This is a genomic window from Burkholderia sp. NLJ2, from assembly GCF_049487195.1.
Lineage (GTDB): Bacteria > Pseudomonadota > Gammaproteobacteria > Burkholderiales > Burkholderiaceae > Burkholderia > Burkholderia pyrrocinia.
In genome coordinates this window covers 57672-173014 of the sequence record NZ_CP137809.1, presented here as the reverse complement: position 1 = coordinate 173014, position 115343 = coordinate 57672, and the positions used below count along the sequence as shown (strand labels likewise).

Annotated in this window: 90 protein-coding genes and 2 pseudogenes (2 of these 92 cut by a window edge); 42 read left to right on the top strand and 50 right to left on the bottom strand. The window is 65.8% G+C overall.

Annotation, left to right across the window (positions count from 1 at the left end; translation table 11 throughout):
- From R9B84_RS17420 to R9B84_RS17395, 6 genes and pseudogenes are all read right to left on the bottom strand, one after another.
- Positions 1-528, bottom strand: partial view of a polysaccharide biosynthesis/export family protein gene (locus R9B84_RS17420; protein WP_423760621.1) — the 5' portion only. It extends 534 nt beyond the left edge of the window; the window shows 528 of its 1062 coding nt (coding positions 1-528); its start codon is at positions 526-528; the stop codon falls past the left edge of the window.
- A gap of 255 nt (positions 529-783) precedes the next feature.
- Positions 784-1917 carry an MraY family glycosyltransferase gene (locus R9B84_RS17415; protein ID WP_423760620.1) on the bottom strand — a complete coding sequence of 378 codons (1134 nt, stop codon included), beginning with the start codon at positions 1915-1917 and terminating at the stop codon, positions 784-786.
- A gap of 93 nt (positions 1918-2010) precedes the next feature.
- Positions 2011-3171 carry a putative glycoside hydrolase gene (locus tag R9B84_RS17410; RefSeq protein WP_423760619.1) on the bottom strand — a complete coding sequence of 387 codons (1161 nt, stop codon included), beginning with the start codon at positions 3169-3171 and terminating at the stop codon, positions 2011-2013.
- A 120-nt stretch (positions 3172-3291) separates the two neighbouring features.
- Positions 3292-4458 carry a glycosyltransferase gene (locus R9B84_RS17405; RefSeq protein ID WP_423760618.1) on the bottom strand — a complete coding sequence of 389 codons (1167 nt, stop codon included), beginning with the start codon at positions 4456-4458 and terminating at the stop codon, positions 3292-3294.
- Positions 4455-5573 (bottom strand): glycosyltransferase family 4 protein, encoded by a 1119-nt coding sequence (locus R9B84_RS17400; RefSeq protein WP_423760617.1) that lies wholly within the window; start codon positions 5571-5573, stop codon positions 4455-4457. The genes R9B84_RS17405 and R9B84_RS17400 overlap by 4 nt, the downstream gene beginning before the upstream one ends.
- A gap of 21 nt (positions 5574-5594) precedes the next feature.
- A pseudogene (locus tag R9B84_RS17395) lies at positions 5595-5693 on the bottom strand (IS5/IS1182 family transposase); the annotation flags it as partial.
- 727 nt (positions 5694-6420) lie between these two features.
- Between R9B84_RS17395 and R9B84_RS17390 the strand changes: the two are divergent.
- Both R9B84_RS17390 and R9B84_RS17385 read left to right on the top strand, forming a co-directional pair.
- A complete protein-coding gene (locus tag R9B84_RS17390) occupies positions 6421-6696 on the top strand; it encodes an Hpt domain-containing protein (protein WP_423761038.1) in 276 nt (91 codons plus the stop codon).
- A gap of 54 nt (positions 6697-6750) precedes the next feature.
- Positions 6751-7137, top strand: a complete 387-nt coding sequence (locus R9B84_RS17385; protein ID WP_423760616.1) for a diguanylate cyclase domain-containing protein — start codon at positions 6751-6753, stop codon at positions 7135-7137.
- Here R9B84_RS17385 and R9B84_RS17380 read toward each other — a convergent pair.
- Positions 7072-8193, bottom strand: a complete 1122-nt coding sequence (locus R9B84_RS17380; protein WP_423760615.1) for a TauD/TfdA family dioxygenase — start codon at positions 8191-8193, stop codon at positions 7072-7074. The two genes, R9B84_RS17385 and R9B84_RS17380, sit on opposite strands and share 66 nt — an antisense overlap.
- Before the next feature lie 442 nt (positions 8194-8635).
- Between R9B84_RS17380 and R9B84_RS17375 the strand changes: the two genes are divergently transcribed.
- Positions 8636-10069 carry an MFS transporter gene (locus R9B84_RS17375; RefSeq protein WP_423760614.1) on the top strand — a complete coding sequence of 478 codons (1434 nt, stop codon included), beginning with the start codon at positions 8636-8638 and terminating at the stop codon, positions 10067-10069.
- 54 nt (positions 10070-10123) lie between these two features.
- Entirely contained in the window at positions 10124-11392 is a 1269-nt protein-coding gene (locus R9B84_RS17370; RefSeq protein ID WP_423760613.1) for an ATP-grasp domain-containing protein, read from the top strand.
- Positions 11393-11439: 47 nt separating this feature from the next.
- On the opposite strand, the gene R9B84_RS17365 is transcribed toward R9B84_RS17370, so the two are convergent.
- Positions 11440-12315, bottom strand: a complete 876-nt coding sequence (locus R9B84_RS17365) for a LysR family transcriptional regulator (protein ID WP_423760612.1) — start codon at positions 12313-12315, stop codon at positions 11440-11442.
- 167 nt (positions 12316-12482) lie between these two features.
- Between R9B84_RS17365 and R9B84_RS17360 the strand changes: the two genes are divergently transcribed.
- Together R9B84_RS17360 and R9B84_RS17355 are read left to right on the top strand one after the other, a co-directional pair.
- Positions 12483-13427 (top strand): hypothetical protein, encoded by a 945-nt coding sequence (locus tag R9B84_RS17360; RefSeq protein ID WP_423760611.1) that lies wholly within the window; start codon positions 12483-12485, stop codon positions 13425-13427.
- Positions 13428-13469: 42 nt separating this feature from the next.
- Positions 13470-14678 carry an ATP-grasp domain-containing protein gene (locus tag R9B84_RS17355; RefSeq protein ID WP_423760610.1) on the top strand — a complete coding sequence of 403 codons (1209 nt, stop codon included), beginning with the start codon at positions 13470-13472 and terminating at the stop codon, positions 14676-14678.
- Positions 14679-15078: 400 nt separating this feature from the next.
- Here the strand turns inward: R9B84_RS17355 and R9B84_RS17350 are convergent, their stop codons facing one another.
- A complete protein-coding gene (locus R9B84_RS17350) occupies positions 15079-17148 on the bottom strand; it encodes a Na/Pi cotransporter family protein (protein WP_423760609.1) in 2070 nt (689 codons plus the stop codon).
- A 403-nt stretch (positions 17149-17551) separates the two neighbouring features.
- Here R9B84_RS17350 and R9B84_RS17345 point away from each other — a divergent pair, with 403 nt between their 5' ends.
- From R9B84_RS17345 to R9B84_RS17300, 10 genes are all read left to right on the top strand, one after another.
- Positions 17552-18055, top strand: coding sequence for a hypothetical protein (locus R9B84_RS17345; RefSeq protein WP_423760608.1), 504 nt, complete (start codon positions 17552-17554; stop codon positions 18053-18055).
- Positions 18037-18744, top strand: a complete 708-nt coding sequence (phoU, locus tag R9B84_RS17340; protein WP_423760607.1) for a phosphate signaling complex protein PhoU — start codon at positions 18037-18039, stop codon at positions 18742-18744. Before R9B84_RS17345 ends, phoU begins: the two co-directional genes overlap by 19 nt.
- Positions 18745-18861: 117 nt before the next feature.
- The gene (locus R9B84_RS17335) at positions 18862-20523 is read left to right on the top strand and encodes a Na/Pi cotransporter family protein (RefSeq protein ID WP_423760606.1); all 1662 of its coding nucleotides are present in this window, start codon (positions 18862-18864) and stop codon (positions 20521-20523) included.
- Positions 20524-20718: 195 nt separating this feature from the next.
- Positions 20719-21696, top strand: a complete 978-nt coding sequence (locus tag R9B84_RS17330) for a chromate resistance protein ChrB domain-containing protein (protein WP_423760605.1) — start codon at positions 20719-20721, stop codon at positions 21694-21696.
- A complete protein-coding gene (locus R9B84_RS17325; protein ID WP_423760604.1) occupies positions 21693-22871 on the top strand; it encodes a chromate transporter in 1179 nt (392 codons plus the stop codon). The genes R9B84_RS17330 and R9B84_RS17325 overlap by 4 nt, the downstream gene beginning before the upstream one ends.
- Positions 22872-22893: 22 nt before the next feature.
- The gene (locus R9B84_RS17320; protein ID WP_423760603.1) at positions 22894-23484 is read left to right on the top strand and encodes a superoxide dismutase; all 591 of its coding nucleotides are present in this window, start codon (positions 22894-22896) and stop codon (positions 23482-23484) included.
- A 220-nt stretch (positions 23485-23704) separates the two neighbouring features.
- A complete protein-coding gene (locus tag R9B84_RS17315) occupies positions 23705-24007 on the top strand; it encodes a hypothetical protein (RefSeq protein ID WP_423760602.1) in 303 nt (100 codons plus the stop codon).
- 34 nt (positions 24008-24041) lie between these two features.
- Positions 24042-24470: a chromate resistance protein ChrB domain-containing protein gene (locus R9B84_RS17310; protein ID WP_423760601.1), complete on the top strand. Its 429-nt coding sequence runs from the start codon at positions 24042-24044 to the stop codon at positions 24468-24470.
- The gene (locus R9B84_RS17305; protein WP_423761037.1) at positions 24457-25725 is read left to right on the top strand and encodes an MFS transporter; all 1269 of its coding nucleotides are present in this window, start codon (positions 24457-24459) and stop codon (positions 25723-25725) included. The genes R9B84_RS17310 and R9B84_RS17305 overlap by 14 nt, the downstream gene beginning before the upstream one ends.
- A 208-nt stretch (positions 25726-25933) precedes the next feature.
- Positions 25934-26974 carry a hypothetical protein gene (locus tag R9B84_RS17300; RefSeq protein ID WP_423761036.1) on the top strand — a complete coding sequence of 347 codons (1041 nt, stop codon included), beginning with the start codon at positions 25934-25936 and terminating at the stop codon, positions 26972-26974.
- A gap of 146 nt (positions 26975-27120) precedes the next feature.
- Here R9B84_RS17300 and R9B84_RS17295 read toward each other — a convergent pair whose 3' ends face one another.
- Positions 27121-28890, bottom strand: coding sequence for a histidine kinase (locus tag R9B84_RS17295; RefSeq protein WP_423760600.1), 1770 nt, complete (start codon positions 28888-28890; stop codon positions 27121-27123).
- 84 nt (positions 28891-28974) lie between these two features.
- The gene (locus tag R9B84_RS17290) at positions 28975-30387 is read right to left on the bottom strand and encodes an HD domain-containing phosphohydrolase (protein ID WP_423760599.1); all 1413 of its coding nucleotides are present in this window, start codon (positions 30385-30387) and stop codon (positions 28975-28977) included.
- Between the two features lie 463 nt (positions 30388-30850).
- Here R9B84_RS17290 and R9B84_RS17285 point away from each other — a divergent pair, with 463 nt between their 5' ends.
- On the top strand, positions 30851-32416 hold the full coding sequence (locus R9B84_RS17285; RefSeq protein ID WP_423760598.1) for an FAD-dependent monooxygenase: 1566 nt from the start codon (positions 30851-30853) through the stop codon (positions 32414-32416).
- Between the two features lie 105 nt (positions 32417-32521).
- Here R9B84_RS17285 and R9B84_RS17280 read toward each other — a convergent pair whose 3' ends face one another.
- The 3 genes from R9B84_RS17280 to R9B84_RS17270 form a co-directional block, all read right to left on the bottom strand.
- Positions 32522-32812 carry a DUF1330 domain-containing protein gene (locus R9B84_RS17280; protein ID WP_423760597.1) on the bottom strand — a complete coding sequence of 97 codons (291 nt, stop codon included), beginning with the start codon at positions 32810-32812 and terminating at the stop codon, positions 32522-32524.
- Between the two features lie 99 nt (positions 32813-32911).
- Positions 32912-33967: an aldo/keto reductase gene (locus R9B84_RS17275; RefSeq protein WP_423760596.1), complete on the bottom strand. Its 1056-nt coding sequence runs from the start codon at positions 33965-33967 to the stop codon at positions 32912-32914.
- Positions 33968-34039: 72 nt separating this feature from the next.
- On the bottom strand, positions 34040-34630 hold the full coding sequence (locus tag R9B84_RS17270; RefSeq protein WP_423760595.1) for a flavodoxin family protein: 591 nt from the start codon (positions 34628-34630) through the stop codon (positions 34040-34042).
- Between the two features lie 118 nt (positions 34631-34748).
- Here R9B84_RS17270 and R9B84_RS17265 point away from each other — a divergent pair, with 118 nt between their 5' ends.
- Positions 34749-35654, top strand: a complete 906-nt coding sequence (locus R9B84_RS17265; RefSeq protein ID WP_423760594.1) for a LysR family transcriptional regulator — start codon at positions 34749-34751, stop codon at positions 35652-35654.
- Between the two features lie 87 nt (positions 35655-35741).
- Here the strand turns inward: R9B84_RS17265 and R9B84_RS17260 are convergent.
- Positions 35742-35936: pseudogene (locus tag R9B84_RS17260) on the bottom strand (helix-turn-helix domain-containing protein); the annotation flags it as partial.
- A gap of 159 nt (positions 35937-36095) precedes the next feature.
- On the opposite strand from R9B84_RS17260, the gene R9B84_RS17255 reads away from it, so the two are divergent.
- Positions 36096-36452 (top strand): STAS/SEC14 domain-containing protein, encoded by a 357-nt coding sequence (locus R9B84_RS17255; RefSeq protein ID WP_423761035.1) that lies wholly within the window; start codon positions 36096-36098, stop codon positions 36450-36452.
- 290 nt (positions 36453-36742) lie between these two features.
- On the top strand, positions 36743-38011 hold the full coding sequence (locus R9B84_RS17250) for an alginate lyase family protein (protein WP_423760593.1): 1269 nt from the start codon (positions 36743-36745) through the stop codon (positions 38009-38011).
- A gap of 61 nt (positions 38012-38072) precedes the next feature.
- Here the strand turns inward: R9B84_RS17250 and R9B84_RS17245 are convergent, their stop codons facing one another.
- Positions 38073-39518: a DEAD/DEAH box helicase gene (locus R9B84_RS17245; RefSeq protein WP_423760592.1), complete on the bottom strand. Its 1446-nt coding sequence runs from the start codon at positions 39516-39518 to the stop codon at positions 38073-38075.
- Positions 39519-39862: 344 nt separating this feature from the next.
- Positions 39863-40177, bottom strand: a complete 315-nt coding sequence (locus R9B84_RS17240) for a hypothetical protein (protein WP_423760591.1) — start codon at positions 40175-40177, stop codon at positions 39863-39865.
- 203 nt (positions 40178-40380) lie between these two features.
- Between R9B84_RS17240 and R9B84_RS17235 the strand changes: the two genes are divergently transcribed.
- Genes R9B84_RS17235 through pstS form a run of 3 tightly spaced genes read left to right on the top strand, consistent with a single transcriptional unit; the run spans position 40381 to position 42030 of the window.
- Complete coding sequence (locus R9B84_RS17235; protein WP_423760590.1) at positions 40381-40596, top strand: hypothetical protein; 216 nt, start codon at positions 40381-40383, stop codon at positions 40594-40596.
- Between the two features lie 42 nt (positions 40597-40638).
- Positions 40639-40953 carry a hypothetical protein gene (locus R9B84_RS17230; protein ID WP_423760589.1) on the top strand — a complete coding sequence of 105 codons (315 nt, stop codon included), beginning with the start codon at positions 40639-40641 and terminating at the stop codon, positions 40951-40953.
- Positions 40954-41004: 51 nt separating this feature from the next.
- Positions 41005-42030 (top strand): phosphate ABC transporter substrate-binding protein PstS, encoded by a 1026-nt coding sequence (gene pstS, locus R9B84_RS17225; RefSeq protein ID WP_423760588.1) that lies wholly within the window; start codon positions 41005-41007, stop codon positions 42028-42030.
- A gap of 28 nt (positions 42031-42058) precedes the next feature.
- Here the strand turns inward: pstS and R9B84_RS17220 are convergent, their stop codons facing one another.
- On the bottom strand, positions 42059-43270 hold the full coding sequence (locus R9B84_RS17220; RefSeq protein WP_423760587.1) for a MoaF-related domain-containing protein: 1212 nt from the start codon (positions 43268-43270) through the stop codon (positions 42059-42061).
- 20 nt (positions 43271-43290) lie between these two features.
- Between R9B84_RS17220 and R9B84_RS17215 the strand changes: the two genes are divergently transcribed.
- Complete coding sequence (locus R9B84_RS17215; RefSeq protein WP_423760586.1) at positions 43291-44457, top strand: helix-turn-helix transcriptional regulator; 1167 nt, start codon at positions 43291-43293, stop codon at positions 44455-44457.
- Between the two features lie 228 nt (positions 44458-44685).
- Here R9B84_RS17215 and R9B84_RS17210 read toward each other — a convergent pair whose 3' ends face one another.
- Positions 44686-45489, bottom strand: a complete 804-nt coding sequence (locus R9B84_RS17210; protein WP_423760585.1) for a hypothetical protein — start codon at positions 45487-45489, stop codon at positions 44686-44688.
- A gap of 56 nt (positions 45490-45545) precedes the next feature.
- Here R9B84_RS17210 and R9B84_RS17205 point away from each other — a divergent pair, with 56 nt between their 5' ends.
- Positions 45546-45815, top strand: coding sequence for a hypothetical protein (locus tag R9B84_RS17205; protein ID WP_423760584.1), 270 nt, complete (start codon positions 45546-45548; stop codon positions 45813-45815).
- A gap of 571 nt (positions 45816-46386) precedes the next feature.
- The gene (locus R9B84_RS17200; protein WP_423760583.1) at positions 46387-48720 is read left to right on the top strand and encodes a LamG-like jellyroll fold domain-containing protein; all 2334 of its coding nucleotides are present in this window, start codon (positions 46387-46389) and stop codon (positions 48718-48720) included.
- Positions 48721-49302: 582 nt separating this feature from the next.
- Here R9B84_RS17200 and R9B84_RS17195 read toward each other — a convergent pair.
- The 4 genes from R9B84_RS17195 to R9B84_RS17180 all read right to left on the bottom strand — a co-directional run bounded on the left by R9B84_RS17195 (position 49303) and on the right by R9B84_RS17180 (position 51827).
- Entirely contained in the window at positions 49303-49569 is a 267-nt protein-coding gene (locus tag R9B84_RS17195; protein WP_423760582.1) for a hypothetical protein, read from the bottom strand.
- An 89-nt stretch (positions 49570-49658) separates the two neighbouring features.
- A complete protein-coding gene (locus R9B84_RS17190) occupies positions 49659-49892 on the bottom strand; it encodes a hypothetical protein (RefSeq protein ID WP_423760581.1) in 234 nt (77 codons plus the stop codon).
- A gap of 623 nt (positions 49893-50515) precedes the next feature.
- Positions 50516-51184, bottom strand: a complete 669-nt coding sequence (locus tag R9B84_RS17185) for an HAD family hydrolase (RefSeq protein WP_423760580.1) — start codon at positions 51182-51184, stop codon at positions 50516-50518.
- 205 nt (positions 51185-51389) lie between these two features.
- A complete protein-coding gene (locus R9B84_RS17180; protein ID WP_423760579.1) occupies positions 51390-51827 on the bottom strand; it encodes a hypothetical protein in 438 nt (145 codons plus the stop codon).
- An 857-nt stretch (positions 51828-52684) separates the two neighbouring features.
- Between R9B84_RS17180 and R9B84_RS17175 the strand changes: the two genes are divergently transcribed.
- A complete protein-coding gene (locus tag R9B84_RS17175; RefSeq protein ID WP_423760578.1) occupies positions 52685-53419 on the top strand; it encodes an ABC transporter substrate-binding protein in 735 nt (244 codons plus the stop codon).
- 78 nt (positions 53420-53497) lie between these two features.
- On the opposite strand, the gene uvrA is transcribed toward R9B84_RS17175, so the two are convergent.
- From uvrA to R9B84_RS17155, 4 genes are all read right to left on the bottom strand, one after another.
- Complete coding sequence (uvrA, locus tag R9B84_RS17170) at positions 53498-59401, bottom strand: excinuclease ABC subunit UvrA (RefSeq protein WP_423760577.1); 5904 nt, start codon at positions 59399-59401, stop codon at positions 53498-53500.
- A 184-nt stretch (positions 59402-59585) separates the two neighbouring features.
- The gene (locus tag R9B84_RS17165) at positions 59586-59864 is read right to left on the bottom strand and encodes a winged helix-turn-helix transcriptional regulator (RefSeq protein WP_423761034.1); all 279 of its coding nucleotides are present in this window, start codon (positions 59862-59864) and stop codon (positions 59586-59588) included.
- A gap of 146 nt (positions 59865-60010) precedes the next feature.
- Complete coding sequence (locus tag R9B84_RS17160) at positions 60011-60709, bottom strand: OmpA family protein (protein WP_423761033.1); 699 nt, start codon at positions 60707-60709, stop codon at positions 60011-60013.
- 92 nt (positions 60710-60801) lie between these two features.
- The gene (locus R9B84_RS17155; protein ID WP_423760576.1) at positions 60802-65421 is read right to left on the bottom strand and encodes a YadA-like family protein; all 4620 of its coding nucleotides are present in this window, start codon (positions 65419-65421) and stop codon (positions 60802-60804) included.
- Between the two features lie 1450 nt (positions 65422-66871).
- On the opposite strand from R9B84_RS17155, the gene R9B84_RS17150 reads away from it, so the two are divergent.
- Positions 66872-67705 carry a response regulator gene (locus tag R9B84_RS17150; protein ID WP_423760575.1) on the top strand — a complete coding sequence of 278 codons (834 nt, stop codon included), beginning with the start codon at positions 66872-66874 and terminating at the stop codon, positions 67703-67705.
- Positions 67698-70055 (top strand): sensor histidine kinase, encoded by a 2358-nt coding sequence (locus tag R9B84_RS17145; RefSeq protein WP_423760574.1) that lies wholly within the window; start codon positions 67698-67700, stop codon positions 70053-70055. Before R9B84_RS17150 ends, R9B84_RS17145 begins: the two co-directional genes overlap by 8 nt.
- Positions 70056-70349: 294 nt before the next feature.
- Here R9B84_RS17145 and R9B84_RS17140 read toward each other — a convergent pair whose 3' ends face one another.
- From R9B84_RS17140 to R9B84_RS17085, 12 genes are all read right to left on the bottom strand, one after another.
- Positions 70350-70832: a helix-turn-helix domain-containing protein gene (locus R9B84_RS17140; RefSeq protein WP_423760573.1), complete on the bottom strand. Its 483-nt coding sequence runs from the start codon at positions 70830-70832 to the stop codon at positions 70350-70352.
- Between the two features lie 11 nt (positions 70833-70843).
- Positions 70844-71995 carry an NAD(P)/FAD-dependent oxidoreductase gene (locus R9B84_RS17135; RefSeq protein ID WP_423760572.1) on the bottom strand — a complete coding sequence of 384 codons (1152 nt, stop codon included), beginning with the start codon at positions 71993-71995 and terminating at the stop codon, positions 70844-70846.
- Positions 71995-73419, bottom strand: a complete 1425-nt coding sequence (locus R9B84_RS17130; protein ID WP_423760571.1) for an FAD-dependent oxidoreductase — start codon at positions 73417-73419, stop codon at positions 71995-71997. The genes R9B84_RS17135 and R9B84_RS17130 overlap by 1 nt, the downstream gene beginning before the upstream one ends.
- Positions 73401-73709, bottom strand: a complete 309-nt coding sequence (locus tag R9B84_RS17125) for a (2Fe-2S)-binding protein (protein WP_423760570.1) — start codon at positions 73707-73709, stop codon at positions 73401-73403. The genes R9B84_RS17130 and R9B84_RS17125 overlap by 19 nt, the downstream gene beginning before the upstream one ends.
- Positions 73710-73783: 74 nt before the next feature.
- Positions 73784-75061 (bottom strand): NAD(P)/FAD-dependent oxidoreductase, encoded by a 1278-nt coding sequence (locus tag R9B84_RS17120; protein WP_423760569.1) that lies wholly within the window; start codon positions 75059-75061, stop codon positions 73784-73786.
- A gap of 261 nt (positions 75062-75322) precedes the next feature.
- Entirely contained in the window at positions 75323-76804 is a 1482-nt protein-coding gene (locus R9B84_RS17115) for an aldehyde dehydrogenase family protein (RefSeq protein WP_423760568.1), read from the bottom strand.
- 40 nt (positions 76805-76844) lie between these two features.
- Entirely contained in the window at positions 76845-78860 is a 2016-nt protein-coding gene (locus R9B84_RS17110) for a hydantoinase B/oxoprolinase family protein (protein ID WP_423760567.1), read from the bottom strand.
- A 20-nt stretch (positions 78861-78880) separates the two neighbouring features.
- Positions 78881-80923: a hydantoinase/oxoprolinase family protein gene (locus tag R9B84_RS17105; protein WP_423760566.1), complete on the bottom strand. Its 2043-nt coding sequence runs from the start codon at positions 80921-80923 to the stop codon at positions 78881-78883.
- 102 nt (positions 80924-81025) lie between these two features.
- Positions 81026-82903: an ABC transporter ATP-binding protein gene (locus tag R9B84_RS17100; RefSeq protein WP_423760565.1), complete on the bottom strand. Its 1878-nt coding sequence runs from the start codon at positions 82901-82903 to the stop codon at positions 81026-81028.
- A complete protein-coding gene (locus tag R9B84_RS17095; protein WP_423760564.1) occupies positions 82903-83862 on the bottom strand; it encodes an ABC transporter permease in 960 nt (319 codons plus the stop codon). The genes R9B84_RS17100 and R9B84_RS17095 overlap by 1 nt, the downstream gene beginning before the upstream one ends.
- 40 nt (positions 83863-83902) lie before the next feature.
- Positions 83903-84856, bottom strand: a complete 954-nt coding sequence (locus tag R9B84_RS17090) for an ABC transporter permease (protein WP_423760563.1) — start codon at positions 84854-84856, stop codon at positions 83903-83905.
- 88 nt (positions 84857-84944) lie between these two features.
- Positions 84945-86531 carry an ABC transporter substrate-binding protein gene (locus R9B84_RS17085; RefSeq protein WP_423760562.1) on the bottom strand — a complete coding sequence of 529 codons (1587 nt, stop codon included), beginning with the start codon at positions 86529-86531 and terminating at the stop codon, positions 84945-84947.
- Between the two features lie 496 nt (positions 86532-87027).
- Between R9B84_RS17085 and R9B84_RS17080 the strand changes: the two genes are divergently transcribed.
- Positions 87028-87372: a cupin domain-containing protein gene (locus tag R9B84_RS17080; protein ID WP_047904375.1), complete on the top strand. Its 345-nt coding sequence runs from the start codon at positions 87028-87030 to the stop codon at positions 87370-87372.
- A gap of 212 nt (positions 87373-87584) precedes the next feature.
- Here the strand turns inward: R9B84_RS17080 and R9B84_RS17075 are convergent, their stop codons facing one another.
- Both R9B84_RS17075 and R9B84_RS17070 read right to left on the bottom strand, forming a co-directional pair.
- Positions 87585-89123, bottom strand: a complete 1539-nt coding sequence (locus tag R9B84_RS17075; protein WP_423761032.1) for a methyl-accepting chemotaxis protein — start codon at positions 89121-89123, stop codon at positions 87585-87587.
- A gap of 209 nt (positions 89124-89332) precedes the next feature.
- The gene (locus R9B84_RS17070) at positions 89333-90001 is read right to left on the bottom strand and encodes a haloacid dehalogenase type II (RefSeq protein ID WP_423760561.1); all 669 of its coding nucleotides are present in this window, start codon (positions 89999-90001) and stop codon (positions 89333-89335) included.
- Between the two features lie 489 nt (positions 90002-90490).
- Here R9B84_RS17070 and R9B84_RS17065 point away from each other — a divergent pair, with 489 nt between their 5' ends.
- From R9B84_RS17065 to R9B84_RS17025, 9 genes are all read left to right on the top strand, one after another.
- The gene (locus R9B84_RS17065) at positions 90491-91351 is read left to right on the top strand and encodes a GNAT family N-acetyltransferase (RefSeq protein ID WP_423760560.1); all 861 of its coding nucleotides are present in this window, start codon (positions 90491-90493) and stop codon (positions 91349-91351) included.
- A gap of 11 nt (positions 91352-91362) precedes the next feature.
- Entirely contained in the window at positions 91363-92289 is a 927-nt protein-coding gene (locus R9B84_RS17060) for a 2-hydroxyacid dehydrogenase (RefSeq protein WP_423760559.1), read from the top strand.
- A 161-nt stretch (positions 92290-92450) separates the two neighbouring features.
- The gene (locus R9B84_RS17055) at positions 92451-93851 is read left to right on the top strand and encodes an aspartate aminotransferase family protein (RefSeq protein WP_423760558.1); all 1401 of its coding nucleotides are present in this window, start codon (positions 92451-92453) and stop codon (positions 93849-93851) included.
- A gap of 97 nt (positions 93852-93948) precedes the next feature.
- Complete coding sequence (locus R9B84_RS17050; RefSeq protein ID WP_034182400.1) at positions 93949-94440, top strand: Lrp/AsnC family transcriptional regulator; 492 nt, start codon at positions 93949-93951, stop codon at positions 94438-94440.
- A 104-nt stretch (positions 94441-94544) separates the two neighbouring features.
- Positions 94545-96017, top strand: coding sequence for an NAD-dependent succinate-semialdehyde dehydrogenase (locus R9B84_RS17045; protein WP_423760557.1), 1473 nt, complete (start codon positions 94545-94547; stop codon positions 96015-96017).
- Between the two features lie 43 nt (positions 96018-96060).
- Positions 96061-97041: a M14 family metallopeptidase gene (locus R9B84_RS17040; protein WP_423760556.1), complete on the top strand. Its 981-nt coding sequence runs from the start codon at positions 96061-96063 to the stop codon at positions 97039-97041.
- A 163-nt stretch (positions 97042-97204) separates the two neighbouring features.
- Positions 97205-98725 carry a diguanylate cyclase gene (locus R9B84_RS17035; RefSeq protein ID WP_423760555.1) on the top strand — a complete coding sequence of 507 codons (1521 nt, stop codon included), beginning with the start codon at positions 97205-97207 and terminating at the stop codon, positions 98723-98725.
- A gap of 427 nt (positions 98726-99152) precedes the next feature.
- Entirely contained in the window at positions 99153-100739 is a 1587-nt protein-coding gene (locus R9B84_RS17030) for a methyl-accepting chemotaxis protein (protein ID WP_423761031.1), read from the top strand.
- Between the two features lie 204 nt (positions 100740-100943).
- Positions 100944-102902 carry a phosphatase PAP2 family protein gene (locus tag R9B84_RS17025; protein WP_423760554.1) on the top strand — a complete coding sequence of 653 codons (1959 nt, stop codon included), beginning with the start codon at positions 100944-100946 and terminating at the stop codon, positions 102900-102902.
- 51 nt (positions 102903-102953) lie between these two features.
- Here the strand turns inward: R9B84_RS17025 and R9B84_RS17020 are convergent, their stop codons facing one another.
- The 6 genes from R9B84_RS17020 to R9B84_RS16995 form a co-directional block, all read right to left on the bottom strand.
- Entirely contained in the window at positions 102954-103247 is a 294-nt protein-coding gene (locus R9B84_RS17020) for a hypothetical protein (RefSeq protein WP_423760553.1), read from the bottom strand.
- A 169-nt stretch (positions 103248-103416) separates the two neighbouring features.
- Positions 103417-104292 carry an amidohydrolase family protein gene (locus tag R9B84_RS17015; RefSeq protein ID WP_423760552.1) on the bottom strand — a complete coding sequence of 292 codons (876 nt, stop codon included), beginning with the start codon at positions 104290-104292 and terminating at the stop codon, positions 103417-103419.
- Positions 104289-105305 (bottom strand): aldo/keto reductase, encoded by a 1017-nt coding sequence (locus tag R9B84_RS17010; protein WP_423760551.1) that lies wholly within the window; start codon positions 105303-105305, stop codon positions 104289-104291. The genes R9B84_RS17015 and R9B84_RS17010 overlap by 4 nt, the downstream gene beginning before the upstream one ends.
- A 73-nt stretch (positions 105306-105378) precedes the next feature.
- A complete protein-coding gene (locus tag R9B84_RS17005) occupies positions 105379-106326 on the bottom strand; it encodes an ABC transporter substrate-binding protein (RefSeq protein WP_423760550.1) in 948 nt (315 codons plus the stop codon).
- Between the two features lie 38 nt (positions 106327-106364).
- Positions 106365-107396: an ABC transporter permease gene (locus R9B84_RS17000; RefSeq protein WP_423760549.1), complete on the bottom strand. Its 1032-nt coding sequence runs from the start codon at positions 107394-107396 to the stop codon at positions 106365-106367.
- Positions 107389-108933: a sugar ABC transporter ATP-binding protein gene (locus R9B84_RS16995; RefSeq protein ID WP_423760548.1), complete on the bottom strand. Its 1545-nt coding sequence runs from the start codon at positions 108931-108933 to the stop codon at positions 107389-107391. Before R9B84_RS16995 ends, R9B84_RS17000 begins: the two co-directional genes overlap by 8 nt.
- Positions 108934-109165: 232 nt before the next feature.
- Here R9B84_RS16995 and R9B84_RS16990 point away from each other — a divergent pair, with 232 nt between their 5' ends.
- Together R9B84_RS16990 and R9B84_RS16985 are read left to right on the top strand one after the other, a co-directional pair.
- A complete protein-coding gene (locus R9B84_RS16990) occupies positions 109166-109867 on the top strand; it encodes a FadR/GntR family transcriptional regulator (RefSeq protein ID WP_423761030.1) in 702 nt (233 codons plus the stop codon).
- Positions 109868-110549: 682 nt separating this feature from the next.
- The gene (locus R9B84_RS16985; protein ID WP_423760547.1) at positions 110550-112655 is read left to right on the top strand and encodes a TonB-dependent siderophore receptor; all 2106 of its coding nucleotides are present in this window, start codon (positions 110550-110552) and stop codon (positions 112653-112655) included.
- On the opposite strand, the gene R9B84_RS16980 is transcribed toward R9B84_RS16985, so the two are convergent.
- Positions 112652-113014 carry a hypothetical protein gene (locus R9B84_RS16980; RefSeq protein ID WP_423760546.1) on the bottom strand — a complete coding sequence of 121 codons (363 nt, stop codon included), beginning with the start codon at positions 113012-113014 and terminating at the stop codon, positions 112652-112654. The two genes, R9B84_RS16985 and R9B84_RS16980, sit on opposite strands and share 4 nt — an antisense overlap.
- Between R9B84_RS16980 and R9B84_RS16975 the strand changes: the two genes are divergently transcribed.
- On the top strand, positions 113013-113969 hold the full coding sequence (locus R9B84_RS16975) for a mannuronate-specific alginate lyase (RefSeq protein ID WP_423760545.1): 957 nt from the start codon (positions 113013-113015) through the stop codon (positions 113967-113969). The two genes, R9B84_RS16980 and R9B84_RS16975, sit on opposite strands and share 2 nt — an antisense overlap.
- Positions 113970-114049: 80 nt before the next feature.
- Here the strand turns inward: R9B84_RS16975 and speB are convergent, their stop codons facing one another.
- Both speB and R9B84_RS16965 read right to left on the bottom strand, forming a co-directional pair.
- Positions 114050-115018 (bottom strand): agmatinase, encoded by a 969-nt coding sequence (gene speB / locus R9B84_RS16970; protein WP_423760544.1) that lies wholly within the window; start codon positions 115016-115018, stop codon positions 114050-114052.
- A 44-nt stretch (positions 115019-115062) separates the two neighbouring features.
- Positions 115063-115343, bottom strand: partial view of a gamma-glutamyltransferase family protein gene (locus R9B84_RS16965; RefSeq protein ID WP_423761029.1) — the end only. Its footprint extends 1309 nt past the window's final position; the window shows 281 of its 1590 coding nt (coding positions 1310-1590); its start codon lies off the right edge, out of view; it ends in the stop codon at positions 115063-115065.

The following is a 115343-nucleotide window of genomic DNA, read 5'->3' as shown; positions in this document are numbered from 1 at the left end:
CGACATCGGAACGTCGGTGATCGGCTTCACGCCGGCCAGCGCCACCGGCCCCTCGACAAAGACACGCTTGCTGCGGTACGCCACCACACTGATCGTCAGTTGCGGAGACCGGATGTACGGTTGCAGCACCGTGGTCAATCGTTGCTGCAGTTCGGTCGTCGTCAGCCCCTGTGCCCGGAACGCGCCGATGAACGGAAACTGGATGTTGCCGTCGTCGCCGACCGCGAATCCGGGGACCGCCTGCGAACTGAGTCCCGGGCCCGCCGGCTGCAAACCCGCCGTTTCGCCGATCGTATAGGTCAAGTTCGGGATGACCAGTTCAGGGTGATTCCACACGATGATCGACAGCACATCCGCCGGACCGATCCGATACGGCTCAACAGCGGTCATCAACTGCCTGTATGCATCGCCCGACGTCCGCAACCTGCTTTCGCGCTGCTGCTTGATGATGGCCGGCGTGATGGGGGTGACCGTGGGAACGACCGACGGATCGTCCGCATCGATCGACGCATACGGATCGAATTGCATCCCCGGTGCGAGTACGCAAGCGCCCACGAAGAGCGGCAGGACTGACGCACAAGTCATTCGCGCGAAACGAGAAATCAAACGCATAGGCCAGATAACATATAAAAATAGTTGTTTGTCTTTGTTGGCGGGCAACCCGACTTTCAAACATCCATCCCGGCAAGCCCACCAGATCACGACAACCGCTTCATTGCGCCACGAGATGCGACATTTCATCCTTCACGCCTGTTGCGCAATTACTCACTTCCTGAATATTAGTCAGGTAGCCGAAACATTCGTCCGCGCTCCGTCAGATCGTCCGACTCTCACGACGATCCATCTCGGCACCTTGAACCGCACGATGCGTACGTAGATCCACATATACGTGATCGCAAACATGATCACGAAAGCGAACAGCACGACGGTGTTCCACCAGAACAGCGTCGCGGGCCCGACGGCCAGCAGGCAAAGCAGCCACAGGTACGGCGACGTGAACGAGTTCCGCTGGGTCAGCTCGCGTGCCTGTTTCGTTCCGACCGCCCAGCGCATGATTCGCTTGTACACAAGCATGTGAAGGTGCACGCCGTCGGGCATGCCCGGCGACATGCCGCGCAGAAGCTTCTTGCGGTAGATCGAGAAGCACGTCTCGAAAATCGGGTACATGAACAGCAGGATCGGATACCAGGCGGAAACCTGCGGGTTGCGCTGGACCAGCACGATCGACAGTTCGGCCAGCATGAAGCCGAGGAAGTAGGCGCCGCTGTCGCCCAGGAAGATGAGCCCGGCCGGAAAATTCCAGACGAAGAATCCGAGCACGGCGCCCATCATCATCAGCGACGCGGTCATCACGACTTCGTCGTGGACCTCGAACGCGGTATACGCGAGCGACGCGAACATCATGATCGACACCATCGACGCGAGCCCGTTGAATCCGTCGATGATGTTCACGGCGTTCGCGAGCCCGGCCACCGCCACGACCGTAATCAGGCCCGAGACGATCGAGTAGCCGAGCAAGAAGTCGATCGGCGGCACACTGGTGCGCGTGACGGCGATATCGAGCAGCCCGTAGCCGAGCCCAGCGGCAAACATCGTGCAGAACAGCCGTGCACGCGCCGACACGCGCTTCGTCACGTCCTCGGCGAAGCCGGAAAGGAATGCGGGCGCACCGCACAGGCAGACGTAAAGCAGGTCGCGCGCGATCGTCGGATAGCGCCCGCACAACACGGCGAGCGACATGATGACGCCGAACAGGATCCCGACGCCGCCGATGCGCGGCACCGGGCGCGCGTGAAATTTCTGTACGCCCTGCATGTCGAAATCCACGCCCGCAAACCGCTGGTTGACACTGTGATACCGGATGATCAACACGGTGACCAGCAAGGACGCGAGCATCGCCACTACAAAGTTCAACATTTCTTCACCCCGTCTCCGTTGCGTCGCATCACGCGCGCCCTTCACCCACGCTCATCCGCACCCGCTCTCCTGCCGCCGATCAGCACGCCCCGTTCACGAACACGTCATGACGCCGGTGCGATAAAGGACCCGGCCTTCGCCCGGCTCCAACTCGAGCGCCGACGGCGCCGGCTTGCCCGATACATCGCTGAAGCCCGGCGGTACGCGATAGACGGCCGCGACCGGCGACATGGGATCGGCAAACACGGTCACGCCCCCCGCATAGCGCCGCGAATAGATGCCGCCGCTGTTGCGGTATTCCTCGCACGGCGTGCCGACCGACCGATCGAAGCCGCCATACTTCGGCTCGCTGCCGTAGTCCTGCACGCCGGAAATGGACACAGCGCTCTTCGACCACGCGTAGATCAGATAGGCAGCCATGACCGACTGCACGGTGTCCGCGGACGGCGCCTCGATCTCATAGATCGCGTAAAAGCCCTTGTCCTCCCGCTTCAATCGATCGGCGTAGTCGAGAATCGCCTTGAAGCGATCCCTGCGGCGCGGGGGAAACATTTCCTCGGTGAGCACCGAGTCGACAGCCTTCGTGATGCGGCCAACCAGCGGCGAGTCGACCGGCCGATCGATCTGGTAATTGACCGTCACCGTCTTTCCCGCGTCATGTAATTGCGCCGTCACGCGTTCGAGCCACGCGACCTTGGCTTCCGCGAATCTTTCGGTGCCGGCGCGGTCGTCCGTGTACTGGCGAACAAAGCGGCCGTTGCGCTTCACGCCGCATCCACGCTCGACGTTCGAGGTCGAGAAGTTGTCGAGCGCGATGTCGCGGTACTGGCCGTTGATGAAATTGTCGACCTGCCAGGCCAGCACCTGCGGATTCGAAATGTCGAGCGGCACGATGGGCTTGTCGAAGAGCTTGGCCATCGTCTCGCCGTCGCAGCGGTACGCGATCCACTCCGGATGCGATTTCTGCCAGTTCGCGGGATCGGCGCGTGCCGGATCGCGGCCATACGGGAAGTAGGTGCTCAGCACGGTGTTCGGCGCGTACTGCTTCCAGACGCCGGCACGTGCCGAATTGCGCTGGTTGCCGTCGCTTTCGCCCCAGACGAATGCGTATTCGCTCCCGTGCTTCATGATCCACGTATCGGGCAGGCGGCTGGAAAACGTCAGGAACTTGCGCGGTTGCGGCGCGTCGCCTGCCGTTGCAGGCGCGGACATGCAGCACAGCAAGGCGCCCGCAAGCGCAGCCAGCGTTCGCATCGTTTTCGTTACGCTCCGGTTTCCCATTGTGCTCATGCGCACGATATTCCCGATGTCACGACATCCCTGTCGATCATTCCGCCCATGCCCGTGGCCGCCAGTCGAGGTGTCCGGCCGCGCTCATCCGATCTTCAATGCGTGTACTTCGGGGTCCTGAACCGTGCATCCGTCGGCCCATACGCGCTCGAACGAACTCACCATCTTCTGAAGCGAGAAATGCTGCTCGACGCGCTGACGGCACCGCGCCGCGCACGCCGCCTTGTCCGCCATGCGCAGCCAGTCGAGCGCGCTCCACAAGCCGTTCGCGAGATCGGCCGAATCCTGCGGGCGCACCACCCAACCCGTGTCGCCGACGATCATGCGTGCGTCGCCGACATCGGTCGTCACAGCGGGCTTCCCGCACGCCATCGCTTCGGCGAGCACGTTCGGAAACGCCTCGCCGGAGCTCGGCAAGACGAGCAGGTCGAGGGCATTGAGGATCGCAGGAACGTCATCGCTCGGACCGGCGAGCATCACCTGCCGTTCGACGCCGAGTGTGCGAATCAGCGACATCAGTTCCGCGTTGTGCTCGTCCATGTTGCGGCCCACGAGCACGCAGCGGCCGCTGAAACCCTGCTGTGCGAGCATGCGCAGTGCCCTGAGCAGGTTGGGATGATCCTTCTGCACATCCCAGCGCGCGACGCACCCGAGGAGTGTCTCGTCCGGGCCGATGTTCCATCTGCGACGCATCACCTCACGCGCGCCGGTGTCGACGCGGAAGCGGTTGAGGTCATAGCCGTTCGGGATGTTCACGAACTTCCCCGCGTCGTAACCGAATGCCTTGTGCGTCGCTGTCGCCTCTTCCGAGCAACTGACGATGGCGCGCGGCGCCAAATGCGATAGACGCGCGCACAGTCTCGCGACGCGCAGCGTCATCGGAGAATTCTTGTCCCGGTCGAGATTCGCATGGCGAACGCCCCACGCAAGGTTGCGGATGCCCGCGAAACGCGCGACCAACCCGCCGATCAGATCGGAGTGGTACATCCACGTCTGGACGACGTCAGGCTGCGCGTTGCGCAGTACGCCATACAGCCGGTGCAGTCCGGATAGCGTGACGCGCCCTTTCGGCATGCCGAGCGGTATCACGGCGATCCCCTTCTCCAGCAGCCTTGGACCATAGAACCCGAGCCCCTGCAGCGAGACGACGATATGGGCGGTCGATTGCGGCGACGGGAACGTCGCCAGACGGAACAACACGCCTTCGGCGCCGCCTTGTTCAAGGCAAGTGATGATGTGAACCACTCTCATATCGCCTCCGATTTCGCGCCCACGCGCGCATACAACCGATCCCACCGCGCAAGGATGACTGCCGTCGAGAACCGTTCGCGCACCGACGCCGCCGCCTTACGCCCCAATTCGCCTCTCAGGTGTTCGCTCGAGAACAACGCGCGGAACGCCGCCGCGAGGCCGCCGACATCGCGTCTGTCGACCAGCACGCCGTCGCGGCCGTCCCGCGTCAATTCGCGCGGCCCGCTCGGGCAGTCGAAAGCGACGCACGGCAGGCCGATGGCCATCGCCTCCATCATCGCCATCGGCAATCCTTCGAAATGCGACGTCAGTGCGTAGATGTCGGCGTTCGCCATTTCGGCCCACAGCTCGCGCGTCATTCCCGGCAGGAACACGCGGCCGTCGAGCTTCAGCGTACCGATCTGTCGCGCCAGCGCATCCCGTGTCGGGCCCTCTCCCCAAATGTACAGATCCCAGTCCGGAAACTCGTGTGCCAGTGTGGCGAATGCATCGATCAGCACATCGAACTGCTTGATCGGATGCAGGCGTCCCGCGGCGAGCACGCGCTTGCGGGAACCGGGCGCGCCCGGCATCTTCCAGAATCGCAGGACGTCGTCATCGATCGGATTCGGGAGGACGGCGACGTTCCTCAGTGCGGGGATCTCCTTGCGCAACGGTTCGACGCTTCCCGCCGTCAGCACGGTCAATACGTCGGCATGCGGATAGAGGCAGCGCACCATGAATCTCTGGAAGCGGCCGCGCGGTGCCGCGATCGGATTCGTATGCTCGCAGGCGATGACGGGGATGCCCGTTCCACGGCTCGCCGCGATGACTGCGAGGTTGACGTGCGCGAGGAACGACACCACGACGTCGGCATGTGTCGTCCTGATCAGGCGCCGCAACGCGATGAAACGTTGCCATGCGTTGAGCGCACCGGTTGCAGTCGATCGCACGAGGTCGGCGAGATACAACACGCGAACGCGCGACGATATCGCGTAGAAGCAATCGCCGCGTCCCGAGAACGTCGAAACGAGCGTCACGTCATCTCCGCGTTCCGCCCACGCGTTGACGAGCGTCGCTGCCACGCGCTCCGCTCCACCCCCACCGAGAGAACCGACCACAAGCATTATCTTCACGGTCACTATCTCTGTTGACTTCGATCCGTCACCGATCGGAATCGAGGGCGTTGCGCCGCGCGCGGCAATTGCGCCATGGCACGGCTTGGAGTCATAGGCCTCGTCTCTTCGGCATACATCCGGAACATCGTGGAATGCGACTCACATCACGATAAAGCCAGCCGGCAATTATTTTGTATTCCGCATCTAGCTTGTTGATTTTTTCATAATCATAAAGCGTTATATTTATTTCAAAGACGCCGGCGCACCGTGAAAATATAGGGTGTTTTCCGGATAAGTCCAGAAATCTGCAGCGCACACACAAAATCAGGAAGGTCAATTCCTGAAATGGTCCAACACATCGACACGCCTAGTCGAATAATGTGCCGATCATTGCAGTCGGCTATATGGGGCCTGAATTACGCGTTTGCCGAACGATCCAAGCGCCGCAGTATTCGAAAGCGCTCTCCGAGGCGGTTTTCAGGTACGACGCGGCGATCTGTTTTGAACCCCACTCCTTCACCACACAACCCGATCAGCTTGGCGATTCTCTGTCCAACCGGACTCTCTCACATTATTGAATAGTCGCCCCATCAAAACAAAATATGGTATGTATTTTTTAACTCATTTTACGCGACATGTCTCTTTTCACGTCAATCGTAAACAAAACACCAAAAATAAAACAAAAATGAAATTATTGGCTTGAAACGACAAAATCTCGCCCGCTTCCGGCCACCTCCGGTTCACAAATTGTCTGGCGATCGATCAGACTTTGCGAATATCTTTCACCTTACTCGCCTGACTTGTACTTGCATTCAATGCACGCTATATATAAGCGGCCACTTTCCGCCCCGACGTCCTCACCCGGATCATCGATCGGTTCTCGCTCGATGCGCTGCGGCTGATTCGCGACACGCATGCGGCCGTCGCAGTGGGCGACGCCGACGCGCTCAAGCTCGCCGCGCATACGCTCACATCGAGCAGCGCGAACGTTGGCGCCCAGGTCCTATCGGCTCGTTGCCGGGGGATCGAACGGTTGGCGTGTGCCGCCGACGTCGCCGCGGCGGCGGACTGGGTCGCCGGCACGGACGCCGAATTCGGGCGCGCGCAGGCCGAGTTGATCGCGGAACGGATAGAAGGATGAGCAGCACTCGCGACGAGCGCGGCCGCATTCATATAGGAGGACATCACCGAGCGCATGGTGCGGCAGGGGCGGATCGAATACCTGGCCAATCACGATGCGCCGACCGGCCTGCCCAACCGAAACCTGCTGAGCGACCGCATGAAGCAGGCGATGTCGCAAGCGCGGCGCACGCGGCACCTGATGGCGCTCATGCTGCTCGATCTGGACCGCTTCAAGCACATCAACGACAACTTCGGGCATTCGGTCGGCGACGGCCTGCCCTGTTCGGCACGTAGGACGCACTTGCTCGATGATGCGTGGGGCGAACGCGAGCGGGGACAGCGCGATGGCAGGCGCTGGAATACGTCGCCGCGCCGCCCTGCGTTCTCGGCCCGCTTACGCGAGCGTCGCTTCGAGTTCGGCCGCGGCGGTGCGCTGAGGCACCGGTTGCGCGACGGGTGACGGGCGCTTCGCTTGCGACGACTCGCCCGCATACAGCGCCTTCGGATCGAACACACGCGCCTGCAGCGGCGTGAACGCGCGGAAATTCCACAGGCTGCGCGCGACGAACACGCGCTGGACCCAGCGGAACGCGCGGTCGTTCTCGTCGTATTGCGGATCGAAGCGGTCGCGCGAATGCAGCGTGAAATGGTTGTTGATCAGCACCAGCTTGCCCGGCGACACCTGCACGCCGAACGACACCTCGCGCACCGCGCGATACAGGTTGGCCAGCGCTTCCTGCGCACGCGTATTGACCGCCAGCACCATGTCCGGATAGAACGCGACCGTCACGCGCGGCGCGTCGAGCGGCCCCGACAGCACGGCGCTCAGGTCGGTGTTGTCGCGCGGCGTCGGCGCGGCGCCACGCCACCGGTACGGCACGCGGATGATGTAGTGCTCGCCGTAGAGCTGCGCGATATCGTCCGGCGACAGCAGTTGCAGCGCGCGGCGCGCATCGGCGAGCCGCGTGTACGGGCCGCCGCCGGCTTCGCTGCGCACGCCGAGCAGCAGCAACGCGAACGGCGACGTGTCGCCTTCGGGCATGTGCGCCTGCGCGGCATTCTCGATATGGAAATCCAGCTCGACCTCGGAGCCGAGGCCCGTGTATTCGCGCGCGGTCGTCTTGTGCGGCGTCAGGTTGTTCACGAGCTCGCGGCCTTCGTGCGCGATCGAATACGGCTCGCCGGCCAGCGTGCTCAGCGCGACCAGCACGTTCTCGCTCAGCACGCCGGACTTGAACGAGCGGCCGGTTTCCTCGAACCTCGGGCTGCCGTTCACGTCGTCGTCGATCGGCAGGTTGTCGATCTCGATCGAGCCGTGCGCGTCCGCGGTCGGCGCCTTCGCGCGGTCGAATGCGTCGACGATCCGGTCGGGAAACGCGTTGTAGGCCAGCTTGCGGACTGCGCTGATGTAGCCGGCGCCACCGGCGGGATCGTAGGCCAGCGCGCCGAGCGTCTTCCGGATGTGACCGGACTCCACTGCCGTCAAGACGATACGTTCATCTGCAAGGTAGGTCATAGGTCTCTCGTAAATAGATCTTGGGTCGAAGTGCGGTGGGCACCACCGCCGCGCTTTGCCGTCCTCGGTGCGCAGCGCTCGACAAGACTAGGAGACCGTCATTGCATTGCGAAATGATATTAAATCGATTGCTAACAAAAATTATCGATATAAGTTCAGCAATGCGACGGGCATCGGGCTTCGTCGATCGCACCGGCCTTTAACACGAATGCTTGTTAAAAAATCGCTGGTTATTATTTGTATTCGCTAACGGGTCGATGCTAGTTTTCTGTCGGATTCGACGATGCGGCTCGCTCTCGATGGGCAGCCGTCCCTTCATCCGCCAACCGGGAACTCGCCCTATGAACCGATACCGCCTGCTGCGCTGCTTCTTCGGACACGTTGAATGCGACGCTTCGCTGCCGGCACGCCGCGTCGCGACCCACGCGGTGCGGGGGCAGCAATGAGCGAACGCGTTCCGGCGCTCGACGGCGCACTGGTCGCCACCGTGCCGCCGCATCGCACGTCGCTGCGTGCGATCTTCCCGACCGTCGCGGCCGCGAGCCTCGGCTTCGCGATCGTCCAGCTCGACGTGACCGTCGTCAACGTCGCGATTCCGAGCCTCGGCCATTCATTCGGATCGAGCGTCCACGGGCTGCAGTGGATCGTCGATGCGTACACGCTGTCGTTCGCCGCGCTGCTGCTGACGTCCGGCACGCTGGCCGACCGCTTCGGCAGCCGCCGGCTGTTCGCATACGGCCTCGCGCTGTTCCTGCTCGCGTCGCTCGGCTGTGCGCTCGCGCCGTCGCTCGCGGCGCTGATCACCGCGCGTGTCGCGCAGGGTGTCGGCGCGGCGATGATCCTGCCCACGTCGCTCGCGCTCATTACGCATGCTTGCGCGAACGACGCCGCCGCGCGCGTGAAAGCCGTCGCGTGGTGGAGCGCGACCGGCGGCGCGATCAGCGCGGCCGGGCCGACGCTCGGCGGGCTGCTGATCGATTCGCTCGGCTGGCGCGCGATCTTCTTCATCAACCTGCCGATCTGCGCGGCCGGGCTGTGGGTCACGCTGCGCCACGTGCAGGATTCGGTCGCCGCGCGCACACGGCTGTTCGATCCGGCCGGCCAGATCGTCGCGGTGCTCGTGCTCGCACTGCTGACGGGCGGGATCATCCGGGCCGGCGCGCACGGGCCGGGCGACCCGTATGCGGCCGGCGCGCTGGTTGCATCGGTCGTGCTCGGTGCGCTGTTCGTCGCGATCGAACGGCGCGTGGCAGCGCCGATGCTGCAACTCGCGTTCTTCAGGATCGCGCGCGTGCCGGGCGTGCTCGCGATCGGCGCGGTCACGAATGCCGCGTTCTACGGGCTGATCTTCTCGCTGAGCCTCTATTTCCAGAGCGCGCGCGGCTTCACGGCGACCGAATCGGGGCTCGCGCTCGCGCCGCTCACGATCATCATGCTCGCCAACATCGCGAGTGCGCGGCTCGCCGTCCGGTACGGATTCCGCGCGACCGTCATCGTCGGCCTCGCCGTGTCGCTCGCCGGTTACGTGTGGCTGTGGCAAACGCTCGCGGAACACACGCCGTACGCACTGCTGGCGCCGGGGCTCGCAGCGATGGCGATCGGCGGCGGCATCGCGATTCCCGCGCTGACGTCGACGATGCTCGGCAGCGTCGAAGCCGGCCGCTCGGCCACCGCGTCCGCGATCCTCAATACCGCGCGTCAGGTCGGCGCCGCCGTCGGCGTCGCGGCGCTCGGTGCGCTGGTCGCGGGCCAGGGCGCGGCGATCGTCGCCGGCGCATCGCGCGCATTCGCCGTCGCGGCCACGCTCGTCGCCGTCTGCATCGTGCTGGCCGCGCGCTGGCCCGGCGATCCACCGGATGCCGGCACGCGGGCCTGAGCCCGTACCGACTCTGCCGCCCTTCAACCGATCCCACAGCCGAGCGAGGAATCCATGCAGCATCGCTTCATCGATACCGTCCTGATCGTCGACGGCGCGTCGACGGCCGCCTATCTGGCGCCCGCGTTTCGCGCATACGGCATCCGTTGCGCGCACGTGATCAGCGACCCCGATCTGCCGGACATCTACCGGAACCAGTTCGTCCCGTCCGACTACATCCGCCAGGTCCAGCATCGCGGCGACGTCGACGCGACGCTCGCGCAATTGAGCGACCTGCGGATCGGCGCGGTGCTGCACGGCCTCGACGCGGCGCTCGAACTCGCCGACACGCTGGCCGAGCGGCTCGACGTGCCGTATCGCAACAACCTCGCGACGTCGGCCGCGCGACGCGACAAATTCGCGATGAACGAGCGCATTCGCCAGGCCGGCCTGCGCGCACCCGCGCACTTCCACAGCACGTCGGTCGACGAAGCGCTCGCATGGGCGCGTGCGCACGGTACGCTGCCGCTCGTGGTGAAGCCGGCGCGCAGCGCGGGCGTGACCGGCGTGAAGATCTGCCGCACGCTCGAGCAGGTCGAGGCCGCCGCGCGCGACGTGCTGGCCACCCGTTCGCTGTACAACCAGCCGAACGACGACATCGTGATCCAGAGCTATTCCGAGGGGCAGGAATACATCGTCGATTCGGTGTCGTTCGAGGGTCGCCATCGCGTGGTCAGCCTGTGGGAAGTGCATCGCGACCGCACGCATGCGCCGCGCCTCGACAAGATGCTGGTGCTGAACCATGCCGACCCGCGTTACGCGCCGCTGCTCGATTACGCGGCCGACGTGCTCGACGCGCTCGAAGTCCGCTTCGGGCCGACCCATCTCGAACTGTTCGATACCGCCGACGGCCCGACGATCGTCGAGCTGAACGCGCGGCTGCACGGCAGCCTCGACCCGCGGCTGACGAGTGCGGTCAGCGGCGAGAATCACGTGTCGGCCGCCGTCGAAGCCGTGCTGCATCCGGAGCGGCTGTTCGGCGAAGCCGCCGCGCCGACGGATTTTCGCGGCTACTGCGGGCACGTGCTGCTGCTGTCGTCGCGCAACGGCGTGCTCGCACAGGACTTCACGTGGCAGGCGATCCAGGCGCTGCCGTCGTTCGTCGGGCTCAAGCAGTGGATCAAGGTCGGCGACACGCTGCGCGTGACCACCGACCTGCAGACGGCGCTCGGCACGGTCGGCCTCTACAGCCCGACGTTCGAGCGGCTGCTCGAGGATTGCCGGCGCATCCGCGAAATCGAGGCCGATTTCTTCGCGGACGAACGCGCCGTCGCGCCGGCATAGCGTTGTTGGCGCCGCGCGCCCGCGCCCCGAGTTCGGGCTCTCCGACGCTAGCGCGCGAGCAACGCGCCCGCCTGCCGGCCCAGCACCGCGCGCAATGCGTCGAGTTCGGGCAGCGCGGGCGCTTCCTCGGGCGTGACGAGATAGGTCGTCACACTGTCGAGATCGTCGAACGCGTGCGTGCGCAATTCCTTGCGCGCCACGTGTTCGGTCGTGATCCGCTTCGGCAGGATCGCAACGCCCATCCCGGCCGCCACGCAGCCGAGGATCGCGCCGAACGTGCCGAACGACGACACCGATTCGATCGCGAAGCCGCGCGCCTTCAGCCAGTGCTCGGCGACCGCGCGATACGGGCAGCCGTCGTGAAACGCCAGCAGCCTCACCGTGTTGTCGGCCAGCAGTTGCCGGCGCGTGACCGTGGCCGCGCTCACCAGCACCATGTCCTCGGCGAACGCGGGCTCGTAGCGCAGCCCGGGCCGGACGACCGCGCGCGCGGTGAGCGCGGCGTCGATCCGGCCGCGCAGCAGCGCGTCAGCCAGATCCGGTTCGCTGCCGATCTGCACCGCGAGGCCGAGTGCCGGATCGTGCGCCTTCAATGCGGCAGCGAGCGCCGGCAGCCGCGTGGCTGCCGTGCTTTCCATCGAACCGAGCCGGAAGCTGCGTGCGACCGGCGTCTCGCGCACCACCTGCGTCGCTTCGTCGACGAGGCGCAGGATGCGGTCGCAATACGGAATCAGCCGGCGCCCGGCTTCGTTCAGCACCAGCCGCTTGCCGTGCCGGTCGAACAGCGGCGCGTCGAGCGACTCTTCGAGCTGGCGAAGCCGCGCGGTCACGTTCGACTGCGTGCAGCCGAGCCGTTCGGCCGCGCGCAACGCGCTGCCTTCCTGCACGACGGCCCGGAAGGTTTCGAGCAGAGGTATGTTCATATCACTTTCTCTTGTTACAGATCCAGTTTATATCATTTTACTTCACGCATCGTCGGGATTAGCCTAACGGACATTCCATGCTGGCCGGCCCCTTTCCGAGGAATCTGCATGCCATCCGCTGTCTGTTCCGGCTTCATCTCCGTTCGCCGTCGGCGCGGGGCTCGCCCGTGCGCGCACTGATCGCCGCACTGGTGCGGCGCGGCCCGACCGTGCTCGCGTGCGGCGTCGGCCTCGGTCTGCTGATTCCGCCGCTCGCGGATCTCGCACGGCCGCTGATGCCCGTCACCGTATTCCTGTTCGTGCTCGGCACGCTGCTGCGCGTCGAGCCCGCCGCCGTGCGCGCGGTCGCGCGGCGGCCGGCCGTGTCGCTGCTGCTGCCCGCCGCGACGATGATCGCGTGCCCGGTCGCGCTCGGCATCGCGGCGCGGCTCGCCGGCATGCCGTACGACTGGGTCGTCGCGCTGGTGATCGCATACTGCGCGCCGCCGTCGAGCGGCACGTCGACGATCGCGCGGATGCTGTCGCTCGACGCGAGCGTCGCGCTCGTCGCGACCCTCGCGTCGATGGCGTTCGTTCCGCTCACCGCGCCGCTGCTGACGGCCTGGTTCAGTCACGATACGGCCGTGTCGATCTCGCCGTTGAGCCTCGCGTTGCGGCTCGCGCTGCTGATCGGCAGCGCCGAAGGCGTCGCGCTGCTCGTGCGGCGGTTCGCCGGTGCCCGGCTCGACCGCTATGCGACGCCCATCGACGCGATCGTCGTCGTCGCACTGCTGGTGTTTGCGCTCGGCACGATGGCCGGCATGCAGCAGTCGATCATCGACGCGCCGCACCGCGCGTTGAGCGCGATCGCACTCGCGTTCGCCGTCAACGCGGGCTTCCAGATCATCGCGTACGGGCTCACGCCCGGCGACGTCCGCACGCGGCTCAATGTCGCGCTGATCGTCGCCAATCGCAACGTCGGGCTGATGTGGGCCGCGCTCGGGCTCGCGGCCACGCCGACCATGGCGCTCGTGTTCACGTGCGCGCAACTGCCGATCTACACGCTGCCGCGCGTCGTCCAGCACCTGCTGCCGCGCCTCGAAGCACAGCGCCTGCGCAGGCGCGCACGCTAGCCGGCACCACACTGCTCTCCCGACCTCGATCAAGGATCCAGCATGAAGCGACTCATCGTGATCGGCGCACGCGCCACCGGCAGCAGCCTCGCCCTCGTGCGTGCCGCGCTCGCGCGCCAGGTGGCCGTGACCGTCATCACGGCGCCCGGCCATCGTCTCGACGGCGTGTTTCCCGACGGCGTCGAGACCATCAACCTCGAACCCGACGCCGGTCAGCTCGCCGGCTGGCTGCGCACGCGTTTTCCGGACGAACTCGACACGCTGCGCGTGACGACCGCACACGACACCTATGCGCGCACCGCCGCGTGGGTCGCCGACGCGCTCGGCCTGCCCGGCCCCGATGCGCGGCACGTCGCGCACGCGGTATCGAAGTCGAACCAGAAGGCCTTGCTTGCCGCGCACGGCATCCCCGCCGCGCAATTCGTCACGGGCACACTCGGTGCGCCGGCGGCGCTCGCCGCCGCAGCCGAACCGTTGCGATTTCCGGTCGTCGTCAAGCCGTCGGAGGGATCGGCGAGCGACGGCGTGCGGCGCTGCGCGGACATCGCCGAAGTGCGCGCGCAACTCGACGCGCTCGCCGCCGCGCAAACCGATGCGCGGACGCTCGCGACGGAGCGCGTCGTCGTCGAGGAATTCCTGAGCGGCAGCGAATACTGCGTCGAGTATTTCGACGGTCGTTATGTCGGCGCGCTGCGCAAGCTGAAGCGGCATGGCGCCGGCTTTCTCGAACGCGGCTATACATCCGAACTCGATCTCGATGCCGACACGCTGCGCGCGCTGATCGACGTCGGTACGCGCGCGACCGCGGCCGCCGGGCTCACGTGGGGGCCCGTGCACCTCGACTGCATCGTGCACGACGGCGTGCCGCACGTGATCGAACTGAATCCGCGCATCGCGGGCAGCTTCATCTGCGACATCGTGCGCGACGGCTATGGCTTCAACGTGGTCGAAGCGTTGCTCGACAAGCTCGACGGGCGGACGGTGACGATTCCCGAACGGTTCGAGCCGCACGCGTATGCACGCGCCGAATTCCTGCTCGACAGCGATCCGGGCGCGTGGCGTTTCGCGCAGGCCGGCGAGATCGACGACGGCTCGGTCGCGATCAGTTACGGGCCGCAAGTGTTGCCGGATCGCGAACGGCGCGCGTTTCTTTATGTGCGTGTCGCGTTGCCGGCCGCGCAGGATGTGGCGAACAAGCCGGGCTCATCGACCGATAGCGGCGACGTCCGGCAGCCGACGCTGGCCGGATAGCGCCCCGCGTTCCGGCACCACCCATGCTTGCCTACGTCGCCCGACTTCGAGAGGGTGAAAGTGTTTCAGCGATGGTACGGATCGGACCGATCGCGCGACCGCATGCGGCGATCGCCAACGCCGAGTGTGCCGCCGTCGCGCAGCCAACCGGCGTACTGGAGACGACGGCGCACGCGTCGGATTTCCACCCGCTGGTTGGTTGCAAAAGTGAAATCATGTCGCGATAGACAGCGACGCGTTCTTCCGACCACACGGTGCGATGGCATGTCTCAAGCGGCCCTTGCATGCACGGACACACGGGCGATCGCCTACCGCAGGCAATGCTCGTTGGCAATGCAGCGACCAAAGCCGTTTGCAGCAGTCACCGGAACTCGATCTGCAGACTGGGGCTCCAGGCTCGTCACCGCCCCTTGACCAGAAGTACGACAACAAGGATCGCGACCAGCGCCGCGAGCCACTTCAAGCCGGCAAACACCTTGTCGAGCCTTTCCGTCAGCGCTCCGATGGCATTCCCGTCGCCCGCGCGCACCGGCACCTGCGCCGACCGGCCATCTCCGGGCAGGTTGACTTTCGGGAGATCGATGGCGAGATACACGACATATCCGCTGGCGGTTGCTGGAGCTTCCAGCATGCTGCCGTCCTGGCCGGGCCTCAGGAACACGGGCAACCCACCGGCCTGCGCGGCGCCGGACGGAACCGATGTATAGACGCCCCGCAGGCACAGTCCCACCTTGACAGCGGTCACCCGCCCCGCCTCGATGCCGTCGGCAAGCGCCTGCATGCTGCTTGCCGGCACGTCGCACAATGCCCACCACTGAGCCGGCTCCTGCATCTCATCGTCCGGTTGGTTGTAGCCGAGCCTTGCCGTGCCAAGCGGATCGTCGGAAAACGCGATGCCCAGTTCGTCCTGCAAGTCGCGAAGGCCGTGCCGTTCAGTCGCACCGATCTCGCGGGCCGCGAAGGTGATATGCACCGTGCGCGTGCTGTTCTGCACGTCACCGATGATCGACAAGCAGCAATCATCCGGACTTGAAGTTCCCTGCACATAGGTCGAAAGCGTCGAATGGGTCGTCCCGCCCGCAGGCTCCAGCCGTCTGACGACCTGGATGTCCTGCAGCGTGAGCCACAGCGACTTCGCCGGGTAGTACGTCTGTACGTTGCCATCAGGGCCGATGTGCTCGAGCGCGTGGCCGGCGCACTCCCGGATTTCGATGCGATGTTGCGCGCCCTCGTATAGCGTGTCGCCGCCTTCATGGCGGTGCCGTCCATCGTAACCGGCAAGTTGCCCGGCGTCAGGAAACGCCATGGACGTCCGGGGCGCGATCCTGACGTTATCGAGAACGTCGTCGTGGGTACGGATATCCGTGACGAGCATTCCGGCACGCCCGATCGATACAGGACGGCTTCGCGGGAACATGCCGTTTCGCGTATCGGCGAAGGGCAGCATATCGTGGGCGATGTCGGGTGTTAGCTCGGGCACCTGCCCCGCGAGCGGATCGACGTGCTGCGGCCGCGATGCGTCCGAGACCTTCACGAGCGAAGGAAGCAGCCGGGTCAACAGGTCTGCGTACGGGGTCAGCAACGGCAGGATCAGGCAGGCCAGTGACAGGTTGAACAGCGTATGAAAATCGGCCACCACCCGCCCATTGTCCGGTTCGATCCTGACCATGACGCAGCCGATCGGCGTGAGTGCCGCAAGTGCAAGCACCACGCCGATCGACAGAATGAGCAGATTGCCGACCGGCACGCGCCTGGAGGCCGGATCGTGCGTTACCGTCCCCTCCAGCACCGGGTGGATTGCTGCGCCCAGGTTTGCCCCCATCACCAGTGCGAACGCGGTATCGGGCGGAATGACGTTCTGCGCGCAAAGCGACATGATCAGGAGAACGATCGCCACGTTCGAATCGGCGGCCCAGGTCAGACCCGCTGCCAGCAAGACGTCGATCAGCGGCACCGTGGATACGTCGCCCAGCAACATCCGGAGGCTCGGCGCATCCTCGTAGTCCGTCATCAGTTCCTGCAGATGGTGCAGTGCAAGCAGCAGCAGGCCCAGACCGATGAGCATACGCCCCAGCTCATGTGCGCGCGTGTTCGACACCTTGCGGAACATCAGCATGCCGACGAGTACCAGGGCAGGCGACACGCTGTCGACCTGAAACGACAGCGCCTGCACGATCAACGTCGTGCCGATGTTCGCGCCGAGCATGACGGCCAGCGCCGGGACAAGGCCGGCGCGCCCCTGCGCGGTGAATTCCCCCGTCATGACCGCGGTCGTCGCGCTGCCCTGCAGCACCGCCGTCACGCCCATGCCACCGAAGAAGGCAGGGACTCGTCCATAGAGCGCCCGCTCCAGGAGCGACCGAAGGCCCGCGCCGAATGCGCGCTGCATGCCGGTCTGAAGCATCTGCGTGCCGAGCAACACCAGCGCGATCGATCCAGCGAGATCGATCAGTGTGAACGTGAATGTCATGATTCTTGTTCCCCGACGCCGACCGGTTGTACTTGCAACGGTTTCTGTGGCGCGATCCACTCGCACGCGCTGTTGGTCCTGAAGGACACGCGAGTCCGAATGCGTGTTGTTGCGGCACAGAAAGCGCAGCCGCAAGAGAAACACGCTCTACTGGTCTGATACGTTCGGTCGCAAGTCGTCGACAGCGCTTGCGACGCAAGTATCGTTCCCGGTTAGGTAATTCATTGCGTTGTGGGGATATACGAGGTCAAGCAGGTAGGGACGATGGCAAAAATCACCCGAATATGTTTCAGGATTGACACGCTTTGCCGCAAGGGGGATCTGCTCCCCCGTACAGGCCACGACCGCTTAATGTAAAAATCGCTATACTTTTTTTACAGTATGGTCAAGATCGCAGGCAACCATGAAACACCGGGCCGCCAAGGAGCAAAGCCGGGATGTCGCCTCGTCGCGCACGCGTGCAAGTTACGGGGACATTCCGGAATCCGCTGCCGCAAGGCAATCTGCTCCAACGAAGGCTGGCACGAGGCGAACAGCGCGTATCGAGGTCGATTCCGCAGGCATTGCTCCTCAGGTCAACGACCGTCTGAAGAAGGAGAAGGTCGCACGCGACACCTTCACGATGCCACGATCGGACTACGAAACGATCACGGTGCTGATCCAGCGGTGTCTCGATGCGGGCATATCGGTGAAAGAACGTGAGCGTCTTCGGGACGGCCTGATTCTGCTGGCGTCAGTTCCGCAGAAACACCTGCTTGCAGCCGTGTCCGCGGTCGAACGAGTCAAGACCGGCCGGCCACCGAAATCGCGTCAGGTCGGTCTTGCGGGTGCATGGACAGGAGCTCGCGAAGCACACCCTCCGGGCTCCGGGTCAAGGAGGATATTCTCGTGTCAGACAAACACATAACGAGCCGATTCGACACGGACCTTCACCACATTTCGTCCAAGGTATTCGAGATGGGCGGGCTCGTTGAGTCGCAATTGACCAATGCGATGCAGGCCCTCAGCTGCTTCGACCTGGAGTTGGTCGATAAAGTCATTGCCGTCGAGCATCGACTCAATACGATGGAAGTCGAAATTGATGCGGAGTGCGGCAACATCATCGCGCGACGGCAGCCGGCCGCATCCGACCTACGCCTGCTGATGGCGATCTCGAAAGCGACCACCAATCTCGAGCGGGCTGGCGACGAAGCACACAAGATCGCGAAGCGGACGCGACGAATCGCGAATGACGCTGCAGGCAAGACCATCGACATGGCAGAAATCCAGTTATCCGGCCAGCTGGCGTCAAACATCCTCCGTCGCGCACTCGATGCATTCGCTCGACTCGATGTCGTCGCTGCAGCCCAGATTGTCCGCGAGGACGAAGCGATCGACGAGCAATACCGCGCTTTCATGCGCAAGCTGGCGACGTATATGCCCGAACATCCCGGCATCATCGCTTCTGCGCTGGACTATCTGTCCATCGCGTCGGCCATCGAGCGTATCGGGGACCATGCAACGAATCTGGCGGAGCTCGTCATTTATGTCGCCAAGGGCACGGATGTACGCCACCTTTCCTGGGAGCAACTTGCGCGTGAAGCCCTGCGTGATTGAGCACCGGGCAGCAAGGAACACCGAACAAGACCCGCGAGGACTCACGGGCAGGTAATACCGGGCACGCCCTTGCTGAACGTCATATGAGCAACCGCGCGGCATGGAGGGCTCTGGATCATGACATTTACGTTCACGCTGATCGATCTGGCCGGATCCGTTGCGCTGCTGCTGTGGGGCACCCATATGGTTCAGACCGGCATCCAGCGCGCCTTCGGTGCCGGTTTGCGTTCGATTCTCGGGCGCGCCCTGCACGGACGACTTCGCGCTTTCCTGGCTGGACTGGGCGTCACGGCGGTATTGCAGAGCAGTACGGCGACCGGGCTCATGACGGCTGGCTTTGCCGCAGGCGGGCTGGTCAAGCTGGTCCCCGCACTCGCTGTGATGCTCGGCGCAAATGTCGGCACGACACTGATCGTGCAGGTGTTGTCGTTCGATGTTGCAGCGATCTCGCCGGCGCTGATACTCGTCGGAGTGCTGATGTTCCGCAAGGTGTCGAACACGCGTGCACATGACTTGGGCCGCGTGCTGATCGGCCTGGGCCTGATGCTGCTCGCGCTGCACCAGCTGCTTGGCCTGATGACGGACTACGAGGATGCACCCAGTTTCCGCATGCTGCTGGGTGCCGCATCCACGGTACCGCTGGTGGATGTGCTGCTGGCAGCGGGGCTGACCTGGGCCGCGCATTCGAGCGTCGCGATCGTTCTGCTCATCATGTCGCTCTGTGCGCAGAACGTGGTGCCGCCTGATACCGCGTTTGCACTGGTCCTGGGTGCGAACCTCGGCACCGCGATCAACCCGCTGCTGGAGGGGACGGCGGCAACCGACCCCGCATCGAAGCGCTTGCCGGTAGGCAACCTGCTCTCGCGGGCAGTGGGCGTCGTGCTGGCACTCGCGGCGTTGGAGCCGATCGGACGTTTCATGGTTGCGATCGAGCCGGACAATGCGCGGGTGGTGGCCGATTTTCATACGCTGTTCAACCTGACTCTTGCCGGCCTTTTCCTGCCAATCCTCACGCCATTCGAGGGACTGTTACGGCGGCTGCTGCCGCAGCGTACCGACCCCACCGATCCGTCGCAGCCGCTGTACCTGGATCCGGCCGCGCTGCAAATTCCGATGGTGGCGCTCGGCAACGCGGCACGTGAGGCGCTTCGACTGGCCGATGTGCTCGGCGAGATGCTGGCAGGTGCCCGTGCAGTCCTGGTGGTGGGTGATCGTAAGCTGATCGCGGAGACCCGCCAGCGCGACGACATCCTGGACAGCCTGAATACCGCGATCAAGACTTACCTGACGTCGCTCGACCCCGAGCAACTCGCTGACAACGATCATCGGCGTTTGCACGAGATCCTGACCTTCGTCATCAACCTCGAGCAGGCTGGCGATGTGGTGGATCTGAATCTGCTTCCGCACGCCACCAAGCGCCTGAAGCGCGGGCTTGCGTTCTCGAAGGAAGGGGAAGCCGAACTACTGGCCATGCTGGATCGCCTGACGGCCAATCTGCGCACGGCAGCGTCGCTGTTCATGACCGAGGACCCGCGTACCGCACGCATGCTGGCTGACGAGAAAGTAGCCTTCCGGGAGGCGGAATCGACAGCGACCGCGGCACACGTCGACAGGTTGCGCTCCGGTCGCCTGGATACGGCCCAGACGAGCGCGCTGCATCTCGATCTGCTCCGTGACATGACACTCATCAATTCGCATATTGTGGCCGCGGCCGCCTACCCGATTCTCGAGCGCACCGGATCCTTGCTGCCCAGCCGGATTGCCGCGGACGAGATGTAGTCTCGACATGCGCTCGATCACGCTTTTCTGGTGTCCTTCGGCACGTTTGAGCCGCTTGATGAGGTCCGGGTGTGATGCGTGGATTGTCACGGTTACCCCGCTTCCCAATCCGGAGCAAGGCCGCCACACGATCGGGCGGCAGGCCGCCTCAAAGTTAACTTGTAGAGTACATAACGCATGAGTAGTATTCACTACATGGATACTCTCACGACCTGGTCACTCCTTGTTCTGACCCTTCCCACTGAAAACGCGACGGCCCGCATGCGGTACTGGCGCGCGCTCAAGGCAAAGGGCTGCGCGGTGCTGCGCGACGGCATCTACCTGCTCCCGCACACGGCCGCGCACGAAAGCACGCTGCGCGAACTGGCGGACGGGATCGCCGAAAGCGGCGGCACGGCCCACCTGCTGCGCGCACCGAGCCTCGACGTGTCGCAGGAGCAGGAATTCCGCGCGCTGTTCAGTCGCGACGACGACTACGCGGCCTTTACCCGCGCCCTCGCCGACGCGCGCAAGACGCTGGCCGGGCAATCCGCCACCGAACTCACCCGCCTGCTGAGGCGCCTGCACAAGGACTTCGACGCGCTCCGTGCGATCGACTACTTCCCGGGCGACTCGGCCACCCGCGCCGAAGTCGCGCTGCAGGATTTCGTCGCGCTGGTCGACACCGTGCTGTCGCCGGGCGAACCGCACGCCGCGCAACGCGAGATCCGGCCGCTCGCGATCGACGGATATCAGGGCCGGACCTGGGCAACGCGACAGCGCATGTGGGTCGACCGCGTCGCGAGCGCGTGGCTGATCCGCCGTTTCATCGACACGCGCGCGCGTTTCATCTGGCTCGCGTCGCCGGCCGATTGTCCGGCCGATGCGCTGGGCTTCGATTTCGATGGCGCGACCTTCACCCACGTCGGCGAACGCGTGACGTTCGAGGTGCTGCTCGCGAGTTTCGGGCGCGACCAGGACCCGGCGCTGATGCGGCTCGGCGAGATCGTGCATGCGCTCGACGTCGGTGGCACCGCGGCGCCGGAAGCAGTCGGCTTCGAGGCCGTGATGGCCGGCACGCGCCAGCGAGCGGAGAACGACGACCAGTTGCTCGAGCAGATGGGCGCCGTGCTCGACGCGCTGTACGTGCATTTCGCGTCGAACGGCAAGAACGAGACTGGGACCAAGTCATGACCGCTGCCATCACCGCAACCAAACCGACCTACTCGCTGGGTCAACTAGTCGGCTACATGCTGCGTCTCGGCACGTTCGGGTTCGGCGGACCGGTCGCACTCGTGGGCTACATGCGCCGCGACCTCGTCGAGCGGCGCGGCTGGATCACCGAAGCGGACTACAAGGAAGGGCTCACGCTGGCCCAGCTCGCGCCGGGGCCGATGGCCGCGCAGCTCGCGATCTACCTCGGCTTCGTCCATTACCGGATTCTCGGCGCGACGCTCGTCGGCTTCGCGTTCGTGCTGCCGTCGTTCCTGATGGTGCTCGCGCTCGGCTTCGCGTACGCGCACTTCGGCGGGCTGTCGTGGATGCAGGCCGTGTTCTACGGCGTCGGCGCCGCGGTGGTCGGCATCATCGCGATGAGCGCGTACAAGCTCACGATGAAGACCGTCGGCCACGACAAACTCCTCTGGGCCATTTTCCTCACGCTGGCCGCCGTGACCTTCATCACGGAATCGGAGATCGCGTGGCTGTTCATCGTCGCCGGCCTGATCGGGTGGCTGTGGCGCGCCCCGCCGAAATGGCTGCACAAGGGAGGATTGAACGCGGTCGCGGCCGCCAACCTGCCGGCGGCCAGCGGCTGGCTGAGCGGCATCGACGTGCCGCAACTCGTGCAGATCGGCGTGTTCTTCACGAAGGCCGGCGCCTTCGTGTTCGGCTCGGGGCTCGCGATCGTGCCGTTCCTGTACGGCGGCGTCGTCACCGAGCACCACTGGCTCAACGACAAGCAGTTCGTCGACGCCGTCGCGGTCGCGATGATCACGCCCGGCCCGGTCGTGATCACCGTCGGCTTCATCGGGTATCTCGTGGCGGGCCTGCCCGGCGCGTGCGTCGCCGCGCTCGGCACGTTCCTGCCTTGTTATCTGTTCACCGTCATTCCCGCCCCGTATGTGAAGAAGTACGGCCACCGGCCCGGCGTGAAGGCGTTCGTCGACGGCATCACGGCCGCGGCCGTCGGCGCGATCACGGGCTCCGTGCTCGTCATCGCGAAACGATCGATCGTCGACGTGCCGACCGCGCTGCTCGCCGTCGCCACCGTGCTGCTGCTGTGGCGTTTCAAGAAGCTGCAGGAACCGGTGATCGTGACCGCGGCGGCGCTCATCGGGCTGGCGGCCTATCCGTTCCTCCATCACTAACCTGCGTTACCGGGAGACGAACATGACGTACCAGATGAAAGCGCTGGCATGCGATCCGGCCCGGTTGCAGGGCCTGTCCGAACGACTGATCGTCAGCCACTACGAGAACAACTACGGCGGCGCCGTCAAACGACTCGGCGCCATCGCGGATCAGCTGGCGTCGATCGATCCGGCCGCGTCGCCCGTGTTCGTACTGAACGGCCTGAAGCGAGAGGAACTGATCGCCGCGAATTCGATGATCCTGCACGAGCTCTACTTCGACGGCCTCGGCGCGAACGGGTCGCTCGATGGCGCATTCGCGGCCGCGCTCGCACGCGACTTCGGCAGCGTCGAGCGCTGGCGCGCCGAATTCACGGCGATGGGCAAGGCGCTCGGCGGTGGCTCCGGGTGGGTGCTGCTGAGCTGGTCGTCGCGGCTCGGGCGGCTGACCAACCAGTGGGCGTCGGATCACGCGCACACGCTGGCCGACGGCACGCCGCTGCTGGCGCTCGACATGTACGAACACGCGTATCACCTCGATTTCGGCGCGAAGGCGGCCGCCTATGTCGACGCGTTCATGCAGAACATCAACTGGACCAACGTCGCGGCCCGATTCGCCGACGCGACCCGCTGATCCACGCCTGCACCGCGATCGAAGCGATGTGCATGACCCATGACACAACCGGAAGAATCGATTTGACGGAAACCAGCATCGTCGACGCGCAGCGACCCGTCTCCACGACTGATAACCACGCTCGCCGGTTGCTGCGTGGCCGGGATCGTCATTCACATGGTCGGGTGATCGTCGCGAGCGACCGCACAAGGGGGAGGTGATGCGAAGGTTTTGCAAGCTTGTGCCGGTCGCCACGGCGATTGCCCTGTCTGTCGCGCTGTCCGGTTGCGACCGAAGCGGGTCCGATCAGGGCGCCGGCGAAATCGTCACGCTCGAGCACGTGCCGGCACCGGTGAGAGCGACGATCGAGCGGCAACGGCAAGGCGGCAGCGTCGGTGTGATTCAACGGCGTGCGAAGGACGGCGCGTCGCGCTATGTCGTGTCGATTGTGCAGAGCGGCCAGGAGCAACGCCTGATTCTGGCCGAGGACGGCAAGCTCATCAGTAGTCGCCCGGCCGGTGACGACGAAGAGGACGACGACTGACCATTCAGTCGTACAGACAGACAGGAGAGGCGCCATGAAGTGGATTACGCGGGAACGTCCGAAAATCGATCGCATCGCCTGTCCATGGCTCATCGCCCGATTCATCGACGAGACACCGGAATTTCTCTATGTGCCCGGTGCAGACGTGACGCGCATCGCCGCGGAAACCGGTGCGATCCCCTACGACGTGCCCGGCGTCGAATTCGGCCACCATGGCGAGCGTTGCAGCTTCGACGCGTTCATCGACAAGTACCAGCTCCGCGATCCCGCGTTGCTCAAGCTCGCCGAGATCGTGCGCGGTGCGGATACGGGGCGGCTCGATCTCGCGCCGGAAGCGACCGGCCTGTATGCGATTTCCGTCGGATTGTCGGGAAACTTCGCCGACGACCACGAGCAGTTGCGCCACGGGATGGTGATGTACGACGCGCTCTATACGTGGTGCCGACGTGATGCACGTGCCTGACCGCGATTCCGGCGCATCGTTCGCAACGCGTATTTCACGCTGGCTTCTGCCGGCCGGCGTCGAGCATGCCGCGTCGATCCTGCTGGTTAGCCGCGGCCTGCGCGGTTTTTGCGACGGGTTCGTCGCGGTACTGCTGCCTGCCTACCTGCTGTTGCTCGGCTTCGTGCAAATCGATGTCGGCTTGATCAGCACCGCGACGCTGGCGGGTTCCGCCGTCGCGACCATCGTTGCCGGCATGGTGGCCAACCGCTTCCCGCAGCGCCGGTTGCTGCGGTTCGCCGCCGTTCTGATGGCGGCCACCGGCATCGGCTTTGCCGGCCTGTCGGCGCTTTGGCCGCTGCTCGTCGTGGCGTTCGTCGGCACGCTCAATCCGAGCTCCGGCGACGTCAGCCTGTTTTTGCCGCTGGAGCAGGCACGGCTCGCCGAAGCGGCCGGCGGCGAGGCACGGACAGCCCTGTTTGCACGCTACAGCCTGATCGGCGCGGTCTCGGCCGCGCTGGGTTCGCTTGCAGCGGGGCTGCCGCTCTGGCTCGCTTCGCACGCGGGCATCTCGCTGCTGTCGGCGATGCGCGCGATGTTCATTGTTTATGCGTTGACCGGCATGGCGGTCGGCGCGTTGTACAGCCGGCTGCCGTCCGCCGGATCGCGCGCGACGACCACGGCCCCGCCGCTCGGGCCGTCCCGGCGCATCGTCACGCGGCTCGCGCTGCTGTTCAGCGTCGACGCTTTCGCTGGCGGCCTGGTCGTCAATTCGCTGCTGTCGCTCTGGTTGATGCAGCGTTTCGGCCTGTCGATCGGCGCTGCCGGACAGTTCTTCTTCTGGTCCGGACTGCTCTCCGCAGGCTCCCAGCTCGTCGCGCCGCCGCTATCGCGCAGAATCGGCCTGCTGAACACGATGGTGTTCACGCACATCCCGTCGAGCCTGTGCCTGATCGGCGCGGCGTTCGCGCCGTCGCTGCCGGCCACGCTGGCGCTGCTGCTGATGCGCAGCGCGCTGTCGCAAATGGACGTACCGACGCGCACCGCCTATGTGATGGCCGTCGTCACACCGGCCGAGCGGCCGGCCGCGGCGAGCTTCACGTCGGTGCCGCGCAGCCTCGCGGCCGCCGTCGCGCCGTCGCTGGCCGGCGGGCTGTTCGGCCTCGGCTGGCTCGGCGCTCCGTTAATCGCGTGCGGCGCATTGAAGATCGCGTATGACCTCGCGTTGCTGGCTGCCTTCCGTCACATCAAACCCGAGGCGGGACCCAGGTCGTAACGCGGGGAATTCAACGGGGTCGCCGAACGAGACCAATACGCAACGACGCATCGCCGCCCGACGAGCATGCGCGCCTTCCGTGCTGACGAGCATGCGCGCGTTGCCGCGCTCGACACGCAGGCTGCCGTCGGCCATTGATTCTCCTCGAAGCGCCGCTGCACGCAACGCGCATCGCGTGCGGCGGCGCAAGTCACTGCAGGATCTCATCATGAAATCATTGAGAAACCGACGCGCCGGCATCGCCGCGCTGCTTGCGATGTCCGTCGCGATCATTGCCGCCGGTCTTGTCGCGCACCGGCCGTCCCGTGCGGCCGACGCCGCTGCACCTGCTCCGCTTCCGTTACGGCAAGTTGCCGATATCCCGCTGCCGGGCGGCACCACGCGTTTCGACTACGAAAGCATCGATCCGAACCGCAATCTCCTTTTCATTGCACACCTCGGCGACTCGGAGATCGTCGTCGTCGACTTGCGCGCGTCAAAGGTCGTGGCACGCATCGGCAATGTGTCGTCCGTGCATGGCGTACTGGCGGTTCCCGAGCTGTCGCGTGTCTACGCATCGGCGACGGGAACCGACGAAGTCGTCGCGATCGATACTCGAACGCAGAAAATCGTCGCGCGCATCCCTGGCGGACATTACCCGGACGGGATGGCCTACGTGCCCGACGCGCGCAAGCTATACGTTTCCGATGAATACGGGAAAACCGAAACAGTCATTGACGTGCGGACGAACCAACGCATCGCCACGATCCCGCTCGGCGGCGAAGCCGGCAATACACAATACGATCCGGTATCCCGCCATGTCTTCGTGAACGACCAGACGCACGACCGGCTTGTCGAGATCGACCCGGCCGTGGATCGCGTCGTCAATCGAATCGATCTTCCGGGTGCACGGGGCAGCCACGGGCTGTTGATCGATCCGCGCAGTCGGCTCGCCTTCGTCGCTTGCGAAGGAAACGACACACTTCTCGTGCTCGATATGCGCTCGATGCGGCCGGTCCAATCATTCGACGTCGGCGGGAATCCAGATGTGCTCGCCTTCGATTCGGCGCTGTCGACGCTCTACGTCGCAGGCGAAGCGGGCGTCGTATCGATGTTCCAGGTGGAAACCGGCCGTATCCGCGAGATCGGCGAGAGCCGGCTCGGCCCGAACGCCCATGTCGTTGCAGTCGATCCGGCAACGCATCGGTCGTATTTCCCGCTGAAGAATGTCGGCGGGAAACCCGTGCTGCGCATCATGCAACCGGTGTAACCGGCGAGAAACTCACATCCGCAGGTTCCATCTCACGGTCGGTCCGTGACGGGGGAATGCGACATGACGACTTCTCGGCCACCCGTCCACCGACCGCCTGCTGTCCCGCACGTATTCGAGCGAGACGGAGGCGGGCATTGGGGTCCTCATGCCCGCTGCGCCAGCGCCGCCGCGTTCGCGTTGTCGCGTGCCCGCCGGACCGGCAGCCGCACGCAGAACGTCGTGCCGCGCCCGGGTTCGCTCGTCACGTCGATTGCGCCACGATGGCGCTCGACGATGCCGTGCGATACCGACAAGCCAAGCCCCGTTCCCTGCCCGACCGGCTTCGTCGTGAAGAACGGATCGAAGATCCGCCGGACGACGTCGGGCGACATGCCCGTTCCGGTGTCGCTGATCGCGATCGACACTTGTTCGCCATCGTTCGACGTGCGAATCGTGATGACGCCGCGCTCGGGAATCGCCTGCACCGCGTTGACCAGCAGGTTCATGAATACCTGGTTCAGTTGCGACGGCAGACATTCGACCTGCGGCAGGTCGCCGTAATCGCGCACGATGTCGGCCTTGTACTTGAGTTCGTTATGGACGACGTTGAGCGTGCTCTCGAGGCCCGCGTGGAGATCGACCACGCTCCACTCGTCGCTGACCGGGCGCGAGAAATCGCGCAGGTCCTGCACGATGCGCCGCACCCGCACCGCGCCATCGATCGATTCGTCGATCAGCGTCACGATCTCGTCGCGGACGTAGTCCAGATCCGCCGCGCGGCTCATCGCCGTCAGCGCATCGCGGGCGGCGGGGTCGAGCTGCGGCAGCACGGCTTCGTGCGCCGCGACCACGTCGAGCAGGCTTCGCACCCAGGTCTTCAACGTATTGAGGTTCGCGCTGACGAAGCCGATCGGATTGTTGATCTCGTGCGCGACGCCTGCCGCGAGCTGGCCGATCGACGCGAGTTTTTCCGACTGCAGCAACTGCACGTGGGTTTCCTCGAGCGCATGCAGCAGGCGCCGCTGTTCTTCCCGCTCCTGTTCGAGCCGCGCCTGGGCCGCCTTGCGTTCGTCGATCTCGGTCGCCATGTTCTCCCGCGTGCGCTGCAGCATCTCCGTCGACTGCTCGTAGCGGTGCAACGCACGTTCGAGTTCGGCGGTTCGCATTTTCACGAGCCGCTCGAGCGTGTCGGTCATCCCGCGCAGAAAGGTTGTGCGCGCATCGAAGCGGCTGAGCAGCAGTGTGACGATCAGCGTCGCCATCGTAAACAGCGCGACGGTCGTCGCGAGCCACGGCGCGTCGATCCCGTTCGCGGCGCCGCATCGAGCGTCCGGCGCGAAATGAGCGGCTGCCATCCCCGTATAGTGCATGCCGGTAATGGCGATGCCCATGATGACGGCCGCGCCGACGCGTTGCGCGGTCGCATGACGGGCCTGCTGCGCGCGCAGCGCCTGCGCAATCCATAGCGCGGCGGTCGATGCGATCACCGCTATGCCGATCGATGCGGCGAACAGCGCGGGATCGTAGCGAATGCTGGGTTGCATGCGCATCGCGGCCATCCCCGCGTAGTGCATGCCGGCAATCCCGCCGCCCATCAGCGCACCGCCCGCGCACAGTCGCCGCCAGCCCAGCCGCGCACGCGTGACGACGTTCAGCGCGAAATACGACACGAGCACGGCGATCGTGAGCGATGCGCCCGTGTCCGGCAGTGCATAGCCGAGCGGGATCGGCAGCGAGAACGCGAGCATGCCGACGAAATGCATCGACCAGATCCCGGTTCCCATTGCAGCCGCGCCGCCGCCCAGCCACGCACGCTTGAGCTTCGGGTTGTCGAGCAGCGAAATGAACGCGGCCAGGTCGAGCGTCGTATAGGAGGCCAGCGTCGCGATGACGAGCGACAACAGGACGAGCGGGAGATTGTAGGTGCCGTGCATGATCGAGCGCCCGAATCGATATGAATGCGTTGCCGCGGCACACGGTCGAGCGCGCACCGCAGCCGTCACGCCGCGTATCCGACGTCAGGCGGGCGGCATGCCCGCGGCGGGCGTCTGCTTCGACTCGGCCGCGCCGGCCAGAACGAGGATGTCGAACGGCATCCCTTCCCGCGTCTCGAAGCGGCGCACGAGCTCGATCTGGTGCGCCGACATCACGCTGCCTTTCGTCATCAGCAGCACGCCGCGATGCGTGCGCAGATCGTCGGCGAGCTGCATCCCTTCGCGCAACTGCGCGGACTTGATCTCAGCGACGGACGCCGCGATGCCGAGACTCGCCGGATCCCGCATCAGTTCGACGAAGCGCTCGACGAGCTGCGGGTCATACCGCACGCCGGCCTGCGACCGCAACGCATCGAGCGCCTGCTCGAGCGAATGCGGCGCACCGATTTCGCCGTTGCGCAGCCCTTCGAAATCGCGTGCGATCGCAACGATCCGCGAACCGGGCGGGATCGCGTCGCCGGCCAGCCCGTCCGGCGTGCCGCGTCCGTTGAAGCGCTCGTACTGGTGAAGCACGATCGACGCGACCTTGTGCAGTTGCGCGACCGGCGTCAGCACCATCTGCGCGCGCAGCGGATGCTGCTGGAACAGGCGGTGTTCGTCCGTCGTCATCCGCGTGAGCGGCTTGTGCAGAAATTCGTCGGGCAGCGACAACTTGCCGATGCCGTGCAGCAGCCCCGCGAAATAGACGTCCTGCGCGTGCAGCTCGCTCATCTCCGACGCCAGCGCGAGCCGGCGCGCAATCTCGCCGACCCGCATCGCGTGCCCGCCGGCGGTCCCGCAACGCAGTTCGATCATGCTCGCGCAGACCTGGACCATCGCCGTGAAACTGCTTTTCAGGTCGCGTTGCGCCGCTTCGAGGAACATCACGGTCTGGCCGAGTTCCTCGGTGCGCGCGCGCACCTGCGTTTCGAGTTCCGTATTGAAACGGCGCAGCGCATCGTTCTGCGCCTCGGTCAGCGCGGCCAGCCGGATCGCTTCGCGGCGCAAATGCCGCTGCTCCAGCGCCTGTTCGATGGTCAGCAGCAGGTCGTGATCGTCCCACGGCTTGTTCAGGTAGCGATACACGCCGCCTTCGTTGACGGCCTGCACGACCGACGCGATCTCCGCATAACCGGTCAGCAGGATGCGCATCGTGTCCGGGTACAGCGCCCGCGCGCGGGCCAGAAATTCCGCGCCGCTCATGTGCGGCATCCGCATGTCGGACACGATCAGGTCGACTTCGGTCGACGCCAGGATCTCGAGTGCGGCCTCGCCGCTGTCGGCAGTCAGGATGTCGTAGCCTGCCGGACGGAACACGCGCTTGAGCGCCGACAGCACGCTCGGTTCGTCGTCGACCAGCAGGATCGACGGTGCGCGGCACGCGTCGTCGGATGCGGCTGCCGCTTCGCGCGTTTCAGGCAATGCCTCGTTCGGCCCGTTTGTTGCAGATGTCGTCATAATTGGCCTCGGATCAATTATTCACACCATATCTCTCTGCAACATCGGCTTGTACGGCGTTTTCCTATATCGGGAGAAACGCTAATACGTCCAATCGTGAACGCGAATGAAGAACGTCACAAACATAAGTCAGTTGTGCAACTGCCGTCGAGACCCGTTCCGGTTCGTGCCAACCCTGTGTTTCGCGCGGGCTCGACGTAACACGCCAGCGCGACATCGCACTGCGGCGAGCGGATCGTCGCCGCTATTTACGCGTCGTCGCGGCGGTGTTATAACGCGGTGTCGAAAAAGGCAGACTTGGTTTGGTAAGCCCAAGTCCTTTCGTTAGCGAAAGCTCTGGTCTTTGCCCCGTGCACGAGATCCCCACGACGAACATCTGACGCTGACCAGGCGTCCGAACGTTCGTCCGTGTGGCGCTCAACTTGAGGAACGCTCCGGTCGAACATCGACACAGGAGTGGTTCATGCACGCGCACCATCAAGATATTTACGACGTCGTGATTGCCGGGGCCGGCCCCGTCGGTCTGTTTCTCGCCTGCGAGCTTCGCCTGTTCGAGCTGTCGGTCCTCGTGCTCGAACGCGCCGAAACACCACACGCTCCGTTGAAGCGCCCACCGTTTGGAATGCGCGGCCTGTCGGCCCCCACCCTCGAAACGCTTGACAGGCGCGGGCTGCTGGACGAGGTAATCGAGGCCGAGCGCGCTGGCCATATCGCAGACAAGAGTGCGACGGTCGCGCACTGGATGCAGCAGCCGCGCCGGCCCGCCGGTCATTTCGCGGGCATTCAGTTCCATCACGACGACATCGATACCTCGAAGTGGCCGTATCGCCTGTCAGGCTCGGCCGATACCAGCATGGCAGTTGCAGTGGAGACACTCGAAACGGTCCTGGCTCGTCGAGCCAGCGCGATGGGATGCGAGATCCGGCGAGGCCTGAGCGCCGACGCATTCCACGAGTCGGATGACGCGGTAACCGTTCATGCGGGTGGGGACACTTTTCGCGGGCGCTGGCTCGTCGGCTGCGACGGCGGCCGCAGTGCGATTCGCAAAGCAGGCTCCTTCGATTTCGTCGGCACGGATCCCGAGTTCACCGGCTACTCCGTCGAGGTCGAAATGCTTGAGCCGGAGGCACTTCCCCCCGGCCGACACTACACATCGACGGGCATGTACACCTATGCGCGGCCCGGCACGATCGCGATGGTGGAATTCGACGACGGAGCGTTTCACCGACTTCACCCAGTCACGCTGGAGCATGTACAGGCGGTACTGCGCCGCGTGTCCGGCACCGACATCACGCTGACCAGGCTCGGGCTGGCTACCACGTGGACGGATCGCGCGTTCCAGGCAACGCGCTATCGGAACGGGCGCGTGCTGCTCGCCGGTGACGCCGCGCACATCCACTCTCCGTTGGGCGGTCAAGGGCTTAATCTTGGGCTCGGAGACGCCATGAACCTGGGCTGGAAGCTGGCAGCCACCATCCGTGGCGATGCGCCGGCCGATCTGCTCGATAGCTATCAAAAAGAGCGCCATCCGATAGGAACTCGCGCTCTCGATTGGTCGCGTGCGCAAGTCGCACTGATGCGACCTACCCCCAGCACACGCGCGCTGGAAGCGATCATGCGTGATCTCATCGAGACCCGGGATGGCGCAACGTATTTCGCCGAGCGCGTATGGGGTGTTTCGCTGCGCTACGATTTTGGCAGCCCTCATCCGCTGGTAGGCCGCAGCGCACCTGATTTTGAACTGGTCGACGGAACGAAGGCAGGTCGCCTGTTGCGCGACGGACGGGGACTCCTGCTGGACTTCGACTCCGACGCGTCGCTACAGGTGCTTGCGAACCATTGGCGCGAGCGCCTCACCTATGTCGCAGCCGACGCCAAGGATCGGTTAGGTCTGCGAGCTATATTGGTGCGCCCCGACGGATTCGTCGCATGGGCATGCGAAGCTGCTCCCGACCATGAAGCACTCGCCCACGCCATATCGCGATGGTTCGGCGAAACCGAGCGTGCGGGCGATTCGCCGCGTCGATAGCAACATCAGAGCGCGCCTGCGTTCACACGTTGGTCTGCTTTCGGTCGTAGTCGTCGTCGGAGAATTTCAATCGCCCGCTGGTGTTCGGGCGCTTCGCCGCCAGCGTCATGACGTCCCTTCGAGGATCACGAACGTCCCGGTCGCTGCCCCGGCGCGGAGCGCCTTGGCCGCCTGATATTCGGGGCTTCGATAGAAACGCCTGGCCTCGGCCAACGAATCGAACTCAAGGACCACATGCCGCTCGTGGGCCTCGCCTTCGAGGTTTTCATACGCTCCCCAACCCGCGATGACCTTGGGATTGAATTCTTTCATTGCATCGCCTGCGGCTTCTGCGTAGGCGGCGTAAACAGTGGCGTCCGAGACGCTGACATGTGCGATCAGATAACCCTTTGGCATGCCTATCTCTCTCTTTCAGTGGGCGCGTTCAACTCGATGCGGGGCGCATTCATTCGGATAACCGCCGATGTCGACGATATGGATGTGCAGCAGCCGGTTCTAATTCGACGCATCGGGCTTGAACGGCAACGGACGCCTGCTCGCGTCCTGACGATCGATCATCCAGCCGGGATAGCAGCGAGGCAACGCACTCACGGCTTCAAGACGCGCAAGCTCGTCCTCGGTGAGCGCGACATCGACCGCACCGAGATTGTCTTCGAGCTGTTCGACCCGTTTGGCGCCGACAATGACGCTCGTGACAAACGGCTTGGCGAGCAACCAGGCGAGCGCGATCCGGGCGACCGAGACACCGCGCGTGTCGGCGATGGCGCGCATCTCCGCAACGCACGGCCAGGCCCGATCGAGATCGACCGGCGGAAAATCGAAATGGCTGCGCCGCGAACCTGCTTCGGCGGGTGCTCCGGGCCCAAACTTTCCGGAAAGCAATCCGCCGGCAAGGGGCGACCAGACGAGCAGCCCCATCCGCTCCTCGATGACGAGTGGCACCAGTTCGCGCTCCACGTCGCGTCCGGCGATCGAATAGTAGGCCTGGAGCGTCTCGAAGCGCGTGGCGTGCAGCGCTGCACTCAGCCCGAGCGCCTTGCCGATCCTGCCTGCGCGCCAGTTCGACACGCCGACATAACGAACCAGCCCCTGCCGCGTGAGATCGTCGAGGGCACGCAGCGTCTCTTCGATCGGCGTGACGGAATCGCTCGCGTGTATCTGGTAAAGATCGATATGGTCGACCTGGAGCCGTTCCAGGCTCCGCTGCACGGAATCCATGATGTGACCGCGCGATGCCCCCTGCTGGTTGGGTTTCGGGCCCATCACGCCGGCCGTCTTCGTCGCCAGCACGATCTCGCTGCGCGGTACTCCGATGTCTCTCAGCGCCTGTCCGACGACGCGTTCAGACTGGCCAAAGGAATAAATATCGGCGGTGTCGATGAAATTGATTCCCTCATCAAGCGCGCGGGCGATCAACTGGTTCGCGTCGTCCTGACCGAGTGCGCCGATCGCCCTCCACATGCCGGCGTCAGCATTGCCGCCCAGCGTCATCGTGCCGAGGCACAGCTCGGAGACATACAGGCCGGTGCGGCCAAGTTGCTTGTATTTCATGACCATTCCCTTCAAGCGTGGCTGGATAACATGTGGCGGCGTCCGGTCTGTCGCGTCGCGCGCGCCAGGCGTTCAGTTGCCTTGAGACTTTCCGGACCGAAACTGTCCGGCGATCGTCGCGACGCGTGCGCCATAACGGCGTGCCGTCTCGAGATCCCCTGGCGACATCTCGGCAGGCGACGCATCGGCAGGCGTCTGCGCCATCGGCGCGATATAGGAGCCCATACGATTCAGGTCGTCACGCACCGAGGCTTTCACGTTCGCCGGCTTGATATCCATACCGACCCAGATGCCGCCGTGCTGCCCGGCAAGCAGAACGAAATATTCGAGCGTATTGAGCTTGTCGCCGTTGATGCTTGCGCTATTGGTAAAGCCGCCGAATATCTTGTTTTGCCACGCACTGTCGAACCAGGGCTTCGAGGATGCGTCGGCAAACTTCTTGAACTGCCAGCTGGGGCCGCCCATGTAGGTCGGCGAGCCGAACAGGATCGCATCCGCGCCGGCAAGCGTATTCCACGCATCGTCGGCAATGTTTCCGTCGCTGTCGATTGCGACGAGTACGGCACCGGCGCCTTCGGCAACAGCGCTTGCCATACGCTCGGTATGCCCGTAGCCGGAGTGGTAGACGACGACCGCTTTAACCGGAGAGGTGTGTTGAATCATGGTGGTTCCCTTTCGTTCGAGTCGTCCGCTGTGGACGACATGGGAAGCCACTCTACTGAGTCACAACTGAGTTATAAATGATGACAAATTGAACGTTCCGTTACTCGCTGGGTGAACAATGCAAAACCTCGACGCGCTTTTGATCTTTGCCCGTGTCGCCGAAATGACGAGCTTCACGCGTGCGGCCGAAAGCCTCGGTATTCAGAAGGGACGTGTCTCGATGGTGATCCGTGGGCTCGAGCGAGATGTCGGTGTTGCGCTCTTGCACCGGACCACGAGGAGCGTGCAGCTGACTGAAGACGGGCGCGCCTTTTATTTGCGCGCACGGGACCTGCTGGCCGAAGTACAGGAATTGCAATCGATGTTCTCGGGGAATGGCACGCCACTGCGGGGAAGGTTGCGCGTCGACATGCCCACCGAGCTGGCACGAAGCGTCGTGGTTCCCGCGCTCCCGCAACTGATGGCGGCGCATCCGGATCTGGAACTGGAGCTTTCCAGCACCGATCGGCGTGTCGATCTCGTGCAGGAAGGATTCGATTGCGTGATCCGTCTGGGTCCGATCGTCGACGAGACGCTGATTGCCCGACCGCTGGGCAAGCTTCGCATGACAAATGCGGCGAGCCCGAGCTATCTGGCACGGTACGGCATACCGCACACGCTCGATGATCTGCGCAGCCAGGGGCACCGGATGATCCACTACACGCTGACACTCGGCGCCAGGCACGCCGGATGGGAATACCCGGACGGCGACGGCTATGCGTCGCTTCCATTGCCAAGCGCGATGCAGGTCAATAGTGTGCAGACCTATCATGCAGCCGGGCTTGCGGGCATCGGGTTGATCCAGGCGGGATATTCGGCGCTCGCGCATCACATCGAAAGCGGCGCGCTCGTGGAGGTTCTGCCGGACTTGCGTCCCGAGCCCCTCGCCGCGTCGCTCGTCGTGGCCCATCGGCGTAACCTGTCGCCACGCGTCCGGGCCTTCATGGATTGGATCGAGCGGGTATTGGAGCCGTATTTTGATTGACTTTCGGGTGTGGCGGCTCAAAGGGGCAGCGGACAATTTGTCAGGTATCCGGGATGGGATTCAACCGGTCGATGCAACGGCTTGATGGAACCGCTCGCCGGTTTCCGTGAGCCTGAGCGTCCGGATCGATCGCTGAAACAGCCGTACCCCAAGGTTGCGTTCGAGCATCGCCACCTTTCGGCTGACCGCAGCCGCGGTCGGCCCCAGCTTGCGTCCCGCCTCGGAAAAGCTGCAGCCTTCCACCCCCCGTCCCTGCTCGTCCCCAACCGAACGGCTGGCCATGACGGGCGCGAAAATCGCAACGGGGCGGGCCCGTGAGCCTACCCTGAACGGTGCTGACCGGGCTGTATGGAAAGGCGTACGATGAAGACATCATCGAACGCCACGCTCATCCGCGCCGCGCTTGAGTGTGTGACGTCTCCCCAGTCAGGTGGTCTTGCCATGATCCTGTATCGCACCGAGCCCGACTCCCCTGTCATCGAAATTTCCGTCGAAGGCAAAATCACCGACCACGATCTGCGCGAGGCCATCGAGCGCATGCGTGGCGATCTCGAACTGCACGGCAAGACCCGCGTGCTCGAACGCATCGAGCATTTCAACGGCATCGAGCCGAAGGCGCTGTGGACCGACATAACGCTCGGCGTTCCCGTGAGTCGCAAGGTCACGCGCGCCGCCGTGGTGGCCGATGCAGGCTGGATCCGAGCCTCGATACATCTGGCGCGGTTCTTTACGAAGGCCGAAGTCAAGGTGTTCCACGTCGACGAGCTGGAGCAGGCGCGCGTCTGGATCAACACCTGAGCGCCGCCAGCGAATTTCGTAGCAGTCCGGATGTGCGTCCGAGCGCGATTGACCGTAGGCGGTCCGTCAGCGACGCCTGTTGGATCGGCATGCGCAGAATCGGAATGTGTCTCCCCGGGATGACGGACGATTCTTTACGGCTTGCTTACTGTCAACCGTAGCGTCGCGAAGACCGTTCATACGTTGCAAAGCGGCTTTCTCCCGACGGCCCGTTCAACGTACGCCGGTTCCTGTTCGAATCCATGCTGGTTCTTCCTCAGCCAGGCCGGCGCAACCATTATCGGAGCCACATGGCATTTCGTCTGTCCTTGCGAGCAGCAGCCACGATTCCCGTTCTCAGCATCGTGATGCTTGGCGGGTGCATCGCCGCGACGCAGAGCCATACCGACGTGACCGGTTCATATCAGTCACACACCGACGCACATCCGAAGCCTGCGCCCGGCGCCCGCTTGACCGGCGCACCTCTTGTTCACCCCGGCCTGCTGCATACGGAGAGCGATTTCACGCGCATGCGCGAGAACGTCGCCGCGCGGCGGCAGCCGTGGTTCGACGGCTGGCAACGCCTGATTGCCAACCGGCATGCGTCGCTCGACTGGAAGCCGAATCCGCAGCCGGCCATCTATCGCGGACGCAACCCCGACCACGCAGAGAATTACGCCACGCTCTTCAACGATGCCGCTGCGGCCTACGCGCTTGCACTTCGGTGGAAGATCACCGGCGACGATGCCTACGCGCAACACGCCATAGAAGTCCTGAATGCGTGGTCGCGCACGCTGACGATGATCGGTGGCAGTTCCGACAAGTTCCTGGCTTCCGGTATCTACGGCTACCAGCTGGCGAACGCCGGCGAAATCCTGCGCACGTCCCCACTGTGGCGCGCCGACGATTTCCGGCGCTTCCAGTCGATGATGCTGGGCGTGTTCTATCCGATGAACCACGATTTCCTGACGCGGCACAACGGCGGCAAGATCGACCATTACTGGGCCAACTGGGATCTCGCCAACATGGCATCCATGCTGTCAATCGGGGTCCTGACCGACCGTCACGACATCTATGCCGAAGCGGTCGACTACTTCAAGCATGGCGCCGGCAACGGTTCAATCGAACACGTGGTGTGGAAGCTGTATCCGGATGGGCTGGGTCAGGTGCAGGAAAGCGGGCGCGACCAGGGGCATACCATGCTCGATATCGCGCTGCTCGGGTCGTTCTGCCAGATGGCCTGGAGCCAGGGGGACGATCTTTACGGATATGACGACAACCGGTTCCTGCGCGGAGCGGAATACGCCGCCCGATACAACCTCGGGAAGGACGTGCCTTACACGCAATACACGAACAGCGACGTCACGCAGCCCGTCATCTCGCCGGGTTCACGCGGTGACGGGCGTCCGATCTGGGCACTCGTCTACAACCACTACGTTGTACTCAAAGGGCTCTCCGCGCCGGACGTCGAGGCTTATGCCCGCAAGGTCGCGCCGGAAGGCGGCGGTGGCGACTACGGTCCCAACAGCGGCGGCTTCGATCAACTGGGATACGGGACGTTGACCTATACGCTTAAATGACCGCCAGAGGGCCGCAAACCGCCAGCGCTGTTCCAGCGCCGGCGTGCCCCCTCCCCACGGATCACGGTTGACGTTTGCCGCGGCCACCAGCGGGTTTGCCAGCCGGCTTGCGTGAACCCGCGGCTGGCTTGCCGGCGGGTTTGCTGCGTGGCTTCTGCGCGCTGAACGGGCTACCGATGGTGTAGTCCGGGCCGTTACCGGCGGCCGTCGCATGCTGCGCCGCTGGCGTGCGCCTGCTTTCGCCACCTTGCGGACGCAGCTTCTTGCCGGGTGCTTGCTTGGCAACCGGCGCAGCTTGCGGCACTTTGGGCTTCTTCGGCTTTTTGGGTTTCTTGATGATCTGGCCGGTTGCGCTGGTTTCCGGCACGCGGTGTTCGGCTTCAAAACCCGGCTCTTCTTCACGGGGCAGCGTTTGCCGGATCAGCGCCTCGATCGCGGCCAGTTGCGGCGCTTCATCGGCACACACGAGCGACACCGCCACGCCGCTGGCGCCCGCGCGGCCGGTACGGCCGATACGGTGCACATAGTCTTGCGCCACGATCGGCAGATCGACGTTGATCACCAGCGGCAGATCGTCGATATCCAACCCGCGCGCGGCCACATCGGTGGCGACCAGCATATTGACTTCGCCCGTCTTGAAGCGCTCCAGCGCACGCAGGCGCGCGGGTTGCGGTTTGTCGCCGTGGATGGTGTCGATCGCATAGCCCGCTTCATCCAGCATGGCCGCCAGGTAATCCACGCCTTTACGGGTTTTGACGAACACCAGCGCGTGCTCCCAGTTGTTCTCGGCCACCAGGTGCATGAAGAGATCAGGCTTGTTCCTTTTATCCACTGGCACCACCCACTGCTTGATCTTGCTGGCCGTGACATTGGGCGGGCTGACGCTGATATTGACCGGGCCGCGCAGAATGCCCGCCGCCATCGCGCGGATATCGTCGGTAAACGTGGCGGAGAACAGCAGCGTCTGGCGCTGGGCGGGCAACGCGGCAAAGACGGCGTTGAGTTCGCGCGCGAAGCCCAGATCCAGCATGCGGTCGGCTTCGTCCAGCACCAGCGTTTGTACTTGATCGAACTGCACTGCGTTCTGGCGATTGAGATCCAGCAAACGGCCCGGCGTGGCAACGAGCACATCCACGCCCTTGCGCAACTTCATCATCTGCGGGTTGATGCTCACACCGCCGTAGGCGGCCAGAAATCGCAAGTCGAGGCCTTTGCCGTAGTCGATAAAGCTTTGCAGCACCTGTTCAGCCAGTTCACGCGTGGGCACCAGCACCAGAACGCGCGCGCGGTTGCTGGACACCGCCGGGCCGTGTTGCACCAGCCGTTGCAACAGCGGAAGCGCAAAACCCGCCGTTTTGCCGGTGCCGGTCTGTGCCGCAGCCATGACGTCCTTGCCGCTGAGCACAACAGGAATCGCCTTGGCCTGCACCGGCGTAGGTGTCTGATAATTGCGGTCCTGCAGATTACGCAGCAAGGGATCGATCAGGCCAAGCGAGGCAAAAGACATGGACGTATTCCGGGCTAAAACCGCAATTCTAGCGGTTACCGCACCGATTGCAGCGCGCACATCCATGTGTCGGACAGATCGACGGCGATCGCCACTGAAAAACGTGGCGGTGCCGGGCGCCGCACCGGCAAGCCGTACTACGCGGATTTCCGCTGCACGCGGACAGATCGCTTCCGCCGCGACTTGAACCGCTCCAGCTCTTTGTCGGAGAGCACGTAATCGTTGCAGTCGTGCAGGCGCTCGAACGCGAGATCCAGGAATGCCTTCACGCGCTTGGGCAAAGCAGTTCGGCTTCGCTGCGTCCGGTCGTCAGGCCTTGAAGCTCGTCAACCTTTCTACGGCGCTCATCGTGTCGCCGCCAAGGAATCCTGCCCTGCCCGCGTCTTGCCAACCCGGACGAAATCGGAAATGTTCAGAGGGACTGTATCCGCCTTCGCACTCGAGCGCGTCTTCCTGGCGGCACTCAGGATCGGCCGCAGGTGTTCATAAAAGCACTCGAGCTGTCGCGCATCGGACGCCAGTCGCTCGAGATCGAGCGCCCTCTCAAGAACCGTCCGCGCAATATGAAAGCGTTGAAGTCCGCGCCCCACACGAATCTGAAAGACCACACCATCGCTGTTGTGCGGCACTCCTGCCCAAACAAGCGAACCGCTGTCCATGAAGCCTCCGAAGAATCGCAATCGTCATATCAATATGCCAGCAAGCTCTCACGGCGCAAATTGGTATTTCAAAATTGTGACGCTTGGCGCATCGGAATTTTTACAACAACCCGAATATTGCGGTGCAGCAAAAATGCCCGTAGACTGGGTTCGCACCTTCGATGTAGTTGCCCCGCAGTCGCCCCATGACGGGAGAGCACGCCATGACGACTTCTTCACCCGCACCGAGCCAGGCGCCCCCCGCCCTCCACGTATTCGAACAAGATGGGGGTTGGCATTGGGGCATCACCGTTCCTCGCTCCGTCGGAAGCGGCTTCAAACTGATCGCATTCAGCGAGCACATCTTTTCCGCTGAAGACACTGCCCAGCGCGACGGCGATCGAGCGTTGGCCTCCATCGTGGCAAATGACGGGAACTGAGCGTTTCCGGCAGTTGCACGCTCCTTGAGTTTTCACATCCAGATGCAATACTCCTATCACCCTCCGATGCGAGACCACTCGCCGCGCGCCATGACGGCCCCCGCCACTTGTCTGACATACCCGATCGTCTGCGACGATCTGAGCCTGTCGTTCTCTGCCTACGGCACGGGTTGGGGGTACGTTGCGATCAAGCTCCCGTCCGACATCATTCGAGAAAAGCTCGGCGCACACACGGCGACACCCGAGCAGTTGCTCACCGCATTTGAAAGCAATCGCGAGAAGATCGTTGTCGCGGTCAATCGACATGCACTGCCGAACGACGGCCGCCACATCCGGCTCGACAAATCGGACTTCTAGATCGGAACCAGCGTGTGGGCCAGCATGCCGACCGTAGACAGGAGGTGATACATGAACATCCGGATCCTGGTTCCCTGCCTCCTCGCGCTTGTAGCCCTCTCCGCTCGAGCTGCCGATATCACCGGTGCAGGGAGTACGTTTGCCACACCGGTCTACACAAAATGGGCCGATGCGTACAAGAAGGCAGGCGGCGGCAAGGTCAACTATCAAGGCATCGGTTCGTCGGGTGGTCTGAAGCAGATCAACGCAAAGACGATCGATTTTGCCGGGTCGGACGCGCCGCTGAAGGATGACGAGCTCGCGAAGGAAGGTCTGTTCCAGTTCCCGACCGTGATCGGCGGCGTGGTGCCGGTCGTCAATGTGCCGGGCGTGAAGTCAGGCGAGCTGACGCTGTCGGGCCCGGTGCTCGGCGACATCTACCTCGGCAAGATCAAGAAGTGGAACGCCCCGGCGATCGCCGCACTGAACCCGAAGGTCAAGCTGCCGGATACGGACATCGCCGTCGTTCGCCGCGCGGATGGATCGGGCACGAGCTTCATCTGGACGAACTACCTGTCGAAGGTCAACGGCGACTGGAAGTCGAAGGTCGGCGAAGGCACGACGGTCAACTGGCCGACCGGCACGGGCGGCAAGGGCAACGACGGCGTCGCAGCCTTCGTGCAGCGCCTACCGGGCGCGATCGGCTACGTCGAGTGGGCGTATGCGAAGAAGAACAACATGGTCTACACCGCACTGAAGAACTCGACGGGCACGGTGGTCGAGCCGAAGACGGAAACGTTCAAGGCCGCTGCCGCCGGCGCGAACTGGTCGAAGTCGTTCTACCAGATCCTGACGGACGAGCCGGGCAAGGATGCATGGCCCGTCGTCGGCGCGACGTTCGTGCTGCTGTACGCGAAGCAGGATAAGCCGGAACAGGGCAAGGAAACGCTGAAGTTCTTCGACTGGGCCTTCCGCAATGGCAACCAGGCCGCCACGGATCTCGACTACATCTCGCTTCCGGATCCGGTCGTGTCCGAAATCCGCAAGCAATGGAAGGCGAAAATCAAGGACGCCTCCGGTAAAGCGCTGGTGGATTGAGATCGTTGGACGGACCTGCCGATTCCGTTTACTCCCGACCCACGAGCTTCAGCGTACCGGACATATGCAGGAACTGTCCGTCCTTCAGGGCGATGTTCGAGTTCACCGTGCCGCGCCCGAAATCCTCGACATGCACGACGTTCGAACCGGTGCTCGGCTCGTGCCAATACACCATGTACACCTGCGGACGAATCTCGCGCGCCGTGTACTGCACCGTATCCGTCACGCCCTTGAACTGGCCGGCCGTGCCGATGAACGACATCGTCTTGTCGTCCTTGAAGTGCAGATCGAATACGGTATCGCCGAATTGCACGCGTGCCGTCTTGCCCGCCGCAGGGAACGGCGCCGGCGCGGGCCACTGCATCTCGCCCTTCGCCACCTTCGCGCTCATTTCGAGCGACGGCTTCGCGCCAAGATCCGGATAGCGCGCGTCCATCGCGGCAATCAACGCCGCCGAATCCTTCGCGCGTGCGGTTTCCTGGTCGAACGCCTTCAGATAGTCGCGCGTGAACGCGACGCCGGTCGTGTACGGCTGGCTGCCGTCCCGATTCGGCAGGAAGTGGCCGGGCACCACCCGCACCGGCTTCAGCGCGTCGATACGATCGAGCGTCGCGAGCCAGTTCGCGTGCGACAACGGCGACTGCGTGTCAGCCATCCACACGTGGATATTCGCCGCGACCGGGATGCCGCCCACCACGGTCCGCTCGGACGGAATCCACACGAACGTGCGATCGGGCGTCGGGCCGTCGAGCCCGACGATGCGCAGCGCCTGACCGTCGACCGTCAGCGTATTGCCGTCGAGCGGCTGCGGCACGATCACCGATTTCGGCGCGTTGTCCTTCAGGATCGGCCCCCAGTACGCGAGCTTGCCGTCCTTGCTGGCCTCGATCGCGGCGATCGTCTGCGGGGTCGCGACGATCTTCGCGTCCGGAAACGCCGCGTGAATGGTGTCGAGCCCGAAGTAATAGTCGGGGTCGCTATGGCTCACGTAGACGGCCTTGAGCGCCTTGCCGCTCGCCTTGATCCGGGTCACGAGCGCCTGCGCGTCGCTGCGCTGGAATTGCGCATCGATCAGGATCGCCTCGGTCTTGCCCGAGACGATTTCCGACGAAACCGGGAAGATTCCGTTGGCGCCGGGATTATAGACATCGACAACCAACGGGCCGGCGATGCTGGCGGACGCGACCCCGAACATCGCGGCGGCGGCGAACACGGAAGAAATCAGATGACGTATCGACATGACGAGACTCCTGAGCAAAGTTGAGTGCACACAAATTAAATGAAACTTTGTCAGTTACAAATAGCCTGTCCGTTGATCGTCTATTTCCTGTTCGGCACGAATCGACCGAAAAAAGGTCTGAAGTCTGGCTAGCCGCACAGGTAAGCGGCCAGTCGCAAACCCTGAAATCCAGCCGACCTGAGCCTTGCCTCTACACCAGCACGGCGCTTGCGCCGTCGCGGCAGCCGAAATTTCCGTTTGGTAAACTGCACGGCCTGATCCCTGACCTTCTCGCCGAGTCTATGGCTACTGCACAGTCGGACAACGCCTCTTCCGAGTTCATTCCGGCCGACGTAAGGCAGACCGTCGTCACCCAAACGTTGCCATTCGCGCAGATCGGCATCAGTCGGCTGAAGTCGGCGCGGAGAAATATGGGCCGGACTGCGCCCTATGACCTCGAAGACGCCGATCTCATCGTGTTGCAATTGCGCGCTTTCGGCGAACAGGAATTGTGGCTTGACGGACGTGCCGCTCGCTTCGTCCCCTACAAGGCAGGGACCGTGACGATTCACGACCTCGACCGCAGGTGGGTGGCGGATCTGAAGGGGACGTTTGACTGCATCCACTTCCATCTCCCTCGCCGAACGCTGGAGGAGACGGCCGATGAAATCGGCGGCCGGCGGCGACCGCAGCTTTATTTGCCGCCGCACTTGAGTGAAACCGACCCGATCATTCATCACCTCGGACAATCATTGCTGCCCGCGTTGGCGCAGCCCGAGTATGCGTCGCAACTCTTCATCGACCATGTCGCGCTCGCTTTTCAGGCGCATATCGCACATCAGTACGGCGGCATCGGCGAGCGGCGGGAAAAGCAGACCGGCAAACTCACGCCGTGGCAGGAGCGACAGGCAAAAGGGCTTCTGTTCGAACACCTGAACGGAAAAATTTCGCTTGTCGATGTGGCGAAGGCCTGTGGTATGTCCCGCAGCAATTTCGTCAAATCCTTTCATCAGACCACGGGACTGCCCCCGCATCGCTGGCTGATCAATCAGCGCGTAGAGCTGGCAAAAAAGTACCTGCGCACGTCCCCCATGCCTCTGAATATGATCTCGGATTTGTGTGGCTTTGCGGACCCCAGCCACTTCACGAGGACATTCACGCGCCTGACCGGCGTCACACCTCGTCAATGGCGCGCGGACAACCGTTGATTGAGTAGCACGGTGCTACTGCGATGCTTTGCAGGATCGTTTTCCGGATATGAGGCGACAGAAACCGACGTTCGAACCGGCACGGCAAGGGACCGTTCCGGGCCGGCCGCGGGCTTTGTGTAATTGACGCAACTGCCCGTGCCAACCCCGTCGCAAAGCAACTGTCAGTGTCCCAAAGGCCGCTGACAACCCAGCCACCGCCGACGGCCTGCTTTACGTCGACTTCGGTCAGGGCTTCACATCCCCTTGCCCGGAACCCGTGGTCGCAGCAATGCGGCTTTGCGCAGCGACGAGTTGGTCATCCGTGGTCGCCACCAGCCACAGATGCGTCTGCTCCTCGATCCGGCGGTTGTGGTCCTTCAACGGGCCCATCGTGGCGGCGGCCTTCCAGACCACTGGGGCGATTCGGCTTTTCCTGCCCGACGGTGCGCCTACCAGCAAGCAGTATGGTCCCAGCGGAAGCGATACAAACGGAAGTGCCGGACTGGTGCGCACGCGCCAGTCAATGAAGGGCGTGTCACCGATCAGCAGCGGCATGGGCAAGCCGTGGAGCACACTGAAATCGTACAGCGCCAGTTGTTCCCGCATGCCGACGTAAATGCGCCGGATGTCGGCGACAACCGCGGCGCGGATCTCGTCATCGAACATCGGTTCCTGCGCGTAGCGAGCGAATGCCTTTCGAGCCTCCGGTTGATATGCGCTGAACAGGCCAATCTCCACGCAATCCTGCACGGCGCGCTGAACATCCGCTACAGAACCGGCTTCCTCTGGCTTACCCAACTGAGCCGCCCGCAAAAACCGGGCAAGTCCTGCGTCGTGGATCGCGGGACGATCCGCGGATGCATCGTCTTCAGCGCCGTTGCCAAGGGGCACGTAGACATATTTCTCGGCTGCGAAATGCGATTTCTTGCCTTCATCGAACTTGATTTCGCCATCGACGCAGTCCAGATAACGTGTCCCGATTCGACCATGCTCCCAAACCCAGTTTTTCAGCAGCGGACGTAGCGGATGCAGGCTTTCGTGATCGGTCATTGAACCCTCCAGGTTGCCCAGTATAGTTCCAAGTCGTCGATTGTTCCGTGGACGGCATGGCGATCGATCAAACCAATGGATCAGCCGATTTCAATCAGCCGGGCGGCAAGTGCTCGGTGCGGATTCAACCGGTCGGCCACCGCATGCCGGTCGCTTGCATTGGACACACCAAAGGACATCAATTTTCCTTACAAAACGACGACACGAACATGGCAGCGGCCTTGGCCCGGTATCGCGACTTCATGAGCTACGTTTTGCTGTCTGCGCCAGATGACTTTCCCGCAGAGGATTCCTTGTCATCGGACGAACAAATCACTCACGCTTGAGAAAGCATTTGCAGAATTGCCGGGCTCGCTGCCAGTTGTCGTGCCCAGGATTTCGTCGGATTGCCTTCCTCTCCTAAGCAGTTGTCGAGAAATTACGCCAGCGGGGCTGTTTTCTCTTTTCGTTCGATGTTCACCTCCTGTCTTGTTTTATCCGACAGGAAGCGATGCATGGAGCACTCGTGGACGACGAACCGCGGTCGCTCTTCGAACCGTTGCTGCCGGTGCGAGCGCCGCGCAATCGCCAATACGCAGGATGCCTATCGTCCAGGGTGACCGGCTGCCATGCCGAACCACACCCGAAGCAGTGGTCGCATCAACGCACCCGATGACGGCGGCGTTCAGTTTTCCGAAACTGCGTCGTTAACTTCGTACGGGCAGCGCGCATGTCGAGCGTGCCGTCATTTCTTTGTCGTATTCGCCAAAGGATGCCGGCACGGCTGGGCATATCGCTGACAGCGTTCGCAACCCTTTCACAAGTGCTGCTTCGCGCCCGATCACGCAAACGTTTGCCAGGCGGCCCGCGGTTGCGTCCGGAACACGGTGCCTGGCCTGACCGTTGCGCCGGTCGCTGTTGTCCGCTCATGCCAGATCAGAGTTGCGTCGACGAACGTCTTTATCCCTACGACAAGCTGACAACATGACGATTAGAGAAACAAGCCCCATTGCGCAGGACGGCAAAGCAACCGATTTCGACCAGATCGAGAACTGGATGACACTCCCGGGAAGCGGCATATCGCGTCGCAGTTTCCTGTGCAGCCTCGGTGCCCTGGCGCTCTCCGCATGCGGAGGAGACGGCGGCGAATCGCTGCTGGGGGCGAACACCCGGTCGATCGCGAGTTCGACTACCGGTGCAACGACGGTCGGACACGCTGCGGCGGCAGCGTCACCCATGGCGTTCGTGCATCCCGGTTTGCTCCACACGCAAAGCGATTTCGATCGCATGAACGCAAAGGTGGCGACGCAAGCTTCTCCGTGGATCGACGACTGGAAGGTGATGCTGTCGAAGAACCTGGCCAACACGTCCTGGACGCCGAATCCGCAATCCATCGTCTATCGCGGATCGCCATCGGGCAATAACTGGTGGTATCTGGCATGGGACGTGGAGGCGGCCTACATCGATGCGCTGCGCTGGAAGATCCAGGGCGATACGGACGCAGCGAACAGGGCGGTCAAGATCTTGAATGCGTGGTCCGGCAAGCTCACGCAGATCTGGTGGGCCAACGGTTATTACGACGGCTTTCTGGTCGCGGGCATTCAAGGTTACAAGCTTGCCAACGTCGGCGAGATCATGCGGTCGTATTCCGGTTGGGCGCCGCCGGACTTCGCCAGCTTCCAGTCGATGATGAAAAACATCTTCTATCCGATGAACTCGGGCATCACGAACCTGGCGAATCCGAGCAGCATCAACGTGTATTCGAACTGGGACCTGTGCGCGACGGCGGCGGTCATGGCGATCGGCGTTCTCTGCGACGACAGCGACATGTTCAATGCGGCGGTCACCTATTTCAAGCAGGGGCAAGGCAACGGCGGCATCGCGCAGATGGTCTACTTCACGCACCCTGGCTACATGGGCCAGACGCAGGAGTCGGGCCGCGACCAGGGGCACAACACGCTCAGCATTACGCTCGTCAGCAGCATCTGCGAAATGGCGTGGAACCAGGGCATCGATCTGTACGGCTATGACAACAACCGCGTCCTTTCCGGCTGCGAGTACGTTGCCAAGGGCAACCAGATCCAGTCGGGTTCGACGTACTACAGCATGCCGTTCATGGCCTACTCGAATCAGTACGCGAACGACACGCAGTTCTCGACCGCATCGCAGGGCATCAAGCGGCCGGAATGGGCGCTCGTGTACAACCATTATGTGAACCGCCAGGGTATCGCCGCGCCCTATTCGGAAAAATTCTCGGCCCTGGTCACACCGGAAGGCTCCGACGACTACCCCGCGAACGGCGGCTTCGACCTGTTCGGGTTCGGCACGCTGACCTGCCTGCGCGATCCGATCGCGAAGGGCGCACCGCCGAGCGGGTTGTCGGCGGTCACGACGTCGGGTCAAGTGGTCCTCTCGTGGTGGGGGACCGCCTATGCGACGAGCTACACCGTCAAACGCGCCACCGTGTCGGGCGGCCCCTATGCCGTGGTGGCGAGCGGCATATCGGATCTGCTGACCTATACCGATGCGGGGCTCGCCGCGGGCACGTACTACTATGTCGTGACGGCAACCGCCGCATCGGGCGAGACCGCCGCGTCGAACGAAGTTCAAGCGGTCGTGGGCATCTCGCTCGATACCCGCCTGCCGTTCGGCGACGGGAGCGGCACGATTGCCGCGGACACGAGCGGCCACGGCAACAACGCGACGCTCCAGGGCGGTGCGGCATGGGCGACCGACAGTATCCGTACGGCCGTTTCGCTCAACGGCAGCAGCGCCTACGTCAGCCTTCCCGACGATATCGTGAAGACGACCGGCGATTTCACGATCTCCGCGTGGGTGTATTGGAACGGCGGTCAAACGTGGGCGCGTATCTTCGACTTCGGCTCGAGCTTCAATCGCTACATGTTCCTGACGCCGAACAGCAATACCGGCAAGCTGCGGTTTGCGACTTCGCTGAACCAGGGGTGGACGCAATCGGTTCTGGAGGGGCCGAGCGCGTTGCCGTCGAAAACGTGGGTCCATGTCGCCGTCACGCAGTCCGGCAGTACGGCGACGCTCTACGTCAACGGAGCGGCCGTTGCGTCGAATAGTGCGATGTTGTTCTCCCCGTTCCAGATCGGCCATACCACGCAGAACTGGGTCGGGCGGTCGCAGTTTCCGCATGATCCGTACTTCAGCGGGAAGATCGCCGATTTCCGCATCTACCGCGGCCAGTTGTCGGCGAGTCAGGTTGCCGCGCTTGCGGCCGGTTGAGCGACAGGTTGCAACGCGGGCGCCAATCCTTGCCCGGGATTGGCGCGATCGGCTCTCGCTGTCGACCAGCATGCCGATGATCGTGGCGAGCAGGCGCTGGGTCGGAGCGCTACGCGACCCGGCAGTTCATTCGAGCGGGGCAAGCCTTGCTTCGTGAGGCATTGGGCGGAGCGGTGCATGCATGCGCGACGCTTCGCCCGTTCAATAATCCCTGCCAGTCCTCCTGTCGGTCGAGTCGCGTTTCGAGAGCGCATATGGCTTCGGGTTCGGAAGCCGCTCGCCGGTTCGTCGCCGACGTGCCTGATCTCGGCAACGGGCGTCGCGAGAAAAACATCGAACCGACAGCCTCGCGCGGTTGCCTATGTCATGCAGTTGCCCGCGGTAATCGGGCTGGCTGGCCCGCTTCCCACCAGCCATTCACACGTGATGGACATGACCGAGATTTCCACGCCGCCGATGCCGCCCACTCCGCCAAAACCCACGCCCGCTTTTTGCATCGACGGGTTGAATCCGCAACCCTTAAGAGACGGTCGCCCAATCCCAAAGGGAGCGCTCATGAATTCGCTTGTAGGCAGCGCCACGCTACAGGTGGAACAGGAAGGAAAGAATAATGACAGAAAAGAACGCCAGCCCCACCACCCCTTGGTATCTGAATCGTCGAACCATCTTGGCGGACACAATGTCTTCTGCAGACATGTTGAAAAAGAATTTGAACCACCATCGCCAGACCCGTGATCTGCAATAGAAGGCCAATATCCGTTCTGGACGAAATGCCATGATTGCTGACATCACGATGCCGTAAGCGATCACGCCAAATCCGAAAATGATGCGGTAGGTCGATTCGTTCACGTAGCGGCCTCAGATCGACATATCGAGGAAATGGACAGAACGTCCGAAATTGGCCGGCAGCCGAGCGCCCACCCACGACCGGACGAACATCAGCCTGCGTGCTCTGCAATCAGGGCATATGCCAACTCTTCATACCCTTCGACACTTTCGTCCCCGCGAAAGCAGGAAACGTCCATTCGACCATCATCGAAAACGTCGACCTCAACGCGCATTCCGACGAGCGTCACCGATACCAGTATCGTGTCGCTGCGGTGACGCGACAGCGAGTAGTACAGTCTCTTTTCGTCTAATTTTTGAAGTAGTTTGTACAAAGGGTGAGTCATGATTTTCTCCCTCTTCGGCGTCTCGCCGTCCCGATTCCACTTTGAAACGCCACTTCTTCCGTGATTCGTACCACTTCGGCTCGCCTCCGTCCCTCCCTCTTTCCAGGATCGGGCGCTGTCGACTCGAAACGGGCAGATCGGAGCAGCACATCGCGCGAACCGCGCACCCATACAACAATCACAATCTAGATTGTCGGCCGCAACTGGCGCTTCGGGGTTAGCACTACGTTGTGGATTGGCCCGCATCTTATGCGCCGGGTCGGGGCGCTAAAGCCTGGGCGGGAACACAGGTCGCTGCCGTTCCCCAACACCAGCAACTGGCCGACCGGCAAGCTTTGCGCAGGGAGATTCGGGCCGATGGCAAACTCGGGCAGCCAAAGCAACTTGTCCGGTCACATGAGCACGCAACACGCAGCAGCACCTGCAACCGTCACCCCAATGATGAATAGGTCTCTGCGCCTTATCTGATAAGGCTGGAATACGAAAACTACGCAGATGGATTTCGTGATCGGCCGGCCGCTGCCGACCCGAATCGGGCGTTGAACGTTGTTAGCACAATTGACTGCTTTCAACCTGAAAGCAGACGCGATTTGCGTGGGCTTACGACGTCTAGCCGGCTTGCCTTAGCTCAACAGGAATGGCAATGCTTGCTCGAGATCGGGAAAGACAATAGCGCCGAGCGCAGTCAGCACGTCCGCTTTTGGCGGAGTGCCAACGCCAATAAATTCGAGGCCGAGATACTGGGCTACTTCGTGGTCCCAACGTCCGTCTCCGACCGAAACGGTACGACAAGCCGATCCGATGCAATAGTGTCGACGAGCACGCTCAACAGCTGCAGCGACAAGATCTGTTCGTGAAGGATACTGCGACGCCGTAACAAGCAGATCGTCGTCAAACGGGATACCGACAGCCTGTAGTTTCCGCTCGCCGACGCGCCTCACACCTCCAGTCGCAAAGACGATTCCCCAACCAGACGCCACAGCCTCCCGCACGAACATGCCGGCGCCAGGAATTTCCCTGAGTTCCTGGCGGGAAAGCGCGTCCACAAAATGACGATCCACATCCTGCTCGAAGGAAGCGACGCCTGATGCGCTCATCGGGCTCCAACCGTTGGACGATAATGCATGTGCGAGGATTCCCGTGTCGGTGTGGTGCGGATAGCGCCCCCAATCAGTGTCGAGGGCCGGCAGCCCCAAGGCCAGCATCGCAGCCAGAAAAGCGGACTGATGCATTGCGACCGAGTCCGTTAGCGTGCCGTCAATATCCAAGACAAGTATGCGTTCAGCTTTCATTGATCACCAGCACATAAAGGACAGAAAAGCGAATATACGAAGCCTGGGGCAGCAGCCATTCTACTGTGGAACATCAATGACGGCACATGAAGGCATGCCCGTGATTGTGCCGATGACCGAAACTGGCTGCAGATTCAACTGGTCAATTCAACAAATGGCCGGATGACGACCTTCGCGCAGCCCCTTCGGGCCGCTGCTAAACTCGTCATTTTCCACCTAACCGCCGTGAGACTACGAACACCTCGACGTCCGACATTGAACATTCCTCGGTCGACGCATCACTTTCAGTGACGACTTCTATGGTTGCACCACTCTTCTCGGCAAAGATAACGAGATGTATTTGACGGTACAGGTCTTCTCCAATTTGTTCCGATGCGAGTCGAACCGTCTTGGTCTTACTGAAGTCAAGCTTGTCGTTACTCGTTAGCCCTGCATTCTTGAGATGCACGAACGCCATACCGGTAGGCCAACGCTCCACTCCAGCGCAGTCCGGATGTTCCGCGACCGCAGCTGCGCTCCACGAAATACATGTTGCAGCGACGAACAAGGACCAGATCCGAGTGCGGACAGCAGCGCCCGCATCCGGCGAAAGTCCGCCTTCCATGACCTGTAAACTTGGCGCGGGTAATTTCGCATGAGCCATTTGCAGGGTGCTTATGGATTTGTGTGACGATTATCGGCAATCAATGATGATATCCCTGGTATTTATAAGGACTGCGGCTTCCACGAATATCAAGGCGATACCTGAGAAAGCAGATATTGCATGCCAATAGCTGTACTTCCAGATCGATCTGGTGACCTCATGGCATGAGCCGTGCGCGCAAATAAAATGGTGAAGATCGTGCACGTAACCGTTCACGGCATCACCGCCCAGGTAGACAGCGACGCACCAGAATGCGAAGAAGTTGAAACTAGCGAGCACGCCCGTGACATGTAGTATCAATCGGGCACGCTTCGACATTTCTTTAAATTTTATAGTCATGAAAAGCCTTCCGACCGAGCACGGAACCTACGCCTGAGACAGCATACCCATACAATCACAATCTAGACTGTCGATCACAATTGGCACTTCGGGGTTAGCACTACGTTGCGTATCGTGCTCGCATCCTTGAACGCGGAACAGGGGTGCTGAAGCTTGGGGCGGGAACACTGGTAGCTACCGCTCCACGTCGCCCGCAACTCGCCGAACGGCAAGCTTTGCGCAGGGAGATTCGACCCGCTGGTAGACTCAACCGGCCAAAGCCGCTTTTCCCGGTCGCATGAGCACGCAACCCGCAACATCACCTGCACCCGTCACCCCAATGATGCAGCAGTACCTGTGCACCACCCCTGACGAGCGCTCGAACGAAGTGCAAAGCGATCACGTGCACCCGGATAGCATGGCGACCAACTATGGAGCAGGCCCGCACCGCAACACACTGCCCCCAACGGCCCGGTGATAAGCTCAACGTCGGCGCACCCGTCAGCCCCGACAACCCACCCGCCCCCAACGAGCCCCCTATGCCCCTCGCCCCCGCCGTCCTCTCCGCCTTCGCCCCAACCGGCAAGCTGCGCGCGTCGATCAATCTCGGCAACCCGATCCTCGCGAACCGCGACCCGGCAACCGGCGAACCGTTCGGCGTATCGATTGACCTGGCGCGCGCGTTCGCGGAGCGCCTGTCGGCCGAGCTGGAACTCGTCGTGTTCGACGGGGCCGCGAAATCCGTGCAGGCGCTGACCGAAGAGCGCGCCGATTTCGGCTTCTTCGCGGTCGACCCGCTGCGCGGCGAAACGGTCGCGTTCACCGCGCCGTATGTGCTGATCGAGGGTTTCTATCTCGTGCGCGACGCGTCGCCGATCCGCACGAACGCCGACGTCGACCAGCCGCACAACCGCGTGACCGTCGGCAAAGGCAGCGCATATGACCTGTTCCTCACCCGCGAACTGAAAGCCGCGCAGATCGTGCGCGCGCCGACGTCGCAGGCCGTCGTGCAGACGTTCGTCAAACAGCAACTGGAAGTGGCGGCCGGCGTGAAACAGCAGCTCGAAGCCGACGCCGCGAAGACGCCAGGCTTGCGCCTGCTCGACGAGCGGTTCATGGTGATCCGGCAGGCGATGGGCGTGCCGAAAAGCCGTGGCGAGGCCGCTGCCGCGGTACTGAATGAATTCGTCGAAGAAATGAAAGTGTCAGGCTTCGTCGCGGATTCGCTGCGGCGGCATGGCATCGCCGGTGCGTCCGTCGCGCCGGCCGCCTGACCACGAAACCGCATGACGCAATAAAAACGGCCCCGGTGTCTCACTCGACACCGGGGCCGCTCATTCGAAGCACGGCATTCAACCGACCCGCGCTTCTCCCTGCCGCTCGGCCTCACCCTCATCCGCCCCCGTACGCGCGAGAACCGGCTTCAGCGCCTGCCCCGTATGGCTCGCGCTCACCTTCACGAGCGCTTCCGGCGGCGCCGCCGCGACGATCGTGCCACCGCCCACGCCGCCCTCCGGCCCGAGATCGATGATCCAGTCTGCTTCCGCGATCACGTCGAGGTCATGCTCGATCACGACAACGCTGTGCCCCGCATCGACCAACCGGTGCAGCACGCGAATCAGCTTCGCGACGTCCGCCATGTGCAGGCCGACCGTCGGTTCGTCGAGCACGTACAGCGTGTGCGGCGCCTTCTGGCCGCGCCGCGTGATGTCGTCGCGCACCTTCGTCAGCTCGGTGACGAGCTTGATGCGCTGCGCCTCGCCGCCGGACAACGTCGGCGACGGCTGGCCGAGCGTCAGGTAGCCAAGACCGACATCCTTCATCAGTTGCAGTGGATGCGCGATGTTCGAGATCGGCGCGAAAAACTCCACGGCCTCGTCGATCTCCATCGTCAGCACGTCGCCGATGTTCCGGCCGCGCCACGTGACGGCGAGCGTCTCCGGGTTGAAGCGCTGCCCGTGGCACACGTCGCACGGCACTTTCACGTCGGGCAGGAAGCTCATGCCGATCGTGCGCACGCCTTGCCCTTCGCACGCAGGGCAGCGCCCGTCGCCGGTATTGAACGAGAAACGCGACGCCGTATAACCGCGGGCACGCGCCTCCAGCGTATCCGCGAACAGCTTGCGGATCGTGTCCCACACGCCGATATAGGTGGCCGGGCACGAACGCGGCGTCTTGCCGATCGGCGTTTGATCGACTTCGAGCACGCGATCGATCTGCTCCCAGCCGCTCAACGACTCGCAGCCCTGCCACGCATGCGTGACGTTCAGCGACGGCCGCGGCGCACTGCGCGCGAGCACGCTCGAGCGCCGGTTGGCCACCGGCGCGTCCTGCTGCGCGGCCTTGCGCGCGCGCCGCGTGGCCGGCGACGACAGCACCGAGCGGCCGACCGCGTCGAGCAGGTTCGTCATCAGCACGTCGCGCGCGAGCGTCGACTTGCCCGACCCGCTGACGCCCGTCACCGCGACGAGCCGCGCGAGCGGAATGCCGACCGTGACGTCGCGCAGGTTGTGCAGCCGTGCGCCATGCACGGTCAGCCACGCCTCCGGCACCGCGGGCCCGCCCTTCTTGCCCGGCAGGCTCACGCTGCGGCGCGGCTGCAGCGGATGCGTCATCGGCTGCGCGAGCAGGCGCCCCGTCACCGAATCGGACTGCGCGGCGAGATCCGCGACCGCGCCCTGCGCGACCAGCGTGCCGCCGCGCTTGCCGGCCCCTGGGCCGACGTCGATGATGTGATCGGCGCGGCGGATCGTGTCCTCGTCATGCTCGACGACAACCAGCGTATTGCCCTTGTCGCCGAGCTTGCGCAGCGCGTCCAGCAGGATCTGGTTGTCGCGCGGATGCAGGCCGATCGTCGGCTCGTCGAGCACGTAGCAGACGCCCTGCAGGTTGCTGCCGAGCTGCGCGGCGAGCCGGATGCGCTGCGCTTCGCCGCCCGACAGGCTCGGCGCCGCGCGGTCGAGGCTCAGGTAGCCGAGCCCGACTTCCTCGAGAAACGCGAGACGGCTGCCGATCTCGCTGACGATGTCGCGCGCGATCTGCGCGTCGCGCCCGGTCAGTTCCAGCCCGTCGATCCAGCGCCGCGTGTCCGACACCGTCCACTGCGCGACCTCGACGATCGGATGCGCGTCGAACGTGACCGCGCGTGCGGACGGGTTCAGCCGCGTGCCGTTGCAATCCGGGCACGGCTCGTTGCCGACGCCTTCCGGCTCCTGCTCGTCCGACGGCAGCGTCTGTTCGCGGCCGCGGCCGTCCTCGGCGAGCACCGTGTCGTCGTACGCGGCGCGCTGTTCGCGCGTCAGCGTGACGCCGGTGCCGACGCAGGTCGTGCACCAGCCGTGCTTGCTGTTGTACGAGAACATCCGCGGGTCCAGCTCCGGATAGCTCGTGCCGCACACCGGGCACGCACGCTTGACCGACAGCACCTTGACCGCACCGACGCGCGCGGTCGAATGATCGTTCTGCATCGCATCGTGCAGCCCGTCGAGCGGCGCGAGCAGGTGCATCACGCCCTTGCCGAGTTCGAGCGTCTCGTCGAGCACGCGCCGCAACTCGGCCTCGTTGTCCGGCGATACGACGATATCGGCCACCGGCAGCTCGATCGTGTGCTCGCGGAAGCGGTCGAGCTTCGGCCACGGATCGACCGTGACGAACTCGCCGTCGACGCGCAGATGCGTGCTGCCGCGCGCCTTCGCCCACTTCGCGAGATCCGTATACACGCCCTTGCGGTTGACGACGAGCGGCGCGAGCAGCCCGACGTGCTCGCCGCGATGATCGCGCAGCAACTGCGCGGCGATCGATTCGACGGATTGCGACGTGACCGGCGTGCCGTCGTGGATGCAATGCTGCAGGCCGAGCTTTACGTACAGCAGGCGCAGGAAGTGCCAGACTTCGGACGTCGTCGCGACCGTGCTCTTGCGGCCGCCGCGCGACAACCGCTGCTCGATCGCGACGGTCGGCGGAATGCCGTACACCGCGTCGACTTCCGGGCGGCCGGCCGGCTGCACGATCGAGCGCGCATACGCGTTCAGCGATTCGAGGTAGCGGCGCTGGCCTTCGTGGAACAGGATGTCGAACGCGAGCGTCGACTTGCCGGAACCCGACACGCCGGTAATCACGTTGAACTTGCCGTGCGGGATGTCGACGTCGAGCGACTTCAGGTTGTGCTCGCGCGCGTTGACGATCCGCACGACGTCCTCGCCTTCGATCGCACGGCGCTCGCGCGCGGCGTTCAGCACGGTCTGCAACGGCACGCCTTCGTCGGCGAGCGGCGCTTCGGCATCCATCGCGCGGTCGTACTGCAGCAGCGCCACGCCCGTATGCGATTCGGCGCAGGCCTTCACGTCGTCGGGCGTGCCCGCGCACAGCACGAGGCCGCCGCCGTCGCCGCCTTCCGGGCCGAGATCGATCAGCCAGTCGGCCGCGCGGATCACGTCGAGGTTGTGTTCGATCACGATCAGCGAATGGCCGGCCGCGAGCAGCTTGCCGAACGCCTGCATCAGCTTCGCGATGTCGTCGAAGTGCAGCCCGGTGGTCGGCTCGTCGAACATGAACAACTTCGCGCGCGCGACACGCGCTTCTTCCGTGACGACCCGGCGGCCGTTGACGGCCGCCGCGGATTCGGCGAGGAAGCCGGCCAGCTTCAGGCGTTGCGCTTCGCCGCCCGACAGCGTCGGCACCGGCTGGCCGAGCTTCACGTATTCGAGCCCGACGTCGACGATCGGCTGCAGCACACGCAGCACCTCGGCGTCGGTCGCGAAGAACGCGGCCGCTTCGCTGACGGTCAGGTCGAGCACGTCGGCGATGTTCAGCGCGCGGCCGTCGCGCTCGATGCGCACTTCGAGAATCTCGGCGCGGTAGCGGCTGCCGTCGCAGTCCGGGCAACGCAGGTAGACGTCGCTCAGGAACTGCATCTCGATATGCTCGAAGCCCGAACCGCCGCAGGTCGGGCAACGGCCGTCGCCCGAGTTGAAGCTGAACGTGCCGGCACCGTAGCCGCGTTGCAGCGCGAGCGGCGCCTTCGCGAACAGCTTGCGAATCTCGTCGAACGCGCCGACATAACTCGCCGGGTTCGAACGCGTGGTCTTGCCGATCGGCGACTGGTCGACGAATACAACATCGCCCACCTGGTCGGCGCCCGTCAGGCTGCGGTACGCGCCCGGCGACTCGGTCGCCTTGCCGTGGTGCCGCGCCATTGCCGGATAGAGCACGTCCTGCAGCAGCGTGGATTTGCCGGAACCGGACACGCCGGTCACGCACACGAGCCGCTGCAGCGGAATCTCGACCGTCACGTCGCGCAGGTTGTGTTCGCTCGCGCCGTCGAGCACGATGCGCGGCGTATGCGCGTCGACCGGCCGGCGCGCCCAGTTCGACGCATGCGCGACGTGCTTGCGGCCGCCGAGGTATTCGCCGGTCAGCGTGTGCGCCGAACGGATGTCGCCCGGCGTGCCGTCGTACACGATCGTGCCGCCGCGCTCGCCCGGGCCGGGCCCCATGTCGATCAGCCGGTCGGCCGCGAGCATCACCGACGGATCGTGCTCGACGACGACCAGCGTATTGCCCGCGTCGCGCAGCCGCTGCATCGCCTCGACGATCCGCGTGAGATCGCGCGGATGCAGCCCGATGCTCGGTTCGTCGAGCACGAACAGGGTTTTTGTAAGCGACGTGCCGAGCGCCGTCGTCAGGTTGATCCGCTGCACCTCGCCGCCCGACAGCGTGCGGCTCTGCCGGTCGAGCGTCAGGTAGCCAAGCCCCACGTCGCACAGGTATTTCAGGCGCGTGCGCACTTCGGCGAGCAGCAGCTTCAGCGCATCGTCGAGCAGCGCGCTCGGCAGGCTGACTTCGTCGAAGAAACGGCGGATGCGCTCGATCGGCAGCAGCATCAGGTCGTACACGGTCAGGCCCGGCAGCGCTTCGAGCTGCGCGCGGTTCCAGTCGACGCCGCGCGGCATGAAACGATCGGCCGGCGCGAGCACGCCGTCGGCATTCTCTTTCGAGCCGAGCCGCCATTGCAGCGATTCCGTCTTCAGGCGCGCGCCGCCGCACACGTCGCACGGCGTGTAGCTCCGGTATTTCGACAGCAGCACGCGGATATGCATCTTGTACGCTTTCGATTCGAGGTAGCCGAAGAAGCGCTTCACGCCGTACCACTGGCTCTGCCATTTTCCGTTCCAGTCCGGCGAACCGTTGACGACCCAGTCGCGCTCGGCGTCCGTCAGCTCGGCCCACGGCACGTCGCGCCGGATGTCGGCCTTCGCCGCGTAGCGCATCAGGTCGTCCTGGCACTCCTTCCATGCGGGTGTCTGCATCGGCTTGATCGCGCCGCCGCGCAGCGTCTTGCGCGCGTCGGGAATCACGAGGCCGAGATCGACGCCGATCACGCGGCCGAAGCCGCGGCAGGTTTCGCACGCACCGTACGCCGAGTTGAACGAGAACATCGCCGCTTGCGGCTCCGCGTAGCGCAAGTCGCTGTCGGGATCATGGAGCCCGGTGGAGAAGCGCCACACCTGCGGCTCCGCGGCCGCGCCGCCGGCGGTTTCGGGCTCAGCCGCGAGCACGTACACGTTCGCACGCCCGCCGCCGCGCTTCAGCGACGCCTCGATCGCCTCGACGACCCGCACCTTGTCGGCCTGCTGCACGCGGAACCGGTCGGCCACCACGTCGAGCACCTTGCGCGGCCCGGTGGGCGACGCGACTTCGCGCCGCGCCTGCACGCGCGTGTAACCGCTCGCCGACAGCCACTGCGTGATTTCGTCGTCGGACGCGGTTTCCGGCAACTCGACCGGGAACGTGACGACGACGCGCGGATCGTCCGCCAGCGTGCGCGCGACGAGCTCCGCGTAGATCGTCTCCGGCGTGTCGTGGCGCACCTGCCGCGCGGTCTTGCGGTCGAACAATTCGGCCGCCCGCGCGTACAGCAGCTTCAGGTGATCGTTCAGCTCGGTCATCGTGCCGACGGTCGAGCGCGAACTGCGGACCGGGTTGGTCTGGTCGATCGCGATCGCGGGCGGCACGCCGTCGACGCGCTCGACCTGCGGGCGGTCCATCCGGTCGAGGAACTGCCGCGCGTACGCGCTGAAGGTTTCGACATAGCGCCGCTGGCCTTCCGCGTACAGCGTGTCGAACACGAGACTCGACTTGCCGGAACCCGACGGGCCGGTGACGACCGTCATTTCACCGGTGCGCAGGTCGAGATCGATATTCTTGAGGTTGTGCTGACGTGCTCCGCGAATGCGGATCAGATTGCTGGATGACAATTTGCCTGCCCGTCTGAATGAGTTAGCCAGAGTTCACGGTGCCGGAACGCTGCGGCGGATGCCCGCAGGCGCGGCGCACGTGCCGCCCAGGGTCGCACCTGGGCGGCTCGATTTCGACGGGTACTATACTGTATATTCATACAGTTTTCCATGACCGGCGTGGATGCCCCGGCAACGCGTCCGGTCATTCCGGCTTCGGCTTGACCGCGTTGGGCTTGCGTCCGCGCGTCGTCGGCTTGACCGGTACGCTGCGCCCGTACTCGTTCCACCACGCTGTCAGCGCTTCCATCGTCGGTCCGAGACCGCGCGCCTTCGCGGTGATCGCGTATTCGACGCGCGGCGGCACTTCCGCGAAAACCGTGCGGGTAAGCAGGCCGTCCGCCTCGAGTTCCCGCAACTGCGCCGTCAGCATGTGCTGGGTGATGCCCGGAATCGCCTTGCGTAGTTCTCCAAAGCGATCAATGTCGCCGCCACATTCGCGCGCGGCACAGCATCGACCTTCATCACCTGCGTCACGTTCTCGATCGACGGCGGCATGCGTGCCGCCTGACAACGAACCGCATGCACGCGAGCGCCGTCGGATGACCGGCGCTCGCGCTACCCCGCCCGCTAGTTCTGCAGCACGATCTCCACGCGTCGATTGCTCGCTCGACCTTCGGCGGTATCGTTGGAGCCCACCGGATCGGCTTCGCCCTTTCCCGCTGCCGTGACGGAATCCGCATTCAGGCCATGCTCGCGCATATACGTCGCGACCGAGTCGGCCCGGCGTCGCGACAACGCAAGATTGTGCGCATCCGAACCGACCGAGTCGGTATAGCCGGTCACTTTCACATCCGAGAAGCGCCGGTCTGCCTGACGGCTCAGCAATGCGTCGAGTGCAGCCTGCGCCGTAGGCGTCAGCGTGGAGGAATCGGTCGCAAAGTACGCATCGCCGGTCAGACTGACTTTTTCAACGGCGGCCGGCGCTGCCGCGGCGGGCGCCGGAACCGGAGCGGACGCCGCGCCGCACTGGAACTCGATCGACCGCGGGTCGGCGCCTTCACGGAACGGCGCCGCCGAATCGACCAGACGTACCGGCTCCTTGTCGCACATGCGCGTCGCGACCTTCATGCAGGTCTTTTCGCTCGACAGGATGCCGTGACAATCGACACGGAACGTCCGAACGCCGTTTCTCGGTTGCAGTTCGTACGCGCTGAACGTCGGCCCGGACGCGCTCGAGCATGCGGCGAGGGAGGCCACGGACACAAGCAGGGCAAGAGAGGTTTTGTTCACTGGATAACTCCGGAAATTCGATTCGATACCGCGCATGCGGCGCGGCAGCGCGGCCGCACGCGGATGCGTTCTCACTCGGGGCGAACCCGCCCGGCGCGGCACGCCGGACGGGTTCGGAGCGCACGGAATTACTTCCACTGGTACAACATGCCCCCGCCAACGACGCGTTGACTGCCGCTGAAACCGCCATTCAGCGTCGCCTTCAGGTTCTCCGTAAGACGCGCCTGCACGCCGACCGCCATCGCTTTTTGACCGAGGAAGCTCGCCGTACCGACCCCCATCGCGAAATTCGAGTCGCGGTCCATGTGCGGGATCGACGCGATCGCAGCGGTTGCGGCGATCCCCTCACGCGCCATCGAATCGGTCTGCTGAATCTGCTGCTGCATCTGCGTGAGCTGATTGTTGACGGTATTCAGCGACTGCGTGAACTGGTTCGATACCGCGTTGAGCTGGTTCACGTTGACCGCGTCGGTGCCCTGCGTGCCGGCCGCAACGTTGACGACCTGGCGCGCCGAATCCGCCGAGCCGACCGCGACGACGTTCGTCCGCCCGCCGTCGTTGCTGCCCGTGCCGATCGCGGCCGAGTTGCTGCCCGACGCGGTCGACCCGACCCCGATCGCGGTCGACCCGTTGCCGGACGCCAGCGACCCGTTGCCGACCGCCGTGCTGTTCGAGCCCGATGCGACCGCGCCCGAGCCGCCCGCGGACGAGTTCGTACCGGTCGACCCCGGCGCCACGTTCGTGCCGGTCGGATTCGTCGTGTACGAACCGCCGAGGTTCGACGTGCGCTGGGTGATCAGCGTCGTCAGCTGGTTGGCGACCGAATCGAGCTGCGACACGTTCACCGCGTCGGTGCCGCTCTTGCCGGCCGCGAGGCCGGTGATCTGCCGGTTGCCGACGTTCACTTCGCCGGACGACGACTGCGGGCTGCTCAACCCGTACGCGATGTAGTTCGTCAACGCGCCGACCGTGGTCAGCGAACCCGCGCCGAGCGCGACGCTGTTCGCCTGCGTCGCCGACGCGCCGGCGCCGAGCGCGAGCGCGTCGGTTCCGGTGGCGTGCGCGCCCGACCCGAGCGCGACGCTGCCGACGCTCACCGCGACCGCATTGGCGCCCTGCGCGACCGACTGCGCGCCGGTGGCCGTCGCGCCGCTGCCGAGCGCGATCGCATCGGCCTGCGCGGAACTCGCCGCCTGCCCGATCGCCACGCCGCCCGGCGCGGTGGCGTCGACGATCGCGCCGTTGCCGATGCCCACGCCGTGATCGCCATTGACGACCGTCGTCGGGCCGACCGCGATCGAATCCGCGCCGACCGCGAGCGAGTCCACGGCCGTCGAGTTCGCGTGGAAGTACTTCGTGGTGGTCACCGCGAACGACTGCAACGCGCCGGCCAGCTGCCGCACGGTCACCGCGTCCTGCTGGCCGGTGCCGTCCGCGACGTTGGTGATCTGGCGATACGTCCTGCTCGTCGCGTCGCCGACCGAAACCGCGCCCAGCAGCGTCTGGTCGGTCGTGTTGAACGGAATCGACGCGCTGCCGTTGCGGATGATGCCGGAAGCCGGCACCGTCGCGCGATCGGACACCGAGCCGGCGCCGAACGCGATGCTGCCGTCCACCTTCGCGACCGCGTTCGGGCCGATCGCGACGCTGTCGGCGCCGAGCACCTGGCTGTCCGGCGCGGTCGAGTTCGCGTGGAAATACTTGGTGCCGTGCGCGTTGATGTTGTCGATCGCCGAACCGACGTTGTTGTTGATCGTCGTCGAGCCGTCGCTGTTGTACGTCACGTACGACGGCGCCGAGATCGTCCCGGTCGTCGGGTTGTAGGTCGCGCCGCCGCCGAGTGCACCGGCCGTGCTGTTACCCAGATTGGTGTTGTTCGACCCGATCGAGCTGAGGCTGGTCGACAACGAACCGATGCCCGTCGACGTCGCGGTGGACAGCGAAGTCAGGTTGCTGTTCGTGCTCGACAGGCCGGTGGACAACGAGCCGACGGTCGTCGATGTGGACGTGGACAGCGACGAGATCGAGCTCGTCGTCGAACTGAGGCCGGTGGACAGCGAACCGATGCTCGTCGACGTCGCCGTGGACAGCGACGTCACGTTGCTGTTCGTCGTGCTCAGGCCGGTCGACAGCGAAGCGACGCCCGTGGACAGCGACCCGACGACCGTCGACGTCGACGTCGACAGGGACGTGACCGCGCTGTTCGTGCTCGACAGGCCGGTGGACAACGAGCTGATGCCCGTCGACGTGGACGTCGACAACGACGTGACCGTGCTGTTCGTCGTGCTCAAGCCGGTGGACAGCGAGCCGACGACCGTCGACGTGGATGTCGACAGCGACGTGACCGAACTGTTGGTCGAACTCAATCCGGTCGACAGCGAGCCGACGACCGTCGATGTCGACGTGGACAGCGACGTGACCGAGCTGTTGGTCGAACTCAGGCCGGTCGACAGCGAGCCGACGACCGTCGATGTGGACGTGGACAGCGACGTGATCGAGCTATTGGCCGACGACAAGCCGGTCGAGGTCGAGGTCGACAGCGACGTCACCGAGCTGTTGGTCGAACTCAGGCCGGTGGACAACGAGCTGATGCCCGTCGACGTCGACGTGGACAGCGACGTGATCGAGCTGTTCGCCGACGACAGACCGGTCGACGTCGAAGTCGACAGCGACGTCACCGAGCTGTTGGTCGAACTCAGGCCGGTGGACAACGAGCTGATGCCCGTCGACGTCGACGTGGACAGCGACGTGATCGCGCTGTTGGCCGACGACAGACCGGTCGACGTCGAAGTCGACAGCGAAGTCACCGAGCTGTTGGTCGAACTCAGGCCGGTCGACAGCGAGCTAATGCCCGTCGAAGTCGACGTGGACAGCGAAGTAATCGCGCTATTGGCCGACGACAACCCGGTCGACGTGGAAGTCGACAACGACGTCACCGCGCTGTTGGTCGAGCTCAACCCGGTCGACAACGACGACACCCCCGTCGACAGCGAAGTAATGCTCGACGCCGTCGACGTCGACAGCGAATTGACCGCCTGATTCGTCGCATCGAGCTGCGAACCGTTGATCGCGTCCGTGCTCGCTGAATTGACGCGCCCGGCCGCGACGTTGGTGATCTGGCGTTCGGTGCCCGACGCACCGACGCTGACGACGCTGGTCGGCGTCGTGCCCTGGAAGTTGTACGTGACGCCGCCGATCGTCGCGCTTGGCGTCGGATGCGGCGCGGCCGTCGTCGAACCTGAACCGAGCGCGACATCGTTCGCATTGTTCGCCACGGCCGACGCGCCGAACGCCACCGCACCCGCCGCCGCCGCGGTCGACGTGTTGCCGAGCGCGAGCGAACCGACGCCCTGCGCGTTGTTCGAATTGCCGATCGCCACCGCGCCGTTGCCGTTCGCGGTGTTGTTCGAACCGGCGGTAACCGCGCCGGTGCCGATCGCGGTGCTCGGATCGCCGATCGCCACTGCACCGTCGCCGCTGACCGTCTGGCCCTGGCCGAGCGCGACGGCGCCGAGACCCGCCAGCACCTTCGAATTGTTGCCGCCGGCGATCGAGCCCGCACCCGCCGCAGCAGCGACCGAGTTGGTGGCGCCGATCGCCACGGTGGCCCCTGCCGCCGCGATGCTGTTGATACCGATTGCGGTCGAATTGATGGCCGACGCCGTCGCGCCGGGGCCCAATGCGGTCGCCGATATGCCGCTGCCGAGCGCAAGATTGCCGAGCGCGACCGCGAACTGCTGCGTCGCGGTCGCCTGCACGCCTGCCGCGATCGAACTGACGCCCGACGCATTGGCGCTCAGGCCGAGCGCCATCGCCTGATTGGCGCCGGCCGTCGTGCTCGAGCCCAGCGCGATCGAACTCGTGCCGAGCGACTGCGTGCCCGATCCCGGCACGCCGGCCGTGCCGCCCCAGCCGATCGCGATCGACGTCGCGCCCTTCGCGCCGCTGTTGACGCCCATCGCGACGCCGGAATTGCCCGTCACCAGCGCTCCGCTGCCCACGGCCACGCCGGCCGCGCCCGAACTCGTCGACTGGTTGCCGATCGCGATCGTGCCAGTATCGGTGGCATGCGACGCAAAACCGAGCGCGACACTCTGGACCCCGACCGCGCTCGCTCCGAGACCGAGCGCGGCCGCATACTGGCCGGACGCCAGCGCATTGTTGCCGAGCCCGACGGCGGACACGCCGGTCGCGGCTGCGCCGCTGCCGATCGCCACCGCGCCGCTTTGGGTCGCGCTCGACAGATTGCCGATGGAAACCGAATAATCGCCGCTGCCGATCGCCTGCACGCCGAATGCCGAACTATTGACGCCGGTCGCCTGCGAGTTGATGCCGACGGACGTCGAAGCGTCGCCCATCGCATGGGCACCCGGGCCGATCGCAGTGGCCGAAACACCTTGCGCCGTCGACAGGTTGCCCAATGCGGTGGAATTCACCTGCGCGGCACTCGAACCGACGCCGATCGAGATCGAACTGACGCCGCCGGTTGCCGACCCGCCATCCTGCGCGTACTGCGCATGCGCAGCACCATGGAACAAACCGAGATACGCCGATGCCATCAGCACGGCCAGCCGCCGTAGCGACGGGGGAGAAGGCATTCCCGCGCGTGTCGATGCACCCCCGATCGCGTCGCGCTCCGGCGCGCAGCTCGACGACGCAACGCGCTTGCCGCGCGCACGGTCAAGCTCGGACGCCGCAACCCAGGCTCCCAATGCTTCGTTCCAGATCGACTTGAACGACTTGTTCATCTCGTGTTCCCTCGGTTCTCATGTGCTGAATGACGCAACAGCGAACGCATCGACAATGCGACAACGCATCCCTCTGCGTTCTCGCCCGTCTTGCGACGCTCCGTTCTTCACTTTGGATAGCTAAATAAATGCTCGAACAACACTGCACGACATTCCAGATCGCCATCGCGATCGCGCGAACGCAACCCGCACGTGCGCTTCGGCACGATGCGCGGTGACGATCGCCGGTTATCGAATCATGGAAGCCAACATCGCAAGAAAGGCAGCTTGGGGATGCACCGCGCACCGCGAATCCGCGCGTGCGTGCACCGTCGCACCGAACCTGCGGCGACCTCGAATTTCATGGGAAAGCGTCGTTCAGACGCCGGATGGACGGATGCCGGCCCAAACCTCGGGGCGGCCCGTCATGGTTCATTCAGGAGGAGGAGGATGACGCTGCGGAGTCCCCGGGTCTGAAGCATGCGCCGCCGGTTCGTTGGAACCGGTGCGTTGACCTGCCATGCCTGTCGCGCTCATATTTTTCGTGCCCGTCTGATTCGATAGCGCACCGCGCACGATCGCACCCGGGCGAATCAAACCGCCAGGCTGCCAACGCGAAGCCGCTCACCCTATCCGTTCGGCCGCCAAACGCACTTTCCGGATTTCCGGAAAAGAACCGATGGCGTGCCGAACGACCCCTGCACCGAATTAATCGATCGAATTTCCTTGACGATTTTTTCTTGACAGATACTTCACATCCTGACAAACCTCACAATTCTCCGGCTTATCTTATATATCAATACATTCGGAGAATTATGAAGTTTGCGTTACCTCGTGCCGGTTATTCGCCCGCCGCCGCATTCCCATATTTTGAGAATTCCATCATTCAATGTCACATTGAATGTCGCATGATTCCGGATGCGACAGCGTCAAGAAATCTGCGCAGAACCGCTCCCCTCGAAGAACCGATTCCAGCCGCGCCGGAGCTAGTGTGTGGGCATTCGTCCAAACAAACCTTTTCCCGAGCGGACAAACCCTTTTCCCGGGCGGACGACATTTACATTCATACATGCCGGCGGGAAATCCGATTTCTCCGCGAAAGACATTCTGAATTTCAAACCAATAAAACCTTAATCAGTCAAGCGTCGAATCGGCACTTTTAATTTACGTGGAACGACACCAATTTTCGACACAACGAGTCCGAATTCATCGCGCGGGCCATTTCAATCCTATAATCGCCTTACCGGAAATAAAGACCGACATTAAAAGGTAATTCGGCATGTTTTTCCACTTCTTTTCCTTCCGGCCGATCGCCGCTGCCGAAAACGCGCCGCGCCCCATCGGATATGCCCACACAGGCCGCACGGAATCCTCACAATCGAGCTGTTGCCGGCATATAATTTTTCGCAACAATCGTGCACATAGCGATGCTTTCAGCCTGTCAGGCCTACTTCCCTACCCGTCCGCAACCATGTCATCCCGCTCGTCCAGTCCGGCGTCGCCTCGCTCCACGCCGGATCTCGCTGACGCACATATTCTTGTCGTCGACGATCGCCCGAACGACCTGCGGCTCCTGACCGAGATCCTGCGTGCCGCGCGGTGCCGGATCAGCGTCGCGTTCGACGGGTTGCAGGCCTATCACCGTGCACAGGCCATCTCTCCCGACCTGATCCTGATGGACGTCCGCATGCCGCGCATGGACGGCTTCGCCGCGTGCCGGCTGCTGGCGTCGACGCCGTCGACGCAGGGCATTCCGGTGATCATCCTGACGGCCGCGGGCGATCTCGAGGACCGCATCGCGGGGCTCGAAACCGGCGCGATCGACTACATCGTCAAGCCGTTCGAACCGGCGGAAGTGATTGCACGGATCCGTAATCACCTGAAGCGCGCGCGGCGCGGCCAGCCGTTTGCGCACCTGCCCGCACTGCCCGACAAACCCGATGCGGCGCTCGTGCGCGCGGCGACCGAGGTGCTGCTGCGCGACCTGCGCCATCCGCCGGCGCTCGAGGATCTCGCCAAACAGGTCGGCACGCACGAAAAGCGCCTGTCCCGCGTGTTCCGCGACCATCTCGGCCAGACCGTGTTCGAGTATCTGCGCGACACGCGCTTGCGCGCCGCGATGCACTTTCTCGCGGAAACGTCGATGGGGATCGGCGACATCGCCGAGGAAATCGGTTTTTCCACGCCCGGCAATTTCGCGACGGCGTTCCGCGAACGCTTCGGCATCACGCCGTCCGACTGGCGGCGCCAGCGCCATGCGGTCAATGCGCCGCCCGCGCCCGGGGAGCACCGTCACGATGCGTAGGCGACACGCGGCATGGGCAGCCGGATGTCGCGCGTTGCTGCTGCTTCTGATGGCGATGGCCGTCACCTGCGCGACGGCCCGGGCCGCAGCGGCGCCGAACCCCGCGCAACTCGAAGCCGTGTCGGTTGTCGAGGACGCCAGCACGACGATGACCGCCGATCAGGTCGCCGCCCGGCTCGCCGATCCGTCACGCAGTGGATCCGCAGCAACCACGCCATCGTTCAACGTCGCGTTTTCCCGGTCGGCATGGTGGGTCCGCGCAACGCTGACCAACCGCGACAGCACGGCGCGCCCGCTGGTAATGGCGATTCGCGACGCGCGCGTCGACCATGCCGACTTCTATATCCACCGGAACGGCCAGTGGACACTCGCGAGCCGCTTCCCCGCTGTCGATGCCGATGCCGACGGCGATGCAAACCGGCAGCCATCGCGGTACCCGGTACTCGACGTCACGCCGCGCGCTGGCGAAAGCATCCCCGTGCTGATCCGCGTCACGTCCCGCAAGGAAATGCGGCTCGTGCCGGCCGCGTTCACCCGCGAAGCCTGGAACGCGCAGGAGTCGCGCGCCACGATGTGGGACTTCGGTTTCTTCGGCGGGTTGCTCGCGCTCATGTGGTGCGCGCTGCTGATCGGGTTCTTTTCGCGCAGCGGCCTGTTCCACGTACTGGCCGCGACGGCGCTGGGCACGATGCTGTTCGAAGCGGCGTACCGCGGATACATGGCGTTGGCTCTGTGGCCCGCCGCGCGCGAGTGGTCGGCGCGCGGCGAGGTGATCTTCGCGTACCTGGCAGTCTCGCTCTTCATCGTGTTCATTCTGTTGGTCGCGCATCGCGAGAAGGCGCGGCTCCCGGTGCGCGCCGTCTACATGACGATCCTCGGCCTCGAATGCGCGGGCATGGCCGGCGCCGCCTTCGGCGACCTGCTGACCTTCACGTGGTTCTGCCTGCGGTTGAACACCGTGCTGGGGATCGTGAACCTCGGCATCGCGCTGACGCTCGCGATCCGCCGGACGCCGACCGGCCGCGTGATGCTGATCGCGATTACGCTCGCCGGTTTCAACATCCTGCTGCGCACGCTCGACGGCATGGACGCGCTGCCGCCGTTCCTGTTGTGGCTCAAGTCCGATATCTATCCGAATCCCGTCCTCGCGATCATCGGGCTCGCCACGCACCTGCTGGTGCTGGCCGCGTGGATCCACCACGTGGGCCGTCAGCGCACCGAAGCGCGCAAACGGCTCGAACACTGGCAGCTCACCGAACAGGATCGCCTGCGCGACGAAGTCGCGAGACGCACGGTCGCGCTCAACGACGCGCTCCAGCAGGTGACGACACACATGCAGCAGAAGATCGAGACGCTCGGCTATGTCAGCCACGACCTGCGCGCGCCGCTGTCCACGATCAACGGCTACGCGAAGCTGCTGCTGCAAAGCGCGACGCGCAGCCAGGCGCGGCTGATCCGGTCGATCGACCGCAGCATCCGCTACCAGCTCGCGCTGATCGACGAATTGCTTGCGTTCACGAAGGCCGAGTTGCAGCCGCTCGGTGTGTCGCCGGATACGACCGACCTGCCCGGCCTGCTCGACGACATCGCGCACTACGCGGTCGCGCTGTGCGCGCAGCAGGACAACCGGTTCGTCTACCGGCCGGCCACGCCGCTGCCGCGCACGGTGTCGATCGACGGGATGCGGCTGCAGCAGGTGCTGCTGAACCTGTTGTCCAACGCATCGAAATTCACGCGCGACGGCACGGTCACGCTGTCGGTTCATGCGTCGCGCGAAGGCGATGCGTGGCGCCTCTTGTTCGAGGTTGCCGATACGGGGATCGGCATCGACATCAGCGGAACCCGCGACATCTTTCGCGCGTACCAGCAGGTGCAGGCCGTGAACGGCGGTACCGGGCTCGGCCTGTTCATCGCGCAACGCATCGTCGGCGCGATGGGCGGCGAGCTGGCCGTCGCCAGCCGGCCGGGCGTCGGCACGTCGTTCTCGTTCCCGATCGTCGCGCCGGCAGTCGGGCACGCGCTCATGCCGGTGTCGGAGCTCGTCCGGCGGTTTCAGCCGGCGGACGATACCGAACCGGAGATCGCTGCGCCCTTGCCGCACGGCCCGTCCGACGATGCGCTCGACGCACTGATCCTGCTCGCGAGCGAGGGCCGGCTCACCGATATCGAGGAGTGGCTCGGCCAGTTTGCGGACGAGCCTGATCATGCGGCCTTCGTGCAGGCGATGCGCGAGCACGCCGACGCGCTCGATCTGCACACGATCGAGAAGATCGCCGGCTCGCTGAAACGCGCGCGCATCGTCGATACGTCGTTCGACGCCGAGACGGATACGGCCGGGCCGACGCGATAACGAACGGGGAGACGCAACCGCTCACATCCAGCCGGACACCTCGTTCAACCGCCGTTCAACCGCCGCTGACAGTCGGCCCGCTCGATACCCCGAACGACGCGAACGATGTCAGTCCGCCCGAATTCGCCAGAATCCGGGCGCGGGCGGCCATGCGCTCGGCGACGCGCATCGCAAACGCCAGCGCTTCCGGGCGAACAAGTGGTGAGTCGATCCCCTCGGACGCCGCCGACTCGACCCTTCCGGCACGGGGCCGGTCGATCGAACCGGTCGCCCCGGCCTTGCTGCCACGCCGCGTCAGGCCGAAGCCGCCGTACCGCCCGCGCCCTGCTCGCGCGCCGGCGCCGCGCGCCGCCCCGACGCCGAAGCCGAGACCGGCGCGACGTTCGTCCGAGCCGCGGTCGGCCGGTCGACGTAATCGCGCGGCGTGCGCCCGAGCACCCTTCTGAAATGGCGGCACAGATGGCTCTGGTCGAAGAACCCGACCTCGGTCGCGACGACCGACGGCGGCAGCCCCGCGCGCAGCAGGTCCTGCGCGCACCGCACCCGTACGAGGCACAGATAGCGATGCGGCGACACGCCCAGCTCGTTGCGAAAGCGTGCGGCAAAACGCGACACGCTCAGCCCGGCCGCCGCCGCGAGCGCCTCGATGCTCAACGGCTGCGCGTACGACGTCTCGATGATGCGCAGCGCGCCGCCGACGGCGCTCGACACGGGCTGCGCAACGCCGAACGGGCGGATCGCCGCGGGTTCGCCTGCAGGATGAAAAACGTTTCCCATGCAAGGCTCCGTCAGGTTGTCGCGTGCGTCGCGTCGGCCGGCAGCGCGAAGCGCCCGATCGCGAACGGCTCGATCGGCGTGTTCGTCGCACCCGTATCGATCAGCTCCGCCATCGTGTCGCCGACGCCCGGCCCGAGCTGGAAGCCGTGCCCGCAGAAACCGAACGCATAATACAGCCCGTCGACCTTCGCGCTGCGTCCCATGATCGGCCGGTCGTCCGGCATGTAGCCCTCGACGCCGCTCCAGACGCGAATGATGTTCAGCCGCGTCAGCGCGGGAATCACGCGCGCGAGCTGCGTAAACTGCAGCAGCGTGCTCTCGGGCAGCACCTTCGCGCGCCGTTCGTCGAGATAGGCCGGCGCGCGCGCGCAGCCGCCGATCACGATGTTGCCGCGCTCGACCTGCCGGAAGTACACGACTTCCTCGATATGCGGCGACGATACGCCGACGACGGGCCGGATCGCATACGGCACCGGCTCGGTCACGCACATCTGCGGGCCGTTGACGGCAATCGGCACCGGCTCGCCGAACTGCGCGCTGAGCTGGCTGCCCCACGCGCCGGCGGTCACGAGCAGGTTCGGCGCGCAGAACACGCGGCCGTCGGTGCTCGTCGCGCGGAACGTGTCGCCATCCTTCTCGAGCGTCGAGATTTCGGTGTTCTCCTCGATGCGCGCACCGGCGCGCACCGCCGCACGGCCGAACGCGGGGGCGGCCAGGCGCGGGTTTGCATGGCCGTCCATCTCCGAATGCGACGCGCTCAGCACCTCGGCGCCGAGAAACGGAAACTTCGCGCGCATCGACGCGCCGCGGTACAGGTCGAGCTTCAGCCCGTAGTGCGCGGCTTCGCGCGCATAGACCTCGAACGCGTCGTCCTGCTCCTGCCGGTAGCACACGCGGATATGCCCGGTCTGCAGGAATTCCGCGCCGTGCCCGATCAGCTCGGGCAGCCTGCCCCAGATTTCGCGCGAACGGTTCGCGAGCGGCAGTTGCGGCAGATAACGGCCCTGCCGCCGCACGTTGCCGAAATTGGTGCCGCTCGCCTGCTGGCCGATCAGCCCGCGTTCGAGCAGGATCACCGACCGGCCGCGCCGGCGCAGGAAAAACGCGGCGGCGGCGCCCATGAATCCGCCTCCGACGATCACGACATCCGCATCGGCCCGCATCACTCGTCCCCCAACATCGTCGTCACGGCTTCGGCTTGCGGCGCATGCAGCTCGCCCGCCGCACGCAGCGCGACCGGCAGCGGCTTCACGGGCGCCTGCCCGCGCAGGCGGCCGACCGCCTCGAGCGGCACGCCGGCCGCGGCGGCAATCACTTCCGCGCCCGCGTGGCCGCAGTAGCGGCCCTGGCAGCGCCCCATCCCGACGCGGCTGAACGCCTTCGCGCGATTCGCTTCGCACGCGCCTTCGTCGCGGATCACGCGGCGCAGTTCGCCGACGCTCACACCCTCGCAGCGGCACAGGATCGTATCGTCGGACAGCGTCGCGGCCTGTTGCGCGGGCCACGGAAACGCCTGCGCGAGCCCCGCGCGGAAACGGTCCATCTTCGCGCGCGTGCGCTGCAATGCGGCGATCTCGCGCGCGTCGACCGGCCGCCCGAGATCCTTCAGCACCGCGAGCGCCGCGAGGCGGCCCGCGGCTTCCGCGCCGTCGGCGCCGAGCACGCGCGCGCCGTCGCCGGCCAGATAAACGCCCGCGACCGAGCCGCGCCCCATGTCGTCGAGTTGCGGCAGCCATTGCCGCGTGCCGCCGTCGAAGCGGAACGCGCAGCCGGCCAGATCCGCGAGCTGCGTCTCCGCACGCAGGTGGTAGCCCAGCGCAATTGCGTCGCACGCGATGCGCTCGAGCACACCGCCGGCGGTACGAAAGCTGACCGCGGAAACGCCCTGCGCCGGATCTCCGTGAATCTCGACCGGTTCGATCCCTTGCTCGACGCGCACGCCGGCACGCCTGAGCGCGCGCGTAAGCGCAATGCCCTTCGCGAGCACGTCGGGCCGCGCGAGCAGTTTCGGCAGCGCGCGCAGCCGGTTCGCGGCGGCCGACGTGTCGAGCACGGCCGCAACCTTCGCACCGGCCTGCACGTACTGGTTCGCGACGAGATACAGCAGCGGGCCCGAGCCCATGAACACGACGTTCGCGCCGATCGCGCACGCCTGCGCCTTCAGCGCGATCTGCGACGCGCCGAGACTGTACGTGCCCGCGTACTGCCAGCCCTTGACGGGCATCAGCCGGTCGGTCGCCCCCGGGCACAGCACCAGCGCGTCATAAGGCCGCCGCACCGACATGCCGTCGCGCGCCGTGTAAAGCGCGCCGCCGGACACGTTCCACGCGAGCGTGTCCGGTTCGTAGTCGAGCGACGCCCGCAGCCGCCCGAACGTATCGTGCAGGTCTTGCGCGCGCGCGGCCTCGGTGCCGTACAGCTTCGCGTACGGGCGCGAGAACGTGTCGGGCTGACGCCGGTAGATCTGGCCGCCGTCGCGCCGGCCTTCGTCGATCACGAGCGGCCGCATGCCGGCTTCCACCAGCGTCTGCGCGCAGCGCACGCCAGCCGGTCCGGCGCCGACGACGATTACGCGAGGTTCGGCCATTGCGCCTCCGGTTGCCGGGTAACGATGTCGAGGCCCGTCTGCACAACGGTCGTGCACGCGCGCAGGCGCTCGCCGTCGGCCGTCCAGACCCAGCAGTCCTGGCACGCGCCCATCAGGCAGAAACCGGCCCGCGTCTCGGGACCGAACTCGGATTGCCGCACGTGGCCGGTCTGCGTCAGCATCGCGACGAGCAGCGTGTCGCCCTCGAGCCCGTTCACCGTGCGGCCGTCGATGCGGAACGCGACCGGGCGGCGCCCGGTTTCGGCGAGACGAACGAATCGCCCTGTCATATCCAACCCTCCTGTCGCGCGAGCGCGCCGCCCACCGGCCGGCCCGTCGCACGTCTTTCCATCGTTTTCATCGTTCAGTGCAGGATGTCCTGCAGCCGGTAATACGCGCCGACGAACGGCAGGAACCACGCGTGCCCGAAATGGCCCGGTATCGCCGGCCAGTCGAGCTCGCGCCACGGATTCGACGCGGCCGCGCCATACATCACGTCGGCCATCACGCGGCCCATGTGCACCGACATCTGCACGCCGTGGCCGCTGTAGCCCATCGAGTAGTACAGCCCTTCGTGCTGCCCGGCGCGCGGCAGGCGGTCGGCCGTGATATCGACGAGCCCGCCCCAGCAATAGTCGAGTCGCGCGTTCGCGAGCTCGGGGAAATACTCGGCCATGCCCGCGCGCAGGATCTCGCCGCTCTTCGCGTCGGAACTCCGGCTCGACATCGCGAAGCGCGCGCGGCCGCCGAACAGCAGCCGGTTGTCGGGCGTCACGCGGAAGTAGTTGCCGATATGGCGCGAGGTCACGTAGGCGCGGCGGTGTGGAAGCAGCCGGTTCAGTTGTTCGTCGGGCAGCGGCTCGGTCACCACGATGAAACTGCCGACCGGCGCGATGCGCCGCCGGAACCACGCGAACGGCCCCTGCTGCGATGCGCCGGTCGCGACCAGCACGCGATCGGCCACGATCGTGCCGCGCGCGCAGGTCACTTCGTGCCGGTCGCCGTCGAGCCGCTTCAGTTGCGTGACGGCCGCATGCTCGAAGATGCGCGCGCCGACGCGCGCGGCGGCCTGCGCAAGCCCGACGCCGAATTTGCCCATGTGCATCTGGCCGCCGTTGCGTTGCAGCAGGCCGCCGTAAAAGCCGTCGGAACCGACCTCGTCGCGAATCCGCGACGGCTCGATCAGCTCGATATCCGGATCGACGTCGCGCCGCAGCGCGTCGTAAGTCCTGGCAAGGCCCGCGAAATGCTGCGGCTTCGCGGCGAGCTTCAGCTTGCCGCCGCGCCGGAAATCGCAGTCGATCGCATGCTCGGCGACGATCGTCTCGACGCTCTTCACCGCGCTTTCGTAGGTGCGATAGAACTGCTGCGCGCGCGGCGCGCCGATCCGCGCGGCCAGCGACGCATAATCCTGCGCGAGCCCGGTGTTGCACTGTCCGCCATTGCGGCCGGACGCCTCGCTCGCGACCTGCCCGGCTTCGAGCACGACGACCGCGACCCCGCGCTGCGCAAGCGCGAGCGCGGCCGACAGGCCCGTGAAACCGCCGCCGATCACGACCACGTCCGCGCAGCCTTCGACGGGCCCTTCATGGCCGGCGCGAAACGCGGGACGGGTTTCCAGCCAATACGATTCGAATTTCATCGGATCCTTCGTGGACGTTCGAACGACGAGTACCGGAGGCGCGCGGCGCCGGCCGGTCGAAAACCATTTAAGCACCGCCAAAAAGCCGAGTTGCCGTGTATTGGCGCGCGCCGCACGCACATTCCACCGTTTTGCACGGCATCCGCAGCACACTATGCGGCGCCGCCCGCCGGCCTTCCGGCATGCCCGTTCCGTCTGCGCGAATGGGGTCGGGATCCCGCCGTGCGCAGGTGCTCGAACCGGTCGTCGACATGGCGCGCATCACGCGCCGGCCGTGATGTCGATCAGCACGCTCTTGAACCGCAGGTTCGCCTCGTACGCCTGCCGGCCGAGATCCTTGCCGATGCCCGACTGCTTGTAGCCGCCGGTCGGGATCACGAAATCCGCGGAGCGGCCGTAGCGGTTGATCCACACTGTGCCGGCCTCGAGCCCGCGCATCATCCGCAATGCGCGGCCGAGATCGGCCGTGTGCACGCCGGCCGCGAGCCCGTACCGGTCGTGCGCGGCCAGCGCGAGCGCTTCGTCCTCGCCGTCGAAGGTCTGTACGGTCAGCACCGGCCCGAAGATCTCGTCGCGCACGGCCGGCGATTCGGTCGTCACGCCGGTCAGGATCGTCGGTGCATAAAACGCGCCATCGCCGGCCAGCGCGATCGGGCCACCGCCCGCGGCCGCCTGAGCACCGCCTTCGAGCGTGCGCCGCACGATCGCGTCGATCCGCTGCAGTTGCGGCTGCGACACGATCGGCGGCAGCGTCGTGCCGGCCGCCCAGGTCGCGCCCGGCCGCAGCTCGGCGAACGCGGCCGCGACGCGTTCGACGAAGCGCGCCTCGACGCCGCGCTCGACGATCAGCCGCGAGCCCGCAACGCACACCTGCCCCGCGTTGCCGGCGATCGCCGCCGCGACGCGGCGCGCGACCGCGTCAAGATCGGGCGCGTCGGCGAATACGATCTGCGGGCTCTTGCCGCCCAGTTCAAGCGTGACGGGCTTGGTGCCCGATTGCGCGCACGCGGTCATGATCGCGGCGCCCGTCTGCGTCGAACCCGTGAACGTCACCTTCGCGATCCGCGGATGCCGGCACAGCGCGTCGCCGGTCGTGCGGCCGTCGCCCTGCACGACGTTGAAGATGCCGGGCGGAATGCCGGCCTCGATCGCGAGCTGCGCAAGCCGCAGCGCCGAAAAAGGCGTCATCTCGGACGGCTTCAGCACGACGGCATTGCCGGCCGCGAGCGCCGGTGCGACTTTCCACGACGCCATCACCAGCGGGAAATTCCATGGCGCGATTGCCGCGATCACACCGTACGGCTCCGCGATCGTCATCCCGAGGTGATCGGTGCGCGTCGCTGCGACGTCGCCGCCGATCCGGTCCGCGTACTCGCTGTAGAAGCGGATGCCTTCGGCCGTGAACGGCACGTCCCAGCGCGCTGCGTCCGCGATCGGCCGCGTCGAGCCGACCGCTTCGAGCGGCGCGAGCGTCTCGACATCGGCCTCGATCAACTCGGCCCAGCGACGCATCGCGCGCGCGCGCTCGCGCGGCGCGCGGCGTGCCCAGTCGCTCGTCCTGAACGCGTGCCACGCGTTCTCGACCGCGCGGTCGACGAGCGCCGCATCGGCGATCGGCAGCGCCGCATAAACGTGGCCGTCGGACGGGCGGCGCACGTCGATCGCCCCGGTGCCGTCAACATATTCGCCGCCGATGAAATGCGCGCTACGCACTTCGACGGCGGCCGGATCGAAACTGTTCATCGTTATGTCCTTGCTTGCAGAAATGGTCGTGTCGAATCGATCAGGCCGACGCTGCGCGTGGCACATGCGCAAGCTGCGGATACGCACTGCACAGCTCCGCGAACAGCGTATCGACGATCGCGCCGCCGCCGTCCGAACAGCCTTGCGGGTCGGCTTCGATGCACCGGTCGAGCGAGTCGAACAGCCGGTGCTTGATGAAATGACGCCATTGCACCGGCACGCCCGCGAGAATGCGTGTCAGCGCCGCGTAGCGCGCATCGGTCCACTTCGCTTCGAACGCCTCGCGGTACGCGCCGAACGAAAACGCCGGCGCGGCCTGCCGCTCGCGCAGCGCGTCGCGCAGCCGCGCGGTTGCGGTCTCGTCCACGTCGTCTTCGGCGAGCACGACGCCGTACACGTCGCGCGCTTCGTCGCGGCTCACGTAGCCGCGCAGCACGTCGTCGCGCACGCGGCGCGGATCACGCTCCACCGGCCGGCCGTAGCCGCCCGCCCCTGCGCCGACGAGCCGGATCACGTCGCCGGGCATGCAGACGACGAGATCGTTGTTGTCGAGCTGTTCGGCGTGCGGCGTGTCGGGATTGCGCACGAAGCGCGCATTCGCGCCCGGCCGCCCGCCGCGCATGCCCCACGACGCGAAGCGCGTGCGGTCACGGTTGCGCGCGGTCACGAGCGTATTCGGCGAGAACACCTTGAACTCCATCACGAGCCCCTGCCCGCCGCGATATTCGCCCGCGCCGCCCGAGCCGGGCGCGACGCCGTAGCGCAGGATCCGGATCGGCACCTCGGCCTCGTTGATCTCGACCGGCGTGTTGCGCAGGAACGCGTTGTTCGCGCCCGAGCCGTCCTCGCCGTCATCGGCGGCGTTGCCGCCCGCGCCGCCGCCGATCGGCCCGATCGACGCCATCACGGTATCGCCGTCGCGGTTCATCGTCTTCACGCTGAGGATCGACAGGCCGCCGGCCGGGCACGCGGCGAGCCGCTCGGGCACCGCCTGCGCGAACGCGCCGAACGTCAGCAGGTGCAGCAGCTTGCAGGTCAGGCTGCGCATCCCGACCGCGGCCGGCTTCACCGCATTGACCACCGTGCCTTCCGGCAGGATGCAACGCGCGACGCGCAGCATCCCGGTATTGAGCAGGATGTCGGGATTCAGCGTGTACAGCACGTAAACCAGCCCGACGAGCGCGAGCGCGTGCCGCTCGCGGCCGCCGGTCGGGATGTTCAGCGACGACTGCAGTTGCGGATCGCTGCCGGTGAAATCGAGTTCCGCCGCGCCGTCGCGGATGCGCACCGCGAGCGCGACGCGCATCGGCTTGCCGTTCGCCGAATCCTCGTCCGCGTATTCGGCGAAGCGGTATTCGCCGTCCGGAATCCCGCGCAGGATCGTGCGCGCCTGTTCTTCCGAATAGTCGAGCAGCGCGGCCATCCCGGCCTTGAAGCCGTCGATGCCAAAGCGCTCGATGATCTCCAGCACGCGCCGCTCGCCCGTATGCAGCGACGCGAACTGCGCGAGCAGGTCGCCAGCGTTCTGCTCGGGCACGCGCACGTTGGCGCGCATGATCCGCAGCAGCGCGTCGTCGACCACGCCCGCACGGACGATCTTGCACGGCGGAAAGCGGATGCCCTCCTGCTCGATCTCGGTCAGCGTGCGCGACAGCGACGCGGGCACCGCGCCGCCCATGTCCGTGTTGTGGATATGGCCGCCGACGAAGCACACAATCTCGCCGTCGTGAAATACCGGCTTCCAGATCACGATGTCGGGCGTGTGCGTCGCGACGAAGCCGCTGTACGCGTCGTTCGTCATGCCGATGTCGCCGGGCTCATACGCGTCGATCATGCCGATCACCGCGCTGTAGTCGAGGCCGACGTACCAGGTTGCGCCGAGCGTTTTCGGCGACGCGAACGTGAACCCGTCGGGCGTCATGATCGCGCACGAGAAATCCTCGGTTTCCTTCACGAACGTCGAATGCGCGGTGCGCACCAGCGTGTAGGCCATGCTCTCGGCCGCGGCCACGCAGTAGTTCGCGAAGATCTGCAGGACTGCCTTGTCGAATGCCATTGCGTATGCTCCCGAAGCGGTCAGACCGCGCGCGTGAGGATCAGGTTGCCGACCGTGTCGACACGGCCACGATAGGCGGGCAGCACCGTCGTCGTGCAGTCGTCCTGCACGATCACGGCCGGCCCGTCGAACTGCTGACCGGCCTTCAGATCCTGGCGCCGGTACAGCGCCGCGTCGCGAAACGCGCCGTTCAGGAACACACGGATCGTGCCGGCCGGCGTCGGTGGCGCGTCGCTCGCTGCGACCGGACGCGGCGCGGGTTTCGGTGTCGCGGCCGTGATTACGAGCCGCAGCGCAACGACCTGCACGCGTGCTCGCGCATCGCGGTGGCCGTACAACCGCTCGTGCTCGCGATGGAACGCGTCCGCGAGCGGCGCCGGATCGCCACCGTGCAGCCACGCGAGTTCGAGCGGCGTGTCGATCTCGAACGACTGGCCCTTGTAGCGCATGTCGGCCGACACCGCGATCCGCGCGAGCGCGTCGCTGCCGTTCTGCTCGACGAGCCACGCGCGCGCGGCCGCCTCGAGCGCGCGCGCATGCTCGCCGAGCCGCGCGAGCGACGCATCGTCGAGCGTGTAGTAGGTCGTCGTCACGAAATCGTTGCGCGTGTCGGCGATCAGCCCGCCGAGCGCGCTCAGCACGCCGGGCGCCGGCGGCACGACGATCTCGGCAATGCCGATCGCATCGGCGAAATGACACGCGAGCATCGGCCCCGCGCCGCCAAACGGCAGCAGCGCGAACGCGCGCGGGTCGATGCCGAAACGTGACACGATCCGGCTCACGCCCGCATACATGCCCGATACCGCGACGTCGACGATCGCCTCGGCCGTCGCGTGCACGCTCGTGCCGAGCCGGTCCGCGAGCGCACCGACCGCGCGGTGCGCGGCGTCGGCATCCACCTGCACCGCGTCGTAGCCGAGGTTCGCGTTGCCGATCACGCCGAGCACGACGAATGCATCGGTGATCGTCGCGCGCGTGCCGCCGCGCCCATAGCAGACCGGACCCGGGTTCGAGCCGGCGCTGTCGGGCCCGACCTTCAGCACGCCGAAATCGTCGACCCATGCGATCGAGCCGCCGCCGTCGCCGATCGACGATACCGATACGGATGGAATGTGGATCTGGAAATCGCCGATATATTCGCCGCTTGCGTACTGCGGCTCGCCGTCGACGATCAGCGCGACGTCGGCCGTGGTACCGCCGATGTCGAGGCTCATGCAGCGTGGCAGCCCGCTGCGGCGCGCGACGTGCGCGGCGCCGATCACGCCGGACGCGGTGCCCGACAGGATCATCTGCACGCACTGGGTCTTGCCCGCTTCCGCGCTCATCACACCGCCGTTCGACTTCGTGACCTTCATGTCGCAGCCGACACCCGTTTCCTTCAGCGCGCGCTGCAGCGCGCCGAGGTAGTGCGCGACCTTCGGCTGCACGTAGCCGCCGATCACGGCGGTCGACGTGCGCTCGTATTCGCGGATGATCGGCCATACGCCGCTCGCGCACGACACGAAGAAGCCCGGCATCTCGCGTTCGACGATCGCCTGCACCTGCCGCTCGTGCGCGGGATTGCGGTACGCATGCAGCAGCGACACGACCACGCCCTCGCAGCCGGCGCGCTTCAGGCCTGCGATCGCGTCGAGCACGCTCGGCTCGTCGACGGGCGTCTCGACGCTGCCGTCCGCCGCGAGCCGCTCGACGACGCCGAACACGCGCTCGCGCGGCACGAGCGGCGCGGGCCGCTTCGACAGCAGGTTGTACATGTCCGGCCCTTTCAGCCGCGCGAGGTCGAGCACGTCCTCGAAGTGGCGCGTCGTGATCAGGCCGAGCCGCAGCCCCTTGCGCTGCACGACCGCGTTGACACCGACCGTCGTGCCGTGCGTGAAATACGCGACGTCGCGCGGCTCGATGCCGTACCGCTCGCGCAACTGGTCCATCCCGCGCAGCACTTCGCTGCCCGGGCTGTCCGGCCGCGAGAACACCTTCAGCGTCCTCAGTTCGCCCGTTTCGTCATTGAGGACTGCGAAGTCCGCGAACGAGCCGCCGATGTCCACTCCGATTCTGATGCCCACGCTGTTTTCCCGACAAGTCATACAAAGGGACGCACCGCGCGACGCGGCCGCGCGGGCCGCATCGCGTACCGCGCGGCACGCGCTGGTTTCGCGTGCGTTCCGCTACGAACGCATCGTCGGCGCCGCCGCGACCGCTGCCGGCTCCGCCTGGAACTGTTCCAGATCCTGCTCGCTGCGATGGCACAGCACCTGCGCGCCGTTGTCGAGCCGGCGCAGCGACGGCGCGATCTGGTTGCACACGCCGTCCACGCGCATCGCGCAGCGCGACACGAACGCACACAGCTCGGGGTTGTCCGCATTCGGTCCGATCGGCACGAGCGGACGGTGGCAGCGTTCGGACGCGCCATCGAGCCAGCCTGCGCGCAATTCCGGCGCCGACGACACGAGCAGGTGCGAGTACGGGTGATAAGGCGGCGCGCACAGCGCGTCGCGGCTGCCCGTCTCGACGCGCCGGCCCGCGTACAGCACGACGATGTCGTCGCTGATCGCGCGCACCTTCGCGATGTCGTGCGTGATGAACACGTACGACACGCCAAGCTTCGCCTGCAGGTCGCGCAGCAGGTCCATGATCGCCGCGCCGACGACCGTGTCGAGCGCCGACGTCACCTCGTCGCACAGGATCAGGTCGGGCTCGGCCGCGAGCGCGCGCGCGAGGTTCACGCGCTGCTTCTGCCCGCCGGACAGTTCGCCCGTGCGCCGCCCGGCGACGGCCTGCGGCAGCCGCACGAGCTCGAGCAGTTCGGCCACGCGCCGCCGCGCGCGCTCGCCCTTCATCCCGTGATAGAACGCGAGCGGCCGCGCGAGCGTGCGCTCGACCGTATGCACCGGGTTCAGCGCGGTGTCCGCGTTCTGGAACACGATCTGCACGCGCCGGTGCTGCGCCTTCGTGCGTTTGCCGATGTCGAGCGCGAGCGGTTCGCCGTCGAGCAGGATCTGGCCGCCCGTCGCCGGCACGAGGCCTGCGATCACCTTCGCGAGCGTCGTCTTGCCGGAACCCGATTCGCCGATCACGCCGACCGTCTGACCGCGCCCGATGCGCAGGTCGACGTCGTGCAGGATCACCTTCGCCGGCCAGCCCTTCGCGTCGCGGCTCCCATAACCGGCTACCGCACGGCGCACTTCGAGCAGCGGCTTCGTGTCGGCCGGCGCCGGCTTCGCGTCGCGCGCGGCATCGTCCGGCGTCACGGCCGCGATCAGGCTCTGCGTATACGGATGCGCGGGCGCGTGCAGGATCTGTTCGGTCGTGCCGGCTTCGCGGATCACGCCGTCGCTCAGCACGACGATCCGGTCGGCCATCTGCGCGACGACCGCGAGATCGTGCGACACGTACACGGCGCTCATTCCGTAGCGGCGGATCACGCTCTTGAACGCCTGCAACACGTCGATCTGCGTGGTCACGTCGAGCGCCGTGGTCGGCTCGTCGAGGATCACGAGTTCGGGGTCGGTGATCAGCGCCATCGCAGCCATCAGGCGTTGAAGCTGCCCACCCGAGACCTGGTGCGGATAGCGCTTGCCGATCGTGTCGGGCTCCGGCAGCGCGAGCACGCGGAACAGCTCGACGGCCTTCGCCTGCGCGTCGCGCTTCGTCAGCGTCCTGTGGATCAGCGCACTCTCGATCACCTGGTCGAGAATCGTGCGCGACGGGTTGAACGCCGCGGCCGCGCTCTGCGCGATGTACGCAACCTTGCGGCCGCGCAGCGCGGTCAGTTCATGCGCAGGCAGCCCGCATACGTCCACGCCGCCGAGCTTCACCGAGCCGCCGGCGATCCGGCAGCCCGCGCGCGCATGGCCCATAAGCGACAGCGCGATCGTCGTCTTGCCCGAGCCCGACTCGCCGATCAGCGCGAGCACTTCACCGCGTCGCACGTCGAAGTCGACGCCGTGGACGATCGTGGTGTCCGCCTCGCCCGGGCGGCCGCCGACGACGCGCAGCCCGCGCACCTCGACGAGGGCGTTCGTTTCATTCGCTTTGCCTGGCATCAGTGTCCTCCCGCGGCACCGGCCGTGCCCTTGCGGCGGCCGCGATGCGGCAGCCCGTCGATCAGCAGGTTCACGCCCACCGTCAGGATCGCGATCGCGACCGCGGGCATGATCGCGACGGCCGAGCCGTCGCCGAGGCTCGCGATGTTCTCGCGCACGAGCGAGCCGAGATCGGCGTACGGCGGCTGCACGCCGAGCCCGAGGAAGCTCAGGCCGCTCAGCAGCAGCACGACGAACGTGAAGCGCAGGCCGGTATCCGCGAGCATCGGGTGAATCATGTTCGGCAGCATCTCGACGCACGCGATGTACAGCGCGCTCTCGCCGCGCGCCCGCGCGACCTGCACGTATTCGAGCGTGCTGATGTTGACGGCCAGCGCACGGGCGATCCGGTACGAGCCCGGCATGTAGCTGATCGCGGCGGTCAGGATCAGGAGCGGCAGCGACGAGCCGAACGCGGCCACGATCATCAGCGCGAACATCTTCGACGGGATCGACGTCAGCGCATCGAGCAGCCGGCTCATCGTCTCGTCCACCGCGCGGCCCGCAACCGTCGCGACGAGGCCGAGCGTCGTGCCGGTCATCGCGGCAAGCAGCGCGGCCGCGAGCGCGAGCAGCACGGTCAGACGCGTGCCGTGGATGATCCGGCTCAGCATGTCGCGGCCGAGAAAGTCCGCGCCGAACGGCAGCTTCGCGCTGAACGGCGCGAACACGTCGGGCGTCACGATCGCGCCGACGTCGTGCGGCGCGATCCACGGCGCGAACACCGCGACAAGCAGCATCAGGCAGACCATCGACAGGCCGACCTTGCCGCCCGCCGTCAGGCTCAGGCGCACCGCGCGGCGCTTGCGCGGCTGGTCGGGGGACGGGGCGGCGGGCGGGCGCGCGCTGCCGTTCCATGGCGGGAGCGGGTCGCCGTGCGGCGGCGCGCTGCTGCGTTGAACAGGATCGGTTGGATGCATGGTCCGCGTCTCGGGCAAAGGGGCAACGGTTACGGGGCGCTCAGGTGCGCAGTTTCGGGTTCGACACGATCGAGCACACGTCGGCGAGCAGCACGAGCACCAGATAGCCGAGACAGAACAGCAGCGTGCAGGCCTGGACCAGCGGGAAATCGCGGTTGCTGACGGCGTCGACCATCAGGCTCGCAAGCCCCGGATAGTTGAAGATCGTCTCGACGACGATCACGCCGCCGAGCAGGTACGACAGGCTCAGCGCGATCGCGTTGGCGATCGGCCCGATCGCGTTCGGCAGCGCATGGCGCAGCACCACGCGCGCGGGGCTCGCGCCCTTGAGCACGGCCATCTCGACGTAGGACGCGCTGAGCTGCTCGATCACGGCCGCGCGCGTCATGCGCGCCATCTGCGCGATCACCACCGCGCACAGCGTCAGCACCGGCATCGCATACGCGCGCAGGAACTGGTTGAACGTCTCGATCGGGCCGCTATACGACAGCGCGGACAGCCAGTGCAGCTTCACCGCGAGCACCAGCACGGCGACCGTCGCGATCAGGAATTCCGGCGTCGCGACGAGCGACAGCGTGCCGAGGCTCACCACGCGGTCGACGATCGACTCGCGCTTGACGGCCGCGAGGATGCCGAGCAGCAATGCGATCGGCACCGACACGCAGGTCGTGATCGCCGCGAGCGTCAGCGATTTCGGCAGCCGGCCCTCGATCATCTGCGACACCGGCATGTCGCTCGACAGCGAGCGGCCGAAATCGCCTTGCAGCAGATGGCCGAGCCAGCGCAGATAGCGCTCGTGCGCGGGCATGTCGAGGCCGAACTGCAGGCGCAGCGCGGCGACCGTTTCGGGCGTCGCCGACTGGCCGAGCGCGGCCTGCGCGGCGTCGCCGGGCAGCAGGTTCGTGATCGTGAAGATGATCACCGACACGATCAGCAGCGTCAGCATCGTAATCGCGATGCGCCGGCCGATCAGTCCGGGCAGGGTTTGATTCATCGCGCGGCACTCCTGGAATTGTCGCAATGTCGCGCGGGCCGGAGGGCTTACGTGCCCATCGGCCCGCGCGGTCAGCCGAAACGCCGCGTCAGGCGTTCCACCACACGTGCTCGGCGAACGAGAAGCCCATCATCCCGCCCGTCGGGATCGAGCCGAGGCCCGCGAGACGCTTGTCGTACGCGTCGATCAGGCTGATGAACGCCGGGATGCCGATCCCGCCCTGCTCCGACACAAGCACCTGCATGTCGCCGTACATCTGCTTGCGCTTCGCGTCGTCGGTCTCGGAGCGCGCGGCGAGCAGAAGCTGGTCGAACTTCGGGCTCTTCCAGCCCGACTCGTTCCACGGCGCGTCCGACTTGAAGAACTGCGTGAACAGCACGTCGGCACTCGAACGCGGGTTGATGTTGCCGAAGCCGAGCGGATGCTTCATCCAGTGGGTCGACCAGTAGCCGTCGGCCGATACGCGGTTCACCTGCAGGTTTACGCCGATCTTCTGCGCGGCCTGCTGCAGCAGCACGGCCATCTCGACCGAGCCGTTCGCGTCCGGCGTCGCGTAGATCGGCGGCAGCGCGGCGCCGATCGCGCCGGCCTTCTGCAGGTGGAACTTCGCCTTGTCCGGATCGTACGGCCGCTGCGGCAGCGACGCGTTGAAGTAGCGGTGCCCCGGCGGAATCGGCTGGTCGTTGCCGATCACCGCGTAGTTGCGGAACACGGCCGAGCGGATCTGCTCGCGGTCGAACAGGTATTTCATCCCCGTCACGAAATCGGGGTTCGCCGTCATCGGGTTGTCGCGGCGCATGATCAGATCGGTATAGAGGCCCGACTTGGTTTCCTTGATCGCGTAGCCGGGCGTCGACGCGACGCGCTGCGTCGAACGCGGATCGACCGAGTTGATCAGGTGCACGTCGCCCGACAGCAGCGCATTCAGGCGCGCGGCGTTGTCGTTGATGCCGATCAGCTCGATCTCGTCGAGATACGGCATCCCCGGCTTGAAGTAGTTGTCGTTGCGCACGCCGACCGTCGACACGCCCGGCTTGAACGTCTTCAGCTTGTACGGGCCCGAGCCGATCCCGGTCGTGAAGTCGGTCGTGCCGTCCTTGACGATCACGAGCTGCGGGGTCGCGAGAATCACCGGCAGGTCCGCGTTCGCGCTGTCGAGCGTAAGCGTCACCTCGTTCGGGCCGCTCGCCTTCGCGTCCGCGAACTGGTCGGCGATCGTCTTGACCTTCGACGCGGTCGCGGCGTTCTTGTGGCGCATCAGCGAGAACACGACGTCCTGCGGCCCGACCGGCTTGCCGTCGTGGAACGTGACACCCTTGCGCAGCTTGATGACCCAGGTCTTCGCATCGGTCGTCTGCAGCGATTCGGCCAGGTTCATCTGCGGCGTCAGGCTGGCATCCAGCTGCGTCAGGCCGCTATAGAACATGAAGAATCGGATATAGTCGGCGCCCGTCGAGCCCTTGGCCGGGTCGAGCGTATCGGCCGTCGAACTGGTTTCGTAGGCGGCCCGGATCTTGCCGCCGCGCTTCGGCGCGGGCGCGGCGAACGCAGCCTGGGCGCCTGCCAGCAGTCCGCCTGCGCCGGTGGCCATCATGCCGCCCGCCGCCATGATCCGCATCATGTCGCGGCGCGTGAAGCCGCGGTGATCACCGCCGTTGTCGATATCGTCGCTCATCCGAACTGCTCCTGACTGTGGAAAGTGGGTCCTGGGGTCCAGCGTGGTTCGTGATTCCCGCCGCGCCCGCCTGCTGGTAGCGAGTGCAACGTCGTACGCATTGAGTTCATTTAAGCACCGCCAAAATGGCGGTTATCGCGATTCGGGGCGCCTGCACGACACGATTCGACCGTTTTGGGCCATCCGCGCAGCATGATTTGCTGCGCGCTCGCGTGTGCCGCCGCACCTTCCTGCTCGACTCGCGACAGATGCGTGACAGAGGGAATCGTAAAGCGGCGGCCACCGCAGATTTCACCGACAAAATTGCCCGTTCGGCATCCGAAACGCGTTCGGCGGCCCCAAACCGCATGTTGTGCGTCGATTGCGCGCTCGCGGGCCGGTGGCGGCCGAAACGAGCGAAATGTCCTAGTCGCCGGCCGCGCACGCGTGCGACAGTGAGCCGCCCTCGCAGCCGCTGCGCCGGGGCGAATTCCCATCACCGCGAGGACACCCACGCATGAAAGTTCAGAAGATTTCCCGCTCCGTCGACACCGCGTTGCCCGAAGACTGGGGCACGGCCGGATTGCCCGGCACCGAGCCCGCCCGCGTGTCGGGCCGCCAGGTCGTGATCCCGGGCAGCGAGGCGTTCGACACCGGCGTGTTCGAATGCACGCCGGGCACTTACCGGCGCGGCGTGAAGGAAGCGGAGGTGATGCATTTCCTCGCGGGCGCCGGCACGTTTGCGCCGGATGGCGAGGAAGCGATCGAGTTCGGCGCGGGCGACACGCTGTTCTTCGCCGCGAACACCGAAGGGCTGTGGGACGTGCGCGAGACGATGCGCAAGGTGTATGTGATTTTCTGACGCGGGCACCCGAATCCGCAGGCTTTCCCGGGGCGGCAAGCCGGCCGCGCAGGCAATGTCTTGGCGAAGTCGGTCGGTTCGGCGCCGCGTGCACGCGTGATCGCGGCACGCCTTTTTATCGAAGGCGGCGATCAAACCATCGCGCCCCCCATGAACATCCCGGGTTCATCGCGCATGCGCGTCGCGCCCGCTTTCCGTCCCGGGATGGCAGCTCAGCTGGCCAGCCGGAACACCGCGACCGCGGACCTCAACCGTGCCGCCTGTTCATCCAGGGACGAAGCCGCAGCGGCAGCCTGCTCCACGAGCGCGGCGTTCTGCTGAGTGACTTCGTCCATTTGCGACACCGCCTTGCCGACCTGTTCAATGCCGGTACTTTGCTCGGCAGAGGCCGTGGAGATCTCGCCCATGATGTCGGCTACCCGGTCGATCGACCGGACGATCTCCGTCATGCGCGCCCCCGCCGCCTCGACGAGCCGGCTGCCGCTGCCGACCTTCTCGACCGACACTTCGATCAGCCCCTTGATGTCCTTCGCCGCCGCGGCGCTGCGCTGGGCAAGCGAGCGGACCTCCGACGCCACGACCGCGAACCCGCGCCCTTCCTCGCCGGCTCGCGCCGCTTCGACCGCTGCGTTGAGCGCAAGAATGTTCGTCTGGAATGCGATGCTTTCGATCACGACCGTAATGTCGGCGATCCGCACCGACTCGTCCGAAATCTGCCGCATCGTTTCGACGACCTCCTGCACGGCGGTCCCGCCGAGTTCGGTCGCCTCCTTGGCCGTGGTCACGAGCACGTTGGCCTGACGCGCATTCTCGGCGTTCTGTCTGACCGTCGACGTGATCTGCTCCATGCTGGCGGCCGTTTCCTGCAGCGACGCGGCCTGTTCCTCCGTGCGTTGCGACAGGTCCAGGTTGCCTTGCGCGATCTCGCCGGTGCCGACGGCAATCGAGTGGGTCGTGGTCTGGATTTCGGCGATCGTCTCGGTCAGGCGCGCCTTCATTTCGCCGAGCGCCGCGAGCAGGCTGCCCGGCGCGGCCTGTGCCGCATCGAACTCGACGTCCAGTTCGCCGGCGGCGATGCGCGCCGCGATGTGCGTCGCGTGCGCCGGCTCGCCGCCCAGCGTGCGCCTGACGCTGCGCAGGACGCCCCATGCGATGGCCGCGAGCGTCGCGGCGATGACGAGCGCAATGGCGCCCAGCACCATCGCGAGCCGGGTGAAGGCTGCGTCGATATCGTCGTAAAAGAACCCCGTGCCGATCCACCAGTCCCACTCCGGAATGGCGACCACGCCCTGGAGTTTCGGCACCGCATCCGCGTCGGGGCTGCGCTTGACCAGCACGTCGACGAGCGCGAAATGCGCCTGTGCCATCCCGGCGCGGTAAGCCTCGCTATCGGTCAGGCCGCCGGTCGTGCGATTCCCCTTGGCCCGGGTGCCGATGAACTTCGCGTTCGGATGAACCAGGTTGACGCCGTCGGCAGTCGTGACCCAGTAGTAGCTTTTCGTATCCGCGTTGAGCGCCGACAGCGCGGCTTTTGCCTGCTGCTGGGCCTGGTCGGCCGTGAGCGTGCCGCTCGCCTGCAACGCGCGGTACGAATTGACCAGATGTTCGGCCTTCGTCAACAGAATGACGATCTCTTCGCGACGGCTGTCGATCAACGCGCCGCGCAGCGTGTGCAGCGACATGGTGGCAAGCAATACGACACCGAGCAGCGCGGCTGCGACGAGCATCAGCAGTTTCGTGGACAACTTCATGCGGGAGCCTCGCGATATTAACCATTCGGTACAGATATCGGCGTCGGCGGCTCCACCTTGAATGTCACTGCATCGGTATTTACCCTCGATTCGTGCGCTGATCGTACGCGCACGACGAAGCGGCCGGGCCGGCCGCTCCGTGGATTCGCCCGGGCGTGCCCGAGCGGCGGCGCGACGCACGACACGTGCGCGCGCAACCGACGCGACGCTTACAGGCCGAGCTGCGTCGCGAGATCGCCGATGTCGGACACTTCCGTGTAGTTGTAGTACGGCGTGCCCGGCTCGTGGCCGCGATTGACGAACGCCTTGTGCTTGATCCCGAGATCCTCGGCCGTCATCAGGTCGTAACGCAGGCTCGACGACACGTGCAGCACGTCCTGCGGCTGGCAGCCGAGCTTGTCGAACATGTATTCGAAGCCCTGCATGCGCGGCTTGTACGACTGCGCCTGCTGCGCGGTGAACACCGCGTGAAACGGCGCGCCGAGCTTGTCGACGTTGCTCATGATCTGGTCGTCCGACGCGTTCGACAGGATCACCAGCTTGTACTTCTTCGCGAGCCGCGACAGGCCGGCCGGCACGTCCGGATGCGGGCCCCAGGTCGGGACCGCGAGATAGAAGCGCTCGGCCTCGGCTTCGTCGAACGTCACGCCGAGCTTGTTGCAGGTGCGGCGGATCGCGTTGACGACCACGTCGCGATACGGCTTCCACGCGCCGAGCACCTCGTCGAGGCGATAGCCGGCGAACACGCGCACGAATTCCTCGAGATCGACCGGCGACAGCCGGTCGGCGTAAATCTCGCGCGCCATGTCGCCCATCCGGAAGCGGGTCAGCGTGCCATAGCAGTCGAACGTGATGAATTTCGGTTCAAATTGAATCATGGTGACGTCCTGTCGGTGTGAAGCCCCGGCAGGGCCGGGGACGGGCTGGGTTGAACGCAATTGAATCAGGGCAATAAATCCTTCGCGCATCGTTCGGCGCCGCTCGAAACGCACGATCGCCGCGTGTTGCGGGGCCGGCACGGCACGATCTGCGGCGCTTGCCGCTACGGCGATCCCGGCGCAGCGTGCGCCGGCCGTCCGACGGGACCGCCGTAGCGGCAACGCGCCGCTCGTGCACACTGGCCATGCGATCCGGCCCGGCGGCGAGCGCACCGCGCTGCTTCAATCGTACGGGCGTTCCCGTAGCAGATGCTGCCGGATTGACCGCCCGCGCCGGCACGGAACGCGCGTTGCGTCGCGCCGTTCGAACCGGTTTGCGTCGATTTCGCGCGACAGGCCGCCGCCGCCGAAAAACAGGCGAATCGTCCTATCCGCGCCGTGCCGCCGCTGGCAGAGTGGGGCGTCATTCCTACCGATCCGGAGTCCGGCGTGGCCGACCTCAATCCTTCCCGCACGCTTACCTATCGCCCGTTCGCCGAAAGCGACCTGCCCGCCGCGCATCGGCTGTCGGAAGCGTTCAACTGGCCGCATCGGGTCGACGACTGGCGCTTCGTGCTGCAGCTCGGCAGCGGCTTCGTCGCCGAAGACGAGACCGGCGTCGTCGGCACCGCGCTCGGCTGGCGCTTCGGCGAATCGCATGCATCGCTCGGCATGGTGATCGTGTCGCCCGAGCGCCACGGCCGCGGCATCGGCCGCGAACTCCTCGCGCGGCTCGTCGACGGCTTCGGCACGCGCACGGTGTTCCTGCATGCGACGCCGGCCGGCGAGCCGCTGTACGCGAAGTTCGGCTTCCACGCGATCGGCACGATCGACCAGCACCAGGGCACCGTGTTCCAGCCGCCGCTGATCTCGCTGCCGCCCGGCGAACGGCTGCGGCCGCTCGGCACGAACGACGGCCCGCGACTCGCGGCGCTCGCGTCGCGCGCGGCCGGCTATCCGCGCGACGCGGTGACCGAGGCGCTGCTCGACGTCGCCAACGGGATCGCGCTCGACCGCGACGGCGAGCTGCTCGGCTTCGCGCTGTTCCGCCGGTTCGGCCGCGGCCATGCGATCGGGCCGGTCATCGCGCCGGACGCGCTGCGCGCGCAGGCGCTCATCAGCCACTGGCTCGCGCTGCACGAGGGCATGTTCGTGCGGCTCGACGTGCCGGGCGACAGCGGCCTGTCCGACTGGCTGCAGGGGCTCGGGTTGCCGCGCGTCGACACGGTCGTCGCGATGGCGCGCGGCGACGCGCCCGCCCGCGACCCGGCGCTGCGCGCGTTCGCGATCGTGAACCAGGCGCTCGGCTGAGCGACGCGGGCATGAGCTTCGTCTACAAGGCCGATCCGGTGCGCGGCGCGCAATGGGCGCACCGCTTCGCGCAACTGGCGCCCGACCTCGCGTTCCGGATCTGGCCGGACATCGGCGATCCGCACGCGGTGCGCTACCTCGCCGCGTGGCAGCCGCCCGACGATCCGGTCGCGCTGCTGCCGAACCTCGAGATCGTGTTCTCCGTCGGCGCCGGCATCGACCAGTTCGACCTGTCGCGCGTGCCGGCGCACATCCCGGTCGTGCGGATGATCGAGCCCGGCATCGTCGACGGCATGGTCGAGTATGTGACGCAGGCCGTGCTGACGATCCATCGCGACCTGTTCGACTATGCGGCGCAGCAACGCACGCAGGTTTGGCACGAGCGGCCGGTGCGCGCGGCCGCATCGCGCCGCGTCGGCGTGCTCGGGCTCGGCACGCTCGGCCAGGCCGTGCTCGACATGCTGCAGCGCTTCGGCTTCCCGTGCGCCGGCTGGAGCCGGACGCCGCGCACGCTCGACGGCGTCGAGTGCCATGCGGGCGATGCGGCGCTGGACGCGTTTCTCGCACGCACCGACATCCTGATCTGCCTGCTGCCGCTGACGGACGACACGCGCGGGCTGCTCGGCGCGCGCGTGTTCGACGCGCTGCCGGCCGGCGCGTCGCTCGTGCAGGTCGGTCGCGGCCCGCAGCTCGACGCGGCCGCGCTGCTCGCGGCGCTCGACAGCGGCCGGCTCGACAGCGCGATCCTCGACGTGACGGATCCCGAACCTTTACTGGCCGGCCACCCGTTCTGGACGCATCCACGCATCCGGATCACGCCGCACATCGCCAGCGCGACGCGGCCCGACACCGCCGTCGACGCCGTGCTCGCGAACCTCGCGCGGCATCGCGCGGGGCAGCCGATGATCGGTGTCGTCGATCGCGCGCGCGGCTACTGACCGTTCATCCGCACCGGCGCGCGGGCGCAGCAGAAAATGCCGAAGCGCGCCGTGCAAACGCCGCGCCCGTACGTTTCAGCCGGCAAATTGAAGGCACGCGAGAACTTCTCGCTCGTTAGGATGACTCCATCGCTGACACCCGACGAGAGTCCCGCCCTGCCATGACCTACTCCGCGCTGATCGAAGCCGATCGCCAACACCTGATCCACCCGGTCGTCAATTACCGTACGCACGAGGCGCGCGGCGTCACCGTGCTCGACTCCGCCGACGGCGTCTTCCTGCGCGATGCGCAAGGCCACATGCTGCTCGACGCGTTTTCCGGCCTGTGGTGCGTGAACGTCGGCTACGGCCGCGACAGCATCGTGAAGGCGGCGGCCGACCAGATGGCGAGGCTGCCGTATGCCACCGGCTATTTCCATTTCGGGTCGCAGCCCGCGATCGAGCTCGCCGAGCGGCTCGCGGCACTCGCGCCCGCGTCGCTGAACCGCGTGTACTTCACGCTCGGCGGCTCCGACGCGGTCGATTCCGCGGTGCGCTTCATCACGCACTATTTCAACGCGACCGGCCGCCCGACGAAGAAGCACATGATTGCGCTCGAGCGCGGGTATCACGGCTCGTCGTCGATCGGCGCCGGGCTCACCGCGTTGCCCGCGTTCCATCGCCATTTCGACCTGCCGCGCGCCGACCAGCACCACATTCCGTCGCCCTACCCGTATCGCCACCCGCTCGGCGACGATCCGCAGGCGCTGATCGCCGCGTCGGTCGCCGCGCTCGAAGCGAAGGTCGCGGAACTCGGCGCGGACAACGTCGCGGCGTTCTTCTGCGAGCCGGTGCAAGGCTCCGGCGGCGTGATCGTGCCGCCCGCGGGCTGGCTGAAGGCGATGCGCGACGCGTGCCGGCGTCTCGGCATCCTGTTCGTGGCCGACGAGGTGATCACCGGCTTCGGCCGCACGGGCCCGCTGTTCGCGTGCGAAACCGAACGCGTCGAGCCGGACCTGATGACCGTCGCCAAGGGCTTGACGGCCGGTTATGCGCCGATGGGCGCGGTCCTGATGTCCGACGAAATATACGAAGGGATCGCGGGCAGCCGCACCGAGTCCGCGGTGGTCGGGCACGGCCACACGTATTCCGCGCATCCGGTCAGCGCCGCGATCGGCCTCGAGGTGCTGAGGCTCTATCACGACGGCGGGCTGCTCGCGAACGGCCAGGCGATGGCGCCGCGCTTCGCGGCGGGCCTCGCCGCGCTGCGCGACCATCCGCTGGTCGGCGACGCGCGTTCGGCGGGCCTGCTCGGCGCGCTCGAACTGGTGGCCGACAAGGCGCGCAAGACGCGCTTCGACCCGGCGCTGAACCTGCCCGACCGGATCACGGCGGCCGCGTACGCGAACGGCATCGTGTTCCGCGCGTTCGGCGACGGCGTGCTCGGTTTCGCGCCGGCGCTGAGCTTCACGGCCGGCGAGTTCGACCTGCTGTTCGATCGCGTGCGCAAGACGCTCGACGACGTGCTGGCCGACGCGGGCGTGCAGCGCGCGCTCGACGACGCCCACGCGCAGCCCGCGTGAAACGGACGTGAAGCGGGCGAGGGAAAGCCGGGCTTGTGGCGGCTACCGTTCGACTCTAAAGTAACCGGACATTCCATATCTGCCTTCTCACGTGAACATGACGGACAGCAAGCTAGACCGGATCGACCTGCGCATTCTTTCCCAGCTGCAAAAGCGCGGGCGCATGACCAACGTCGAACTGGCCGATGCAGTCGGACTGTCGCCGAGCCCGTGCCTGATCCGCGTGAAGCGGCTCGAGAAGGCCGGCTACATCGCCGGGTACGGCGCGCACATCCAGCTCGAGAAGCTCGGCGACGTGCAGGTGGTGTTTACCGAGGTCACGCTGGCCGACCACCGGCGCGAGGACTTCGACCGGTTCGTCGCGGCGATCCGCGATGTCGACGAGATCGTCGAGTGCCATCTCGCGAGCGGCGGCTACGACTATCTGCTCAAGTTCGTCACGCGCAGCGTGAGCCACTACCAGACGATCGTCGAAGGGCTGCTCGAGCAGAACATCGGCATCGAGAAGTATTTCAGCTACGTGATCATCAAGTCGCCGTTCGTCAAGCGGCACTACCCGCTCGAATCGCTGTTCGGCGAGCGGCACTGACGAGCAGCGGCGGCCATCGCGAGCACAGCAGCGGCGCGCCGGACGCGCGTCGCCGCGACGCACCGGCCTGCCGCCGTCGAGCCGACATCATTCAAGGACCTGCCATGTCACTTACCCTCTCCCGCACCGAACTCGTTCGCAGTGCAAACCTGATCGACGGCGCGTGGCGCGACGCGCTCGACGGCCGTCGCTTCGCGGTCACCGATCCGGCGACGCTCGAGCGCGTGGCCGACGCGCCCGACAGCGGCGCGGCCGACGCGCGTGCGGCCACCGATGCGGCCGTGCGCGCGCTGCCCGCGTGGCGCGCGACGCCGGCCCGCGAACGCGCGGCGATCCTGCGTGCGTGGCATGCGGCGATCGTTGCGCACACCGACGATCTCGCGAAACTGATGTCGCGCGAACAGGGCAAGCCGCTCGCCGAAGCGCGCGGCGAAGTCGCGTATGGCGCGTCGTATGTGCTGTGGTTCGCCGAGGAAGCGACCCGCACGTACGGCGACCTGATTCCGCAACAGCAGCGCGGCAAGCGGCTGAGTGCGGTCAAGGAGCCGATCGGCGTCGTCGCCGCGATCACGCCGTGGAATTTCCCGCTCGCGATGATCGCGCGCAAGATCGCGCCCGCGCTCGCGGCCGGCTGCACGGTCGTCGCGAAGCCGGCCGAAGACACGCCGCTCACGGCGCTCGCGCTGGCGTTCCTCGCGCAGGAGGCCGGCGTGCCGCCCGGCGTGCTGAACGTGATCGCCGCATCGCGCGCGCACGGCATCGACGCGGTGGCCGACTGGCTCGCCGACGGCCGCGTGCGCAAGATCACGTTTACGGGATCGACGCCCGTCGGCAAGCTGCTCGCACGCGAATCGGCCGCGACGCTCAAGAAGCTGTCGCTCGAGCTCGGCGGCAATGCGCCGTTCATCGTGTTCGACGATGCCGAGCTCGACGCCGCCGTCGACGGGCTGATGGCCGCCAAGTTCCGTAACGGCGGCCAGACATGCGTATCGCCGAATCGCGTGTACGTGCAGGCCCGGATCTACGACGCATTCGCCGCGAAGCTCGCCGCGCGGGTCGGTGCGTTGAGGGTCGCGCCTGCGACCGACCCTGCCGCGCAGATCGGCCCGATGATCAACGCACGCGCGGTCGACAAGATCGCGCGCCACGTCGGCGACGCAATCGAGCGCGGCGCGCGCGTGCTCACGGGCGGCAAGCGCCTGACCGAGCTCGGCCCGAACTATTACGCGCCGACGGTGCTCGCCGACGCCACCGTCGACATGCAACTGACCTGCGAGGAGACCTTCGGGCCGGTCGCCGCGCTGTTTCCGTTCGATACCGAGGACGAAGCCGTCGGCGCCGCGAACGACACGCCGTTCGGGCTCGCCGCGTATTTCTACACGCAGGACGTGCGGCGGATCGCGCGCGTGTCGGCACGGCTCGAAACGGGCATCGTCGGCATCAACGAGGGCGCGCTCGCAAGCGAAGCCGCGCCGTTCGGCGGCGTGAAGGAATCGGGCTATGGCCGCGAAGGTTCGCGCCATGGCCTCGACGACTACCTGTCGATCAAGTACCTGTGCCAGGGCGGGCTCGACTGATCGCGCGCCCCTTTCTTACGTTTTCGTTACCCGGTATGCCGCCATGACCGCTTTCACTCCCTACCCGATCGAAGTCTCGTTTCCCGACCTCGCGCCGCACCGCGCGGGCAATATCGGCGTCGACCACGTCTACCGCTTCGCGTCCGGCGAGGCCGGCCCGAACGTGATGGTCAACGCGCTCACGCATGGCAACGAAGTCTGCGGCGCGATCGTCGTCGACGCGTTGCTGGCGCTCGGCGTGCGGCCGCGTCGCGGCACGCTCACGCTGTCGTTCGCGAACGTCGCGGCCTATGCGCGCTTCGATCCCGCGCAGCCGGACGCGGCGCGCTTCGTCGACCAGGATTTCAACCGCGTGTGGACGCCCGCCGTGCTCGACGATCTGTCGGCCCGCTCGGTCGAACTCGATCGCGCCCGCGCGCTGCGCCCGTTCGTCGACGCGGCCGACTGGCTGCTCGACCTGCATTCAATGCACGAGCGCAGCGCGCCGCTGATCGTCGCGGGGCCGCTCGACAAGGGTGTCGCGCTCGCGCGCCGCATCGGCGCGCCGGCCACCGTGATCCGCGACGAAGGCCACCCGGAAGGCACGCGGATGCGCGATTACGCGGCATTCGGCGAGCCGGGCAGCCCGAAATGCGCGATGCTGGTGGAATGCGGGCAGCACTGGGAAGCACGCGCGGTGGACGTCGCCCGTGACTCGACGGCCCGTTTCCTGGTCGCGTCCGGCGTGATCGAGCGTGACGACCTGCCCGCGAACTGGTTCCTGCCGCTGCCCGACACGATGCGCGTCGTGCAAGTGACGGAGCCCGTGGTCGCGACCAACGGCGTGTTTCGTTTCGCGGGCGACTATACCGGGCTCGAACATTTCCCGGACGCCGGCACCGTGATCGGCTGGTCGAACGAGGTTCCCGTCGTGACGCCCTATCCCGATTGCGTGCTCGTGATGCCGTCGCTGCGGCAATTGCGGCCCGGTGTCACCGTCGTCCGGCTCGGGCGGCTCGTCAACGAATCCGGCGCGCCCGCCTGACGGTTCGGCTTCGACGGATCCGGCGGGGCGGCCGCACACGTTTGCGGCAACGCCCCGCCGATTCGCTTCGCATGCAGGCCTCGATTTCCCCGCTTACCTGCCGTTAACCCGGATTTGTGCGCAGCCTCGGTCATCGCACCGGGCATTCCCCACGAGCGCGAGCATGTCCGCATCCACTTCCATCGAAAAAATCGCCGACTGGGCGGGACGAAACCATCTGGTCGTCGGCGCGCTCGGCACGCTGATGGCGCTCGCGGCGCTGAGCATCAGCGCGATGACGCTGTGGGCCATGAGAAGCGGTGTTGTCGAGCATGCGCACGAGACCTCGCGCAATGTCGCCGCCGTGCTGGTCAGCGAGATCGCGCGGACCGTCGAAACGTCCAACAACGCACTGATCGCGCTCGCCTCCGATCTCGGCAAACCGGAAGTCCGGCGCATGGACACCGGGCTGCGGCACGACCTGCTGTTCCAGCGCGCGGCCGCGCCATACGTGACCGGCATGGGCGTGACGGACCAGTACGGCCGCCTGATCGACGGGTGCTGTGGCCCGTCTCACCGTTGGGACTTCAGCGATCGCGACTACTTCAAGGTCCATCGCGACGCGGCGAACGTCGGCCTTTACGTATCCGAGGCCTATCGCGCGCGCTCGCGCAACGGCGCGGAGTCTATCGCACTGTCCCGGCGCATCGAACGGCCGGACCACGCATTCAACGGGATCGCGGTTGTCGCCATCGACATCGCGTACTTCGATCAGCTGCTTGCCCGACTGAACGTCGGGCCGAACGGCATCAGCGCGATCCTGCGCGCGGACGGCACCATCCTGGCCAGAAATCCGCCGCTGACCGACCACCAGATGGTCCGCCTGCGCCGATCGAAGGTCTTCGATCGCATGCTGAACCAGGACTCGGGTTTCTATGCAGCCTACTCGCGCATCGACGGAACCTTGCGGCTGTATACGTTCCAGCGGGTGCCGGGCACGCCGCTGATTGCCGTCGTCGCGCCTGCCGAGCGCGACGTGCTGGCCGGCTTCACGCGCATGTCATGGTCGGTCGGCGTATCGGCATCGTTCATCTGCGCGCTCTTCTGCGCCGTCGTCTGGCTGCTCGCCTTCGCGCTGCGGGACAATCTTCGCAAGCAGACACTGTTGACCGACCTCACCCGCACCGATCCGCTGACGGGCCTGTGCAATCGCCGCGCGCTCGACGTCGCGCTGGCCGACGAATGGAAGCGACTCCAGCGCAGCAATGAAGGCAGCCTGTCCGTGCTGTTCATCGATGCCGACCACTTCAAGCAGTACAACGACAGATACGGGCATGCGCAGGGCGACACGGCACTGAGATTCCTGGCCGAATGCATCCGTACCCACACGCGGCGGCGCGCCGACATCGCCGCGCGTTACGGCGGCGAAGAGTTCGTCGCGGTGCTGCCTGACACCGATGAAAGCGGCGCCGCGAAGGTCGCGGAGGCCATTCGCGCGGCAGTGGAACGCAATCGTCTCCCCGAATTCGCCGAGGCGGTTCCCGCTTTCACGGTCAGCATCGGATACGCGACCGGGCATCGCGCACGCCCGGCGTCCATCGACGCGCTCACGCATCAAGCGGACCTCGCGTTGTATACGGCGAAGCGCCACGGTAGAAACCGCGTGTGCCGCGGGGATACGGGATCGCTTGTGCATCCGGTTTGACGACGATTGCGGGTTGGCCGCGGCCGCTTGTCCTTCCTGCATCCGTCTCGCCCGGCAACGCGGCACACCGATGGCCGGCCGCGCGATCGTACCGCTGCCGCCGTTCGCCGGCTCCGGCAATCCGGCGGCTTTTCGCCTGCAAAGTGAAACGTCTGCCGTTTCCGGCTGGCGAGCCCGCGCCGATCGACGACCCCATGGTCATCCGGACGGATCGTGACGATTTCGTGACCGCATCGATTCCAAAATAACGCACTCCATATCAACTGACGTAAAAACCTCTCCCGGGGACGCTCCGAATTACACGTTCTTTTCCATTTCCAAGCCGCTCACCCCGCAAACGATTGCATTTTTCAAGCACCCTAAATCCTTGTTTAACCGATCCGATAATAAGGAACGCTACCAACATCAACGCAACGGAGCCCGAAATATGCATGGCAAACAGTTAACGGTTCGCACGAAACTCACCCTTACATTCGGCCTCCTGACATGCGTGGTGCTGCTCGTTTCGTTCCTCGGTGTCGTATCGCTCAGCAACGCGAACGCGGTGTTCGCGAATTACGTCAATGGCATCAGCGCGCGCGCGACCCTGGCGGCCAGGGTACGCGTCGCCGTCGATCGGCGTGCCATCGCGGCTCGCAACCTGGTGCTCGCGACAACGCCAAGCGACTTGGAGATCGAGAAGGAAGCGGCGCTGCAGGCCGACCGCGATGTCGGCACACGGCTCGCCGAACTCAGGAGCGCCGTGGGTGAAGGCACCGATGCGACCGACAAGGCACGCGAGCTGGTGCGGCAAATCGACCAGATCGAGGCCAGGTATGGCCCGGTGGCGCGGGCCATCGTCGACGCCGCGCTGAACAACCGGCGCGATCAGGCCGTCACGATGCTGAACGAGCAATGCCGGCCGCTTCTGGCGCAACTGGTCGACGCATCGCAGGCCTTTATCGTGTACACGCGCGAACGCTCCGTGCAGATGGTGAAGGAATCGGAGGACCGCTATGCGTCCCGGCGGATGCTGCTCATGGTCATCTGCATCGCCGCCGTCGCGAGCGCGCTGGCAGCGGGCGTCATCATCGTGCGAGGGCTGACCCGTTCGCTCGGCACGGAGCCCGCCACGCTCAGCGACATCGCGCACCGCATCGCCAGCGGCGACCTCGCCGCCGGCTCCGCCACCGCCGACGCGCCGAGTGGCAGCGTGCTGGCCTCCATGCGCGAAATGCAGGCCAATCTGGTGCGCCTGATTGCGCAGGTCCGCCTTGCGTCCGGCAATGTCGCGACAGGCGCGAGCGAAATCGCATCCGGCAACCAGGATCTGTCGTCGCGCACGGAACAGCAGGCCGCATCGCTGCAGGAAACCGCCTCCAGCATGGAAGAATTGACGTCCACCGTGCGCCTGAATGCCGAGAATGCGCAGCAGGCGAGCTCGCTGGCCAATAACGCGTCGGAAGTCGCGCAGCGCGGCAGCGCCGCGGTCGGCCTGGTGGTCGAAACGATGACGGACATCAGCGACAGCTCGACGAAAATCGCCGATATCACCGGGATGATCGAAGGGATCGCGTTCCAGACGAACATCCTCGCGCTCAACGCGGCCGTGGAAGCGGCACGCGCGGGCGAACAAGGCCGCGGCTTCGCGGTCGTCGCCAGCGAAGTGAGAAGCCTCGCGCAACGTTCGTCGACCGCCGCGAAGGAAATCCGGCAACTGATCACGCAATCGGTCCAGAAGATTCAGGACGGCTCGCGTCTCGCGAACAATGCGGGCGACACCATGAACCAGGTGACGCAGGCGGTGGCGCGCGTGACGGACATCATGGGCGAGATCGCCGCGGCATCGGACGAGCAGAGCCGCGGCATCGAGCAGGTCAGCGTGGCCATCACGCAAATGGATGAAGTCACGCAACAGAATGCGGCGCTCGTCGAAGAAGCCGCCGCCGCATCGAAGTCGCTCGAGGAACAGGGCAGCCAGCTTGCCGAGTCGGTATCCCTGTTCCGGCTGGAAGCGGGCGCATCGCACGCGTAGCCGCGTCGACACTCCGAACCGTTCCCGACGCACACATTGCCTTCGATACCCGTCCCGTTTAGGAAGTCAAACTAAACATCATCCACCGAACGCCGGACGCGGGACGGGCTCGCTTACGCCGCATGACGTTAAACGGTTTCGTAACCGTCGCGTAACGATCGGCCACCACAATGCTCCATCTTCTACCCTCAGGATGGAGTTTGCATGTTTGCGTCACCGAGCCGTCTCCCGCTGCACGTCGCAGCCCTGTCGACCGCGATCGTCCTGGCTGCCTGCGGCGGCGGCGACGATGTCGTCGCAACGAACTCGACGAACGCCGCGGTCGCGGCGCCGCCGGCCGACCCCGGCTTCGTCGACAGCGCGCCCGTTCCGAGCGTGCCCGCGTTCGTCGACAACGTCGCGACCAACCAGCGCGGCGACGCTCGTTATGCAACGCTGTCGACCAACGCCGCCGTGCGCGTGGTGAGCCGCTTCCTCGACCTGTGGCAGCCGTCGACGATGCTCGTCGATGCGGGCGTGACCGCGTCGGCCAACGGCGCGTTTCCCGCCATCTCGCCTTCCACCTGCACGGGGCTGCCCGGCAACGGCACGCCGTGCGGCACGAGCCTGAACGACACGGTGCTGTCGGCGAACGTGCAATACGTGGTCAACGCGACGACCGCCCGCACGCCGCAGCAAGCCGACGCCGCCTACTACGACGACCGGCGCGGCAAGGGCTACAGCGTGACGGACGGCATGGGGCCGCTCACCGCGGCATGGCGCACCGCGGCCCAGCAGACGACCAGCATCACCAGCGTGCCGGCCGACGCCACGACCGTCCTCTATAACGACACCGGCAACAACGTCGGCGTGGGCAGCAGCGGCAATGCGAGTTTCGGGAAAGTCGTCGACCTCCTCAACGAGATGGGCAACAACGCGTCGACCGAACCCGCGAAGCGCTTCTACAAATATGCGCGGCCGTATCGCTGGAGTTCGAGCGTCGTCGTCGCGCCGACGCTCGTGCCCGCGGAAAGCACGACGCCGGCGACCGACGGCGGCTTCATCAGCGGCCACCAGGCCGAAGCGATGCGCGACGCGGTGACGATGGCGTGGCTCGTGCCCGAGCGCTTCCAGGAAATGGTCGGCCGCGGCCTCGAACTCGGCGAGAACCGGATTCTCGCCGGCATGCACTCGCCGCTCGACGTGATCGGCGGCCGCATGCTCGCGCTGGCCGTCAGCGCGGCCAACCTCGCCGCGTACGCGAGCGACGCGCAGGCCGCGTATGGCCAGGCGCACCAGACGCTGCAGCAGCTCACCGGCACCACCGATGCGACCTTCGCCGCATTCGCGCGCTCGGGCACGTCGGCGACCGACCGGTTCGCCGACTACGCGACGAACAAGACGGCCTTCACGCGCCGCATGACGTACGGCTTCGGCGCGATCGACGCAACCGGCGCGCCGCCGGTCGTGCCGAAGGGCGCCGAGATCCTGCTGCAGACGCGCTTCCCGTATCTGGGCGCCGACCAGCGGCGCGTCGTGCTGAAGACCACCGAACTGCCGTCCGGCTACCCGGTGATGAACGATGCGGAAGGCTGGGGCCGGCTGAACCTGTTCGCCGCCGCCGACGGCTACGGCGCGTTCAACGGCAACGTGATTGTCGCGATGGACGCGTCGAAGGGCGGCCTCAACGCCGCCGACCTGTGGCGCAACGACATCGCGGGCGCCGGCAAGCTGACGCTGCAGGGCAGCGGCACGCTGACGCTGGCGGGCAACAACAGCTATACCGGCGGCACGCAGGTCAGCGGCGGCACGCTCGCCGCGGCTTCCACGATGGCGTTCGGCAACGGCGACGTGTATGTCGGTTCCGGCGGCGGCATCCGGATCGCGGCCGGCGCACCTGTCACGATCGCGACCCGCTACACGCAGCTCGACAACACGACGCTCGAACTCGACATCGACGGCAACGGCGGCGGGCGCCTGCGCGTGGGCGGCGCGTTCACCGTCGCGGGCGGCACGCTGCACGTGAAGTTCGTGAACGGCTATACGCCGAAAGCCGGCGACACCATCGCGCTGATCGACGCGGCAGCAGGCGCCGCGAAATTCTCGACGGTGACGGTCGACGGCTTCAAGGCGACGCCGGTCTATACGGCGACGGGTGTGTCGATCACGCTGTCGGCGGCATAACCGGCAGCGGGAATCGATCCGTGCGACGGCGCCGCCCGCCGGCGGCGCCGGTCATGCGAAGCGGCCCGAGGCCCCTGCTTCGTCGCGCATGCCGGCTTCGTCCGACGGGCGAGGCCGCGTACCGAAGCGCCGTTGCAGGTCGATGATCGCGGGCAGGTTGAAATCGTGGACGTCGGGCACGGTGCCGCCTTGCCGCCGGGTCACCTCGGCACACAGCTCCAGCGCACGGGCGCGCGTCTCGGCGAGCAGCCGCAGCGCCTCGCCCAGCAGCCCCTTCTCCAGGTCCGACAGATGAAAGTCACGGCTGGTCTCGCCGACCGCCGGTTCGCGCATCAGGGTGTGCATCGCGGATCCTCCTTCGCAGTCCGATTGCGCGGGCGGCCGTACGCCGCCGCGCGTCTCACATGATCGCGCCGCACGCGCTGCCGCGCACGGGCGGTTCGCGATGTTGCACGCGCAGCACGCCGGGGGATTCGCAGATCACGCTGAGCATGTCGGGTTCCTTACGATCAGGTCATGCGCCGCTGCCGGCGGCGTCGATCCGGTAGAAGCGGCGCGCGTTGCCGCCGAACAGATCGGCGAGCGCCGCGGAGCCGAGGAACTGCGCGCAGTCGTCCTCGCACGCGGCCAGCCAGTCGCCGTAGCCGCCGCACGCCGACGCCACCCGCAGCACCGGCCAGTCGCTGCCCCACATCAGTCGCGTCGGCCCGAACAGGTCGGCCAGCGCATGCACATAAGGCCGCGTGCGGGCGCGCACGGCGTCCGCGCCGTCCGACGGCCCGGCCTCGGTCCACAGGCCGGACAGCTTGCAGTGCAGGTTCGGCAGGCTCGCGAGGCGGCGCATCGCCGACAGCCACGGCTGCAGTTCGCCGCGCTCGATCAACGGTTTCGCACCGTGGTCGATCACGATCTGCAGATCCGGGTGGCGCCGCGCGAACGCATGCAGCGCATCGAGATGGCGCGGCATCACCAGCGCATCGAAACACAGCGCATGCTCGCGCATCGCGGCGACCGCGCGATCCAGCACCGGATCGTCGATCCACGCATCGTCCGGCAGATCCTGCAGCATCGGTCGCAACCCGCGCGCTTTCGGCGCCGACGCAAAGGCCGCGATCCGCGCCGGCGCGTCGGCGGCCTTCAGGTCGACCCAGCCGACCACCGCGCCGACCGTCGGGGTGTCGTCCGCGAGATCGAGCAGGAAGCGTGTGTCGGCGTCGCTCGGCAGCGATTGCACGAGCACGGTGCCGTCGATGCGCGCCGCGTCGAGCAGCGGCGTCAGATCGGCGGGGCCGAAATCGCGGTGAATCGCGTCGAGTTCGGCCGGCGGCCAGCAGCCGGCACGCGCGCCGATCCGCCAGTAGTGCTGATGTGCGTCGATACGTGCCGTCATGCGCGCGCTCCCGGCACGGGCGCGCGCGCCGCGATCAGCCCTTCGTCGCGCAGCGCGGCCCACAGTTCGGCCGGTGCGGGGCGCTCGAACCATGCGATGTTCTGTTCCAGCTGGGCCACGCTGCGCGCGCCGACCACGCACGACACGACCGCCGGATGGCCGAACGGAAACTGCAGCGCGGCGGCGGGCAGCGGGACGTCGAAGCGCTTGCACAGCGCGCAGAGCCGCGTGGCCTTGTCGATCACGTCGGCGCTGGCGTCCGCATAGTTGAACTTGCCGTTGCCGGCCAGCACGCCGGAATTGAACACGCCGCCGACCACGATGCCCGTCCCCGCGCGGCTGCACGCGTCGAGCAACGGTTCCAGCGCGGTCTGTTCGAGCAGCGTGTAGCGGCCGGCCAGCAGCACGGCATCGAGCGCCGCTTCGTTCAGCGCAGCGGCGGCGACTTCCCATTCGTTCACGCCGAGGCCGAACCCGCCGATCTCGCCGCCCGCACGCAGCGCGTCCAGCGCGTGAAACCCGCCGCCGCGGGTCAGCTGTTCCCAGTAGTGCGCGTGACGATCGCCGTGCGTCATCGCGCCGATGTCGTGCACGTACAGGATGTCGATCCGTGCGAGCCCGAGCCGCTGCCGGCTGTCGTCGTGCGACCGCATGATGCCGTCGTAGCTGTAGTCGTAGACGGGCCGGAACGGCAGCGGCTCGGCCCAGCCGTCGTCGCCCGGGCGCACGCTCGCGTCGGCGCGCATCAGGCGCCCGACCTTCGAGCTGAGCGTGAACGCGCCGCGCTCGCGCGGGGCGAGCCCCGCGCCCACGCGCCGCTCGGACAGCGTGTAGCCGTAATACGGCGCGGTGTCGAAGTAGCGCAGGCCGGCGGCCCACGCGGCGTCGACGAGCGAATCGGCGTCGGCGGCCGACATCGGGCGATAAAGGCCGCCGAGCTGCGAGCAGCCGAGACCGAGCGCGGACACCGTCAGCCCGCTGCGCGGCAAGGCGCGCATATCGTTTGCGTTCATGAGTCGTGACTGGATGCGGGAAAGAGGCACGGCCGGCAGTCGCCGCCCGCGCGCGGGCGGCTTGCGCGGTCGCTCAGTACAGGACGTTCCTGGCCGCCTCCGAATCGAGGTTCTGCTTGTCGACCATCACGACGCCAGTATCGATCAGCTTCGGCGCCGGCTTGCGCTCGACGACGTCGAGCGCCGTGCGCACGCCCTGGCTCCCCATCTGCCACGAGCCCTGCACGGCGATCGCCTGCACCGTGCCGTCGCGCACGAAGCCCTGCAGGTCCTCGTTGCCGTCGAACCCGATCGCCACCACCTTGCCGGCCTTGCCCGACTGCTTCAGCGCACGGCCCATCCCGACCGCGGTCGGCTCGTTCGCGCCGAAGATGCCCTTCAGGTCGGGGTTCGCCGACAGCACGTCGGTCGTCTGGTTCAGCGCGTTCGCCATTTGCGATTGCGAGTAGTACGGACCGACGATCTGCAGCTTCGAATGGCTCGCGACGTACTTGCGGAACCCGCCGACGCGGCTGACTTCGGAACCCGCGCCCGGCACGTACGACATGATCGCGATCTTGCCGGACTGCCCGACGCGGTCGATCAGCGCCTTCGCGCACAGCGCGCCCGCCTTCTCGTTGTCGGTCGTCAGGAACGCCTGGTAATACGGCTTGCCGGCGTCCGAGATCGCCGAGTCGATCAGCACGACCGGAATGTGCGCTTCCCACGCCTTCTTGATCGCGGGCACGAGCGCATCAGGATCGGACGGCGCGAGCACGATGCCCGCCACATGACGCGTGACCGCGTTGTCGACCATGTTGACCTGCCCGCTGATGTCGGACTCGGCCGCGGGGCCCTGGAACGTCATCGTGTAGCCCTTGGCGCCGTCGAGCGCCGCCTTCGCGCCTTTCTGCACGTTCTGCCAGTAGTTCGAATTGACCGTCTTGACGATCACGGCGATCTCGCCGCCCGCCGCATACGCACCGCTGTTGCATGCCGCGAACAGGCATGCCGATGCTGCCAGCAGGATGGATTTGTTCATGTCTCGCTCCGCTTCTCGTTGGTGGGAACTGCTGCCGGTCAGTGCCGGCGATTGCGCAACTGGTCGATCCAGACCGTGCCCAGAATCACGACGCCGATGATGATCTGCTGGATGAAGCTCGACACGCCGTTCATGTTCAGGCCGTTGCGCAGCACGCCGATCACGAACGCGCCGATCGCCGTGCCGGAAATCGTCCCGACGCCGCCCATCAGCGACGTGCCGCCGATCACCGAGCTGGCGATGGCGTCGAGTTCGTACATGACGCCTTCGTTCGGCTGCCCGGTGACGAGCCGCGACATCAGCACGCAGCCGGTCACGCCGGCGAGCGCGCCGGACAGCACGTAGGTGAAAAGCTTCACGCCCTGTACGTTCACGCCCGACAGCCGGGCCGCCTCCGCGTTCGATCCGACCGCGTAGATATGGCGGCCGAGCGACGTTCTGGACAGCAGCACGGACACCACGACGAACAGCACGACCATGATCACGACCGGATACGGAATACCGGGAAACGTCGTGTCGGGGAACCCGTCCGCGCCGATGCGCGAGATGCGCAGCAGCGCGCCGTTGCCGAGCGCGCCGAACGCGTCGCCGAGATCCGATACCGGCCGTGCGCCGGTGATCTGAAGTGCGATGCCGCGCGCGACGAGCATCATCCCGAGCGTCGCGATGAACGGCGGCAGGCCCATGCGCGTCACGCACATGCCGTTGACGAACCCGCACAGCGCGCCGACCAGGATCCCGGCCGCCATGGCCGCCGGCACCGGCACGCCCGCCTTCACCAGCAGCGCGGACGAGACGCCGGCCAGTGCGAGCACGGAGCCGACCGACAGGTCGATGCCGCCCGTGATGATCACGCAGGTGGCGGCCACGCCCAGATAGGCGATGGAGGTCACCTGCAGGCCGACGGTCATCAGGTTGTCGACCGAGAAGAACGCCGCACTCGAGACGGAAAACGCGAACACGAGCACGACCAGGCTGCCCAGCGCCGCGAACTTCTGGATCAGGTCGCGCCGCCGCTGTCGCGCCGCCCGCTCGTCGGCCTGGCTTCGATCCGATGTCATTTCAAGCATGGGGACGCCCCGAAGCGTAGTGCATGATCTCCTCCTGACTGGTGTGTTGGGTGTCGAGAAACGCGGTCACTCGACCTTCGTGAAAAACGGCGATCCGGTCGGTCATGCCGAGCAGCTCCGGCAGTTCCGAACTGATCAGCACCACGCCGACGCCATCGGCGGCGAGCCGGTCCATCAGCCCGTAGATCGCGAACTTCGCGCCCACGTCGATGCCGCGCGTCGGCTCGTCGAAGAACAGGATCCTCGAGCCGCGGTAGAGCCATTTGCCGATGACGACCTTCTGCTGGTTGCCGCCGGACAGGTTGCGCACGAGCTGCTGCACCGACGGCGTGCGAATCGCGAGGTCCTGCACGTAGCGCCGCGCCACGTCGAGCTCGTCGTCGAAGCGCAGGAAGCCCAGGCGCGACGAGATGCCACGCACGTTCGCGAGCGTGAGGTTCGCCGCGACCGGCATCGGCAGCGCGAGCCCCTCCTTCTTGCGGTCCTCCGACAGATACGCAATGCCGTGGTGAATCGCCTCGCGCGGCGAGCGGATCGTCACGGGCCGGCCGTGCAGCGTGATCGCGCCGCCGTCCGGGCGGTCCGCGCCGAAGATCGCGCGCGCGACTTCGGTGCGCCCGGCGCCCATCAGTCCCGCGAAACCCAGGATCTCGCCCTTGCGAAGCGCGAACGACACCGGCCCGAACACGCCGTCGCGGCGCAGTTCCCGCACGTCGAGCAGCACTTCGTCGGTCGGCGTCGATTGCCGCGACGGATACGCGTCGTCGAGCGTCCGTCCGACCATGCGCGCGACGATGTCGTCGATGCTCACGTCGGCGAAATCGTCCGTCGAGATGTGCCGCCCGTCGCGCAGCACGGTCACGCGATCGACGATCTGCGCCATTTCGTCGAGCCGGTGCGAGATGTACAGGATCGCCACGCCGTCCGCACGCAGTTCCTCGATGATGCGAAAGAGCTGCACCGTTTCCGATTCCGTCAGCGACGACGTGGGCTCGTCCATGATCAGCACGCGCGCGTCGTGCGACAGCGCCTTCGCGATTTCGACCATCTGCTGCTGCGCGATGGACAGCACGCCGACCTTCGTCGTCGGTGCGACGTTCAGGCCGATCCGCGCAATGCAGCGTGCCGCATCCGCATTGAGCCGTTTCGTGTCGACGAACGGCCCGCGCCGCGGCTCGCGCGCGAGGTACAGGTTCTCCGCCACGCTCAGGTGCGGCACGAGATTGAGTTCCTGGTGGATGATCGCGATGCCGGCCGCCTGCGCTTCGGAGGCCGAACGAAACCGCACCGGCGCGCCGCGATAGTGAACGACGCCCTCGTCGGGCAGGTACTGACCGCTGATGATCTTCATCAGCGTGGACTTGCCCGCGCCGTTTTCGCCGCACACCGCATGCACCTCGCCGCGGCGCAGGTCGAGGCGAATCCCGTCGAGCGCGAGGACGCCCGGGAAGCGCTTGCGAATCCCTTCCAGGCGCAGGATCTCCCGGTCCTCTACGTCTCGTTCGGCCTGACCGGGCAGATTGCGAGGCATTGCCATTGCGTCTCCTTGGGAAGGGCCGACCTCGATTCCGCTTGGTCAGTCCAATTTCTAAGAATCACAGCAAGTCAGCCAATTTTGGTCTAGCCAATTTATATATTTGCATCATATCTTACCAATGGTGAAAACCCGGACACCGCACGATCAGGCCGCCGAATAGAGCGACGGGGCGCGCGTGATAGACTTTGCGACGCGCGCTTGCGCGGAAAGCGCATTGACCAAGATCCATCGGATGAAATCGACAGAACCCAAGCGGCTTTACCAATCGGTCGCGGCCCAGATCGTCGCGTTGATTCGTCAGGGCGAATTCGCGATCGGCGAGCGCCTGCCACCCGAGCGCGAGCTGGCGCTGACGCTCGGCGTATCGCGTCCGTCGCTTCGCGAGGCGCTGATCGCGCTGGAAATCGGCGGCCAGATCGAGATCCGGATGGGCTCCGGCGTCTATGTGCGCGACACGGCGGCCGACGACGTCGGCACGATGGGCACGCTCGGCGACAGTCCGTCGGAACTGATGCAGGCGCGCGCGGCCATCGAAGGCAGCGTCGCCGCGCTGGCCGCCGCGCGGATGACGGCCGCGATGCTCGATCGCCTGCGCCGCACGGTTCAGCGCATGAAGCGGCTCGCGGAGGCCGGCAAATCGCCCGTCGAAGCCGACCGCCAGTTCCACATGCTGATCGCGGAAGCCGCCGGCAATTCGGTGCTCACCCGCTTCGTCGGCGAGCTGTTCGACAGCCGCCACGACCCGATCGCCGCGGCCATGCGCGGCCACGCAGAGAATCCGCAGACCTGGACCATCGCCGTGCAGGAACACGAGGACGTGCTCCACGCGTTGCAGGCCGGCGACCCGATCGCGGCCCAGACGGCCATCCGCGCGCACCTTCGCGCGTCCGAAGCGCGATGGATCGAAGGCGGCCTGAAATCCGACCCGGATTGACCGGCATACGGGCGCCTTCGCGCCCTTGTCGCCCTTCGCGCAACGCGGCGCGCGGCACCGTGTGCAAACCCCCGGTCCGACATTAAATCAAATTCCTTATAAAGGGATTTCAGTAAGTCATTCCGCGAAACATCACATTCCATTCTCCGGCCTGTCACGCATTTCGGGCTTTTATCATTTTCCTTGCGCTTACCCGTCGCTATCCGCGACGCAACGTTTACAGGTGACGCGCCCCCGGGCAACGGCGTCTTGCCGACACGTCACCCGACGTTTTTTCCTGGATATGATCGTCGACACGACTGGTCGGGCTGCACGGCAGCTTCCGGGAGATATTTGTCAAACATCCCAAAATGCCGCCATTCGGCCGATTCGATCCGCATTTACCCGATTTTCGCCGCACATTTCCGGCACAAAACGCCGCCGCCCCAGCACCTCACGTCTCGCCCAGATCTAACTAAATTCCCGCAATTCGGCATTTACAAGCACCAATGGCCGCACAAGCGCCTGCGACCGCCGCCCCGTTCCCAGCCACTTCGCTTCCCACGCAGCCGCCACGTCAACTTACGATTGCAAATGCCTCTCATTTGCATTAAATTTCGGCGCGAATGTACTGTTTGGAACACAGACGTCGGCGCGAGGCCATCCGCCCTGCCCGAATGCAGATCACATCAAAGGACGGGGTATGAGCAGGAAGAACTGGGCGGCCGCACCGATGGCCATCGTCGTCGGCACGGCCGGCCTGAGCGCCGCCGATGCGCAGGAGTTGTCGCTGCCCGCCATCGAAGTCTCGGGGCAGCGCACCACCGCGCCGTTTCGCGCGCCCGAATCGACGAGCGGGACACGCACCGAGACGGACGTGATGGAGATTCCGTTCGCGGTCAGCAGCGTCGACGCGAAGCTGGTCCAGACCGTCGCCGCGACGCGCGGCGAAGACCTGTACGACTGGGTCGCGGGCGTCGCGCGGCAGAACAACTTCGGCGGCCTGTGGGACAACTACGCGGTGCGCGGCTTCGCCGGCGACGGCAACACGTCCGGCACCGACTACCTCGTCAACGGCTTCTCGTGGAACCGCGGGATCAGCGTCCCGCGCGACACCGCCACCCTCGAGCGCATGGAAGTGCTCAAGGGGCCCGCGTCCGCGCTGTACGGCCGCGGCGATCCGGGCGGGCTCATCAGCTACACGACCAAGCAGCCGCAGTTCGCGCGCTCGAACACCGTCGGCGTGTCGGCCGGCAGCTACGGCGCGTTGCGCCAGACGCTCGATTCGACCGGGCCCGTCACGAAATCGCTGGCCTATCGCTTCGTCGCGATGAACGAGAACAACGGCAGCTTCCGCGATACGGTGTCGAGCAAACGCTACCTGTTCGCGCCGTCGTTCACGTGGGACATCGGCGCGGACACGACGCTCCACTACGAGTTCGAAAGCGTGCGCCAGCGCGCACCGCTCGATCGCGGCGTGGTGGCGGTGGGCGGGCAGCTCGGCGCGATTCCCGCATCGCGCTTCCTCGGCGAGCCGCGCGACGGCGACTACGACGTGCGCAACACGGGCCACCAGTTCACGCTCGAGCATCGCGTCGATGCGAACTGGTCGATCAACGCCGGCTTCGCTCAGCGCGACACCGACCTGTCCGGACGCTCGTCCGAAGCGTTCGCGCTGCAGCCGGACGGGCGCACGCTGTGGCGCCGCTACCGGCAAGTCGCGTTTCACTCGAACGACCTGCAAGGCCGCCTCGAAACGACCGGCAAGTTCCGCACCGGCGGCATCGGCCACACGCTCGTGATGGGCGTCGACGCGTATCGCTTCAACTATGACCAGTTCGTCGCGCGCTCGACGCCGACCGCCGCCGCACCGTATGCGATCGACATCTTCGATCCCGTCTACGGCCAGCCGGCGCCCGCGCTGCGCACCGCGACCAACCTGCTCGAGCGCGACGACGGGCAAGGCGTCTACGCGCAGGACACGCTGGCGTTCGGGCCGCACTGGAAAATCCTCGCCGGGCTGCGCTGGGATCGCTTCCACCAGTCGGTCGAGAACCGCCTGAAGGGCGTGACGAGCACCCAGCTGCAGACCGCGTTGAGTCCGCGCCTCGGCGTCGTGTACGAAATGAGCCCCGCGCTGTCGCTGTATGCGAACACCGCGTACTCGTTCCGGCCGAACAACGGCGCCGATGCCGGCGGCCGCGCGTTCGACCCGGAGAAGGGGCACGGCTACGAGGCCGGCGCGAAATGGGCCGGCGCGCGCTGGCTCGCGACCGTCGCGGCGTTCTACGTCAACAAGCGCAACGTGCTGACCGCCGATCCCGCGAATGCCGGCTTCTCGCGCGCGGCCGGCGAGGTGCGCAGCCGCGGCGTCGAATTCGAATGGAACGGCGACCTGGGCCACGGCTTGCGCGGCATCGTCAACCTCGCGTACGTCGATGCCGAGGTCACGCGCGATGCCGTGCTGACGCCCGGCGCACGCCTCGTCGACATTCCGAAGCTGAGCGGCAGCGCGCTGCTCATGTACGAAACCGCGCTGCCGTTCGCGGACAAGGCCGGCATCGGCACGGGCGTGATCTATGTCGGGCGCCGCGCCGGCAATACCGCGAACACGCAGGACGGTTTCGAGCTGCCCGCCTATGCGACCGTGCAGCTCAACGGCTACGTACAGGTCAACAAGCACCTGCGCGCGTCGGTCGTGCTGAACAACCTGTTCAATCGCACGACCTACGTCAGCTCGTACAACAGCCTGTGGGTCACGCCGGGCGCGCCGCGCAGCCTGTTCGCGTCGCTCGCCTACTCGTTCTAGGTCGATTCGGTTTCCTGACGTGCGTCGCGCGTCAGGCGCCGGGCGCAAGCCGTACGGCCGGAAACAAATAACCGGTGCTTCATCGGATTCGGCGGGATATCGACGGCGACAGCGTATCGGAAGGCATTCGAATGCATGCATGCGCCGCACGCGGCGTTCGGCGACGGGATCGCGCGGCCGGCGCCGAACATCGCGAACAGTGCGGCGCCGGCCCATACCCGTTGCAATCGAGAAAGGCGGATGAAAGACCGCGACGATAGACTGCCACCCGATGCAGTCGTGCCGATCGCAGTGGCCCGCCGCCGCACGATCGGCTTACGCGTCGCAAGACAACCACAACCACCGAGGGCCGCACGCATGCGCCATCTGCCGATCCGTCCGCTATTCGCAACGTTGTTCGCCGTGGCCGCGCTGTTCGGTGCCGCGCCACCGTCGCACGCATGCGAGGTGCCCGCCCCCGTGCGGACGATCGATCCACCCGGCTACTACGACGATGCCGCCGGCTATGCGCGCGCCGTGAAGCCGATGCGCGATTTCGTGTCGAAGCTCAACACGGCGGCGGACCATGGCGACTGGTCCTGCGCATTGACCCTGCTCGACAGCTGGGCGCAATCGGATGCGCTGATGGGCCCTATCTCCGGTTATCAAGGCTATTACGAGCGTTCGTGGGCCGGCACCGATTTCGCGATGGTGATCCTGCGCATGCCGCGCGGCTTGCGCGAAACGAACCGCGCACAATTCAACGCGATCGATCCGTGGCTCGAACGCATCGCGATCGCCACCCGCGATGCGGAAGCGATCAACCACCTGCACAACAATCTCGTGTACTGGGCGGGGCTCGACCTGATCGCCATCGGCACCGTCACCGACAATGCGAGCCTGATCGATTCGGGTTTGCTGCGGGTCCGCGAAGGGATTCGCGACATCGGCCCGGACGGCTCGCTCGCGCGTGAAGTCAAGCGCGGCAACCGCGCGCTCCACTATCACACCTTTGCGCTGCTGCCGCTCGTGTTCGCGGCGGAACTCGTGCAACGGCGCAATATCGACCTCTACCGCGAAAACGGCGGCGCGATCGGCCGCCTCGCGAATCTCGTGATCGACGCCGTGGACAATCCCGCGAGCTTCACGAAGATCACGCCGGTCAAGCAGGACCTGTTCCCGTGGACGTTCCGCGACGAACTGAGCTGGGTCGAGCCGTACTACGCGCGCTTCGGCGATCGCCGCCTGCCGGCGATCGTCGCGCCGCGCCGCCCGTTCAGCGAATGGCGGCTCGGCGGCGACGTGACAGCGGCGTGGGGCGTGCCGCTGCCGTAGGAAACGCCGCGCCGCGTCGATGCGCGCGGCACGTGCTCAGAACCGGTGGCGGATGCCGACGATCGCGAGTTCCTGCGTGTCTACCTCGATGCGTGCGCGCGCTGCCTGAACAGGCAGATCAGGTCGCTCGCCACATGCGCGGCCGCGAGCGCGGTAATGTCCGCATGGTCGTAAGCGGGCGCCACCTCGACCACGTCCGCGCCGACCATGTCGATCGACGTGAGCCCGCGGATGATCGACAGCGCCTGGGCGGTCGACAGGCCGCCCGGCACGGGCGTGCCGGTGCCCGGCGCGAACGCCGGGTCGAGCCCGTCGACATCGAACGTGAAATAGGTCGGCCGCGTGCCGACGATCTCGACGATCCTGTCGATCGTCGCGCGGACGCCGTGCTCATGCACCCACGGCGCGTCGAGTACCTGAACGCCCATGAAATCGTCATTCCACGTGCGGATGCCGACCTGAACCGAATGCGCGGGATCGATCAGCCCTTCCCTGATGGCCTTGTAGAACATCGACCCGTGGTTGAGACTGTCCGGCCGATCGTCCGGCCATGTATCGCAGTGCGCATCGAAATGAATCAGCGAAAGCGGCTTGCCATACTTCTCCGCGTGGGCGGCGAGCAGCGGATAGCTGATGTAGTGATCTCCCCCGAGCGTCAGCATCCGTGCGCCGGCATCCAGTATCGTGCGCGCATGCGTGACGATCGTCTCCTTGACGGTCGAGGGATTGTGGACGTCGAGCCAGCAATCGCCGTAGTCGACCACCGCGTAGTCGTCGAACGGGTTGATCCCCCACGGGTACGGCAACAGGACGCCGAGCTGGCTGCTCGCGGCGCGGATCGCGCGCGGGCCGAGCCGCGCGCCCGGGCGGTTGGTCGTCGCGATATCGAGCGGCACCCCGGTCACGGCGAGATCGACGCCGGACAGATCCTTCGTATACAGCCGCCGCATGAACGACACGACACCCGCGTAGGTGTTTTCCTTCGACGATCCGTACGGCGATTCGCGGCGGATCGCGCCGTCTCCGCGCACGGCTGGCTGCTTCTGCATGATGCGTGTCCCCTGTTCCGGTTCGATGTCGCGTGAACGCCGTGTCAGATACCCAGTGCGCAGCCGTCCTTGCGATGGTCGGACGCGCCGATCAGCGTGCCGGCCTCCCAGTCGATCCGGATCGCCTGCGCGCCGCCGATCGCCCAGTTCGGCGCAACGAGATTGAAGCCGCGTTGCGTGAGCGCCTTGCATACCGCCGCCGGCATCGTGCCTTCGACCTCCACCAGATCGGTGCCCGGCCGCGGAAACAGGCGCGGCAGGTCGATCGCCGCCTGCATGTCGAGACCGTAGTCGAGCACCTTCGACAGGAAATGCGCATGCCCCA

What these genes read in the sequence shown, in the direction of transcription:
- pstS (WP_423760588.1), top strand. Translation starts at nt 41,005, where the DNA reads ATGAACATCCGGATCCTGGTTCCCTGCCTCCTCGCGCTTGTAGCCCTC.
- R9B84_RS17100 (WP_423760565.1), bottom strand. Translation starts at nt 82,903, where the DNA reads ATGCCAGGCAAAGCGAATGAAACGAACGCCCTCGTCGAGGTGCGCGGG.
- R9B84_RS17025 (WP_423760554.1), top strand. Translation starts at nt 100,944, where the DNA reads ATGTTTGCGTCACCGAGCCGTCTCCCGCTGCACGTCGCAGCCCTGTCG.
- R9B84_RS17045 (WP_423760557.1), top strand. Translation starts at nt 94,545, where the DNA reads ATGTCACTTACCCTCTCCCGCACCGAACTCGTTCGCAGTGCAAACCTG.
- R9B84_RS17125 (WP_423760570.1), bottom strand. Translation starts at nt 73,709, where the DNA reads ATGACAGGGCGATTCGTTCGTCTCGCCGAAACCGGGCGCCGCCCGGTC.
- R9B84_RS16990 (WP_423761030.1), top strand. Translation starts at nt 109,166, where the DNA reads ATGAAATCGACAGAACCCAAGCGGCTTTACCAATCGGTCGCGGCCCAG.
- R9B84_RS17415 (WP_423760620.1), bottom strand. Translation starts at nt 1,917, where the DNA reads ATGTTGAACTTTGTAGTGGCGATGCTCGCGTCCTTGCTGGTCACCGTG.
- R9B84_RS17190 (WP_423760581.1), bottom strand. Translation starts at nt 49,892, where the DNA reads ATGACTCACCCTTTGTACAAACTACTTCAAAAATTAGACGAAAAGAGA.
- R9B84_RS17220 (WP_423760587.1), bottom strand. Translation starts at nt 43,270, where the DNA reads ATGTCGATACGTCATCTGATTTCTTCCGTGTTCGCCGCCGCCGCGATG.
- R9B84_RS17160 (WP_423761033.1), bottom strand. Translation starts at nt 60,709, where the DNA reads ATGCGCGGTATCGAATCGAATTTCCGGAGTTATCCAGTGAACAAAACC.
- R9B84_RS17210 (WP_423760585.1), bottom strand. Translation starts at nt 45,489, where the DNA reads ATGACCGATCACGAAAGCCTGCATCCGCTACGTCCGCTGCTGAAAAAC.
- R9B84_RS17275 (WP_423760596.1), bottom strand. Translation starts at nt 33,967, where the DNA reads ATGAAATACAAGCAACTTGGCCGCACCGGCCTGTATGTCTCCGAGCTG.
- R9B84_RS17120 (WP_423760569.1), bottom strand. Translation starts at nt 75,061, where the DNA reads ATGAAATTCGAATCGTATTGGCTGGAAACCCGTCCCGCGTTTCGCGCC.
- R9B84_RS17245 (WP_423760592.1), bottom strand. Translation starts at nt 39,518, where the DNA reads ATGTCTTTTGCCTCGCTTGGCCTGATCGATCCCTTGCTGCGTAATCTG.
- R9B84_RS17410 (WP_423760619.1), bottom strand. Translation starts at nt 3,171, where the DNA reads ATGCGAACGCTGGCTGCGCTTGCGGGCGCCTTGCTGTGCTGCATGTCC.
- R9B84_RS17350 (WP_423760609.1), bottom strand. Translation starts at nt 17,148, where the DNA reads ATGACATTCACGTTCACACTGATCGATCTCGCTGGATCGATCGCGCTG.
- R9B84_RS17110 (WP_423760567.1), bottom strand. Translation starts at nt 78,860, where the DNA reads ATGGCATTCGACAAGGCAGTCCTGCAGATCTTCGCGAACTACTGCGTG.
- R9B84_RS17175 (WP_423760578.1), top strand. Translation starts at nt 52,685, where the DNA reads ATGCCCCTCGCCCCCGCCGTCCTCTCCGCCTTCGCCCCAACCGGCAAG.
- R9B84_RS17250 (WP_423760593.1), top strand. Translation starts at nt 36,743, where the DNA reads ATGGCATTTCGTCTGTCCTTGCGAGCAGCAGCCACGATTCCCGTTCTC.
- R9B84_RS17280 (WP_423760597.1), bottom strand. Translation starts at nt 32,812, where the DNA reads ATGCCAAAGGGTTATCTGATCGCACATGTCAGCGTCTCGGACGCCACT.
- R9B84_RS17140 (WP_423760573.1), bottom strand. Translation starts at nt 70,832, where the DNA reads ATGGGAAACGTTTTTCATCCTGCAGGCGAACCCGCGGCGATCCGCCCG.
- R9B84_RS17255 (WP_423761035.1), top strand. Translation starts at nt 36,096, where the DNA reads ATGATCCTGTATCGCACCGAGCCCGACTCCCCTGTCATCGAAATTTCC.
- R9B84_RS17380 (WP_423760615.1), bottom strand. Translation starts at nt 8,193, where the DNA reads ATGACCTACCTTGCAGATGAACGTATCGTCTTGACGGCAGTGGAGTCC.
- R9B84_RS17060 (WP_423760559.1), top strand. Translation starts at nt 91,363, where the DNA reads ATGAGCTTCGTCTACAAGGCCGATCCGGTGCGCGGCGCGCAATGGGCG.
- speB (WP_423760544.1), bottom strand. Translation starts at nt 115,018, where the DNA reads ATGCAGAAGCAGCCAGCCGTGCGCGGAGACGGCGCGATCCGCCGCGAA.
- R9B84_RS17035 (WP_423760555.1), top strand. Translation starts at nt 97,205, where the DNA reads ATGTCCGCATCCACTTCCATCGAAAAAATCGCCGACTGGGCGGGACGA.
- R9B84_RS17355 (WP_423760610.1), top strand. Translation starts at nt 13,470, where the DNA reads ATGAAGCGACTCATCGTGATCGGCGCACGCGCCACCGGCAGCAGCCTC.
- R9B84_RS17265 (WP_423760594.1), top strand. Translation starts at nt 34,749, where the DNA reads ATGCAAAACCTCGACGCGCTTTTGATCTTTGCCCGTGTCGCCGAAATG.
- R9B84_RS17310 (WP_423760601.1), top strand. Translation starts at nt 24,042, where the DNA reads ATGAAGTGGATTACGCGGGAACGTCCGAAAATCGATCGCATCGCCTGT.
- R9B84_RS17040 (WP_423760556.1), top strand. Translation starts at nt 96,061, where the DNA reads ATGACCGCTTTCACTCCCTACCCGATCGAAGTCTCGTTTCCCGACCTC.
- R9B84_RS17385 (WP_423760616.1), top strand. Translation starts at nt 6,751, where the DNA reads ATGGTGCGGCAGGGGCGGATCGAATACCTGGCCAATCACGATGCGCCG.
- R9B84_RS17095 (WP_423760564.1), bottom strand. Translation starts at nt 83,862, where the DNA reads ATGCATCCAACCGATCCTGTTCAACGCAGCAGCGCGCCGCCGCACGGC.
- R9B84_RS17405 (WP_423760618.1), bottom strand. Translation starts at nt 4,458, where the DNA reads ATGAGAGTGGTTCACATCATCACTTGCCTTGAACAAGGCGGCGCCGAA.
- R9B84_RS17365 (WP_423760612.1), bottom strand. Translation starts at nt 12,315, where the DNA reads ATGAACATACCTCTGCTCGAAACCTTCCGGGCCGTCGTGCAGGAAGGC.
- R9B84_RS17325 (WP_423760604.1), top strand. Translation starts at nt 21,693, where the DNA reads ATGACCGCTGCCATCACCGCAACCAAACCGACCTACTCGCTGGGTCAA.
- R9B84_RS17090 (WP_423760563.1), bottom strand. Translation starts at nt 84,856, where the DNA reads ATGAATCAAACCCTGCCCGGACTGATCGGCCGGCGCATCGCGATTACG.
- R9B84_RS17115 (WP_423760568.1), bottom strand. Translation starts at nt 76,804, where the DNA reads ATGAACAGTTTCGATCCGGCCGCCGTCGAAGTGCGTAGCGCGCATTTC.
- R9B84_RS17370 (WP_423760613.1), top strand. Translation starts at nt 10,124, where the DNA reads ATGCAGCATCGCTTCATCGATACCGTCCTGATCGTCGACGGCGCGTCG.
- R9B84_RS17230 (WP_423760589.1), top strand. Translation starts at nt 40,639, where the DNA reads ATGCAATACTCCTATCACCCTCCGATGCGAGACCACTCGCCGCGCGCC.
- R9B84_RS16975 (WP_423760545.1), top strand. Translation starts at nt 113,013, where the DNA reads ATGCGCCATCTGCCGATCCGTCCGCTATTCGCAACGTTGTTCGCCGTG.
- R9B84_RS17335 (WP_423760606.1), top strand. Translation starts at nt 18,862, where the DNA reads ATGACATTTACGTTCACGCTGATCGATCTGGCCGGATCCGTTGCGCTG.
- R9B84_RS17180 (WP_423760579.1), bottom strand. Translation starts at nt 51,827, where the DNA reads ATGGCTCATGCGAAATTACCCGCGCCAAGTTTACAGGTCATGGAAGGC.
- R9B84_RS17130 (WP_423760571.1), bottom strand. Translation starts at nt 73,419, where the DNA reads ATGGCCGAACCTCGCGTAATCGTCGTCGGCGCCGGACCGGCTGGCGTG.
- R9B84_RS17080 (WP_047904375.1), top strand. Translation starts at nt 87,028, where the DNA reads ATGAAAGTTCAGAAGATTTCCCGCTCCGTCGACACCGCGTTGCCCGAA.
- R9B84_RS17185 (WP_423760580.1), bottom strand. Translation starts at nt 51,184, where the DNA reads ATGAAAGCTGAACGCATACTTGTCTTGGATATTGACGGCACGCTAACG.
- R9B84_RS17285 (WP_423760598.1), top strand. Translation starts at nt 30,851, where the DNA reads ATGCACGCGCACCATCAAGATATTTACGACGTCGTGATTGCCGGGGCC.
- R9B84_RS17305 (WP_423761037.1), top strand. Translation starts at nt 24,457, where the DNA reads ATGCACGTGCCTGACCGCGATTCCGGCGCATCGTTCGCAACGCGTATT.
- R9B84_RS17375 (WP_423760614.1), top strand. Translation starts at nt 8,636, where the DNA reads ATGAGCGAACGCGTTCCGGCGCTCGACGGCGCACTGGTCGCCACCGTG.
- R9B84_RS17030 (WP_423761031.1), top strand. Translation starts at nt 99,153, where the DNA reads ATGCATGGCAAACAGTTAACGGTTCGCACGAAACTCACCCTTACATTC.
- R9B84_RS16985 (WP_423760547.1), top strand. Translation starts at nt 110,550, where the DNA reads ATGAGCAGGAAGAACTGGGCGGCCGCACCGATGGCCATCGTCGTCGGC.
- R9B84_RS17320 (WP_423760603.1), top strand. Translation starts at nt 22,894, where the DNA reads ATGACGTACCAGATGAAAGCGCTGGCATGCGATCCGGCCCGGTTGCAG.
- R9B84_RS17235 (WP_423760590.1), top strand. Translation starts at nt 40,381, where the DNA reads ATGACGACTTCTTCACCCGCACCGAGCCAGGCGCCCCCCGCCCTCCAC.
- R9B84_RS17330 (WP_423760605.1), top strand. Translation starts at nt 20,719, where the DNA reads ATGGATACTCTCACGACCTGGTCACTCCTTGTTCTGACCCTTCCCACT.
- R9B84_RS17345 (WP_423760608.1), top strand. Translation starts at nt 17,552, where the DNA reads ATGAAACACCGGGCCGCCAAGGAGCAAAGCCGGGATGTCGCCTCGTCG.
- R9B84_RS17145 (WP_423760574.1), top strand. Translation starts at nt 67,698, where the DNA reads ATGCGTAGGCGACACGCGGCATGGGCAGCCGGATGTCGCGCGTTGCTG.
- R9B84_RS16980 (WP_423760546.1), bottom strand. Translation starts at nt 113,014, where the DNA reads ATGCGTGCGGCCCTCGGTGGTTGTGGTTGTCTTGCGACGCGTAAGCCG.
- R9B84_RS17010 (WP_423760551.1), bottom strand. Translation starts at nt 105,305, where the DNA reads ATGAACGCAAACGATATGCGCGCCTTGCCGCGCAGCGGGCTGACGGTG.
- R9B84_RS17150 (WP_423760575.1), top strand. Translation starts at nt 66,872, where the DNA reads ATGTCATCCCGCTCGTCCAGTCCGGCGTCGCCTCGCTCCACGCCGGAT.
- R9B84_RS17015 (WP_423760552.1), bottom strand. Translation starts at nt 104,292, where the DNA reads ATGACGGCACGTATCGACGCACATCAGCACTACTGGCGGATCGGCGCG.
- R9B84_RS17085 (WP_423760562.1), bottom strand. Translation starts at nt 86,531, where the DNA reads ATGAGCGACGATATCGACAACGGCGGTGATCACCGCGGCTTCACGCGC.
- R9B84_RS17055 (WP_423760558.1), top strand. Translation starts at nt 92,451, where the DNA reads ATGACCTACTCCGCGCTGATCGAAGCCGATCGCCAACACCTGATCCAC.
- R9B84_RS17075 (WP_423761032.1), bottom strand. Translation starts at nt 89,123, where the DNA reads ATGAAGTTGTCCACGAAACTGCTGATGCTCGTCGCAGCCGCGCTGCTC.
- R9B84_RS17240 (WP_423760591.1), bottom strand. Translation starts at nt 40,177, where the DNA reads ATGGACAGCGGTTCGCTTGTTTGGGCAGGAGTGCCGCACAACAGCGAT.
- R9B84_RS17295 (WP_423760600.1), bottom strand. Translation starts at nt 28,890, where the DNA reads ATGCACGGCACCTACAATCTCCCGCTCGTCCTGTTGTCGCTCGTCATC.
- R9B84_RS17135 (WP_423760572.1), bottom strand. Translation starts at nt 71,995, where the DNA reads ATGCGGGCCGATGCGGATGTCGTGATCGTCGGAGGCGGATTCATGGGC.
- R9B84_RS17020 (WP_423760553.1), bottom strand. Translation starts at nt 103,247, where the DNA reads ATGCACACCCTGATGCGCGAACCGGCGGTCGGCGAGACCAGCCGTGAC.
- R9B84_RS17005 (WP_423760550.1), bottom strand. Translation starts at nt 106,326, where the DNA reads ATGAACAAATCCATCCTGCTGGCAGCATCGGCATGCCTGTTCGCGGCA.
- R9B84_RS17290 (WP_423760599.1), bottom strand. Translation starts at nt 30,387, where the DNA reads ATGACGACATCTGCAACAAACGGGCCGAACGAGGCATTGCCTGAAACG.
- R9B84_RS17050 (WP_034182400.1), top strand. Translation starts at nt 93,949, where the DNA reads ATGACGGACAGCAAGCTAGACCGGATCGACCTGCGCATTCTTTCCCAG.
- R9B84_RS17205 (WP_423760584.1), top strand. Translation starts at nt 45,546, where the DNA reads ATGGCGATCGATCAAACCAATGGATCAGCCGATTTCAATCAGCCGGGC.
- R9B84_RS16995 (WP_423760548.1), bottom strand. Translation starts at nt 108,933, where the DNA reads ATGGCAATGCCTCGCAATCTGCCCGGTCAGGCCGAACGAGACGTAGAG.
- R9B84_RS17155 (WP_423760576.1), bottom strand. Translation starts at nt 65,421, where the DNA reads ATGAACAAGTCGTTCAAGTCGATCTGGAACGAAGCATTGGGAGCCTGG.
- R9B84_RS17300 (WP_423761036.1), top strand. Translation starts at nt 25,934, where the DNA reads ATGAAATCATTGAGAAACCGACGCGCCGGCATCGCCGCGCTGCTTGCG.
- R9B84_RS17070 (WP_423760561.1), bottom strand. Translation starts at nt 90,001, where the DNA reads ATGATTCAATTTGAACCGAAATTCATCACGTTCGACTGCTATGGCACG.
- R9B84_RS17270 (WP_423760595.1), bottom strand. Translation starts at nt 34,630, where the DNA reads ATGATTCAACACACCTCTCCGGTTAAAGCGGTCGTCGTCTACCACTCC.
- R9B84_RS17000 (WP_423760549.1), bottom strand. Translation starts at nt 107,396, where the DNA reads ATGCTTGAAATGACATCGGATCGAAGCCAGGCCGACGAGCGGGCGGCG.